Here is a 98,233-nt window from a genome sequence, read left to right on the forward strand (position 1 = left end):
CCGAGGATCGTCTGGCTGTTCTCCATGGTGCTGGGGCACAGCCGTCTGATCTGGGCCCGCTTCGTCATGCATCAGAACCTGCCGACCGTTCTGCGTTGCCATATCGCGGCCTTCGAGGCTCTCGGCGGCGCTCCGCGGGACGTGCTTTACGACCGGATGAAGACGGCCGTCATCGGCGAAGGCCAGACAGAAGGCATCGTCTACAACCGCGCCCTCATAGACCTGGCGCGCCATTACGGTTTCCACCCGAAGGCCTGTAAACCCTATCGCGCCAAAACGAAGGGCAAGGTGGAGCGGCCGTTCCGCTATATCCGCGAAGACTTCTTCCTCGCCCGCTCGTTCCGCAACCTTGACGACCTGAATGCTCAGCTTCGGCACTGGCTGGATACAGTCGCCAATCCAAGGAAGCATGCCACGACCCTGCGCATCGTCAATGAGGTCTTCGCCGAGGAGCGGAAGCACCTGCGACCTTTACCGCTGGCTCCGTTCAAATCCGTTCTGAAGCTGGAGCGCCGGGTATCGCGGGAAGGCATGGTCAGCGTCGGCGGCAACACCTACAGCGTTCCGGATGCGACCCGTAGCCGTATGGTCGAAGTCCATTCGCTCGCCGACGAGATCCGCATCTTCGAGAACGGCATGCTGATCGCAGCCCATCCCGTCCTGGAGGGCCGCAAGCAGCGTCGGGTTCAGCCCGACCATCGACGAGCACTCGCGCCGCCACATCTCTCCAGGACGCGCGACGACGCCATTGTCGTCAAGCCCGCCGGCGACACCGTGCTGCAGCGGTCGCTCGCCTTCTACGATGCCGTCGGCAAAGTTCTGGCGCAGGAGAACCGCCCATGAGCGCGGCCCTTGACGCCATTCCGTCCATGATCGATCGTATCCGTCATGATCTCGTCGGCCTGAAGATGCCACGTGCACTCGAAGCTCTCGACCATGTCGTTCGACGCCTGGAGCACGGTGAGCTTTCTGCGCTGGAAGCCATTGATATCCTCCTGTCCGAAGAATTGACCCTGCGGGAGAACAGCCGCATCAAGACCGCCTTGCGGATGGGCAGGCTCGGCACGATCAAGACACTCGCCGGCTTCGACTTCACCTTCCAGCCTTCACTCGACCGAGATCGGATCTTCACCCTGGCGCAGCTCGGCTTCGTCGATCGCCATGAGGCCGTTCATTTCCTTGGTCCGCCGGGAACAGGCAAAAGCCATCTCGCCACAGCGCTCGGTGTCGAAGCCGTCAAAGCCGGAAAGAGTGTGTATTTTACCACGCTTGCCGACCTCATTGGCTCGCTTGCTCGTTCCGAACGAGAAGGCAGACTGCAGGAGCGGATCCGCTTCTTCTGCAGGCCGAGCTTGCTGATCGTCGACGAGATCGGCTACCTGCCGGTCGTCCACGGCGGCGGCAATCTCTTCTTTCAGCTCGTCAATGCCCGATATGAACGTGGCGCCATGATCCTGACGTCAAACCGCGGCTTCGCAGAATGGGGCGATGTGTTCGGAGACCCCGTCGTCGCAACCGCGCTGCTCGACAGACTGCTTCACCATGCCGTCGTCGTGCAGATCGAAGGATCCAGCTATCGGCTGCGGCAGCATGCCGAGCTGATGCCGGAGCATGTCCGCTCCAAAGCCTTGATCGCACCCCCGGCGTTCGCGCCGCCTCAAAAGCCACGCGGTCGGCCGCCGAAAAATCCCCAAACCTCCTTGGCGTCCACCTCGGCATAACTGGGGAATTTTACTTCGGCGCTTCTGGGGAAAATTCAACCGGCATTGACAAACTGTTGCTGAGAGCGTCAGCGAACGGAAACTGAGCGCATTCGGCCAAGTATGGGAGGAATGCCCATGCCGTTTCCTGATGACCTGCGGAAAATGCGAGTCCTTCCTTTCGAGGGCGTCGGAACTATCAAGAAAGTCCATGAGGACATCACCGGCGAGCCTTGGTTTGTTGCAGAGCCCGAGCAGCGGCGCGCCTTTGCAATTTACGTCGCAGAGACATATGTACAAAGACGGTATTCGCCTGACATTGCCGCGTTTTGAAGCGGGTTCAGGCGGCGCGGGTTTGTTGGGTCATTGAAGCCTGTTTTTGCGTCTTTGTCAGCGTGTCTCCTCTCGGTTTTTGTGGTGATGGTGCGGGGTCTTTTTTCAGCCCGTCGATGAAGGCCTGGAGCGGTGTGCGTCCGGCCATGTTGCGACCCTGATGCGGGCGTCTGGTGTTGTAGATGACGAGCCATTCGTCGAGTGCGGCCTGCATCTCCTCGATCGTCTCGAACCAGGTCCTGCGGCCCTCGACGCGGAAATGCTCGTCGAGCACGGTGCGGTGAAAGCGTTCGACGATGCCGTTGGATTGCGGCCGCCTGACCTTGGTCGTCTTGTGCTCGATCTCCTCGAGCTGCAGGAAGAGCTCGTAAGGATGCTGGTCCGGCCGGCCGCAGAATTCGCGCCCATTGTCCGAGAGCACCGCCTCGATCCTAGCATCATGGGCCTCGAAGGTAGGGATGACGTCATTGTTGAGGATATGGACGGCAGTGACCGGCAGCTTGGAAGGGTAGAGCCTCGCCCAGGCATAGCGGGAATGGCAGTCGATGGCCGACTGCATGTAGATCTTGCCGATCCCCTTCAGCGTTCCGACGAAGAAAGTATCGACGGCGACGAGACTTCCTGTGTGTTCGGCTTCGATATGGCGCTCACGGAACTCGGGCGAGAACTGTTCGAGCAGCTTGACCTGCTCGTCCGTCAGCGTGATCCGGCGCTCGGCCGTTTCCTTCTCCAGACGCAAAAGCCGCTCGTGCTTGGTGAGCAGGTTATGGCGCTGCCAGACGCCGCGCACGCCGCCCGACGAGACGGAGAGGCCTTTGAGCCTGAGCTCCTGCTCGACCCGAAGCGCGCCGTGGCAGGGGGGATCGAGGCTGTGGGCCAACACCGCCTCTTCGATCTCGGCGGGCACGCGGTTGGGATGCGGACCCTTCGCGCCCGGCAGCCGGTCGATCAGACCCTCGGCTCCATAGGTCTGGAAGTTGCGGCGGATCTCGTAGAATTGCTGGCGGGAATAGCCCATTACCTTGCAGGCGCGGGAGACATTGGAAAGTTCGCTCGCGAGATCGAGCAAAGACAGCTTGCGACGTGCTATCTTGTCCATCGTGGCCATGTTCGTTGTCCTCGGATTTGAGATGTTTGGCGACACCATCAAACCCGCTCAAGCGCGGCATGGCCACACCCGTTTCGATGCGCTCGACTCTTGCGGTCGCGCATCGAAACTTCGGACCAAATGTCAGGCGATTACCATCTCAGGACAATACTTCCGCGGATTAGTTGTGCCTGAAAAGCTGCTGGCATTCTGCAGTCTCGCGGCGGAAAAACATTACAGGATCAGTCATGTCAGTGAGGCGGGCCCAGCAAAGCATCCACAATAAGCCTCATCTCCAATGGCTTGTCGATGAGAACATAGCCGCTGAAGCGCTCAGGAAGCGCGCCCCTGCTCTCCGATGATGCGAACAGGAAGGGGATGTGGCGTTCCATAAGCTTATCGGCGATCGGATAACTGTCATCGACGTCGAGGCGGATGTCGAGGATCGCGCAATCCACCGTTCTGGACGCTATCAGACCTAAAGCGTCAGCCACATTTGATGCTGGTCCAACAATAATGGCGCCCATCTGCTCAAGCGCCAGTTGCGTGTCCATGGCTATAAAGAACTCATCTTCGACAATGAGGACGTGCTGGCCCTTCATGCGGCTTTCAATATTCACGGGCAATCTCCAGACTGAGGCAGAACCTCGCTTGTTGATAGAGGTTCCCACTATGCGGGAGGTGTTGACTCTAATTCGTTGGACCAACCAGAGCCGCAATGATGCCCCCGATTTCGCCGATTTCCGGCCAGGTAATAGCCTGGGAATCCGCCACAGCTTGGTCCTCGCACGGCGCTCGATGCGATCAGATAAAGGATTTGGCGAGACATTAGCGCGTCCACGATTTCAAAAGCTTCTTCTGAATTTAAGTCAATGTCGAGGACGGCCCTGTCAATGCAGGAATTAGAAAGTATGACCGATGTTGCCCTGACACCCTGAGCGCTGCCAACAACCTCCGCGCCGAACTCTTTGATAATCTGCTCGACCTCAGCAGTTAAAAATACCATCCTCAACAACCAAGAGGCGCATACATAAGTAGTCCACAGGTCACGAGAGCCCTAATTGAGCCGCATAACACTGCTCGATAATCATGCTATCGGTCGTATCTCCATAAAACGAACGCGAAGGCGTCAGATGAGAATGCGGGAAAGCGGATTAAGTGTCGCTCCGTGTCGGCGATTTATCAATCTGCTCGATTTCAATAGTGTATTCTCCGCATGTCAGTCGCCATGCGCGGGCGCGATGTCGGGGCAATTTGCAGACAAGGGAGCCGCCTGCATATCCACAACGATTGATCACTATTCTCTAACTACGCTTATGAATGGAAGCTCGACGATCAGACGGTTGTCCTGATCCACCACTTCAAATGCTAATCTGCCAACTGGTGCTCCCTGCAACACTGCCTCCACCACCATTTCTCGCGCGGCGGTAGTCGCCTCGATAATGGCGAGCTTGTCGTTCGGCAACTCGCAGCCTTCCGGGTCGTCATTTCGCTCTGAACCGTTTAAGAGATGAAAATAATAGCGTGGCATGCTCGTCTCCATCACGGAGAAACGCCATTTCAATCACAGTGTTCCCAGCACAGTGAACCGACAGCCTCGCTACGCTGATCGTTCACGAAAATGGCTGATGACAAGAACAGCGTCTTGTTAGTCTCTGCTGCAGACTGCCGTCGTCAGTCAGATGATGACTAAACCCAAAGGCGGTTCTCTCTGGCGTTCCAAATGAAGCCGGCACCTCCCCCGGTCAGATCAAGCGATCGAGCCACACCAGCGAGCCGCCGAGGCGGATTGACATGATGGAAATCCGGCATGGCCGTGCCGCCGTTCGAGCGATCGTTCGCGACAGATAGGGGTTCGCAATTAAAGGCGCTCGTGCGCCACGTCAGAACATAGCGTCGTCAACATCTGGAAGACGAGAGGAAGGCGACTGTTGCCGCGCTGGGGTGAAGTGCAGCTCAATGCGTATCGAAATCGTTGTATGGTGATCCACACACGACCGAGGCGTAGACCTCGAGCAAGCACTGGCGGGTGGGTCGGCTTCCACTATAAAACGGAACTCCATGCGCCTGATGCGCTCGATCGCGTCGGCGAATGCCGATGCGAATTCGGGCTTCAACAGCAGCCCGGTGTGCGAGGTCTCTCCTGGCCGGTAGTCCGACCTCGGAAAGCCGGTAGTTTCGCGTGCAAGTTTGAAGGCAAATGGAGCGCTGTTGTGGCCGCTGGATCGGCGGGTATGCTGGCCGTAGCGCTTGCGCACATCGCGAGTGCGACCGACATACAGACTCTTTCCGCCTTCAGAAAACATTAGATTCCCGATCCGTTGATGTCAGGACGCAAGATTGTGTCTGTGACCGGCCCTTGGGGGCATGAGGGCCTCGAATTTTCGGCTGCAAATTTTCGGTGAATGCACTGAATGTCTCGTGCAAGGTGTCCCTAATATTGGGCGTGTCGCAAACATTTTCGGAGCGCGCGATTATCCCGTGAGCATCTTACGTTTCATGCTTTATTAACCTTTTGCAGTCCGAAGAGGCGCGCAAGCAAATCGTTCTGTTCGTTGACAGTCCAGCCGCCGGAAAAGCCGAAGCCTTTCTTCAACCATAGCATCGCCTCGAAACCCGCGATGGTTCGCCGCGCGGTGTTGAAGGATTGAAAGCCACCGACCTTTGGCATGTTCTTCTTTATCCGGAAATGGTCGCTCTCGATTCTCTGTTGGAGGTGCTTGGTGACATAATGAACCGGACCCGGATGCAGGTGCCCACTATCGATTGATGCATTGATGGCCGACGGAAAGGTATTGGCTCCGTCCGTCCCGATCTTAGCCGGTGACAACAAAGGCTCGTCCTTCAGCATTTTGCGGAAGAACCGCTTGGCGGCGTCGAGATCGCGCTTAGCAGTCAGCAGGAAATCAACCGGATTGCCGTGTTTATCGATGGCGCGGTAAAGATAGCGCCATTTGCCGCGGATCTTGACATAGGTCTCATCGATCCGGACCGAGCCGCAATGGGGTCGCCGAAACTGCCGCAGCCGTTTTTCGATCATCGGCGCATAAGCCAAAACCCAACGGTTGACGGTGCTATGATCGACCTCGAAGCCCCGCTCGCGAAATATTTCTTCCAAGTCACGGTAGCTGAGCGGGTAGCGCAAGTACCAGGCAACCGCCTGTACAATCAGCCACGCTTCGAAGTGCCTGCCTTTGAAATCATCCTTCGACTGGCGCTTCAGCTTTTCGGCAATGGCATTTAGAATCATGGGCTCGCTCCATAACTTTGGGAGCGTAAATTTCTCTGATGATGGTCAACACCGCGTTAAGCCGAAAAATTTGCGACAAGGCCATTAAAACTCCTCCCAACTGTCGTTCTTGATCGCTGCATTACCGTGAAATACGCGAGCGACCTTAGCCGTCATCTGACGCGCGGGGGAGGCAACGGGCTGCAGCCGAGCAGGGGCGGCAACTGCGGGCGCAGCACGACGCTTCGACGTCTCACCAATCTTGAACTGGGAGAGCATCTGGAACAGCTGCTCGGCTTCTCGCGCGAGGCTATGAGACGCAGCTGAGGTTTCTTCTACCATCGCGGCGTTCTTCTGAGTGCCTTGGTCCATTGTGTTGACCGCTGTATTGATCTCCTTGAGGCCGGTGGCCTGCTCTCGGGAAGCCTCTACAATGGCCGCAACGTTCGTGTTGACCAGGAGCACCTGGCCGACAATCTCCTCAAGCGCCATGCCTGTCTGGCCGACAAGCTCCACACCGCTTTTGACATGACCATTGGACGTGGTGATGAGGCCCTTGATTTCTTTGGCGGCCTTCGCTGACCGCTGGGCAAGTTCGCGCACTTCCTGCGCCACGACGGCAAAGCCTTTTCCAGCTTCCCCGGCGCGGGCTGCTTCTACTCCGGCGTTGAGCGCCAGCAAATTGGTCTGGAAGGCGATCTCATCAATCACGCTGATAATGTTCGAGATTTCGCCGGCGGATGTCTCGATCTTGCCCATGGCGTCGACCGCCTGGCCGACGACCTTGCCGGAACGCTCGGCGCTGTCCTTGGTCTTGCTTACGAGTTGACCTGCTTCACTGGCGCGCCGGCTGGAGTCGGTGACCGTCGTGGTGATTTCTTCAAGCGCTGCAGCCGTTTCTTCAATAGAGGCGGCCTGCTGTTCGGTGCGGCGCGCCAAGTCGTTCGAGGCGGTCTGGATTTCCACCGAAGCAGCGGCGATTGCCTCGGCATTATGGGTGATCGTCTGCATGGTGCTGCGCAGTTTGGCAGTCGCATTGTTGAAGTCGAGACGCACCTTTTCCAGGGTCGGCATGAAGGGGATTTCGAGTTCCCTGGTCAGATCCCCCTCGGAAAGGGCCGTCAACGCCGACGCCAGCGCATTGACGTTTTTCACGCGCGTCGTCACGTCGGTGGCAAACTTCACCACCTTAAACACCTTGCCGTTCATGTCGAAGATGGGGTTGTAGGACGCCTGGATATAGACCTTGCGGCCTTCCTTGCCGTAGCGCGTGAATTCATCGCTGAAGAATTCCCCATTCGCTAGCCCCGACCAGAATGCCTTATATTCTGGGCTGTTTGCGAAGGCAGGATCGCAGAATATCGCATGCGACTTCCCCTTCACCTCGGAGAGTTGGTAGCCAAGGGTCTTCAGGAAATTCTCGTTGGCGTCGAGGATCTCGCCCTGCGGCGTGAATTCAATGACCGCCTGCGCGCGGGAAATAGCGTCGAGCTTTCCGGCGTCTTCTGCCGTCTTGAGCTTTGCTGCCGTAATGTCGGTGGCAAACTTCACCACCTTGTACGGCTTTCCGCCCCGCATCACCGGATTGTAGGAGGCTTCGATCCAAACTTCACGGCCCCCCTTGCCGATGCGCTTGTACTGACGGCGGTCATACTGACCACGGCCGAGCTGAGCCCAGAATTCGCGGTATTCGGGCGAGTTTGCCTCGGCTGGGTCGACGAACATCCGGTGATGCTTGCCGACGATTTCCGAGAGCTGGTAGCCTAAGGTCTTACAGAAGTTTTCGTTGGCGGTCAGGATGGTGCCGTCCAGCTTGAATTCAATGATTGCCTGCGACTTCGCTACGGCCTCAAGAACCGCCTTTGCATCCAAACCGAACATCCAATGCTGCTCCAATATCGCAGATACCCGCGCCCACTGCCGGATTTTGTTGATGAAGCTATTATTAGCAGCCACTTCTTTACTAAATATGAATGATTTATACAATTTTGCTAAAAATTTCAGCAACTTGCGGTAATGTAAATTTCCATCAAGTAGTTATTTCTGATAAAGAAGTTTTATTGTGGGGAAATTGAGGCCGACAGTAGACGTAGGAGGTCAGGTTGCTATTGTTAATTAGACAAAAACCTGGAGCAACTAATGACATCACCTCACGCATCTGAGGCGCGCCGTAAGGCAACACGTAATCGCCAGCTGTTTGACGAGCGACAAAAAGGCTTTTCTTTTCGGGAACTGGCGAGGCGTCATTGTTTGAGTGTCAACCGCGTGCGCATACTAATTGATCTTGAGAAAGTCAGGATCGAGCGGGAAGCCGAGCTGATGCTGGCTGATAGCTTGCCCATCCAGCCGAACCCACTGCACCTCAGTCCTCGGGTGCGTGGCTTGTTAGCGGAAGCAGTAAAGCGGGATGACTTCACCCGCTATGATGTCGTTGCCGTTGGGGACTTTTCGATCCTACGTCTCGCTGGGATGACCGGACAACATTGGCGTGAAGTGAAAGCATGGCTCGAACGGCCGGGGCCAAGCAATAGATAATTACAATCGACAGCAACCTCTTGCGGTCGGATTTCTGCAGATCTTTTTCTGGATATTGATTTCCGCACGCAAAAAAATAAAGGTATTGGGAACGCAAAGCCTGACGAGTGCGAGGGCGGAGTAACATGTCAACCCGTCCCCTACGCTCGGTCTCTCAGCTCGCGATTTTTACGACGTCCGGAACCCTTTTGATGGTTCTCGTCATTCTGTCGGCATGGGCAACCCAAACCTATTACCTTACAATAAATCAGGCTGAAATTAGGGTGACAGGCTCTGCGAAGATCGTCGCGAGCAATGCTTACTGGATCTACCAGCTTGGGATTCAGGCCGTGCGACGCATCGACGAGTCCCTTTCAGACAGCGATCTCCAGTTTACCGGAACGGTGCGGAACATCGGCGTCGAGACCCAGGGGCTCCCTGCCAACGTAGTTGCCTATGTCGTTGACGCTACTGGTCGCACGCTCCTCTCTACCGATCCCGACATCAATACGATGGACGTAACCGATCGTGATTATTTCACCGCCGTCCAGAACGGACAGTTGGAATATGTATCGCCGATGCTGATCTGTCGGCTGAACGGCACTCAGATATTTGTCATCAGTCGGAGGATTGTGCGCAACGGCGTTTTTAAAGGAGCCGTCATTGTTTCGATGCCTGCAGACATCATGCGGGCGATATGGGAAACGGTGGACCTTGGCGGAAATTTCACCGTAAGCCTCATCCGCAATGACGGCATGCTTATGGCGCGCTATCCCCGAGCTTCCAAGACCCTGGACATGTCTGGCTATGTGCTATTCACCCAGTACCTGAGGCAGTCTTCTTCTGGCGTCTATTTGGCGGAAGCATCCCCGCTTGATGGGGCGAAACGACTCGTGAGCTATCGCCGGGTAGAGGGTACGCCGCTTGTGGCAGTTGCCGCTGCCGACTACAATGTACTGATCCAGCCCTTTTGGTCTGCAATCTACATGCTCGGGAGTATAGGATTGGCGATTGCGGCAGGGGCCGTCGCTGGTGGATGGTGGATTCACCATCTGTTACGCGCGCAAGATCGTCAGGCTGTCGAACTGGAACAGGCGCTTCAAACCAACGAAATGCTGCTGCGGGAAATCCATCACCGGGTTAAGAACAACCTTCAGTCGGTCCTCTCCCTCGTTCGGATGCATATCCGTCGTGCAGAAGGCTCCGAGGCTCTTAACAATCGTATCCGGTCGATGATCGCCGTCCACGAACAAATCTACATGCACGACGAATACGCTGCGATCGACGCAGCCCTGCTTATCGAGACAGTTGTCAAAAATGCGCTTTCAGCGCACGAGTCCCGGCTCAGTGTCTTGTTTGACTTGGCGCCGCAGAGACTTTTCAACGACAAAGCCACTGCACTGGCTCTGCTGGTCAACGAAGTGGTCACCAATGCTGTCAAATACGCTTATCCTAGCGATCAGGGGGGCGCGCTGTGGGTCACTCTGTTTCCGCCGACAGCTGATGGGCTCACCGAACTCATCATAAGAGATGAGGGTCAGGGATTCGATCCTGTCACGACGCAAAAAGGGACGGGAAGCCGCCTGATCGACGGCTCGGTCCACCAACTGGGTGGAGTTTATCGCTTCGAAGCGAACGCCGGGACAACATTTGTGGCTTCATTGCGGTTATCCTAAGAGAGCCACAACCGCTAAATTGTTGTAGCGAGCGTCAAGTGGTCGCGAAAGCTGCGACTAGAGCGGAATCCGATCATGTTGCATCATATCCTGCAGCGGCAAAATAGTTCCGGCATTCGGTTGTCGTGAAGAGTTTGAAGAGGCGACCGGTTGCGTTCCAAAGGCCGCCGATGGAGCGTTCAGCGGCCTTACGCAACAGCGCCTGGAGTTTCGAGAAGGCGTTTTCGATCGGGTTGAGATCCGGTCTGTAGGGCGGCAGGTACTCGAGCCTGGCGCCGGCGCTTTCAACCATCTCCCTTACCCTTGGCCCCTGTGGCTGGACAAGTTGTCCGTGACCACGATGTCGCCGGGTCGAAGGTCGGGCAGCAATACCTTCCCGACATAGGTCTCGAAGCTGATGCGGTTGATCGGCCTGTCGATGACGAAGGGGGCAATGAAACCACGCAACGTCAGCGCTCAAATGAAAGACGTTGTTTTCCAGTAGCCGTGTGGAACACTGACCCGGAGGCGTTCGCCTCGTGCACACCGGCCATGGCGGCGGACCATGTTTGTCGAAGCCCAGGTCTCGTCGATAAAGATGAGGCGCGCCGGGTCGAGGTCAAGTTGGCCTTCGAACCATTCCTGCCGCCGCTTCAAGATGTTGGGGCGATCTTGCTCGGAGGCATGCGCACTCTTTTTTACGCGGCATGTTGTGCCGTGCAAAGAAGCGCTGGATCGTGCCGAAGCCAAAGAAGAGCCTCTGTTCAGCAAGGCTATGGTCGAAGTCCATTCGTTCGCCGACGAGATCCGCATCTTCGAGAACGGCATGCTGATCGCAGCCATCCCGTCTTGGAGGGCCGCAAACAGCGCCGGGATCAGCCCCCCCATCGCGACGAGCACTCGTCATCGCTCCAGGACGCGCGACGATGCCATTGTCGTCAAGCCCGCAGGCGACACCGTGCTTCAGAGATCTCTCGCCTTCTATGACGCCGTCGGCAAAGTTCTGGCACAGGAGAACCGCCCATGAGCGCGGCCCTTGATGCCATTCCGTCCATGATCGATCGTATCCGTCATGATCTCGTCGGCTTGAAGATGCCACGTGCACATGTCGTTCGACGCCTGGAACACGGTGAGCTTTCTGCGCTGGAAGCCATTGATATCCTCCTGTCCGAAGAATCGACCCTACGGGAGAACAGCCGCATCAAGACGGCCCTGCGGATGGGCAGGGTCGGCACGATCAAGACACTCGCCGGCTTCGACTTCACCTTTCAGCCTTCACTCGACCAAGATCGCATCTTCACCCTGGCGCAGCTTGGCTTCGTCGATAGCCATGAGGCCGTTCATTTCCTTGGTCCGCCGGGAACAGGCAAAAGCCATCTCGCCCACAGCGCTCGGTGTCGAAGCCGTGAAGGCCGGAAAGAGTGTGTATTTTGCGACGCTTGCCGACATCATTGGTTCAATTCGTCCAATAAATAGACTTTGCCGCAGCATAATTATACTGAAAGCGAATACCAACGTAATATAACACGGCTGGGTGGATTGTTCGGAATCCAAGCCACGCGGCTGCATTATGACTGCGGCTCGAACTCGATGGGGTGTTCAAGTCCTGGGCGGTGACCAAAGGATCTTCTCTGGATCCGCACGACAAACGCTTGGCTGTCGAGGGCGAGGACCATCCATTGGACTACGGCGACTTCAAAGGTACCATACCGAAAGGCCAGTATGGCGGCGGCACGGTCATGCTCTGGGATTGGGGCTATTGCGAGCCGGAAGGCAACAAGACGCCGGAGCAGGCCCTGGCCAAGGGTGATTTCAAGTTTACGCTGGAGGGAGAGCGGCTGCTTGGCAGTTTTGTGCTGGTGCGGATGCGCAATGACCGCGACGGCGGCAAGCCAACAAATTGGCTGCTGATCAAGCATCACGACGATTACTCAATCGAAGAGAATGGCGCTGCCATCCTTGAGAACAATGCAACCTCCGTTGCATCCGGCCGAAGCTTGGCCGCCATGTCTTCCATGGCAGTGGATCTTAGCGGCGCATCCATCGCCTAATCACGGCTACGACCGATCCAGCGCACCAGCGTCGACAGGCCGACGCCCAGGTCCTGGGCGATCTCGCGCTGAGTCCGCCCGCCCGTCTGCGCCAAGCGCACCGCCTCAGTCTCAAATTCCTTGGTTAAATTCTTCTGCTTCGGAATTCCGATTTCCTTTCAACTCAAGAAAACCTCTCCACTTTTCCGATGCAAGTCCAACTCAAGACTCTCCCGAAAACTGGAGGGAAATTGGGTCTCAGGTCACATATGGCGTTCTAGAACAATACCGCGATCTTCCCTGCAGTCGCCGTTAATGACGAAAGAAAATAGAGGAGCATATACTCAGCCGTCTCGACGCAGAAGCCGGCCGGGGCTGTCGCCACCGACCGCTCTGTTGCGCATAACCTCTGTGGATTTCAGAGGCCCAGCGCGCTGAGATCTTTTTCGACACGCTCGCGCGCCTTTTTCGGCAGTTTTGCGGATTTGACTGCGTCGAGATTGGCAGGCGCACCGCCCACGACCACGACGGCGGCCATGCCCATGCCGAAATGCGGCGCGCATTTTACTATATAGGCGCCTGGCACGGTGAAGGTGATCTTGATCGCCTCGTTCATCTTGCCCTTGAAGGCTTCGGCGCCGGCCGGGATAAGATCCTTGACGCTTTCAGCGTTGTGGCTTTTGTCGGTTGGAACGAAGGTGACTGTGTCGCCAGGGGCGACCTTCAGGCCGCCGGGTTCGAACACCATCGCACCGTCTTTGCCCTTGTTGAGCATGTGGATTTCGTGGTCGGCCGCTTGAGCGCCAAAGGCCAACGCCAAAGAAATTACGGCTGTAGCGGCGAGGGAGAGGAGGGTCTTGGTCATCGGTCTAGCTCCGGTTTGAGAGCGCATTCGGCTCTGTTGAGAAGACCATAGTCGTTTCGCCGAGGCGCTCTTTGCGGTTCGTCAAAGATCTTGAGGAAAGACAGACTTAGCGGTTTGAGGCGTCGGCGAGGGCCTGCAGCCCCTTGACGTCGCGCACCAGAAGTTTCTGCCGTCCGCCCACGACAAGCCCCTTGGATTCCCATGCGCTGAGAATGCGCGAAACAGTGTGGAGCGTGGTGCCGGTCATCTCGGCGATGTCCTGGCGGGTGATCGGGAAATCGATGCGCACGCCGTTTTCGGCAGGCTTGCCCGCCTGCTGGCTGAGCCGCAGGACCGTATGGGCGACCCGGCGCTCCACCTCTTCGGTGGACATTTCCCGAATGCGGGTATGGGCTTCTTCAAGCCGCTGGCCGATGGTGTTGAGCGCGCTGACCGCCAGATGCGGGCTTCGGTCGATGAATTGCGGCCAGGCCTCGGTCGGCCAGGACATTGCGAGGCTCTCCGTCATCGTCAGCGCGGTGCCGGGATAATCGTTGCGCCGCAACGCTCGCGCAAAGCCGAAAAGGTCGCCAGGATGAACAACCCGCACGATGATTTGCTGGCCGTCCTGCGTGACCTGCGTTACCTTCAGCCGGCCATTGATCAGCAGATAAAAGTGCGTCGCCGGCGCGCCCTGTTCGAAGAAGGCTTCGCCGGCATCCGCGCGCTTGGGAACGGCTTGCGCGATCAGCGCGTCGAGATCCCCGTCCGGCATGCGTTCGAACATGGAAAAACGGCGCAGGACGGTTCTGTCGATCTTCACGGAATTCTCCCCGGTCTTTGGCGCGACGATAACCGATGGAGACCCTCCGCAATTGACATAGAGCAAATCGTCACGAAATAAGCCCGCGCTCCCTCAACCGCATCAAGGCCTTGGCGTACCAGCGATCGTCTCGGATCAGCCGGAAACCGAGATTGGCGGGCGGCGCGCCGACCGAGCAGCCGCCAGTTTTGGGATCGCGCACGAAGGCGCTCATCGGCGACCGATGTTGCCCAACCGTGACATAGACGCCGCAACTCGATACGGCAGACGCAGTCCAATCACCCGCGAGATCGACGCGGCGATGACAGGTGGTGGTCCATTCCCAGACATTACCTGCTAAATCGGCGAGACCATAGAGGTTTTCGCCGTAATGGCCGCGCTCGCGCGGCTTGGGATCGCTGGCCGCCTTGCGTGCGGTCTCGCGATCGTAATCCGCCAGCCAACGCAGAGCAGGATTGTCGCTATCTTCATCGACGCCGAGCGCATCGTCGGGAAAGCGGTCGCCCGCCGCATAGGCGATCTCCTCATGGCTCGGCAACCGCCAGATCTCGCCAGTTTCGCGACTCAGCCAGCGGGCATAGGCGCTGGCGTCATCGAAGCTGACGCCGGTCGCAGGGAAAACTTCGCCATGATGATCGGCCATTGCGATGGCGGGGCAGGCTTGGGCCTGGACGCAACGACGATAGTCGACCTCCGAAACCTGATATTTCATCACAGCGATCGGACCGAGACCGTCCTTCGACACCATCGGCGGATCGACGGCAAATCCATTTCGATAAAATTCGCCGTCGGCGCGATAGCGGAAAGCGTGGTCGGGAATAGTCACCGTCACCGGCGCAATCGCTGGATTGGCGCCCGCCTTTCCGATTCCGACGCCCAGTTGATGGGCGACGCCGAGCGAGAAGGCGAGGAGAAGCGCAGCCGGCGCCGCGACCGAGAAGAGCGGGACGGTCTTGGTTATGAAGGTCTGGCCCGTCATGGCGATCTCCTCGGTTTCTCCGCCCGGTTAGTGGCTGTTCGGCGACACGATTGCCGTCATCAGGTCGTTGTTCCACTCGCCCTCGACCTTGAAATGGGCGGCTGCGCCCTTCTCGAAAGCCTCGATCAGATTGTGGTTCACATAGGCGTAGATGCCGGGTTGTTGGAACGTGTAGAAAGCCGCCCCTGCCGCGCCGCCGGGAATGAACCAGGTCTCCTGGTCGAGTTCCGGCGGATTGGCGAATTTGCCGGTCGCCCAGACATAATCGCCATGACCGCCGATCAGATGCGGGCGGGTGTCGCGGTTGGCTTGCGAATGCAGGATCAGCACGTTTTCGCCGACCTTGGCCTTGAGCGCATTTTCGCCGGTCAACGCGCCGACCGCGCCGTTGAACACGATATGGCTGGGAGTGAGCGTCTTCATCACTTCAAGCGTGTCGGCATAGGCGTCGCCGTGGCTTTCATATTTCTTGTAGGCGCCTGTCTCGTCACGCGGCACGTAGAAATCCTGCTCGCCGACATAATAGACGCGGTCGTAAACGAGATCATGGCCTTTGTGATCCCTGAGCCCATCACGCGGCAGCACCATGATCGCGCCATTCATGCCCGAGGTGACATGCCAGGGCACCATTCCGGGAGGGGCGCAGTGATAGACGAACACGCCCGCCTTGGTGGCCTTGAAGCGCATCACGGCCTTTTCGCCGGGATTGACGATCGTGAGCGCGCCGCCGCCCAACGCGCCGGTGGCCGAATGGAAATCGATATTGTGTTGCAATTCATTGGTTTCCGGGTTGACCAGCGTCAGTTCGACGTAATCATCCTGATGAACGACGATCATCGGACCGGGCACAGAACCGTCAAAGGTCATCGCGTGGACTTCCGTGCCTTCGTCGTCGACGACGATCTTCTTTTCCTGGATGGTCAGCGTCACCTCATAGATTTTCGGGGCGCCTTCAGCCTTCTGGCTATGGGCATGGACGAAGGGCGGCTTAACCAGTTCGAGCTTTACCCGTTCGAGGGTCGAGAGGTCGACCGGAGCCGGCTTCGCAGCGAGCTTGTCGTTGGCCTGGGCGACGCTGGCGGCCACGAGCGGCGCCATGGCGCCAGCGAAAGCGGCGCCTGCGAGGATCGAGCGTCTTGTGATCTGGAACTCATTGCTCATCGGACATCTCCTTGATGTGGACGGAGGTTTTGCCGCCCTGTCGAAGAAGAACCTAACCGATCAGCCCTCCCCTCTCTTTGCGCCAGCACAATATCTCAAGGATTTACCAACCTTCTCCGGACTTGTGTTTTCGCAAAGAGCACGATCGCCGCCGTCTTTACTGTCTCCAAAACAATCAGGAGACCGCCATGACGTTATCACAGGAAGCAATTGACAAAAGACAGGACCCCCGTGGCTTGTCGGGGTTCGGCCCAATACTGTTTTCTTACGGTTTCAGGCCGTTCTTCCTCGGCGGCGCAAGCTGGGCATGCGTAAGCATGATCCTCTGGATCGCGTCTCTTTCCACAGACATCGGGATAGGCGGCGGCTATGGCGCGCGTGCGTGGCACGGGCATGAAATGCTGTTCGGCTTCGGTTCCGCCATTGTCGCAGGCTTTCTGCTGACCGCCACGCCGAACTGGACGGGCAGATTGCCGATTTCCGGGCCGCCATTGATGCTGCTGTTTCTTCTCTGGACGGCGGGCCGGCTTGCCCTCTTGTTTCCGGATACACTCGGAGTGGTCCCATCAGCAATGATCGAAGCGGCCTTCTTGCCGGTTATGACCATCGTCTGCGTTCGCGAGATCATCGCCGGCCGCAAATGGGCGGATCTCAAGGTCATGGCCGGGCTCGGAGCCTTGACGCTCGTCAATCTCTGCTTTCACTATGAAGTCATTGCCGAGGGTGGTCCTGTTCATGCCGGAAGGCTGGCGGTCTCCGCCTATCTGATGATGATCATCGTGGTGGGCGGCCGCATGCTGCCGAGCTTCACCCGCAACTGGCTCGCCAAGGCGGGCAAGACAAGTTTCCCCACGCCCCATAATCGGTACGACGCGACGGCAATCCTCGCCTCGCTGCCGGCTCTGGCGCTCTGGATCATCCTGCCGGACGAGAGGATCACCGGCACGGCGGCGCTAGCGGTCTCGGCGCTTCACACGGCGAGGCTCATTCGCTGGAAGGGCTGGACGACGGGTCGGGAGCCGCTGGTCAGCGTGCTGCATCTGGCCTACGCCTTCATCCCGTTCGGCTTTCTTGCCATCGCCGGCGCTGCTTTCAACGTTCTCGACCCCGTATCAACCCTCCATGTCCTGACGGTGGGCAGCGTAGCGACGATGATGCTGGCGGTGATGACGCGCGCTACCCGCGGCCATACCGGCCGGGCGCTGACCGCCTCACGCATGACATGCCTGAGCTACGCCGTCCTTTTCGCTTGCGCGTTGATCCGCCCGCTTGCGGGCCTGTTCCCAGATCAGCTGGCGCTGATCTATGCGGCAGCGGGACTGTTATGGATCGGCGGTTTCGGCCTTTATGTCCTGGAATATGGCCCGATGCTGGTCACCCGCCGCCGGCAGATGATTGGCGGCTGAAGGGAGACGCAAAAGCCGGGAGGGACCGATCGGGCTCCTCCCGGCTTTTCGTCTGCCCCGGATCAGGCGCGCATGCGGTCCGGCGTCCAGGGCGGATCATAGGTCAGCTCCACCTCGACGGAAGCGGCCAGACCCGATGCCAGCGCCCTCTCCCGAACCGCTTCGACCAGAAGACCCGCGGCGGGGCAGCCGCGCGTCGTCGTGGTCATGATGATGCGAAGGCCGCCCTTCGGCATAGCTTCGGCTCGATAGATCAAGCCTATGTCGATGACGCTCAGGCCGAGTTCTGGATCGATGACCTCGGCGAGCGCTGCGGCTATTTCAGGAACGAGATCGGCGGTCATGTCGCCGTCTCCCCACGCCGGATCATCACGCGGAAGGTCTCGCCGGTCTTGTCGTAGTTGCCGACCCATTGATGGCCGCGCTTGACCAGTTCGGGATAAAGCAAGATTGGCTCGCGGCCGAGGGCTGCAAACAGCACGGCTCCCGACGGCAACGTTTCCAGCGTCTGAAGAATGCGCAGCATCGGCTGCGGCGGGTCGAGATCGGTGAGATCGAGCTCGATGAGGGGATCCGGCCAGGCGTCCGCGCCTTCGGCGTCATCAGAAACGCGCACGGCGATGGTTTCCGGCAGGAAGCGAACTTCGAAATCGCCATCCTCCAGTTCAAGCACCTCATGGCGGAAGCCCTTGCGCGCCATCACCGAAAACAGCGGCTGCGGCTTGAACGGCGCGATCAGCCTCAGCCCCTGATCGGGCGCGAGCGCATTGACGCTCGCCATGATCTCGGCGAAGGGCTCGACGCCCGCCTCGAGGATCGGCCTCACATCGAGGTCTCTAAACTCCACGGCCATGATAATCTCCTTCAATTCGGATTGGCGGTAACGAGATGCGGGCGCACAGCGCCCGAGGGAAGCCGCACGGACTCGGGCGCATAGCTCAGGCGCCGGGCTCGGAAAAATTCCAGCCCGAGCCCCGCCACAGTCGCAAACTGCATCCAGGCGGCAAGCCGAAGCCAGAAATCGAGCCCCAAGAGCAGGCATAGACCGCCGGCGATGACGGCGACATGATACAGCGCAAAGTACATCCGCGCCTTCGGCTCCCGGACGAGATCCTGCACGCGCGGCACGGCGCTGCGGCCCATCACCGGCCCATAGGCTTCGAGCCAGGTGAGAAACGGCACGATCTTGTAAAGCTGAGCCAAGCCCAAGCCGGACAGCCAGCCCATGGCGAGGCTATAGACGCCGGTTTCGAGAAGCGGCGCGGAGGTCGTGATTGTTTGCGACAGAAAGATAAGCACGAGACCGGTCGGCAGATGCAGCACGGAGACCAGGCCTGCAGACGTGTTGAGCTCCAGCGCCTTGCGGCGGCGGGCGCGGATCATGGTGACGAGATCGGCGAGATAGAAGGCAAGAGTCAGCGTTAAGAAAATCGCAACCGGCCAGAAGGCGAACGGTTGAAGCAGCGGAACGAACCCGCCTGACATCGCGCCAGCCCAAAGCGACAGAAGACCGGCGAAGGCCGCGAGCGCCAGCAACCGTCCAAAGCGGCTCTTCTCCGGCGCCAGCATGAACATCGAGAACAACCGATAGCTCACGCCGATCGCGGTAAGCGTCATCCAGCCGACAAGGCCGGAAAAGGCATGGGCGGGAAGAGCATAGGCGAGGACATCGCCGGCCCAGTTAGGGATGAACACGCCGCCAAGCAGCGACGAAAATGTGAGGCCGAGACCGGCGGTGGCGGCGAGCGCAAGCAAGCCAAGCAGCACCAGCAGCCCTGGTGGATCGCGCTCCTGCCGCCTTGTCAGCGTGGCGGCGATCGACAGCGCATGGGCGCTGAAACCCAGAAACAACAACAGTCCGCCGATTGGAAGAACGACAGGATCAATGCCCAACCACCCGCCCAGAGATAGAAAACCCAGAAGAAGAATAAGTAAGCCGATAACGATCATGACAAGCGTCGGCGCGGCGACCCAGCCGTAGCGCGGCGAACCCGCCGCCAGTACCGGTGCAAATTGCAGGAGCGCGCCGAGAAACAACAGCCCCAGCCAGCCGATTGCGATGAGGTGCACGAGAACGAGCGTGTCGGGAGCCCCAACGTCGACGGACGGAAAGCCGAAGCCGAGGCCCATCAGCGAAAGCCCTGACAACAGGCAGGCGAGAGCGACGGCGAAATAGCTCATGGTCCAGCGTGACAAGGGGGCTCCCGGCATGATCGGTCCTCAGTGACCGCCGCAGCAGCAGTCGCAGCCGCCGCCTTCGGCGCGGGTGATCAGCACTTTCCAGACGTCGGGACCCTCTTCGACATAATCCCAGCCAAATTCGTCAGGAAAGCGGGTCATGATCTGGTGATGCAGCGGCCGCGGATCGTGGTCGCTGGTCACCTGCATCGCCCGGCCCGGTTCGAGTTGGGCAAGCATGCCGAAGATGGAGGGATGGCGTTGGCTTGGCGGGATCACCCGCACATCGATTTCTGGAATGGCGCTCGACATATCGTCTCCGCTTCAATGTTGCTGTCGCGCTGGGTCTTTCGCCCGGCGAGAATTGAATAGGCGTAAACTGCCTCCCGCACCTTGTTCCGGAACAAACTGCTTGCATTTCGTCAGGCCGGCTTGCGCTGGGGCAAAGAAGGCAGAGCGTGAAACGCCTAGGCATCTGACGAAGAAATCAGAGGAAACGCCATGTCCGACGCCGTCATCGCCCGTTATGGAGAGGCGCGCCTGCCGCGCTACACCAGCTATCCCACCGCGCCGAAATTCGCTGACGTGATCGGCCCTGCAGACTATGCCGGATGGCTGAAGGGAGCGCGAGGCGGCCAGACCTCGCTTTATCTGCACATCCCCTTCTGTCGGTCGATGTGCTGGTATTGCGGCTGCCACACCACGATCACCGAGCGCGACCAGCCGATCGTCGATTATCTCGATGCTCTGACGCGGGAAATCGACATGGTCTCCCGGCTGACAGAGGGTAAACTCGATGTCCGCGAGATCCATTTCGGCGGCGGCACGCCCACCATCATCAAGCCCGAAGAATTTCTCGGCCTGATGGCGCGGTTGCGCGGCAGCTTTGGCGTTCACAGCCGCGCCAATGTGTCGGTGGAGATCGACCCGCGCCGGCTAACCCCAGAGATGACGCAAGCTTTAGGGGAAGCCGGCGTGACCCGGGCGAGCCTGGGCGTGCAGAGCTTCGACCCCCGCGTCCAGAAAGCCATCAATCGCATCCAGTCGGAGAAGGAAACGGCGCTGGCGACCGAGGGTTTGAGGGCAAATGGAATCGGAAGCATCAATTTCGACCTGATCTATGGCCTGCCGCATCAGACCATCCGCTCCTGCGAGGAAACCGCCCGCGCCTGCGTGGCGATGCGGCCAGAACGACTGGCCGTGTTCGGCTATGCACATGTGCCGAGCTTCAAGAAACACCAGCGTCTCATCGATGAAGCTACGCTCCCCGACGCCACCGCCCGCCATGAACAGGCCGAAGCCATCGCCGAGACGCTCGAAGCCGGCGGCTATCTTCGCATCGGCCTCGACCATTTTGCCTTGCCCGAAGACGATTTGGCGAAAGCAGCCGACGCCGGCCTGCTGCGCCGCAATTTCCAGGGTTATACGACGGACAGCTGCGACGCTCTGATCGGCTTCGGCGCTTCATCCATCGGTCGGCTCGCCGAGGGATATGTGCAAAACGCAACGCCGCCGGGCGTCTATGCCCGCGAAGTCGTGGCCGGTCGTCTTCCCACGGCGAAAGGCTATCGTCTCACCGCCGAAGACCGGCTGCGGGCGCATGTGATCGAGCGGCTGATGTGCGATTTCGCTGCTGATGTCGCATCAATCTCCGCCTCTCACGGTTTTGAGCGCGATATGCTGTTGCGCGGCAATGCCGCGCTGCATTCTCTCGCCGAGGATGGGATCGCAACGATTGCCGATGGCGTCGTTCGGGTCGATCCGTCCAGGCGGTTTCTTATCCGCGCCGTGGCGGCCGCCTTCGACGCCTATCTCAGTGATCTCGGGCGCACCTTCAGCAAGGCGGCGTAAAGCGGGAAACATTTGTTACGCGCGCACGAAAAGACCCGGCGGATGCACATCCGCCGGATCTTTTCGTCCTCGTTGTTATCAGCGGGTCAAGCCGCGATAGATCGCCGGCAGCGCCCTGGGCAGTTTGCCGATATCGCCCACGACGGTGAAACCGTGACGGCCGAACATGACGGGCAGATAGGATTGCGCCTCTTTATCGACGGTGACGGCGAAGACGGCCGCGCCGCTTCGGCGCGCCTCCGCCACCGCCTTGCGCGAATCCTCCAGCGCAAAACGGCCTTCATAATGATCGATGTCGTTGGGCTTGCCGTCGGTCAGCACCAGCAGCAGCCTGCGCCGGTTGGGCTGCTTTGCGAGTTCCGCCGCCGCATGCCGGATCGCCGCACCCATACGGGTGTAATAGCCGGGCTTGAGACCTGCGATGCGGCGCTCCACCCGCTCGCTCATCGGCTCGCCGAAGGCCTTCACCGTCTCGATCCGCACCCAGGCGCGACGGCGCGAGGTGAAGGTCAGAACGGAATGGTTGACCCCGCAAGCCGACAGTCCATGCGCGAGAGCCGCAAGCGCCTCCTTTTCGACGTCCAGCACGCGATGATCGTCATGCCAGGCGTCGGTCGAGAGGGACACGTCGACGAGAATGGTCACAGCTAGATCCTGGCCTTGCGGCCGCGACAGAAGATGAATGCGGTCGCTGCCCTCGCCGCCGGCGACTAGGTCCGTCTGCCGGCGCACCAGCGCGTCGAGATCGAGTTCCTCCCCATCAAGCTGCGCCTTGAGCGCCTCGTTTTTAGGCCGCAACAATTCGAACTGCCGCCGCACATTGCGGATATGTGCGCGCGTCTCCTCGGTGGACATCAGACTAGCCTCCGCCTCGCCCGGAACAGTGGTGACGACGCGGCAGTAAGCGAGCATATAGGCGTCGGTCCGGTAGTTCCACTCTGGATAGCTGATCTCCGCCTCGATAGCCGAGGGATCGACCGCTTCGGGCGGCAGGACGAGATCGAAGCGGAATTTCGAGGACGGCCGTTCCTTGCGCCGGCCCAGCGTGATTTCATCAAGGTCCCGCGCGGCCTCGCGATCGGCCTCGTCATTGTCGTCGGCGGGACGGTCGACATTGACCATCTCCGCCATCGCCAGGATCTTCTCGAAACGGTTGAGGATGAAGGGCGAGCGGTCGCTGGCGCCGCGCTCGGTTTCGCGATCGGCGCGGTAGCGGCCGGCGGAGCCCAGATCGTCACCGGTGGTCGCCGCATCATACTCGGCCTCGACGCCCTTCGGAACTTCGGCGCGCGGCTCGTAGCGCGGCCAGAGCGGGATGGGCATCAGGGGCTGGTAGCCTGCCGGCGCGCTGCGTGGAAAGATCGACGGCGGACAATCGATCGGCAGACCGGCGCCGGCCTTGAGCATGGCGAGCGCCTCGTTCTCCACCAATTGCTCCACCGGCGGTAGCGCGCCGCGCCGGCGACCAGCAAGCACGCCGCGGCAGAGCGCGGCAAAACGCGACGCCAGTCCCGGAAAGGCCTGTTGCGTCCGCCGCGTCGCGCGCTTGGCCGCGTCCAGCGCGGCGACATCCGCGTTCAGCGCGTCTTTCGCATCGGTGGCGGTCATCTCCATCTGCGCCATATAGGCCGCGAGCCAGATATAGAGGTCGCGATTGAGCGCTGGCTCGGAAAAAAGATCGATCACGGGCGGTAGCTGCACAGCGCCGCGATCGCGCGCCGCGGGAGCAGTCTTTTCCTCTCCCAAACCCACCAATTGCCGAAGCCGCAGCCGATGGCCGCTGGCTCTTGCATGGGCGGGGCCGAGCTGGGCGGCGATATCGCCGCCGAAGGCGCGAAAGCAGGTCGCCAGAACCGGCTTGACGTCATCAAAGCTTATGGCGGCCTGCGGATAGCGCGGCATGCTGGAGGTGGATCCGACCAGTCGGTGCCAAGCCTTGCCGACGCTCTCCTCGAGTTCCAGGAATTCGAACATGGCGGCCTCAGGCGATGATGGCGGCGGCGACTTCGGTAAGCGCCACCTTGACGTCGGCGTCGTCGCTCAGGGGCTCGATGATGGCGGCGCGGATCGCATCCTTCCGGTCCATGCCGCTGTCGATGAGGGCGGCGCAATAGACGAGCAGCCGGGTCGACACCCCCTCCTCGATGTCTGCGCCCTTCAACTTGCGTAGCCGGCTCGCCAGCTCCACCAGGGGCGCAACGCGGGCTTCGTCTAGCCCGCTTTCGATCGCGACGACGGCGATCTCCTGCTTCTTGGGCAGGAAGTCGAACTCAATCGACACAAAACGCTGCTTGGTCGAGGGTTTCAACGCCTTCAACATGGTCTGGTAGCCGGGATTGTAGGACACGACCAGCATAAAGCCCGCTGGCGCGGCGAGCGTTTCGCCGGTCCGTTCGAGCGGCAGGATGCGGCGGTCGTCGGTCAAGGGATGCAGCACCACGGCGACATCCTTGCGCGCTTCGACGATCTCGTCGAGATAGCAGATCCCGCCCTCGCGCACGGCCCGGGTCAGCGGCCCGTCGACCCAGACTGTATCGCCGCCCTTGAGCAGATAACGGCCGGTCAGATCGGCTGCGGCGAGATCGTCGTGGCAGGACACGGTGGAGAGCGGCAGTCCCAGCCGCGCCGCCATATGGCTCACGAACCGGGTCTTGCCGCAGCCGGTCGGGCCCTTCAGGAGCAGCGGCAATTGCCGGGTCCAGGCGGCTTCGAAAAGTTCGCATTCGCGACCGCTCGGGATGTAGGGTGGAATATCGATGGCTGCGCGTTCGCGCGCGGTGGAGAGCATATTCATGACGTCACTCCGAGAAGGGGAAAAAAGACGGCCCCGCCCGAGGCGAGACCGAAGGGAGATCATTCAGCCGCCTGCAGGCTTGCCGCGCGGGTCTCGCGTTCGCGGCCCGGCACGAACAAAGCCCAGAGGAACATGGCGGCCGAGATCAGCACGAAGACACCCGAGCCCAGCCGGATCCAGTAAAAGAGAGCCAGCTGGTCCTGCACATCCATGTAGCTTTCGCCGAGAACCCGTTGAAGATGCACTTGCAGCACGCCCGCGAAGGTGAGCGCGAAAGTCATGACCGACATGGCCGAGCACATGACCCAGAAGCTGATCATCGACAGCATCTGGTTATAGGGTGCCCGTCCCCTGAGTTCCGGCACTGCATAGGCCATCATCGCGAGGTTGAGCATCACATAAGCGCCGAAGAAGGCGAGATGACCATGCGCGGCGGTGACCTGTGTGCCGTGGGTGTAATAGTTGACCGAGGACAGCGTATGAAGGAAGCCCCAGACGCCGGCGCCGAAGAAGGCCATGACCGAGCAGCCGAGCGACCAGAGAATGGCGGCGCGGTTGGGATGCTTGCGGCCGGCCTTCCAGGTCATCACGAAGGTGAAGACGACCATGGTGAAGAAGGGCGCGACTTCGAGCGTCGAGAAAATCGAACCGATCCACTGCCAGTAACCGGGCGCGCCAATCCAGTAGAAATGATGGCCGGTGCCGAGAATGCCCGAGAACAGCGCGAGCCCGACGATCACATAGAGCCACTTCTCCACCACTTCGCGGTCGATGCCATTGAGCTTGATCATCAGGAAGGCCAGGACAGAGGCCATGATCAGCTCCCACACGCCTTCCACCCAGAGATGGACGACGAACCACCAATACATCTTGTCGAGCGCGAGATTGGCGGGATTGAAGAAGGCAAACAGGAAGAAGACCGCCACGCCCCAGAGCCCGAAAATCAGGATATTGGTGACAACTGTCTTGCGGCCTTTGAGCACCGTCAGCGTGACGTTAAACAGGAACATCAGCGCGATGACGACGATGCCGACCTTGATGGCGAAGGGCTGTTCGAGGAATTCACGGCCCTCATGAATGTGGAAGAGATAGCCTACGACGGCGACCGCGGCCGCGACAAGGAACAACCAGAACTGCGCCACCGCGATGCGGGTGCTGTAAAGCTCCGTCTCCGCCTCTTCAGGCAGCAGGAAATAGGTGGAACCCATGAAGCCCATCAACAGCCAGACGATCAGCGCATTGGTGTGGATCATGCGCACGATGTTGAACGGCAGGAGCTCCGACAGCGTGTTGGGCAGGACATAGATCGTTCCGGCGAGGACGCCGAACAGGATCTGGGCGAGGAAGAGGCCGAGCGCGCCGTAGAAATACAGCATGGCGACCTTCTGGGTCTGATATTTCATTATGATGCTCCTTCCCGTCTTTCAACCGGCCTCGTTGGGCGGCCATTTCTGGGTCTTGATCTTGCTGGTCCAGCGCAGGAACTCGGCGAGATCGTTGAGTTCCTGATCGTTGAGATGGAACTGCGGCATCTGACGACGACCCTCGATGCCCGAAGGCTGGGCAGCCATCCAGGCCTTGAAGGTCTCGCGCGTTGTCTCAACATCATCGTCGCCGCCCATGCGGGTCCAGACATTGCCGAGTTCGGGGGCGAAATAGGCGCCTTCGCCGAGCAGCGTGTGGCAGTTGATGCAGGCGTTCTTCTCCCAGACCCGCTTGCCCCGCTCGACCGCAGAGGTGAGCGTGCTTTCGTCGGTGGAGGTGGTGCGCATGTAGTAGTGGCTGTGCGCGGTCAGCCCGATGAAGATGGCGAAGAAGAAGACCGAGCCGCCGTAGAAGACGTTCCGCGCTCCTGTTTTGGTCAAATAGTCCGACATGTCTGTCCCTCTCGCTTCCCGCGGAAAAGGCGCGGGATCGGATGATGCGGAGGCCGGCGCGCCAGCCTCTGAGTTTAGGGATGCCGGAAGAGACGCGCGCCTTCTTTGTCGAAAGGCAAATAAATCTGACGCCAAAATGAGAGGCCCCGAAGGGCCTCAGCGTCAGCTCAGCAAGAGGGGAATGGCGGCTTTGGCGACCGCAAGCGCTGTGAACAGCGCGGGCCAGGCGATCAGCGCCGCAGCCAGTCGCGGCCTCTCCCCGCGCAGTCCCATGAAATCGAGAATGACGATCCGCGCCTTGATGATCGTCAAGCCGGTCACCGCGGCGAGCGCCCAGAGCGGCAGCGCCTCGTGTCTCCACTGCGAGACGATCAGCGAAGCGGTGATGGCCATGAGAAAAAGCCAGATGGCGCAGCCGAACAGCCAGCGCGTTTGCATATTGCGCATGAAATCACCCGAGATAGACGATGGGAAAAATGACGAGCCAGACGAGATCGACCGCGTGCCAGAGCGTGGCGACAAGGGCGATATTGCCCGGCTGCGGCCGCCGCGCCACCAGCAACATGATCAAGCTCAGAAAGACGACATGGGCGAGATGGAAGCCGGTGATCAGGAAATAGAGCTCGAAGAAGGCGTGGAAGTCGGCGTCACCCGCAAAATGCAGATCGCCCCGATATTCCCAGGCCTTGATCGCAGCGAAGACGACGCCGAGGCCTCCTGCCGACCACAGGCCGATCTTGCGGCCCAGTTCGGAATTGGCGCGCACCGCCGCCGCCGCCCGCAAGCCGCTCGCCAGCAGCACCAGCGTGTTGAGGCTGGCGAGCCGCGTGTCGAGATGGAGCTTGGCGACGCCGAAATCCTCCGGATGCAGAAACGACATCACCAGGAAACCGCCAAGCAACACGCCGAAGGCCGCAAGCTCGCTCCATACCAAAATCCAAAGAATGAGGTCTCCGCCTTCGTCTTCCACAACAGTGCTGTCTATGATCGCCGCCATCGCCGTCTCTCCGTTTCGTCGATCCGGGGTAGCGCGGCAAAATTTTCTCTTCTTTGCTCTTTGACAAAGAGCAGGCGGCTTCAACGGCGGATAGAACGAGAAACGGAGATTTGACCATGACGGATGCGCAGACGGGACTTATGGTGGCGACGCCTGTGATCATCGGGTTTTCGATCGCGCTATACAGAATGGGCGTGCTGCAGCGTTACAGCACAGCGGTCGCGGTGATGGCGTCTGTCGTGGTCGCGGGCGTGCTGTTCTTTCAGCAATAGGGTTGAGGCCGCCATGATCCGCCTTCTCATCGCGTTCTCCGTCTTCATCGCGCTGCATTCGGTCCCGGCGATCCCTGCCCTGCGTGGTCGGCTGATCGAAAAAATGGGGCGCAGGGCCTACCTCATCGCCTATTCGGTCGTCTCGACGCTGGTTCTCGGCTGGCTGTTCTACGAGGCGCTGCAGACGGATTATATCGAGCTTTGGGAGCCCGCGCCCTGGCAGGCCTGGATCACCTTGCTGCTGGCTCCGGTCGGCCTTTTTCTGGTCACCGCCGGACTGATCAGCCAAAATCCTTTCTCCGTTACGTTGAGACGGCAAACGGACAAGGTCGGCGCGATCGTCCGCTTCACCCGCCATCCGGTGCTCTGGGGTTTCTTCGTCTGGGCTATCGGCCATATCGCACCGAATGGCGATCTGCGGTCGCTGCTGCTGTTCGGCGGTTTCGCTCTGTTTTCCCTGGGCGGCGTAGCCATGCAGGAGCGCCGGGGTCGCAAGCGTCTCGGCGCGCGATGGACAATCGTTTCGAAGGGCACCTCCTGTGTATTTCGTAATCCTTTCAATATCCGTTGGGACGCGCTGGCACGGTTGGCATTCGCTCTCACCGTGCTCACAGCAGCGCTTCTGCTGAGAGGGGGCCATCTGGAGACCTTCGGTGTCGATCCAATGGCGATGGCAACGGGTTGAGTTTGAAATGATCGGGCGAGGTGGGAACTGCAGGCATGACGCCGAAGCCAAACAGTTCGTCAACATCGCCCGCGATCTGAGACCCGGTATTATGGCACGACGGTGGCAAGGGATGTCAGCCGCGCCGGCGGCAATTTCGAGAATAAGGAAGCCCACCACATCTATCTAACCGACCTCCCCTCCTCATCAATGACGTCTCCCTCTTCGTGGTTGATGGTCGCTCAGCCGACCAAAGTCCTAAAATTTGTTGTCGGCGCGGCGGTTTTTTTAGTGGACATGCGGCTTGCTGCGGCAGCCCCGAACACCTGGCCGACACCGATCAAGACTGGTTCGTCCACGCCAATCCTGCCCATGGTTGCCCCGAGATCCGCGAGCCGGCCAGCCCAGCGCCGCTCTGTCGTCCTGCTCACCGAAGACAGGATCACGACCGGCATGTCCGATGGCATCCCCGCCTCACGCAGGCGTTGTTCGATCTGCCCGGCCATGCGGCCGCCCATATAGAAGATGCTCGTCTGATGCGGCTGAGCCAGCGACGCCCAATCGATGGTCGCAGGCAGCGCGCTATGGCGGGAATGTCCTGTCACGAAACGCACTTGCTGGGAGTGGTCGCGATGCGTGAGGGAGGTTTTCAGCGAAGCGGCCATGGCCGAGGCCGCTGTAATCCCGGGGACGATGTCAACGGCAATGCCCTCGCTCTCCAGCCGGGCAATTTCTTCCCCCGCGCGCCCGAAGATCATCGGATCCCCCGATTTGAGCCGAACGACGCGTTTGCCTGCCTTGGCGAAGCGAACCATCATGTCGTTGATGTCGTCCTGTTTGCAGCTTTCGCGGCCGCCGCGCTTGCCGACCAGAAATCGCTTTGCCTCCCGCCGCGCCAGTTCCAGCACTTCTGGCGATACAAGATCGTCGAACAGGATGACATCGGCGGATTGCAAGGCCCGCATGGCCTTGAGCGTCAGGAACTCCGCGTCTCCTGGACCGGCGCCGACCAGCGTCACCGAACCCATTTGTCCGGACATCCGGTCGGTCGACGCAATCCACTCCTCGGCCGCCTCCTTCGGCGGCGGCTCATTGGTCGACAGGCTGCGGATGGCGAAGCGCTCCCAGAACGCCCGTCTGGCGAGACCCGGGGCGAGCCGAAGATTGATGGTCTCGCGGAGTGTTTGGGCAAGTTTGCCCCACTGCTTCAGCGCCGGCGGGAGCAGTGTTTCGATCCGCTGGCGGATCGCCTGCGCCAGCACCGGCGCCGCTCCATCCGTCGAGATGGAGACGATGACCGGCGAGCGATTGACGATCGAGCCGAACTGGAACTGGCAATAATCAGGCCTGTCGATCACATTGACAGGAACGCCCGCCGCGCGAGCGGCGCAGAAGAACGCCTGCGCTTGGGCGTCGTCGCCGCAATCCGCGAGCGCCATCGCAGCACCCGTGAAGATCCAGCAAGACCAGGGTTGCGCATGGTGTCGTAACGAGGCCCGATCGAGTAATGCAATCATGGCGTCTCCGAGATCACTCGTCTCGCAATAGAGATCGACGTCCGCGCCGCAGGCGAGCAGCAGCTCGGTTTTCCACGCCGCGGCGTCCGAGCCGCCGACCATGACCACGCGTTTTCCCGCGAGATCCCAGAAGACCGGCAGTTTGGCCAGGGGCTCGATGCGGGACGCCGTCTCATTCGGCGGCAATGATATGGGTTGCATCGAGAATCCTCCTGATGTCGGGGCGGCAGGAGCCGCAATTCGTTCCGGCGTTCAACGCCGCGCCGATGGCGTCGACGGAGCGGCAACCGCTTCGCGCCGCAGCCAAGATGTCATTGACGCCGACCGAAAAGCAGGAACAGACGATCGCGCCTTTGTCTGCGCCGCCCGCGGCGGGACGCCCAGCGATCAGCGCCGTCCGGGCGCGAAAATCTGCATGACGGACCGTCAACTGTTCCGCCGCCCATTGGCGCGACACTTCCACGGGACCGCATGAAACGAACAACGCGGCGAGGAGACTCTCACCGTCGAAGGCGAGAAACCGATGATCGCCGCTTTCTGCGTCGTGATAGCCGGTAAGTTCGCCCAGACCTTCGGCCTGCAAGTTGCGACGGAGCCAGGCTTCCCAGCCATCGGCCGGCGGTTCGCCAGCAAATTCCAGACGATAGCCTGCATCTGCCCTTGCGATCGCCCAGTAGGAAAACGGTAGATCGGTGGGCCGGCGGGCGGATACCAGAAAGCCATGGGCCGGCGCCGCATAACGGCTGAGCGCGACGCGGCCCGTCTTGAGGGCGGGTTGACCCGATACCGGATCGACGCGGGACGGGACGAGACCGTCGACCCGAGCGCTTGGCGCGGTTTCTCCCGTCCAATGCATGGGCGTAAAGACCGAGCCGCGTAACTGGCGATCGGTGATCAGCGCCCGCACGATGATCGAGGCGCCTTGCGGGCTTTGAAGTCGAACGAGATCTGCGTCCGCGATGCGAAGATGGCGCGCGTCAAGCGGATGGATTTCGCAGAAGGGTTCGGCGATATGCGCCGACAGTCGTGCGCTTTTTCCGGTACGCGTCATCGTGTGCCAGTGATCGCGGATGCGGCCGGTGTTCAGGGTGAAGGCGTACAGCTCGTCCGGTTCAGACCGCGTCGGGGCGTGAACCGGAACGAACTTCGCCTTGCCGTCTTCCGTGAAGAAGCGGCCATCCTCGAAGAAGCGTTTGCGCGATGATCCATCCTTGGAGCGAGGCCACTGGAAGGGCGTCAGTTCCTCATAGGCTTGTTCATCAATATCCGCACAGCCGCCGATGTCGAAGTCGCGCGCGCCGTCATTTTCGAAAACCGACAACGCCGCATGTTCCGCAAAGATTTCTGCCGGAGAAGCATAATCGAACGCCGCGCCGAACCCCATCCGCTTGCCGACTTCGGCCAATTGCCGCCAATCCGGCAGCGTTTCGCCGGGCGATGCCAGAAATGCGCGCTGTCTGGAGATCCGTCGCTCCGAATTGGTCACGGAGCCCGATTTTTCGCCCCATCCTGCGGCAGGCAGCAGCACATGCGCAAGCCGGGCCGTATCTGTGTTCTTCTGGATGTCGGACACGACGACAAGGGGGCAGGCTCGAAGCGCATCCCGCACGCGATCGGCTTCGGGCATGGATACAACAGGATTAGTGGACATGATCCAGATCGCCTTGATCCGGCCGTCGGCGACCGCCTCGAACATGTCGACGGCCTTCAGTCCGGGCTTGCCAGCGAGCGCCGGGGCTTTCCAGAAGCGCTTGACGAGATCCCGATGGGCGGGATTTTCGATGGCCATATGCGCCGCGAGCATATTGGCGAGCCCGCCGACTTCGCGCCCGCCCATGGCGTTGGGCTGGCCGGTCAGGGAAAACGGACCCATGCCCGGGTGGCCGATGCGGCCGGACGCCAGGTGGCAATTGACGATGGCGTTGACCTTGTCCGTCCCGGAGGCCGACTGGTTGACGCCCTGGCTGTAGCAGGTCACCACTCGTTCGGTGGCGCAGAAAAGCCGGAAGAACTGACGGAGCGCCGGCATGGAAACTCCGGTCGCCCCGGCGATTTCCGCCATATCCAAACGGGCGGCGGCCACCAGCGCTTCGCCGATCCCCGACGTGTGCTTGCCGACGAAGGTTTCGTCGATCCCGCCATTTTCGGCGAGATAAGCAAGCAGACCGTTGAACAATGCGACGTCGCCGTCCGGGCTCATCTGGAGATGTATGTCGGCAAGGTCGCAAGTGGCGGTCCGACGCGGGTCGATGACGACGACTTTCATCGTGGGCCGGCTGGCTTTCGCCGCCGCCAGGCGCTGGTACAGCACTGGATGGCACCAGGCCATGTTCGAGCCGACGAGAACCACAAGATCCGCCAATTCGAGATCTTCATAACAACCGGGCACGGTGTCCGAGCCGAAAGCGCGGCGATGGCCGGCGACCGAAGACGCCATGCAGAGCCGCGAATTGGTGTCGATATTCGCCGAGCCGATGAAGCCTTTCATCAGCTTGTTGGCGACGTAATAATCTTCGGTCAGCATCTGCCCGGAAATGTAGAAGGCGACCGCGTCCGGCCCATGCTCAGCGATGGTTTGGCGGAAGCTCCGGGCGACGAGGTCGAGCGCCTCATCCCAGCTCTTTCTCAAGCCGCCGACTTCCGGATAGAGCGCCCGTCCGTCGAGATCGAGCGTTTCGGCCAGAGCGGACCCCTTCGAACACAGCCGGCCGTAATTGGCGGGATGTTCGGGATCGCCCCTGACGCTGACGTGACCATCATTGTCTACCTGGGCGATGACGCCGCAGCCGACGCCGCAATAGGGACAGGTGGTGCGGGTTTCAGTGGGCATGAAAGCCTCCTTCGATCTGCCCGCCGGCACCCCCCTCTGCCTTGCCAGGCATCTCTCCCTGAAGGCGGAAGATCGACCCGGGGTGACGGCATCGCCCGGTCACAACGGTTCGAGCAAAATGCAAGAACGCTGGATAGGCAATCGGCAGCGGGCGCCATCCGATTTCCCCCCTTGAGGGGGAGATATCCGGCAGGACAGAGGGGGGGATGCCAACAGCCGCCATCGTTATCATTCCGCCTCCATCATGATGGGTGTAAGGCAGATCGACAGCCGCCCGTCGACGTTGCGCACCGGCATGGTGCGGACCGCGCCGTCATCCGCGCCGAGCGCTTGGCCGCTTTCGAGCGAAATCACCCAGTTGTGCAGCGGGCAGGTGACGGATTTGCCATGCACGATGCCCTGGCTGAGCGGCCCGCCTTTGTGCGGGCATTGATCCTCGATGGCGAAAACCTCGTTTTCGGCGGTGCGGAAGACGGCGATCTTGCCTTGCGGAGTCTTCACACAGCGGGCGCCGCGCAGCGGAATGTCGTCGATATGGCCGATTGCGATCCAGTTGCTGTCCATGATCTCACTCCGCCGCCTGATGGAAACCGATGGTGGCCATCGGCTTGAACTCGTGCTTGTCCTTGCCGGAGACGCGTTCCGACCACGGATCGACCTGGGCGAACTTCTGGCTGAAGACGAAGCGGTCGAAATAGGCGCACCGCTTGTCGTGATCCGCCATGATCTGCCGGCGGATCTCGTCATGGCCGATGCGCTTGGCCCATTTGTAGATGCGTTCGAGATAGCGTGCCTGTTCGCGATACATCTGCGTCAGCGCCACGATATGCTCCAGCGCCTCGTCTTCCGTCTTCACGAGCCCGAGAATATCGGTGCCCTTGATGTCGAGGCCGGCGGCGCCGGCGAAATGGATCTCGAAGCCGGAATCCACGCTGATGACGCCGATATCCTTGCAGGTCGCTTCCGCGCAGTTGCGAGGACAGCCTGAGACGGCAAGCTTGAGCTTGGCCGGCGTCCATGAGCCCCACATGAATTTTTCGATGCGAATGCCGAGCCCGGTCGAGTCTTGGGTGCCGAAGCGGCACCAGTCGGACCCCACGCACGTTTTGACGGTGCGAAGTCCCTTGGCGTAGGCCTGACCCGAGACGAAGCCGGCTTTGCCGAGGTCGGCCCAGACGGCGGGCAGATCCTCTTTCTCAATGCCAAGGAGATCGATGCGTTGGCCGCCGGTGACCTTCACCAGCGGTATCTCGAATTTGTCGACGACATCGGCGATGGCGCGCAGTTCGGCGGCGTTGGTCACGCCGCCCCACATCCGCGGCACAACCGAATAGGTGCCGTCCTTCTGGATATTGGCGTGAACGCGCTCATTGACGAAACGCGACTGATAGTCGTCGGCATATTCGTCGGGCCAGTCGCAGACGAGGTAGTAGTTCAGCGCCGGCCGGCATTTGGCGCAGCCGCAGGAGGTTTTCCACTCCAACTCCTGCATGACGGCCGGAATGGTCTTCAGACCCTTGGCCTTGATCAGGCGGCGGACGTCGTCATGCCCCAGTTCCGTGCAGCCGCACATCGGCGTCACAGCCGCGGGGTTGTAGGCGTCGCCCAATGTCAACGTCATCAGCTGTTCGACTAGGCCGGTGCAATTGCCGCAGGAGGCGGAGGCTTTGGTATGGGCGCGGACGCCGTCGAGCGTCGTCAGGCCCTTGGCCGTGATCGCCGAGGTGATCTTGCCCTTGCAGACGCCGTTGCAGCCGCAGATTTCCGCATCATCCGGCAAGGCTGCAACGGCCGCCATAGGGTCCAGCGGAGCGCCCCCCTGGAAGGACTGGCCGAAAATCAGGCTTTCGCGCATGGCCGAAACATCGGTTCCGCGCTTCATCAGATCGAAGAACCAGGATCCGTCTGCGGTGTCGCCATAGAGCACGGCGCCGAGGATCTTGCTGTCCTTGAGCACGAGGCGTTTGTAGACTCCGGCCGAGGCGTCGCGCAGCACGATCTCCTCCCGATCCGGCGCCTCCGCGAAGTCGCCGGCGGAGAACAGGTTTATGCCGGTGACCTTGAGCTTCGTGTTGACGACGGAGCCATGATATTCCGATGATCCGCCGGTCAGGCGATCGGCCAGAACCCGGGCCGCCTCATAAAGCGGCGCGACCAGGCCGTAGCAGGTCCCGCGATGTTCGGCGCATTCGCCAAGCGCGAAGATATTGGGGTCCGAGGTCATCATGCCGTCATCGACGACAATGCCGCGATTGACGGCGAGTCCTGCTTCCTTGGCGAGGCTGGAAGCCGGACGGATGCCGACGGCCATCACCACCATGTCGCCGGAGATGATGCGGCCATCCTCCAGCTCGATGCCTTCGACTTTATCAGGGCCGAGGATCTGCTTGGTGTTGGCCTTGGTGATGATCTCGATACCGCGTTCGGTCAGCGCCTTTTCGAGCAGATAGGCTGCTGCCGGGTCGAGCTGCCGCTCCATAATGGTCGGCATGAGATGAATGACGGTGACATCCATGCCCTGGCGCTTCAGGCCGTAGGCGGCCTCGAGGCCGAGAAGTCCGGCGCCGATGACGATCGCGCGCCCTTTGCCTTTGGCGATCTCCAGCATCTTTTCGACATCATCGAGATCGCGATAGGCGAGAACGCCGGGCAGCTGATGGCCGGGAACCGGGATAATGAAGGGCAGGGAGCCCGTGGCGATGACGAGTCTGTCATAGGCCGCCGTCACCCCATTGGCGGCGGTGACTGTCTTGTCGTGCCGGTCGATCCCAGTGACTTTTGCGCCCTTGTGCAGGGTTACGCCATGAGCCGCGTACCAGGCGTCATTATGGATGACGATGTCCTCATAGGCCTTTTCCCCGGAGAGAACCGGCGAAAGCATGATGCGGTCGTAATTGACGCGTGGTTCGGCGTTGAAGATCGTCACGTCGTACAGGCCGGGCGCCTTTTCGAACAGCTCCTCCAGCATGCGGCCCGGGGCCATGCCATTGCCAATGATCACAAGTTTTTGCGCCATGGTGATTACTCCGCAGCTTCGACAAAGCGGTGACGTTCGTAGAGGAACTTCAACACGGCTTCGCGGGATTTGAGATAGGTTCGGTCAGCGGCGAGTGCGATGCGGTCGCGCGGGCGCGGGATAGGGACGTCCAGAACCTCGCCGATGCGGGCGGCGGGGCCGTTGGTCATCATGACGATGCGGTCGGAGAGCAACACGGCCTCATCGACGTCATGGGTGATCATGATCATCGTATTGCCGAGCCTGGAATGGATCTCCATCACCGCATCCTGCAGATGAGCGCGGGTGAGCGCGTCCAACGCGCCGAAGGGCTCGTCGAGCAGCAGGATCTTCGGCTCCATGGCCAGCGCCCGGGCAATGCCGACACGCTGCTTCATGCCGCCGGAGATTTCGGCGGGCCGTTTGTCTTTCGCATGCGCCATCTGCACGAGGTCGAGATTGCGCATCACCCAGTCGTGCTTTTCGGCCTTGCTCTTCTTGCCGGCGAAGACCTTGGACACTGCGAGATTGACGTTCTCATAGACCGTCAGCCAGGGCAGCAAAGAATGGTTCTGGAAGACGACGGCGCGCTCTGGACCGGGCGCGTTGACCTCCTGGTTTTCCAAGAGCACCGCTCCCGCCGTGACCCGCGTCAAACCGGCGATCAGGTTGAGAAGGGTCGATTTTCCGCAGCCGGAATGGCCGATGATCGACACGAACTCGCCCTTGTCGATGGTCAGCGTCACGTCCTTGAGCACCTCTGTGCGGGCGCCGCCGCGTTCGAAGCTTTTGTCGATATGGTCGATCTTGAGATAGGCGGTCATGAGCTCGTCTCCTCAGTTCTTGGCGGTGCCGCGGGTGACGACGCTGCCGACGAGGGCGACGAGCTTGTCGAGGACAAAGCCGGTCACGCCGATATAAGCCAGCGCCACGATGATGTCGGAGAGGCGGGATGAATTCCATGCATCCCAGATGAAGAAGCCGATGCCGACGCCGCCAGTCAGCATTTCAGCTGCAACGATGGCGAGCCAGGACAGGCCGACGCCGATCCGCAACCCGGTGAAGATGTAGGGTGCTGCCGCCGGGATCATGATCTTGTAGAAGAATTCGAGCGGATTCAGCCGGAGCACGCGGGCGATGTTGCGATAGTCGTCGGGAATGTTTCGGACGCCGACAGCGGTGTTGATGATGACGGGCCAGATCGAGGTGATGAAGATCACGAAGATCGCCGAGGGATTGGAATTCTGGAAAGCCGCAAGCGACAGCGGCAGCCAGGCGAGCGGCGGCACAGTGCGCAGGATCTGGAAGATCGGGTCGAGACCCCGCATGGCCCAGACCGATTGGCCGACAACGGCGCCGAGAAACACGCCGACAATTGCCGCAAGCCCGAAGCCGACCGCGACACGCTGCAGCGAAATCAGCACGCGCCATGCGAGGCCGATATCCTGCGAGCCATAATCGAAAAATGGATAGGCGATCAGATCATAGCTGTCGATCCAGACCTGGGATGGCGGCGGAAGCGTTGCGCCCGGACCCGAACAGAGGATCTGCCACAGGCCCAGGAGCGCGATCAGCACGACAAGCGGCGGCAGAACCGAGTGCGAAACCGATCTGATCGCGGGCTCCAGCTTGAGACGGCGCGCTGGACGCCTGGTCATCTGAACGATGGCGGCGCCGCCTTTGGCGGGGAGGGAGGCCGCAGCCGGTTCAGGAGAGCTTTTTCGAGCGGTGGCAGTCATGGTTTGGTCCTCTTTCGAGCGATGTCGGCCGGTGCGGCGTCGCCCTTCGCAGCAAGGAGCGAAGGGCGAAACTGCGTCAGGCGCCGGCTTTGATGGTCAGGCTGTCGAGATAGGCTTGCGGATTTTCGGGATCGAAGACCTTGCCGTCGAAGAAGGTTTCCTTTCCACGCGATGTCGACGCCGGAATATCGGCTGCGGCGACGCCGAGGTCCTTGGCGGCGGCGCGCCAGATGTCCTCGCGGTTGACCTTGTCGACCAGCCCCTTGATGCCGGTATCGGGCGCGAATTTTCCCCAGCGGACATTTTCGGTCAGGAACCAGGCGTCATGGCTCTTGAAGGGATAGGAGGCGTGATCCTTCCAGAATTTCATCTCGAGCCCGGTGTTTTCGACCACCCGGCCATTGCCGTAGTTGATCGTGCCCTTGAGGCGACCGGCGACATCCTTCGGCGGCACATTGAACCACTGGCGCTTGCCGAGGATGGTCGAGAGTTCTTCCTTGTTGTCCATGCTGTCGGCCCAAATCTGAGCTTCCATCACGGCCATCATCAGCGCCTTGGTCGCGTTCGGGTGCTTCTCGATCCAGTCGGAACGGAGCGCCAACGCCTTTTCCGGATGGCCCTTCCAGAGTTCGCCTGTGGTGCAGGCGGTAAAGCCGATGCCCTGATTGACGAGCTGCTCGTTCCAGGGCTCCCCGACGCAGAAGGCGTCCATATTGCCAACCTTCATATTGGCGACCATCTGCGGCGGCGGCACGACGATGGTGGAAACGTCCTTGTCCGGATCGATGCCGCCTGCGGCGAGCCAGTAGCGGATCCAGAGGTCGTGCGTGCCGCCGGGGAAAGTCATGGCGACCTTGATCTCGCCGCCAGCGGCCTTCTTGGCCGCGAAGGCCTGCTTCAGCTTCGACGAGTCGATCTGGACACCCGTCTGGGCATATTCTTTCGCGACCGAGATGCCCTGGCTGTCGAGATTGAGGCGGGCGATGATCGACATCGGCACCGGCACCTTGTTTTGGGTCACCTTGCCGGTCGAAATCAGATAGGGCATCGGTGTCAGGATATGCGCGCCATCGATGCCGTTCGCCTCGCCGCCGAGCACGAGATTGTCGCGGGTGGCGCCCCAGGACGCCTGCTTCAGCACCTCCACATCCGGCAGGCCATGCTTTTCGAACAGGCCCTTCTCCTTGGCGATGATCAGCGGGGCTGCGTCGGTGAGCGCGATGAAGCCGAGCTTGACGCCCGTGACCTCAGGTCCGGATGATGCGGCGAACGCGCCAGACGGGAAAGCGAGGCGCACGGCGCCGAGAAGTCCAGCTGCAGAGCCGGCCTTGAGGATCCGACGCCGGCTGATGGTCATTCCTGTATTCTTCGTCATGGGTCTTGGTCCCTCTGGAGTCTGACGGAATTCGGAAAACAAAAAAACGCCGCGTGCTGATCTGCCAGGTCCGGGCGGGAGAGCCGGACGGCAAAAGAGCCTGCGACGTCGATGTCTGATGGTTATCTGCGCCACACAGGGCGCTCATCCGTCCTTGGTCGCCGTTGACCGCGGACGAACATTATGAAGCAAGCGCCGTGCCAAATCAAACGAGGGCTGATCAAGCCATTACAGATATAGGTGCTTTCGCGGATAGCGGCCTTCGCATCGATCGCTGCAAGAGGCAGGACATTGCACGTTCAGCGGCCTCGCATTCCATGCAAATGCCCTCGGATTGTGCATTGCACTCCATCAGTCCTCATGGGCTTCAGTCTTGGCCGGCGCGTTCGAGCGCACTGAAAAGCGCTGCACGTAGTGCTCGATGTCGTTCGGGTCGAAGCGCTGGCCATCCATGAAGCCGTCATAGCCATAGGCCTCGCCTTCATCGGCATCATGCGGCTCGAGGGCGTCGACGTCGAGCGCCAATTTATAGAGATCGGGGCGGAAGGCGCTTTGCGCCCGCATCAGACCTTCGGCGCTGAACTCCGTCTGCCCCCAGCGGATCATCTGGCTGTAGATCCAGCTTGCCTGATCCAGGCGCGGGTGGTTCGCCTCGCCACGATGAAACAGAAAATAATCGGGGATGACGCGGGTCGTTCCATGAGCATCGAGACTGAATTCGCCGCTGAGAACGCGGCGGATGATGGTTTTCGGCGCAGCGATATAGGTGGGAGCTGCAAGAATTTCTGCCAGTTCGTCATGATGGGCGGTGTCGTCGCACCAGCGCGCCGCCCGGTCCAACGCGACGATCAGTCGGCATACGGTCTCGGTGTTGGCCTCGGCCCAATCGGGGCGCATGCCGAGCACTTTTTCGGGCGCAAGCGGCCAGATGTCCTGCTTGGCGGCGACGATGCGGCCGGCGCCGCGTTCGGATGCGACCATATTCCAGGGCGCGCCGACGCAGAAACCGTCGATTTCACCTGCCGCCAGCGCGTCCGAGGTCAGAGGCGGAGGAACCACGACCAGCTTGACGTCGCGATCGGGATGAATGCCGCCAGCCGCCAGCCAGTAGCGGAATTCGTAATTGTGGGACGAGAACGGATAGGTCATGCCGAGCGTGGGGGCGGGCTCTCCCCTAGACCGCATGTCGGCGAGAAGCGATGCGAGCGCCCGGGCGTTGGCCAGCGCGCCGGCGTCGTCGGTCAGGCCCGTCACGGCTTTCATGCGTTCAAAGATGCGCGCGGAGAGAGTGATCGCATTGCCCCCACGGCCGAAAGAGAAGGGCGCGATGGTCGGCGAGGGGTTCGATCCCAGCCCCAACATCGAGGCGACGGGCATCGGCGAGAGCATATGGGCGACATCGAACTGTCGAAATGCGAGCCGGTCCCGCACATTGGCCCAGGAGACATCACGCGCCAGATCGAGGCGGAGGCCTTCTTTCTCGGCGAAACCGAGTTCTGCGGCGACGATGAGAATTGAAGCGTCCATCAGAGGGATGAAGCCCGCCCTGACGACCTTCCTTTCCCTGCCGCCAATCCGCGCTGGAGATTTCACGGCGTCGCCGTTTTCTGTCGTGGCCATCATGGTTCTCCCCAGCCTGTGTCGTCCGGAGCTTCCATCACAGCAGCAGCCCCGCTGCCGTGACGACGCTCTGGGCGATGTCGGCCAGTTTTTTCTTTTCGTTCATGGCGGTCTGTCTCAACAGCGCGAAAGCCTGTTCTTCGCTCAGTCCGCGCATCTTCATCAGAATTCCTTTGGCGCGTTCGATAACCTTGCGCTCCTCCAGCGCATTGCGCGCTTCGGTGAGTTCCCGCTGCAGTCGGCTGAAGGCGTTGAAACGGCTGACGGCCATGTCGAGGATCGGCTTGATGCGCTCCTTCTTCAGGCCGTCAACCACATAGGCGGATACGCCCGCATCGACGGCGGCCTCGATCGCGGCCGTGTCGGACCGGTCTACGAACATGGCGATCGGGCGCGAGACTGTCCGGCTGAGCTGGAACATATGCTCCATCATGTCGCGGTTCGGGTTTTCGATGTCGATGATAATGACGTCGGGATCGAGCGTCTCGATCAGCCGCGCCACCCCTCGCATCTCGTGGATCACCTTCACATTGAGGTGGCCCGCCTCGTTCAGTCCTTCCTCGATGATCGACGCGCGGATTGCGTTCTCGTCGATCACGAGAATGGTGAGGTCGGCCGTGTTTTTCGGTTCATTCAAGGCGTTGCACCGGAAAAATAGAGCGCGAAGCCGATACTCGCGACGCTCAGCGCCGGAGTCGAACTCAGACTGCGGCTCGCCAAGAGGGCGGCGGCCGCAATTGCCAGCAAAAGCGCTAGGCTCAACGCCGAATTCGCCTCGGAAAATATCGACGCCAGTGAGGTCAGCAGCAGACTAGAGGCAATCGTCATCCGGATCAAACGTCCGCGCGAAACGCCTGTTTGCGCCGAGAACATCGTGACGAAGTCGGTCCAGCACAATCCGATGACGATGCTGAGGATAGGCGGATAGGCAAACAACGAGATCTCCCGAACCAATTGGAACGGGTGCATGCAAATTTTACGCCATGTTTCAATTGTTTAGAAAACAATGCAGATTTTAATCACTTGAAAAGAGATCGCCCGTTGTTGAGGGTGCCCGCCTCACGGTTCCAGCACTCAAATTGAGATCGACAGACTCTCTCACTGTGAAGGAGAACGAGCGATCCGGTCGGGACAGGCGGCGGACAGAGTCTGACCCAGCGTCAGATAGCAAAGACCAAAAAGTAGCTTGGGATCGTGGTCGAGTAGCTTTGCCATTCAGCTTCGCCCTCACAGATCCGGGCGGGCGGATTTCCCGCACCCGGCTCTTCCCGAGAGTAACCCGCGTCATCTCCTACCCTGAAACCAAGTTCGAGTAATACGTGGGACTGGCAGCGGGAAGCGTGCGGTCAGGATTTCAAATTGCAACCATCTCATCCGCCGACTTTTCTGACTTCGCCGCCTCAGGCAGCGGAACCATATGCGGCGTATTTGCTGATAGCCCATGGGGGCTTTGTACTCGATGCCCTCGACCAGGCGCTTCATGATCGGCGGCCCATCAAACGCGGCGGGCTGGTCCATCATTCCGACCGGCTGTCGGAGGCAGGCATCGAGCCATCTGTCGGGAGCGTCGGCTATTCCTACGACAACGCTCTCGCCGAAACGATCAACGGTTTTTACAAGGCCGAGATCATCCATCGGCGAGGACCATGGCGCAACTTCGAAGCCATGGAGTTCGCCACGCTCGAATGGGTGGATTGGTTCAACAACCGGCGTCTTCTGGAACCCATAGGCAACATTCCTCCCGCCGAGGCAGAAGAACGATACTATGCCATGCTGGACGCGCCAGCCATCACCGCATAACAACCAAATGGTCTCCGGCAAAACCGGGGCGGTTCAGACACCACAGCGGCTTCGGCATTTTACGAGGCACTTGGGTTATCCAGTTTAGAGTGCACAACCGCCACCCACATCATAAGAGTGACATAACTGCTCCCGGTGCACACTGCCGCCGTGAGGTCATGGCGCATTCTGGCAGAAAGCTGCCATCGCATGCGCGATGCATCATGTCGGTGGGACCGCCGCTTGACCTAGCCAGCGTTGGAAACCCCATATCATCACATGTCACAAGGACAGGAGATTTGACCATGTACGAATTCGACATCCCCGACATGAGCTGCGGCCACTGCGTCGGCACCGTCACACAGGTGATCAAGTCGGTTGATCCGACGGCCGTCGCCGATGTCGACCTGAGCAAGCGCAAGGCGACCGTGGAGACCAAGGCCGATCCCGACATGATCGGCGCGGCCCTCGACGAAGCGGGATATCCGGCGACCTACAAGGCCGCCTGATTTGGGATTGCGGGCGGGCTGGCAGCGGTCCGCTCACCTGTATCCACGAAGCGTCGCATAGCGCTCGATCCGGTGGGCCAATTGCGCGCGCGTCATCTCGATATGCGATGTCAGGTGCACGGTCCTGAGCTTTGACCTCAGTGCTTCGATCTCCGAAATCCTGGTCACGAGTTCCGGCTCCGTGATGTCGCCTGCCCGAAACCTCTTCTCCAGCTCAGCCTCTTTTGCCACGAAGCGTCCACCGATCGCCTTTGCCTCGCGGCGCATGGCATCGTGTATCCTTCGCGCTTGTTCGACCTGCTCCGCCGACAGGCCCAGTTCGGACGCCATGTCGAGAACATGCGACGGTCCCGGCATGCCGTTCAACTCGGCGGCTTTCGCAAGGCCCCATCCACCACCACGCAACAGTTCGTCAACATCCGCTTGCGACAGCGCCTTGATCTCGCGCGTTTCCTCCCCGGCATATGGCGAGGCGTGGACATGCCGATGATGGGTTTCAGCGGCGAGCGCGGGATTGGTCGCGAAGAGGCTAGCCATCACCAGGACTTTGCGTTTCGGCATCAAGGTCTCCGTTTCCGCGGCATCCTGAATGTCGCATCACCCGCGTGACATAATAGCTGTCATGTCAGCCAAACTGTTCACCAGCCTTCGAGGCGTGGAACGTGTCTTCGCACCGGGTGCCGCCGTCTTCCACCGCGGCGACGTGGTCGAGCGGCTCCACATCATCAGGAGCGGGACCATCAGGCTCCTGCGCCACCGGCTGGATGGACATCCGGTCGTCCTCCAGCGGGCTTGCCGCGGCGACATCTTGGCCGAGGCATCCGTCTTCTCCGAGTACCACTGCGATGCCGTCGCCTTGACAGAGTCCGTGACGGAGGCCTTCGCCGTCGCCGACATCCGCCGCCTTCTGGAAGCCGACATCGGCTTCTGCCGTGCCTGGGCGGCAAGCATGTCGCACCAGCTCCAGGCGGCGAGGCGAAGGGCCGAACTCATGTCGCTGCGGACGGTCCGAACGGCTCGACTTCTGGCTCGTCTGGAATGAAGGCGGCATGCCGAAGAAGGGATCGTGGAAGAACGTTGCCGAGGAGATAGGCGTGTCGTCGGAGGCGCTGTATCGGGAGTTCTCGGTCCGCGTGAAGCGGTCTTCGAGCAATCGACGGAACGGCTGAATAAACTTCGGAATCTCACTTGACCTTACCAAGCTTGGAAGGCTTATCTATCTGTGCAGTTACTGAAAGGGACCATCCCATGACTGCGCTCAAGAAGACTGAACAAGACACATTCGACACCTCCTGGACCGAGTTCGGCATCGAGGGCATGACCTGCGCCTCCTGCGTGCGCAGTGTCGAGAAGGCGATCGCCGCAGTGCCAGGCGTGCAGGCCGCCAATGTCAACCTCGCAACGGAACGGGCCACCGTTTCTTTGAGTGATCCGTCCGTGGCGGATGCCGTGATCCAGGCGATCTCCAAGGCCGGATACGAGCCGCGGATCGAGATGCGAGAACTGCAGATCGAGGGCATGACGTGCGCGTCTTGCGTCCGTCGAGTTGAGAAGGCTCTGGCCGCCGTGCCGGGCGTGCTGGAGGCGAACGTCAATCTCGCGACCGAGAAGGGCACCATTCGTTTCACAGGCGGTGATGTCTCCGCGCTCGAGGGCGCGGTCCGCAAGGCCGGATATGAGGTCATCCATCCGCGCGAGGCGACGGCGGGTCATGAGCCGGACCGTAAGGAACAGGAGTTGAAGGCGCTTGGCCGGTCACTCGCCTTCGCCGCCCTGTTCACGTTGCCGCTCTTCGTCCTCGAGATGGGCTCGCATCTTATTCCGGCCATCCATGTCTGGGTCATGGAGACCATCGGCATGGAGGAGAACCGGTACCTCCAGTTCGCGCTCGCCTCGCTCGTGCTGTTCGGGCCGGGCCTGCGCTTCTTCCAGAAGGGCGTGCCTAACCTCCTTCGCTGGACGCCGGACATGAACTCGCTGGTGGTTTTGGGCACCTCGGCGGCGTGGGGCTATTCCGTCATCGCGACCTTCCTGCCCGAGCTGCTGCCTGAGGGAACCGAGAACGTCTATTACGAGGCGGCCGCCGTCATCGTGACGCTGATCCTGCTCGGCCGCTTCCTCGAGGCGCGCGCCAAGGGCAAGACCAGCCAGGCGATCAGGCACCTGATCGGCCTTCAGCCCAAGACGGCGCATGTGGAACGCGATGGCGCGTTCGTCGAGGTCCCGGTCGACGATGTACGGCGGAACGATGTCGTCCGCATTCACCCCGGCGAGAAGGTCCCGGTCGACGGGACCGTGCTTGACGGCGACTCCTATGTCGACGAGTCCATGATCACGGGCGAACCCGTTCCGGTGAAGAAGTCGGTCGGCTCGGAAGTGGTCGGCGGTACGATCAACAAGACCGGTTCCTTCACCTTCCGGGCGACCAAGATCGGCGGCGACACGCTGCTCGCCCAGATCATCCGCATGGTCGAGGCGGCCCAGGGCTCGAAGCTTCCGATCCAGGCGCTGGTCGATCGCATGACCGGCTGGTTCGTGCCCGCCGTCATCGCGGCTGCGGCGATCACCTTCGCCGCATGGCTGGCTCTCGGACCGGATCATGCGCTGACCTACGCGCTCGTCAATGCCGTCGCGGTCCTGATCATCGCCTGCCCCTGCGCGATGGGCCTCGCCACACCGACCTCGATGATGGTCGGCACCGGCCGGGCCGCCGAGTTCGGCATCCTGTTCCGCAAGGGCGAGGCGCTGCAAAACCTACGCGACGTCAACGTCGTTGCGATCGACAAGACGGGGACACTTACCAAGGGCAGACCCGAGCTGACCGACTTCGACGTTGCCAAGGGATTCGAAAAGACCGAGGTCTTGCGTTTGGTAGCGAGCGTCGAAGCCCATTCGGAACATCCGATCGCCGAAGCCATCGTCACCGGGGCCAAGGAGCAGGGTGTCGCTACCTCGACTGTCACCAGGTTCGAAGCCAGGCCCGGCTTCGGGGTGAGCGGAACGGCCGAAGGTCGCAAGGTCCTCGTCGGTGCCGACCGGGCGATGACGGCGTCGGGCATCGACGTCTCGGGTCTCGCCGCCCGTGCGGAGGAACTGGGAAAGCTCGGCCGCTCGCCGCTCTACGCCGCGGTTGACGGGAAGCTCGCTGCCGTGATCGCAGTCGCCGATCCCATCAAGGAAACCACGCCGGATGCGATCGCCGCACTCCATGCGCTCGGGCTGAAGGTGGCCATGATCACGGGCGACAATGCCCACACTGCCCATGCCGTCGCGCGGCAGCTTGGGATCGACGAGGTCGTCGCGGAAGTCCTGCCTGACGGCAAGGTCGACGCCATCAAGCGTCTTCGCGAGGGCGCTCGCAAGGTGGCCTTCATCGGCGACGGGATCAACGACGCGCCGGCGCTGACCGAAGCCGATGTCGGCCTCGCGGTCGGTACCGGAACCGACATCGCCATCGAAAGCGCCGACGTCGTTCTGACGTCCGGAGAACTGACCGGGGTGCCGCGCGCCATTGCGCTCAGCCAGGCCACCATCCGCAACATCAAGCAGAACCTTTTCTGGGCCTTCGCCTACAACGTGGTCCTGATCCCGGTGGCCGCAGGCGTCCTTTATCCGGTCAACGGCACCTTGCTGTCCCCGGTTCTAGCCGCCGCCGCCATGGGCATGTCGAGCGTCTTCGTGCTTGCGAACGCGCTCAGGCTGCGGACCTTCAAGGCCGCCTGACCAGAACTCGGCTCGCACTGCAATCGAGCGGGCCACTACCATCCAGGGAGACGACGATGAACATCGGAGACGCAAGCAAGGCCAGCGGGGTCTCATCCAAGATGATCCGCTATTACGAGCAGATTGGGCTCATCAAACCCGCGCACCGTACCGATTCGAGCTACCGCACTTACACGGACACCGACATCCACACCCTGCGCTTCGTCCGCCGGGCACGAGACCTCGGGTTTTCGGTGGAGCAGATGAAGACCTTGCTCGCTCTGTGGCGCGACCGCTCCCGCGCCAGCGCCGACGTCAAGGCGATCGCCATGGAGCAGGTCGCCGAACTGGAACGGAAGGCTGCGGCGATCGCGGAGATGACGAAGACACTCAAGCACCTCGTGAACAACTGCCACGGTGATCATCGACCGGACTGCCCCATCATTGAAGGATTCGCTGAAGGCAAGGGTACAATCGACGCCGCGCCTGCCAAGGAAGGGCGCAAGTTCGGGGTCGCGACCGTCTGAAAGTAGCGCGATCCGTTTGTGCGAAGGAACATGGAGCGATACAAGGGACACGGCCCTAGTAGCTCAACGCCAGAGCAACTGCTCGGTACGCAGCCGATCCAGGTTCAAGTCCTCGGCAGGGCCTCCATCCCCAAGCACCCAGACGGCATTCATGGGCACCAAACCGGGCGTGGATAGTCATGTCCAATCATTCGGCGCACCACGCCGCGCATGCGCGGGCCATACCAGGCGGCGGGTTCAGCATACGGTTGCTCGGCGGCGAGCTCTTGCGTTTGGCCGCCGCCGCGGTTCTGGTCGGTAACTTCGTGATCGGCACGTATCAGAGAAGCCCTGTCCACACCGCGCTCATCGTCGGCTATCTGGTCGCGACGCTGATTTCTTTTCTCGTCGCCACCCGGCGTCCGGACGCCGCATGGCGGCAGCCGCTGTTCGTTCTCGCAGATTCGGTCGCCGTTCTGCTCATGCTTTTCATGCACGCCGCGCAGGGGCCGCTGGACCACGGCCACGCGCTGACGCCGCCGGGCTTGGTCGTCGTCTTCATCCTGCTAATAAACCCCGCGCTCACGTCTGACGCGAAACTCGTCGGTTGCTTTTCGTCGGTGGTCCTTCTCGGCTGGATCGCCATTATCGCGACGGCAGTCGCTAACACTGGACTTGGCGTGTTCGAAGCCTTGCTCGACCTAGAGGTCCAACGTGAACTGGGACTGGCGCTAAGCTTCGGCGTCACCGCGCTTGCCGTCTATATCATCGTCCGCGAACACGAGGACACAGCAACGGCCGCCGAGACCGCCCGGCGGCGCGGGAGCAATCTCGCACGGTTCTTCTCACCCACCGTCGTCGACCAGCTTGCTAGCGACGGCGACCTCCAGCTCGAGCGCCGGCAGGTCGCCGTCATGTTCGTCGATCTGAGAGGCTTTACAAGTTTCGCGGAGTCAGCTCTTCCCGAACACCTGCGCCACATGCTTTCCGAGTTTCGGGACATCGTATCGGCGGCGGTCGTCCGGCATGGCGGCGCTGTCGACAAATTCCTCGGCGATGGTGTGATGGCTGTGTTCGGACATCCGGCTCCCCGGGAGGACGATGCCGACCGGGCCATGGCCTGCGCGCTGGAACTCGTCGACGAACTTGAAGCTTGGCGGAAACGCGAGGGGACGGCGGGCCGCCCCGCGCTCCGGGCGGGGATCGGCTTGCACGGAGGGACCGCGATGGCAGGCATGTTGGAGCCGGGATGCCACAGCGAATACACGGTCCTTGGGGACGTTGTGAACGTGGCGCAACGTCTTCAAGTCGTGTCCAAATCAGTCGGTGCGAACCTTGTCGTGTTGGAAGAGGTGAAGTACGCAGCGCCGTCGGCTGGAAGTCTCGCCGTATGGATTGATGCCAAGGCAGTGGCGATACCCGGCCGCAGACTCCCGCTCGACATTGCTTACGTTTGACGAGGGGCGAATGCCCGATGTCGTCACAGTCCATCTGCCAGGTTCCTGCCAGACGGCAATTTGTTAATGGGCACCAGCTATCAACGTCTCAAGACAGCTCGCGGAGAAACTGATGCAACGAGCCTACAGCCTGATCCAGATCGCGCTGCACTGGATCATCGTCGCGATGATTCCCGTCCAGTATTTGACGGGTGGCAGCGTCGAACGCACCCACCACGCCGCGCACATGGGCATGGAGCCGGACCCCTGGGACATGCTCCAACATCTCGTACACAACTATTGCGGCATCGCCATCGGGTTTTTGATGGGGCTTCGCCTGCTCGTCCGGCTGCGCGGTGCGCCCGAGGAGACGCCGAAGTCTTTGGCGAGCCTTGCCGCCCGCGCACTGCATCTCGCTTTCTACGCCGCAATCATCGGGCAAGCCAGCCTCGGCTTCATTGCAAGCTACCTCACGTTCAGTGTCGCACCGCTTCACGTTGCAGGATCCTGGGTGATCCTTGGCATGGTGGCCCTGCATCTCGCGGCGGCCGCATGGCACACGTTAGTCCTCCGAGACGGCACGTTGGACTGCATGACACGTTTGCCGGGCAAGACGACCGCCGAGTAATGGTCGAGAGCCGTAGCCCGGCTACTCCCAAAAAAGATCAAATCACTTGGCGTTCGCTTCGACCCACTTCGACATCTCCCCGATTTCTTTGAGCTGAGCGTCTATGATCTTCTGTGCCATTGCCTTGGCCTCTTCATTCTTGCCGTACTTGAGGACCGTCTTAGACATCTCGATCGCTCCCATGTGGTGGGCGATCATGCCGCAGACGAAGGCAATGTCGGGGTCTTCAGCCATCATCGCCTGCATCATCGGCGGCATGGTCTTGCGCATGCCTTCCTTGTAGCTCTTGTTGAAGTCCTGAAGCTCCATGCCGTGCATGTGCTCCATTATCTGCCCCATCGGCATGTCCATCATCTGGCCCATGGGCATGTTCATTGCGGAAGCAGCGCTACTGCACTTTTCGGGCATGGCTGCCTCCTGAGCCTGGGCGTGGACAGATGCGAGTCCCAGGAATGCGACGGCTCCGGAAAGAATGGCTAGCTTCGTTCTCATGGTGATGTCTCCTTGATGGCCCCATATTGTGCCTCAGAAGCCGGACAGTAGCCCATGGGCCGCGAGCCGCCTTGTCCTGCATCAATTCTGGCTACATGTGGAGAGTTCCAAGCATTTCGATACAGAGTTAAAAAACTGCCTATGGAAAATTCCGCTTGACCTTGCCAGCGTTGGAAGCCTTACAGCTTTGTGAAGGTCGCCGTTCTCGCCTCACCTTGACGGCGCACCGCAAATCGTTCTGAATGGCCTCGGTGAAGGAATCCGACGACGTGATCGCAATCGCTGCCCATAGGCTGATGTTCTTCCTCCGTCTCGCGCTCGTTGCCGCGCTGGCAGGTTACATGCTGCCGACGGCCAGCTACGCGATGCACGGGGATGTCGCAGCCTCCTATTCGGCGCAAGACGTGCAGGCGGACGAACACGTCCATTCACATGACGGTGCCGGAGCAGTCCATGACCATGGCGACCAGACCGCCGACCATCACAAGAACACCTCCAATCAGGACTGCTGCTCCAGCTTCTGTCTGAGCATGGCGGTCGTCGCAGACGCGCCGGAGTTCTGCGCCGTCAGAGCGTCGGCGGCTCTCCACTACACGAACGACCTGATGGTGTTCGCTGAGCCGATCGGACTCAATCGGCCCCCTGCGTTCCGGACATGATTGACGGCCGCTCCGGCGGCTGACGCGGTCGCGCGCGACCAGTTCCAATCCATGCCCGGAATTCATCCATGAGACCCCTTTACACGGTGGCCGTCCTGCCAGCTCTTCTGGCCGGATGCGCGGCCACCACACCAGCCGAGATCACCGCCTACCGAGATCCGGCCGACCCATCGGCGGAAACGATATCGACCCGTTACCGCAGCCCCGTCGCCTATACGGCGCGGGTACCCGTCGACCCCGAGCCCTGGAAGAAGCTCAACGAGGACATCTCCTCTGATGAAGGAGACGCCTCATGAAAATCCTCCACTTGATCGGCGGTATGGCGGCTTTGCTTTTGCTCGCCGGCTGCACGACGGGAGCCGAGTTCACGGCCAAGGACGTCGGCTTCAGTAGCGTCGGCGACAAGACGACGGTGCTGGCGAAGGACACTGTCTGGGTCCAGAACCGCGCCCAGGCCGAGATGACCGAAGCGCGGGTCAAGACGCTTCTTGCCGTGTCCAAGACCCTCGATTCCGAGAGGGCCGTCCAGATCGCTCTCCTCAACAACAAGGGCCTGCAGGCGGCTTACGCCGATCTCGGCGACGCCGGGGCCGATGTCTGGCAGTCGACGATGTTCGTCAATCCGACGGTTTCGGCAGGGCTCACCGGGATCGGCACGCCCGGCCTTGAAGCCTACCGGGCGATCGAGGGGACGCTCGCCGTCAACCTCCTGGCGCTCGCCACGCGGGAGAAGACGATCAGGGTCGCCAAGGTCCGTTTCGAGCAGGCGCAGCTCAACGCCGCGCTCAAGACGCTCGAACTGGCCGCCAATACGCGGCGGGCATGGATCAACGCGGTCGCAGCACGCGAGATCGTCGTGCAACTGGGCCAGGCGCAGATCGCCGCAGACGCGGCCTCCGAACTTGCGCAGGAGCTTGGCAAGGCCGGCTCAATGACGAAGGCCTCCCAGGCGCGGGAGCACGCCTTCAACGCCGAACTGGCGGGCCAGGCCGCACAGGCGCGCTTGGCCGAGCGGTTGGCCAAGGAGGAACTGACGCGGCTTATGGGTCTCTGGGGGAACGATCTCGCCTACAAGCTTCCCAACCGACTTCCCTCGTTGCCGAAAAAGCTCATCACGACCGACGTCATCGAGGCGCAGGCGCTCGCCAACCGCGTCGATCTCCAGGTGGCAAAGTTGGAACTGGAGGCAAACGCCAAAGCCTACGGTCTGACGGAAGCGACCCGTTTTGTCACCGACCTCGAGATCGTCTCGGGTTTCGAGACCGAGCGAGAAAAGGAGGACGGCAAGATCAGGAAGGAGACGACCTATTCCAAGGAGTTGGAGTTCGTCATCCCGATCTTCGACAGCGGCAAGGCGCGGATGCGCAAGGCCGAGCTTGCCTACATGCGGGCCGCCAACCAGCTCGCGGAGAAGGCGGTCAACGTTCGGTCGGAGTCGCGTTCGGCTTATCAAGCCTATCGGTCAAGCCATGACATCGCCCGGCTTTACCGCAACAGTCTCGTGCCGCTGAGGACGACGATCGAGCAGCAGTCACTGCTCACCTACAACGGCATGATCACCAACACATTCGAGCTGCTGGCCGACACCCGCGACAAGGTCAACGCGCAGCAGCTCTCCATCAACGCCAAGCGCGACTTCTGGCTGGCGGCGGCAAACCTCACGGCGGCGGTCTATGGCGGCGGCGCAGGTTCGACCCCAACAGAGGCCGCATCCGCCGCGCCGTCCAACGCCCCCGGCGGACACTAGGAAGGATCTGAGATGTTCTCAAGAAGACAAATCCTCGGCGCGGGCGCGGCACTGTTTTCCAGTTCCGCCTGGGCTTCCACGACCAATATGGGATTGCCGGAGGCCGCCCTCATGGACAAGGCCTCCACGCAGGGGCCGCTCCATCCGCCTTCGGGGCCGGATTACCAGCCCGTAGTCACGCTCAACGGCTGGACTCTGCCGTTCCGGATGAACAACGGCGTCAAGGAGTTCCACCTCGTCGCCGAGCCCGTCCAGCGCGAGATGGCGGAGGGCATGACCGCCAATCTCTGGGGCTATAATGGCCAGTCGCCAGGCCCGACGATCGAGGCCGTGGAGGGCGACCGCGTCCGCATCTTCGTGACCAACAAACTGCCGGAACACACCACGGTCCACTGGCACGGGATGATTCTGCCCTCCGGCATGGATGGCGTCGGCGGCCTTAGCCAGCCCCATATCCCCGTCGGCAAGACCTTCGTCTACGAGTTCGATCTCGTGAAGTCGGGGACCTTCATGTACCACCCCCATGCCGACGAAATGGTGCAGATGGCGATGGGCATGATGGGCTTCTTCGTCATCCATCCCAAGGACCCGAAGTTCATGCCCGTGGATCGGGACTTCGTTTTCCTGCTCGCGGGCTACGATATCGATCCCGGCACCTGGGTGCCGAAGGTCATGACGATGACGGACTTCAACATCTGGACCTGGAACAGCCGGGTGTTTCCGGGCATCGATCCGCTCGTGGTGTCGAAGAACGACCGCGTGCGCGTGCGCGTCGGCAATCTCACCATGACCAACCACCCCATCCACATGCACGGCTACGACTTCGAGGTCACCTGCACGGACGGCGGCTGGGTGCGTCCGGAGGCACGATGGCCGGAGGTGTCGATCGACATCCCTGTTGGAGCGATGCGGGCCTACGAGTTCGACGCGAAGTATCCCGGCGATTGGGCGATTCACTGCCACAAGTCGCACCACACCATGAACGCCATGGGCCACGACGTGCCGACCTTCATTGGCGTGGACAAGTCCAAAGTCGCCGAAAAGATCAAGAAGCTCCAGCCAGAATATATGCCCATGGGCACCAAGGGCATGGCCGACATGGGCGAAATGGAGATGGAGCTTCCGGACAATACCGTGCCGATGATGACGGGCTGGGGCCCACATGGCCCCATCGAGATGGGCGGCATGTTCTCGGTGGTGAAAGTCCGCGAGGGCATTTCGGCTGACGATTACAGCGATCCCGGCTGGTACGAGAACCCGCCCGGCACCCAGGCCTGGGAGTGGACGGGATCACTCCCTGACCATGCCAAAGCCGACAACGCCCAGACAAAGGTGACGCCGAAGGACGGTGCCACCACGAATTCATCCCACAAAGACCCTCATTGAAAGGACAATCCATGAAAACGCAGATCATCGCATTGGCACTCACGGCATTCGCATCAGCCGCATTGGCATCCGGTACCCATGAAGGCGGGCACCACGACGAACTGGTTGTCGGTGAGCCGGGTGAAAAGGCCAAGGTCACCCAGACCATCAGGATCACCATGAAGGAGACGGACGATGGCAAGATGCTCTTCGAGCCTGCCGCCATCAATGTGCGCAAGGGCCAGACAGTGCGGCTGTCGATCCGCAATGTCGGCGAACTAGATCACGAATTCGTGCTCGATGGGCACAAGGAAGTCATCGAACACAAGGCGTTGATGGAGAAGTTCCCGGATATGGAACACGACGATCCAAATGCAATCCGTCTTGCGCCTGGCAAGTCGGGCGAGATCATCTGGCAGTTCTCCAAGGACGGAGAATTCAAGTTCGCCTGCCTCGTGCCCGGTCATTACGACGCTGGCATGCATGGCGACGTCACCGTCGCGAAGAAGTGACATCTAACGGAGGAATACGAGTATGAAGAAGCTCATCGCTATTACCATCTCCATCGCGCTTTTCGCGACCTCAGCCTTCGCCGCCGAGTTGACCAAAGGCAAGGTTAAAAAACTCGACGAGAAGGCAGGGAAGGTCACTATCATCCACGAGGAACTCAAGAGCCTCGACATGCCCGCCATGACCATGGTGTTCCGCATCGGCGAGGGTGTCGATGCCGCCAAGTTGAAGGCAGGCGCGGATATCGAGTTCTCTGCCGACCGGGTGAACGGCAAGATCACCGTGACCGAAGTTAAATGAACTCAGGGCGGCATGGTCCTCAAGACCCTGCCGCCCTGACTCTCGATCAGGGAAGGAAACGACCATGAAAACCGACCGCAGACAGTTTCTGGCAGGAAGCGTCTCAGCGCTCCTTATGGCCGTCCTCGCCAAACCCGCCTTAGCCTCCGCTACCGTCATGACAGTCCACAAGGACCCGAACTGCGGGTGCTGCCATCTGTGGGCGGAGGCGATGCAGAACGCCGGATTCGACGTCCGGCTCACCGATCTTGGGGACCTCACATCGATCAAAACCCGGCTCGGTGTTCCGGGCGAGCTCGAAGGCTGCCATACCGCCGAGGTCGAAGGCTACTTCCTCGAAGGTCATGTCCCGTTGTCCTCGGTCCGGCGTCTGCTCGACGAGCGGCCCGCCATCAAGGGCCTCGCCGTTCCGGGCATGCCTTCGGGTTCCCTCGGTATGGGCGACGATCCCGCCGCGAGCTACGACGTCCTTGCGGTTCCCGTGTCCGGCAAGCCCTATCTGTTCGAAGCCGTGCGGCCAAAGGCCTGACGCGGAGAAGGAGGCTACAATGGACGACCATCCAAATCATGGGCCAGCCGGGCACGGCGATCAAGCTGGCAAACAATACCGCATCCGATGCGACAGTACCAGATCGCCGGCTGACGGCTCCCGACGTCTTCTGTTGACGCGCCGGCGCGGCTCAGATTCAAGGATCTGATGATCCGACCCGGCGAACCCAGCATTGCGGAACTGATGGCGCAATTGGCGGCCAATGCTGCCGAAATCGCCGCGCTGAAAGCCGAGAAGGAAGCGCTCAGCGCCCGCGTGGTCAAGCTCGAGGAAGAGTTGACGCTGGCGCGGCTCCATCGTTTTGCGCCCAAGAGCGAAAAGCACATCGATCGCCTCTTCAATGAAGCCGAACAGGTTGTCGATGAAGACGACGGCGACCGTGAGGATGGCAAGGTGATCGACCTGCCGGACACCGGTTTGCCACCCGCCGAAAGCGGTCCGGGAAAGAAGCGCGGCCGCAAGCCATTGCCGGAACACCTGCCGCGCGAGCGCGTCGAGTATGATCTTGCCGACGACCAGAAGACCTGCCCTTGCTGCCGCCGCCAAATGCATCGCATGGGTGAGGCCGTTACCGAGCAGCTCCATATCGAGGTGAAGGCCAAGGTCCTGCAGAATGTGCGGTTCAAATATGCCTGCCGTCATTGCGACCGGACCGGCATCAACACGCCTGTTGTCATCGCGCCGATGCCCGCGCAGCCCTTGCCGGGCAGCATCGCCACGGCCTCGACGCTGGCCTTCGCGCTCGTCCGCAAATATGTCGACGGCACCCCGCTTTACCGCCTGGCCCAGGCGCCGGCGTTCCCATCAGCCGCGGCGCTCTGGGGCATTGGGTGATCGGCTCAAGCGAAAGGCATCTCTCCCGCATCTATGAAGCGCTGAAGCTGCGGCTCAGATCACAGCCGCTCATTCATGGCGACGAGACAACGGTCCAGGCGTTGAAGGAAAAGGATCGAGAGGTCACCGAATAGCCCACAGTTTTGTAGACGCCTTCTTTCCTAATTTCGAGGCAGGAAGAGCGCGCTTCGGTGAGACCAGCATCATCCCAATCCAACAGGTTGTTTCATTCTGCCTAACGGAAGGGCGACAAGCGTATTCATCAAGGTAACACATCTTTCGTAAGCCTTAGGTAATATGCACGGAGCTTTTCCTATTTCAGAGTTGTAGCGTGGGCCCTTTTCTGAATCATGTGCTGGCCAACTGCGCCATCATTCTCTTTGTGATCCTTGCCTGGACACACGCTCCCTTTTCGGCGCGAGCCAGTGGGTTCTCCCATCAAATCAAGACTGGAATAGTGTTCGGCCTCGGCGCACTCGCCGTCATGTTGCGTCCGCTCGAGATCGAGCCTGGCATCTATATCGACTTGAGAACCATTCCTCTTGCCATGGCGGGTTTGATCGGCGGTTGGCCCGGCGCTGCTGTTGCGGCTGCCATGACCGGCGCCTACCGACTTTGGCTCGGCGGCGCCGGCGCTTTGCCGGGTCTTGTCGTGATTAGCCTGACGGCGGCGATCGGCGCTTTGGGATCTGTTTATCTTGCCCGTCGCGTCGCCCATTACGCGGAGATCGGACTGTTTTCGGCTGTGATCGCTTTGGGCGATCTTTTCGTCATTCAGCTTCTACCCGAGAGCGGCAGTGCTCCGGAAATCCACGACGCGGCCCCGCTATGGATTGGCATCGTATTCGTCACAACATTCTCCGCTTGCCTAGCTGTCTTCGCCGAGCTTCGACGGCGGGTGACCGAGCAGCGGCTGCAGATGTATGAAGCTGTCATTCAATCGCTTCCAGAAAGCTTAAATGTCAAAGACCTAGCTGGACAGTTTGTTTTGGCAAACCCAGCGACTGCCACACTCATGAGAGCGTCCTCGGCAGAAGCGCTGATTGGTAAATCCGACTTTGACTTCTATCCTGCCTCGGTTGCTGAAACCCTTCGAGCAGATGAAACTGCTGTCATGGAAAAAGGCGTACCGCTCACGATCGAGCAAACTGTGTCGTGGGAAAACGATGAACCGCTGGTTCTTTCAACCTTGAAGTCTCCGCTCCGAGACAAGAGCGGTAATCTTATCGGCCTCGTGACCCACAATCGAGATCTCACCGAAAAGAAACAGCTCATGTTGGCTCTTGCGGACAGCGAGCGCCGTGTGAAGGCAGCCCTGAGCAATATGGCCGACGGCTTGATTATGTTCGACGCCGATTTGAATGTTGTCCTCTGCAATGAACAGTATCGGGGCATGTTTCCTCTGACCGCCGACTTGAGAGTGCCGGGCGCGCAGGCGCGGGTCATTCTTGAAGGTGCTCTAGCGCGTGGCGAATTTGCAGGCATACCCGCGGAGAGAGCGAGCGAATTCATTGACGGAGCGATGGCGAAATTGCGTAAGCCTGGAGTGGTGGAATTTCCGCTCTATGACGGTCGATGGGTTGAATCGCGAACAACACCAACTGAAGATGGCGGCTGTCTCGTTGTCTGCTCTGACATCACCCGCTCCAAGCGCGATGAGCAGGAACTGCGCGAGCTGAACGAAAAGCTTGAAGAGATGGCCATGACAGATGGCCTTACCAACCTTCTCAACCGCCGCGCCTTCGACGCCTCGCTTGCGGCGGAGATGGCTCGCACACAGAAGAACGGCAGTTGCCTTAGCTTGCTGCTGATCGACGTCGATCGGTTCAAGGCCTACAACGACACCTATGGCCACACGGCTGGCGATGAATGCCTCCGCCAGATCGCCAAGGCAGTACGCGCCACCGCACGCCGACGCGGAGACCGAGCCGCACGTTACGGAGGCGAGGAGATGGCTGTCATCCTGCCAAACACGTCCGCTCAGGATGCGTTGGTGATTGCGGACGAACTGCGACAGCGGGTTCGTAGCCTCGACCTGAGACACGAGGCAAGCGAGAAAAGTATCGTCACCATTAGCGTCGGCGTCGCGGCCTTTGACCCGGACGCTAGTCCGAAGACGCCGGATCAGTTTGTCAATCAGGCGGATGAAGCGCTGTACTCTGCAAAGGCTGCCGGACGTGATGCTGTTCGAGGCGAACAATGGTTAGCCCTACAGGCAAGAAAGGGTGAGGGCATCTGACCTTAGCGGTGCCGTCGTAGAGAGCGATGAACTGAGACTGGGGCATCGCTGACAGGCGATCTAAAACACTAGCCTAACGCCGGACCAATTTTTGAAACGCTGACCATACCGTTGGAGGCTGTTGAGAAGCTGACACCTCTACGCAGCAGTTCTTTCTCGATTTTGTCGAGCGCACTGTGGCGGATGGATGTGACATCATCTTCGATGCGACGAAATGTAGAGAAGGACACGCCTGCAGCTTCCGCCAACTCTCTTGCGGTCATACCCAAGAGCGCGCGAGCCGCCCGGACATGGATACCCTGTAACTCGACCGTCTGGTGAGAAGTCATATGTGGCGCGTCCCTGATCCAGGACATCCCATGCCACTCAATCAACGACCCGTCTGACGCAAAGACAGGGATCGCCTTGTGATCCACGTAACGGTAATACAAATGACCGTTATCCGAACTCACATAGATGAACCTGCCGTCGGGCGAGATGACGTGATTGTTGTTCAGATCGCACAACGTTCCTGTTTCGATCTTTTCCGGATAATCATGCCGACCGCAAGCCTCCACATCTCTCCACCGGCGTTGAACACCAAAGCCTCGCCGTCCGGTGTCCAGTTCGGCGCCTCGATCAGTGCATCGGTTGCGAAGACGACAGTCGATGCTCCGGTTGCCACATCTAGGACGTTCAGTTCTGATCGCTGGCCCGGCGCCAGTTGTCTACCATAGGCTTTTGGACTGAAAACAGGACTTTTTCCCTTGTGCATGCGATGCTCGGTCTCTCCATCTTCATCGGCAAGTGGAGTGCCCCCCGTTTCACCGGACATGTCGGCTAGGTTGATTTATCCTTGATGAACTGCCGAGGGGAAGCCATCTTGAGCGCGGAAGGGGGATGGATTTCATTATAGTCCTCGATCCATCCGTCGATGAGCCGGAGCGCTGTTTCTGCGTCCGGGATTTGAGCGATGCGGATATAGTCTCGCTTCAGAGTTTTCACGAAAGCTTCCGATATGCCGTTCGACTGCGGGCTGGCGACCGGCGTGGAGCAGGGTGTCAGATTGAGCGCCTAGGCGAACGATCTCGTGTCTCGCGCGGTGTAAGCGGAGCCATTGCCGGAGAGATGCTCGATCGACTGTGGAGCCCGCGTCGTTCCGAAGCGCTTCTCGACCGCCTCCAGCATCATGTCGCGCACGTCCGAGCCGGAGATGCTCGCATTGGCGAGCGCTGTCCAGGCGATGATCTCGCGGTCGAAGGCGTCGATGATGAACGCCATGCGGACGACGTCGCCGTTCCGCAGGCGAATTCCAGCCCATCCGAGCACCAGCGCAGGTTCGAGCGCATCACCATGACCTTGCCGTCATGAACGCGGCCCTTGCGCATGGCCGTGTGCTTGGCGAGCAGCGTGGCGTTGTTGCCCATGATGCGGTGAACCCGTTTGGCGTTGACGACAGGCTTATCGGCGGCTCGCCTTTCGCAATTGAGAAGCGCGGCGATCCGCCGATAGCCATAGGTCGGCCTTTGATCCACAAGCCTGCGGATATCAGGCAGAAGTTCCGCATCCTCAGCCTTTTGGTAGCGGCCACGCGGCTTCGACATGCCTTTCAACCGCTCGGCGAGGTTGGAGCGGGAAACGCCCAGCGTCTCGGCAACGGTCTTCATGGGGAACCGTCCAACGGCCACAAGATCGGCCGCGATATCCGTTTTTTTGAGTCCGCTTTGGAAAGGGCTTCGCGGAGGATTTCGACCTCCATCGTCTTGCGGCCAAGCATCCGCTCCAGCTCGCGGACGCGATCTTCCAGCTTTTTCACTTCCGAATTGCCGACAACCGGCTCATCTGAATCCACCGCCGCCGCGCCTCCCTCGCTCAACAGCCTGCGCCACCGATACAGCAGATTGGGCGCAACCCCATGGCGGCGAGCAGTGGACGACACCGTCTCGCCCGGCTCGAAACTCTGCTCGATGATGGTCAGCTTCTGCTCGGTTGTCCACCGTCGCCGGCGGACGTCGCCTGTCATGATTTCCATGCGTCTGAAGTCGCTGTGGCATGACTCTGCTGGCAGGAAAGGCATTGGGCGCACCGTTCGTGGGTCGGTGGCAGCCACCTTGGCTTTGTCAGAGGTGCTCCGGCTGCTCCATGGTGGTCCTCTGAAACAAATGATCGACATAAATCTCCTCAGCCTCGAGCACCGTGTTGCTTTACATCATCAGGGCGAGTTTGCGGGTTTCAATCCAGGTTTCGTCATGACTTCATCTTGATCACCGCATTTAACGGAAAACCGCACGTCAACCGGGCGCGAGGCCCCGGCGTCCGCCGTCAATCTCGCTTTTTGTTTAAATGTGCCTACAGGATCCCCCACGCCCGAAACCTCCCCCTCCCCGTCATCTCTCTCAAGCCCAGTTCCAAAACGATCCGCCGCGCCGCCTGCGGCGTCACATCCAGCGTCTTCGCCACCATCCCGGCCGACACCAGCGGTTTGGCCATCACCAGCTCCACCAGCTCCGGCAGTTTCGAAGAGGTGCGCCGCCCCTCCAGTTTTCGGTCAAGCATCGTCCGCGCCAACGTCAGCCGGCCATGCTCCTTGATGCCGATCTCGGCGGCCGCCAAAAGCCCGTGGGCGATGGCAAGCAAACGCGTTTCCCGGTCGCGGTGACGGCGTCGATCGACCGGAATGGTTTTCAGGCCGAGATTGATGGCGGCGAGATGAGCGCCGGTGGTGATGCCGGCCTCGCGCAGCATCGACGCCGCAAACAGGCGGCCGAGCCAGGGGGCGTGCTGAAGCACGGCCAGCTCGTTCCAGGCATCGAGGGCGACAATCGCCCAAAACACCGCCGGCAAATTTTCTGCCTGTCGCAACACGCCGCGCCATTCGTCGAGCCGGGCATCTTCGTCCCAGTCAAGATCATAGATCATCGGGTCCTTGTCATGACGGTTGACCGTCGCACGGCCGCCAGCGCGGCTGGGCCGTGTTGCATTGTCGATTGCGGCCGACGATCGCGCCAACGTCGCATCGATGGCGGCAAAGTCGACGCCGGGAAGAGTTTCGACGTCATCAACACCCTCCCCCTCCCCTTCCGCATCGACGATGACCGCGAGGCTCAGGACGTCGGCCGGCGCCGCAGCTTCGACGCCGCTCGCACCGGTGTCCGACGTTTGTCGTAAAATCCGGATACCGTCTGCGGAAAGGGCCCAATCCGGCAATTGCCCGGAAATCCGCCGGCGGGTACGAAGAACGTCACGGGCGATGGTGAGCTCGTGGGTTGGAGTGCGGGTATCACGAAAGGCGTCGTGGAGGACGAGGTCTTCGAGGTGCACCAATTCGCCGTCGATCCAGAGAGATGCACAGGCGTCGGCGAAATTTTGCCGCTCAAGGAAGCCGACGCCGACCAGCGAGCGCGCAATCCGCTCATCGAGACGGGTGAGCGCGACGCCGGCGTCAAAAGCGGGCCGAAGCAAGTTTGAGATGGGCAATTTCGCGAGATCGTAAGTCATTGAAATTATGGTAAATGATTTTCTAAAAGAACTCTATATTAATGTTGTCGTTCGCCACATGGTATGATTATGGGTTGGGGCTCTAACCATCGATAAGTAACCCTTATCGTATGCTATATGGTCAACCCATTGACCAATTTCTTTTCACCCTTTATCTTGAACGAAAACTAATTGCATGGAGCCATTGCCATGACTGTTACCGTCAAAGTCGCCGAAGCGAAAACGCATCTGTCAGACCTGCTGGCGCGGGTAGAGGCAGGCGAAGATTTTATCATAGCGCGCGGCAATGATCCGGTCGCCCGATTGGTGGCGATCGACGAGCGTCGGCAGCGTTTGGCCGCGATCGACGCAGTCCGCGCGCTGCGCCTCCAAGCGAGCCCGGTCAGCCGCGATGAGATTGAGGCCTGGAAGCAGGAGGGGCGCCGCTGATGACATTCATCGTCGATGCCTCGATCGCCGGCGCATGGTTGTTGCCGGACGAGACCAATCTGCTCGCTGAACAGGCAATGTCGCGTCTGGCGGACGAGGACGCCATAGCGCCCGATCTGCTGCGTCACGAAATTCGTAGCATCCTTCTCAATGCCGAGCGGCGCGGCAGGATTTCTGACGATTTCGTGCACGCGGCGCTGAGCCGCTTCCGCAGCCTGCCGCTGCAGTTTGCCGGTTCATCAGACGACACCGAAGTAGTGCGCCTGTCGCGGAAATATCGGCTGAGCGCGTATGATGCAGCCTATCTTGCTCTTGCTGTGCTTGAACGATTACCGCTCGCAACGCTTGACCGAAAACTCGCGGACGCCGCGGTCGCCGAAGGTCTACAGATTTTTGAAGCGGTGGCGCGCAATCAATGAACTCCCTTACCTTAAGCCGGGGGCAAGGCAGGTCAGCGCCGCATAGGCAAACTAGCTTCTGAGGTCGCTCCATATGAAAGGTCCCGTTTCCAGCCGCGCCGCCACGCTCGACACCATCGCCGCAGTCCTGCCCATGGAACGGCGCGACGAGCTAGCGGAACTGCTGAGCGATCAGGATGTCGAGACGCTTCGTCATCTCGTCAATGAAGGCATGGGCGCCAATACGCTCAGAGCGCTGACCTCCGATCTTGCTTATCTGCAAGCCTGGTCTCTGGCCTCAACCGGCAACGCTCTGCCCTGGCCGGCGCCGGAGGCGCTGCTGTTGAAGTTCGTCGCCCATCACCTCTGGGATCCCGAACGCCGCCTCACAGATCCCTTGCATGGCATGCCGGCGGATGTGGAGGACAAGCTGCGTCTGCAGGGCTTTCTCCGCGCCAACGGTCCGCATGCGCCGGATACAGTGCGGCGTCGGCTCGCCACCTGGTCGACGCTGACGAAATGGCGCGGGCTTGAGGGCGCCTTCGCCTCCCCTGCCCTCAAATCTGCAATCAAGCTCGCCGTCCGGGCCAGTGTTCGACCCCGGCGCCGCAAGAGCGCCAAGGCGGTGACCGGCGATGTGCTCGCCAAACTCTTGTCCACCTGCAGGACCGATAGTCTGCGCGATCTCCGCGATCGCGCCCTCCTGATGGTCGCCTTCGCCTCCGGTGGACGGCGCCGGAGCGAGATCGCGGGACTGCGGGTGGAGCAATTGGCGCCGGAAGAGCCGATTAAGGTGGATGGAGGCTCCCTTCCCTCGCTCGCCATTCATCTCGGCCGCACAAAAAACAGTTCGGCGGCAAGCGACGAGATCGTCTATCTCACCGGCCGCCCAGTCGACGCGCTAAACGCCTGGCTACGAGCCTCGAAGATCGAGGGCGGAAGCATTTTCCGCTCGATTGATCGCTGGGGCAATCTTTCCCGGCGGGCGCTGGATCCCAAGGCCGTTAGCGACATCGTCAAGCAGCGGGCGGAGCTCGCCGGGCTCGATCCGCGCGAGTTCTCCGCCCATGGCCTGCGCTCCGGCTATCTCACCGAGGCCGCCAATCGCGGCATTCCGCTACCGGAAGCGATGGAGCAGTCGCGGCATCGCTCGGTGCAGCAGGCGTCGAGCTACTACAACAATGCCCAACGCCGCAGCGGCCGCGCCTCCAGACTGCTCGACTGAGAGTGTTGACGCGACGCTATCCCACGATCAGGATCGCCGGTGTGCTCGTGAAGATGTGCCTTCAACTCGTTCAACACACTGAATTTATGCAATAAGTCGCCGAAAAAAACGGCTGACAAGGTCCCGCGTCGGGACCGCAGGGACGATTATCGGCGAGCGTATCAACGTGACTCCCTAGCCAGCGAGCTTATCGGTCGATCCACCGGCTCTCAGTAGCGCCATCAGCATCGGCCCAAGAGAGAATTCCCCATCTTGCGCACGCCTTGTCAGGTACCGAAGATATCCACCGGCCGAGTTGATCATGTTTGCTCTCTCGAGAATGCATGCCATCGCCACAGCGGCATTCTCCGGCCCCATGGTGTAGCAAGCATCCTCGTATGCGGACGGGCTGACGCCCAGCATCGATCGCACAACTATTGCTGCCGCCAGCAGATCACGCCAATGGTCAATCTTGCCTCCCGGACCATAGTCGATAATCTGCGGGCAGGCGCGCAGCACCATGGTCAGGGGAAACAGCTTCATTGGCTCGATGCGACGAGCCGGCGTCGCACTTCGCGACAACTGCAGTTCCCGTCTAGACTTTGCGCCCTGCTCTTTTCCAGAGCTAGGTTCAAGTTCATGGATAGACTCGGTATTTGAATTCTGTATGTGGCATCCACATTGGCTATCATTGCAAGCCATATTCTCAGCATTTAATAGGCTTTTCAATCGGTTGACGACATCATCCCGCAAAATGGACATCTCATTAAGAGTCGCCTCGACCTCGATGCGGCTCGCATTGCGCGGGAGCCTTGCCAAGATGTCGACATAAACAGCCTCGATCGCGCCCCAGTCGCCGCTGGCATTCTCTCCGAGAGCAGCCGAAATCAGCTTGCGAATGTCACGTCTGCAGATCGTCAGGGCTTCCTTCGCGCGCTTAAATCGCTTGCGTTCTGCCGCTACTTCCTGGGCAAGCGCGGCTATCTCTGTTGCACGTGCTGCAAGCGGGGCAAGATCAAAACCAAAAGCCTGCTCAATTTCACCATCGCGATTGCGATGGGCGTAACGTTTTCCGTTAGGGCTGTCGCGTCTCTGTACCAGGCCCGCTTCCACGAGTGCCGACAGCTGCCGACGCAGCGTTGTGCCTGTGATACCATGGGCGCGCACAGAAAGCTGCGCGTTCGAGGGAAAGACGACTAACGTTTGTTCGGGGTCTAGTTCACTGTCCGGATGGAAGGAAAGAAGCGCGTCCAAGACAGCAAGGGCTCTATCCTGGAGTCCAAAGCGCTCACGTGCTTCGCTAATATCACGAAACACCTTCCACTTCTCAACTCGACGTGTCGGTTTCGACGCACTGACATCAAGCTGACTTTTCACCAAAGCAAGCGTCATCGATCGCCGCCCAAAGGGCGTCGTCACATGTACCGTCTGCATTTCTCTCTCACCTTTCTCTAGGCAAAAGAAAAACGCTCACCAAATCGGTGTCAAAGACTCTTGACTGCAATTCCGGGAAATGCGATTCTCGATCTTGCTAAGGATAACGAGAGAGGCTTCCACGGTTTACCGTTCGGGGGCCTTTTTCTTTTGCGGTTTAGTCTCCATCAGTGTTGGGCTTCGACCGCTTGTACTCGTCGTACAGATGGTCCATCTGGCTCGAAAGCCAGTCGCTGAAGGGCTTCGCTTCCACGCTAGAAAGCTCGATCGCCACCTTCTTCGACTTGGCACTCATTGCAAAACTCAAAGACTTGTCGTTCGACATCCAAGACTTGTTAGATTCGACAGGCTTCGGAGCCTTAACGGAAGACTTGGTTTTGTAGCGCTTCACGTAGTCGTGAAGTGCATCAAAACGCTTATCCTCCGGGATCGCTAGGAAATCAGCCGTCGCAACGTGATCGGTGGCCACCCGACGCAGGGCAGGCGCAAGCAGCATTTGCCGCAAGCTTAACCATTTATCTCTGCCGATCTTCTTGGAAGCTCCAAGCACCTTGATGACAGGCTCAGGGACGATTTCGATTACTCCAAGCATCTTGGAAAGCATAGCTTCGTCAATTGCCAGCGACGATCTGACGACATCCTTCCCCATCCCGGCTGCAATTAGATTCTGTGCGAAATAAGCCCGCTCAATAAAGGAAAGATTCGAGCGTGCAGAGTTCTCCTGGCCCTGTGCGATGGCTGAGGTGATGTCGTCTAGCTTCTTGACGACTGCCTTGACGGGGATACCCAGTTCTTCGGCGACTCTCCGGCGGCGATGTCCGAACACCACCATGTATCGCTGGCCGTTTCCAATGGGACGCACGAGGATTGGCGTGGTTTGGCCGGTCGCTCGTATTGCTGACTTTAGCTCCTGATACTCTTCGTCGTTGTCGGAAAGTCGGTCAGATACAGATGAACCATCAAGAGATCGCGGATCCAAATCCACGATCACTTCACCTTCCATAAGCTTTTTGGTGTTCTCAGCGAGATCCTCGATGGACCGTACGACAGTCTTGGCAGCACCAGTCATAGCGTAGCCAGGCTTTACCGACGATTTTCCAGCAGGAATGGACGAGAGATCTAGTTTTGCGAAAGGGTTCTCACGCGACATTGCTGTCTCCCTTTGTGCTGTTCAACTCCGATAACAGGTTGATGCGCCAATCAAAAGTTTGAAAAAAAACGGCTGACAAATTCATCACTTTCGCCCCCACACGCTGTGAATCAGCTCCACGATCTCGCCGTTCACCGAATTAAGGCTCTCGATTGCTCGATCATATGTCGAACGCACGAAGTCACCGCGCTCGACCTCATACAACGTCTGCTTCTTAATCGAAGCATCTGAAATCGCGGTCGACTTGAGCACGTGATTTCTCAGCATATGCTGAGCAAACAGTGACTGCATGAAGCCAACCATCTGGGCTTGCGGAATGTCAGTAGGCTCGAACCGCGTGACAAGATAGCGAAACCATTCGATTCGGATTTCTGCTCCAGCCTCCGCCACTGGGGTCAATATACCACCCAGCATCATGAGAAATTGGCTCATCGACATGATGTCTAGCATCTGAGGGTGGATCGTAATCAGAATACCCGTCGAGGCCATAAGGGCCGTGATTGTCAGATAACCGAGTTGAGGAGGGCAGTCGATGACGACGACGTCGTAACGATCGTCGACTGCCTTCAGCGCATTGGCAATCCGCATATGGAAAAGCCGGCCTTCGTCACCTTTTCTCGAGGAGATCGCGAGCGGGACGTCGTACTCATATTCCTGTAGAACCAGGTTGGCCGGGACAACGTCGAGGCCCGGAATGTTCGTCGGCTGAATGACTTCCTCAATGGGTTTCTTCCCGTCGTCGAACCGAAGAGCTTCATAGAGAGATGAGGTCTCATCTAGCTCGGGCTGGATACCAAATAGCGAAGTCAGAGATGCCTGGGGGTCGAGATCGACCGCGAGGACACGGTGGCCGGTCAAAGCAAGATACTGCGCAAGATGGGCTGCCGTCGTTGTCTTGCCACTTCCACCTTTGAAGTTCACGACAGAGACGACCTGCATGGGCTCGCCGGAACGGCGCTTCGGGAGATAATATCGCTTGTCCGACTTTTTGTTCGCCTCAAGGTATTCGCGAAGTTCCAACATTTGATCAACCGTATAGTAGCGCCGACCACCGACTGACTCAATTTCCGGGCCTTTTCCCTCAGAATGAATCTGTCGAAGATGGCTCTGAGTTACCCCCATGAAATCGGCGACTTCGCCGATCTGAAATTTGCGAAGTCCCTTACGGGCGTCAGGCGGGTACTGCTGGCTACGCAGCATATGGAGAGCCCCCGAGATCTTCGAACCCTGTTCGGCGATTTCCAGATCAAAACGGTTCGGCTGCGGATGGCTCATTTTGCAAACTGTTTCCTAAGTGGCTTAACTTTCAAAAAAATGGCGTTTTGGCCATTATTTACGCAACTATCGCCCGATTCTGAATACTCGGCAAGGAATTTAAAGTTAACAAACTCTAAACACCTCAGCCCCAACACGAACCGCTAACGGATCAATTCATATTTCTGTAAGCCAATTCCGCAACTTAACCCCATGCAAGGCTCTGATCAAAAAAGCGGTTACTTACACATTCCCTGGTTCGTGACACACCCGCATCACCTGATTTCCTTCGGGTCTAGCAGTTCAAGTTGGAATCAGCAGCTAGCACTTTTGGAAGTAGATCCGACCTCACAGTCCCGGCAAATCTCCCTTGCGTCACTAGCGCAAGGGAGATTTGCCGGATGCGCCTTGTCTCCATCAAGAATCCAAAGGGCAAAGCTGTACAGCCCGCATGCGTGACATACACCGGCTCCGCGCCAGCATTTTCCGCGGTCGCCCGGCATGGGAAAATCGTTGCACCTCCGGCCTCGATGTTGCCGGCGTCGAAAAACAAGAATCGATATAGGTCCTATGCATCGACCATTCCCACCCAGTTGTTGGATGCTCTCGGCCCGTGCGGGCGATCGACTACCGCAGGACCTGCCTCCTATTCTCTTGACTAACGACCGGGTGACCATGAGCGGGGTTAAATCCATAATCGTGTGGAGCGCAGCGAATATTCTGGATGTCATAGCCGCAAAGCTGAAGCGCAAATGAAAGAACGCCTTCGAGGGTTGGCATTTCGAGGCATGGCTCATCGTTAAATCCTAGCCAGACGATTTAGCTAACCGCTAAGCATGCGCATTCTGAAAGTTATGTTCCAAGAGCGCAGCTTCCTAGCGCATCACAGCACGATTAATTGATGGGCCCTTGCTCACGCGACAATGGTTAAGAAGCTGCGGCGCCAGTTTGCAACTCGCCCCTTTGTTGAGCAGTGGCAATCTCACTCTTATGAAATATTCACTTTGAATCACTGACGCAGTCCCTCGGTCACCAGCTTTCCGTCCGAGCTACAAAAAACTCTTATTAGGTGCTCCGCCACATTCCATGCAATCAATAACTCACTGCCTGCGCAACAACCTGCAGTGGGTGGACCTGTATGCTTTCGGAATGGATCGGGCTTGTTTTTCGAGGTTTTGGGGTCCGAATCCGCGATTCACGAGATGTCCTAAAAATTTAGTTTCAGATTTTTTGTTGAGCCAGATTTCCCAATGTATTCACTGTGGATAACTCACGTATTCGCGACTTTTTAAATTATTTAAATCGAAGTACAACCTGCCTTATTTGCGCCTTTCATCTTTTAGGGTGACCATATGTACATGTCGTTAGGTTGATCTACTGACATACAACATCATCATCCTTAGGAGAAAGACATGACACAGACCTTAGAAAAGACCCTCGCTTCCGCCGCCGCCCTCGATTTGCGCGGCCTTACGCTCGATGCGCTCGCGGCGGAGCTTCATGTGAAGCGCGCAACGGGCACGCGCGCTCTCAAGCAGAAGCGCACTGCCAAGAAGAAGACCGGGAGTCAGAAGCGTGCGACAGCTGCCGCGGTTGCGAAGACCCGCCCTGTTGCTGCTGCGCCCAGGATCAAGGAACCCGCGTTCGAACCGGGAGCCGATCTCATTGCCGGCCGCGACGCCGTGATCCGTCTCGTGCGCAAGAATGCCGACAACGTCTTCTCGATCGGGGCCGCGTTGATCCCGCTTCAAGAAGCAGTGCCGGAGAAGTCGTGGAGTAAGTTCCTGAAGCCGACTGGGCTCACCGCCCGCACGGCATGGAACTATATGTCGGTCGCACGGAGCCTGACGGAATATCGAAAGGAACTTGTCGAAGCCGACATCGCCCAGACCGTTCTTTATGTTCTTGCGCGGGGGCCAAGCGAAATTGTCGAGATGGTTCTCGACGCTGCTCGCGACGGCAAGCCACTTAAGGGAAGCGCTGTCCGGCGGATGGTCGCTGAAGCAATCGGAGAGACGTCCAAGCCACGAGCTCCGGCACTAAACCGCGGCGGGCTCTCCGGTCTCCGCGGGGTTGCGGCCGAGCGGATCAATGCTGACGGCGTCAAGCTGATCGAGCATTGCAAGGCAATCCTCGGTGTCCTGGTGAGAACGCTCGCTCTCCATGTCCGCGGACATAAACTCAGCCGCCAAGAGCTGGCGCCAAAAATCACTGACGACGCTCATTCCGCTTACATGCTGATCTGGTCTGTGACACGCCTCGAAGACGTCACCCGCAAGACCGGACTTGAGGATGCAATGAGCTGGCGCAAAGCCTATCAGGTTCTGGAACAGTTGAGCTCTCAGGCGCGTTGGCCGGCAAAAGCAGATGTGGCGCCTTGGCTTCAGCATACAGTGCTGCCGGTCCTGGAGTTTGTCGTCTACGGCAAGTCACTCGACATCAACCAAGCGCGCCCCGGCGTCGCCAATGCGATCGAAGCAGAGGATAGGGCGGAGGAGGAGGTTCAAACCTCCGCTGGAGGTCGGCTCGAACCCGCCGAGGTCCCGGCACTAGCCGAAGATGACCATCAGCACGCCTTTGAAGTTGACGTTGCTTTCGCGGTGGAGGAGGAACGCGAGGTTTCGGTCGATCTGGCGCCGGTAGACGAAGATCCAGAGACGCGAGCCGCCGCGATCTATGCTGCACTCGATCTTGGCGAGCCTGTCCAGGACAGCCTACCAAAGATGGAGTGGGGCAAGCGCCCGTTCTTCGTGAAGAAGCCGCTCCCGTCTGTCCAGGAGCCCACGCGCGGTCCGGTCTCAGTCGCGCCCCAGACCTGATGTTCCGTTGGTCGCGACCAAGGCCTCGCCCCTCCGGGCGGGGCCATTCTGTACACGAGAACTTCTTCGGTTCGCCGGCCGGTCGTTCCGGCGTCCCGTCGCCTTCTACGTTCCCGAAATATTAGTCGATATCGATCTCCGAAAGACTGCGACCTCTGTTGGCAACCGCCAGTTTGCCAGTTTGGAAGCCACGTGAGTAGCGCTGTATTGGACTTCACATATCCAGCCCTTTCGAGGTCCGCATTGTTGAACACGCGGTGCATCCAGGCAAAACTCAGGTCTGTTTATGCGAGCCGACCGAGATGCTTTCTAGCTAGCCGCGTCAGCTGTTAACCATAGCCGCGGCCTAGTTCCTGGAATGTTCTTTTTTCACTTGCAGCAACCCAGCCGAGCCCCATATGGTCATGTACAAGCAAGACGGCAATCTTGCTAAACAAAAGCGGCCCCTGCCGGAACGGCAATTCCGACGAGGGCCTGACCCGCAATCCTTGGCTTAAAAGGACCACAGGCTATGAACAGCCATACCCAATCCGCTTCCCCCCTGGAAGCATCTTCTCCCTTGGCCTCCCTCGAAACTGCTGTTGTCGCGGCCGGAGCTGTCGTCGATCCGGCATTCGTCTGCGACCCGGCCACCGGCGCTCACGCACCCGTATGCCGCTGCGCCACGCAGTATGTGCGGCTCGAGCGTCGCTGATCACCATCCTCACATCTGATCAAAGTCGGCCGCGGCGAGCTTTATGCGTCCGCGTCTCAGCTGACGAATGCGGAAATTGTTTCTGCATTCGGCCGTCCGGCACGATCTGTTCCAGAGTCGCCTTCAGGAGAAGACTTATGAAGCCAAAACCCCATCCGTCCGCTTCCTCTCTTTCGACCCAGATGCCTGCTCAGCACCATAGCCTCAGCGCCTCGCCTGGCTCAGCCGGCTCCGCCGCGGGCCATCCTGATACCTCTTCCGATCACGGTGAGAGCACGCTCGGGCAGACTCTCGACCAGCTCGTGCGTGATGAGATCGCCCGCAGCCTTTCCGTCGAGGCGATCTCGAAGCTGCTCGAAGGCGGGATCGCCGGGCTCGCAAGTCTTGCGAATGCCGCAAGCGTTGCTGAAGGCCGTCTGCTCGAAAAGGTCATCGCCGCCATCGCTGAGAGCAATCCCAACTTGGTGGTGTTTACCCAGGTCCGCCTGCCGGTCAGGGAAGACGCCCTGGAGCTCGTCGATAAAAATCCTGAGACCCTGTTCAGAGGCCTCACGCTTGATGCCGATGGCCGAACGCGCAAGATCTATGTCGCGGATCTGATCCTCGTCGACCGCATCAGCAAAGTCGCCTATCTGGTCGATATCAAGCGCAGCCTCGGGTCATACGAATTGCAGCGCATCATCGAGCTCAGGCAAAGGATGTTGGCGGCTGGACTCGTCACACCTGATCTTCTCTACAAAGATCATCAGCGGCTTGTGATCGATGAGGTCCGCGTTGTGATCCTGGAAGCCGCTGGGAAGCGGACGGACACGAAGACCGGGATCTGGAACCTTGGCCATCTCGATCATCTTCTTGGCGTGGCCGGCGCCAGCGATCATGTCCGCCGCATCCGTGCTGTCTATGAGAAGCTGACAGAAGACAATCTCACGACGGCACGGGAGAGGTTGCGCCGGCTTGAGGAGCGTCAGCGCTTCGGTGAGGGGAGGGGGGTGCAAGGTGGCCTCAGGAGCACGCCGCCCGTCGGCCAACATCAATCTGACGTCGATGTCTCCACAAGTGACGAGATCGCAAGGGCAGGGCGCAGGGAAAAGTCAGATCGTAGCTTTCGGGTCGGCATCGTCCCGCCACCGCCGATAAGCCACTGACTCGGGTGATCGGTGGCGCGATCATTTACGCACGCCACCTGATCCCCGGGCTTAACCCCCCAGACACCACAGATAACTCAACACTGCCGGTCGAGTGCGCTCCCGGCCAATGGAGATCTCATGTCCATGATCATTCCCTTTCCCCGTCAACGACATCGGCGACCGGATCGCCAACCGACAACCACGGCTACGAATGATGGAGCCGCACCGCCGGTCAAAGAGTGTGCTTCGGAACCTTTGCAGATCTTAGCAGATCCAATGGATACACCCGTGCTGCCAGCTGCTGTCGGCGCTGCGGCGGACGTTTGTTCGTCATTGCCATCGCATGCGCCGGGCAGGGCAGGGGGTCAGCCGGAAGGCAATATCATTGTCCGGGCACTGCGGAAGATCGCTGCGGCGCAAACCGCAGCAGGCTCATGCACTCGACCAGCGCCGCTGCCCGACATCGCCTGGGTGATCCGCACCGCGCTGCCAAGCGTCGCACGTAAGGGGAAAGGCTGGTCGAGCCTGCCGCAGCTTCATCGCGATCTTCTCGAGAAGCACATTGGGGCGGGTGATCCGACCGCAAAACTGTTCAGGGCATGGGTGGAAAACCGACATATTCCCGGGCAAGGAACACGTCATCTCGTCGATGCGGCAGAGGGGATCCTTGTGGAGGGCAAGGCGCATGACGCTTGAAGCCCGTTTGCAAAGATATCTGCTCGCATGCCTACGCCGCGATGCTGTCCGCAAGCTTTATCGGCGTGCGGAAAGTGCGGGGCTGTTGGAAGCGCGACTTGTCGATCCAGCCAACGAAGCCTCGGCTCAGCTATGGTCTCTGACCGCACGTGGTCAGGCGTTGATCGAGCAGGATCGCGCGCAATCGCAGACAAAGCCGTTGTCGAGGTTTGGGCGCGCGTTGAACCGCGGCAGCGAAAGGATCGATCCACTGCGGCTCGACGACGATGACGGCATTGCCACAATCAATCACACGCCTGTATCCGCTGCGTCGCGGGGCGACGAAGATAAGGCGGCACTGACACCATCGCCTCTACGATCTTCAACCCTTGCCGCAATCCACACATATCTGCCGTCCTTGCCGATCGCTGATGTCACGGTCGCGCTTCTTGTGGCGCGTGCTTTGGCGAAACCCGGCCTGGATCTACAGATGCTATTTGAGATGTTGGCGCGCCCCGATCCTTTCATCGTGCTGGGCGTGCCGGTACCCGGCTTTGAGCGTCTGTGTGCCGACATGCTCGAGCGCCAGTTTATCCTTTCGCAAACGCTCACTCTGGTCGACGCGCTTCCGGGCCAGCGCCTGACCCGGCACTATCGCGACAATCCGCGAGATCGGGGCCGCGTGCTCGCTTTCTCGGGAACATACATGCGCGAGAAAGCCGAGACTGAGTTGAAGGACGCGGTCACCAAGGCGCTGCTGAATTCGACCACGCCAGTGCTCGTGCTCGACGAGAGCGAAGTCCGTGAGCTGCCTGGCCGTCTCCTGGCCGCGGCAGACCTCGTTGTGGAAGGGCAGGGGGTCACGCCGGAGCTCATTGCCGATGTCATGCAGATCTCACTTGGCATCGATCGAGAGACGGGGCTGGCGGCTATGCATGCGGTCGAGTTTACACCGGGCTATCTCGGCATTGCAGATCTTGTCGCAGCTTTAAGGCCGGGCCGCTCAGCCGAGCAGATCGTCGGAGCACTCGAACGTCTCGATCTTGCTAACTGGGCGGCCGCGGAAGAGAGCAAGAAGGACAAAGAGCGCAACGACACCGGAAAGTCGGGCGCAGGGGGAGCGTCCGGCCAGGGTAAAAAGAGCGGCAAGGCCCACGCCCGGTATGACCTCGTTCAGCCGGTTGCTTCGGCCACCTCAAATCCCAATGCGAATGCTGGTAACGGCAAGTGGACCGAGAAGATCCTCCTCGTCGAAGACCTTGTTGGCTATGGCGCAGCACGTGATTGGGCGCTCGATCTCAGAAGCGACCTTCATCTTTGGCGGGAGGGTCATCTCGACTGGTCGGAGATGAGCACCAAGCTTCTTCTGTCCGGGCCGCCCGGCACGGGTAAAACGACGTTTGCCAAAGCGCTGTGCAACACCTTGCAGGCGCCGCTGCTTGCAACTTCGGTCTCACAGTGGCTCGAAGCGAGCTATCTCGGTGACGTCATGACCGCGATGTCGGCAACGTTTGAAGCAGCCGCAAAACTCCGACCAGCCATCCTGTTCGTCGACGAGATCGACGGCATCGGCCGCCGCGGCGCCGGTGGTCCGCATTCGGATTATTGGGACACTCTCGTCAACCGCGCGCTAGAACTGCTCGATGGGGCGGGGAAAACCGAGGGCGTCATCGTGGTCGGCGCGACGAACAGCCCGGACAAGATCGATCCTGCGCTTCGGCGCTCCGGACGGCTGGAGACGCATATCGACATTCCATTGCCAGACACCGAGGCTCTCATCGGCATTCTGGCGCATCATCTGGGCGGCGATCTTAAAGCCGTCATCACGAGCAGGCCGAAGCCTGCCAGTTCGACTGTGCAAGCAGTGGCATCGTTGTCGGTCGGCCGAGAGCCGCCTGTGAACAGCAAGAATGCGGGCGCCACAGCGTCCGGAACCGAGGAGCCACGCGCATGATCGCACAGGATACACACAAGAATGCACTCAAGCCTCTGGCCCTCCTGGCTGCCGGCATGTCAGGAGCAGATATCGAACGCATCATTCGCGAACTCCGCGGGAAAGGCCGCCGTCGCGACGATCCCGATGCGCCGATGATCGCATGGTCAGACCTGGAACAGGCTCTTCTCGACGGCAAGAACTTGCCCTCACCTGCCATGGCTCGACGGGTTGCGGTGCACGAACTCGGCCACGCTCTTGCTTATGAGACGCTCGGGATCGCGAGGGTCATCCATGTCCGCGTCGGTGGGGAGCGCGGAGGAGAAACTCGGACCAGAATGAATATCGAGGCAATCCAGACCGAGGCAGGCATGATGCACTGGACCGCTTGCCTCCTGGCCGGTCAAGCCGCGGAGAAGCTGGTCTACGGTTCTGCCCTAATGGGCGCCGGCGGAACATCGGACAGCGACCTCGCCCGCGCAACCTCCATTGCCCTAGATCTTGAAACCAGCTTCGGTGTCGGCGTCGATATGCCTCTGCTATATCGCAGCCCCGCAAACTCATCGGAGACGCTGCTTTATAACTCCATCCTTTCCGGTCGCGTTTACAAGCGATTGGAGGAAGCGGAGACAATCGCGCATGAGGTCCTCGCGAGAAGGCTAGATTTTCTGGCCGGTCTCGCCGAACAGCTCGCAGCCGAGATTGTCTTAGATGGGGGCAGGCTCCGGGCTGCGATGGCTGACGGCGCTGCAGAATGAAGAGCATAAGCTTGCCATCGATTCCGACATGGCAATCCGCGATTCATGAACGGCACATTCTGATTCACAATTACGAAAAAGCGTTACGCATTCATGACGTCTAATTCGGGCGCCGCAGCGCCCTCATTCCCCTCGCCGGTCGCCGTTACACACGTCTGTGCCCTTGTTCAAGACAACGGCACAGACGTGAAGGAGCGGTGGCGCCGGGTCGTAATGAGGGACGTTCGCCAGGCAAAAGCGGGCCGAAGGGGAGGGGCCTGCTGACCGTGAATTATCACCACGGCGATCTGCATTCGCGAAATGTCATTGCGATCTGCAATGAGCTCTCGGCGCGTCAGGTTCCATTATCCACAATGCACCTCAATTTACCCTGATGCGATTCCTCATTCAGGTTCCGCGATTCTTGATGGAAAACTGGACACGTTCGGGAGGATCAACTGATACGGACAGCCTGCTGTCCCGCATCGAGAATGTGTCTGAATTGTGTCACTCGAGAAAGCTGGTCTCGGGGTTACGCCACCCTCCGGAGGCGTTTAGTGATGCCATTCGATGCCTGCCGAAACGCCGCCAAATTTAAGTGAATATTAATAAAATATAATATAGCCATTCCGATGTAGTTGTTTTCGATACATTTTTGCATAATAGTTGCATAATGACATAAAGCATCGGATAATTGAGTAATTTATCTATGCACTTTGCAAAATGCAACTTGCATTGTGCAATTTGACCCTGCTATATGACGGATATTGTTGCTTGACATGCTTTTTTCATGCAGATTATTCTTGCGATACTGATGTCCCAACACAAGTTTAAGCGAAGACGAGGCCTGTGAGCTCATTTGCACTGCATTCTAACCGCAAAAACAGCCTCTGCAGGTACACGCGACATTATGGACGGACGGGCAGTCGGGTTCATAGCACGTCACAAGACAACCTGTCGGGCCTCGCGGCGAATTGGAATTTGGGAGAACGAAAATGGATGAACATAAGAGGAGCCAGGCCTGATGGGACGCAAGCCGAAAAGCCAGCGACGCGAGGATCAGAGGGTGCGGCAGCAGGACCAGCGCGATAAAGCGAAAAAAGCTTGCAAGCCGTCCCGCGATGATGTCGCGCGGATGACGCTGTGGTGGTTGATCAGCGGCACATGGAAGAATGACCGTAATGCTCGTGTGCGCCTGGATAGTGTGAGGGATGCACTCACCGACCTGCTGCAAGCACAGGGTTTTGATGGTCAGGCAGCAGGCGATGAGATCGAGCGTCTCTATGTGCTCTACCGCACCGACAACCCGCCGTTCAGGATCAAACGCCACCTCAAGCCGAACCAGCCTCCCGCGGGGATGATCTGAGATGGCATCTGTTTTTGCGCCTACTATCCCGTTCTCGGCCCCCTTTTCGCTGTCACTACCGACTTCGAAGGCTTCCTGCAGGACGGCCGTCTTTTTCCCGTTCGTCGTCATTGCATTGCTCGAAGATGCCGTGGTTTGACTCATCCCCTATCTCAAGCGGCACGTCCGCTTACTATGTCTCGGCCATGCAAACGGCGTTTGTCACTCTTACGTCTACTCCCCCCATTACTCCTTATAACGGCGTTACATCATGAATCGCGGAATTGAACTCAGTGTCGTTGAGCCGCGGGCTCTGCCTGAAAGGTCGCGTGGCCAATTTGCGCGGGCAGGGCAGGGCGCCGGCGGGACGTTTGCCCCAGATCACGAGGCGCATCGACAACCGACCATGATTGCTGTCCTTGCAACGCCGGCCCCAGCACGAATGATATCGGCCTATGTCGTTTTGACAGAACATTCGAAACTGCCGTCGGATGCAGAAACAGTTTCCGCATTCGCGCCCTCCGACCATGTCCTCACGCCGGCGCCCTATCGTGATAGCCGCGGCGTCGCTTACGGGTCTCCCAAAGGCGCAACTCACGCTCGGCGTCTTCCAACGACAAACAGGGCGCCGCGATGGTCCGGCCCACGCTCCCAATCCGGCCCCATGTCCTACGCGCAATCACAATGCCAAAAAGGTCGCGCTCGATCTCGAGCCGATAGAACCGGGCCATGTTCTTCTTTTCGCATTTGCGCTCAAGCTCGATCGCGTTCTCCATGCGATCAGTATCATCGACTGAGTGCAGGCGGTCCAATGAGAACATTGAATCGATGAGGTCCCATCGATTCATCTTCGTGAACCATCGACTATACAGTCGAGCAACACTGGCCTTGCGGTTCAACCGTTCAACTCAATCTCGAAGAACCAAATGCCGAGAAGGCACAGCCACAACATAAACATGATGCTCGGTCGCATAAGCGATCCAGTAACCCAAGGAGCCCTCAAATGGGGACACGCAGCGTATTCGATTTTTTTGTCGCACCCTACCCGGGACAAGAGGGTGATGAGGCGCAAGCTTATATCTATCGGCACTGGGATGGCAGCCCTGAGTCTGTGGTGCCCCGTCTCCTGAACTATTGGCGCGAAGCCATCAATCGGCTTGCCGCAGACCCATTTCCGGATCCGCGTGTGCCGCAGGTGAGTGCCGGCCAAGTCATCATGGGCCTAATGCTCGCCGACATCATGCAACAAAACAGACTCATAAATCAGGCGCCACTGGATGTAGAATATACCTACCGGTTTAGGCAAAATAAAGCAGACCCTCGCAGTCTTACTCTCAAGATTGAACACACTCTTAAAGGCGGAAAGGAACTATTCCATGGGGGATATGACGCTTTGCAAAAATGGCAGAATGAGTAGGCGTCCTGACATACGATCAATCATGTCCACCCCGGACGGTCATCTAAGTTCATCCCATGGTTGATGTCGTTGCTCCAACTGGTCCGACAGACGCAGGAGCCGGCGGGTAGATTTGCCCGCCTGGTGAATCGAATATTCCTTCATTTGCGAAGACGAATAGAAGTTGGTGATCGACATCGAAGGGACCGAATCGCCGTTCAGAGCGACTCCGTCACTCTGCCCATTCGTTAGACAACGCGGCAAACTCGCGCGCGGCTGCGGCACGGCGCAGGCCTTTGCTTGGTGGTTCGGCCAATCCTTTGGATGCGAGCCGGTCAAGGAGCGCGACCACATCGACAAGACCGCGTAGTTCGGCATAGTGCATGGGACCGCCGCGCCAGCGCGGGAAACCATAGCAGTGTATCTTGACCAGATCGATGTCCGCCGACCTAAGGGCCACACGCTCTTCCAGAATTCGGGCTGCCTCGTTCACCATCGGCAGAACGATGGCGCCGGCAATTTCGGCTTCCGTGAACATGCGCTGGCTGATGTCGGCGGCGGCCTGCGCAATGACGGCTGCGACCGTTTCAGATGGTCGGGGCGTTCTGTCGCCAGCCTGGTAATCATACCAGGACCCCAGCTTTGGTGTTTTTGAAATAGACATCGAGATATCTGGTCACAGTCAGAGCTCGCGCCGAGAATTGACGGAGACGACGAGACCAAGCGTCTGGGTGACCTGCAAGGCGCGACCAAGCTGACAGCTCTCCTTGCCGGCCTCCAACTCACGCAAAAATCGCACGCCCACGCCAGCAAGGCCCGCGAGTTGTTCCTGGGTCAGTTTCTGGGCTTTTCTCTCGGCGCGAACCAACGCGCCAAAGGTTTCCGCATCTGCAATGGCACTCATTGTCATCCTTTTCGGGACGGAAATAGCATACTGGAAGCGAGCAATCAGATAAACGTCCCGATCAGGACCAATTGCAGCTCCTTGGTCGTGAAGGCTCATCTTCCATCCCGATCAGGACGAAGCGGCAGCGATTTTTAGGACCTGCAAAGCCCACGCTCAATGGGAGCGAAGAAGATACAATTCCGCGTCTTACCTTAGAGGCCGGGAGCCGCCTTAGAAGGAGCCGAACCTGTGGGTACCGGCTTAAAGTTACCGAGACTTAGGAGCTTTGAAGCAAAGCACGCGAGACAAAGAGTCGCTTGTTTGTCGAGCGAGTTAATCCGATTAACGGCTTTTCTGCTACCTTGAGCCAACACTGGTGGAACCGGCAAAGTCAACAAGGTTGGCGCCAGCAGACGCATATCACTGTATCGTCCAGGTCCAGTCATCCGCGGCCTGCCCATTCACTTCAACTCCGACTGCGCCGGCTTCATCCCGGAAAACCGATATTTCGAATACCCTGCCCTCCTGTACCAACTCAGCCGTAAAGCCGGGCCAAGCGGTTGGAAGCGAAGGCGTAATCCGCAGCCGGTCGCCTTCGCGGCGGATGCCGAGAATGGCTTCGACGGCAGTTCGGTATAGCCAGCCGGCCGAGCCCGTATACCATGTCCAGCCGCCCCGCCCGGTCTTGTCGCCTTCGCCATATACATCGGCCGCCACGACATAGGGCTCGACGCGGTAGATGTCCGCCTGTTCCCGGGTGCGGGCATGACTGACGGGGTTGAGCATGGAAAACACCCGATAGGCGTCATCGGATCGCCCCATCTCCGCCAGAGCATAGGCCACCCAGATGGCGGCATGGGTGTATTGGCCGCCATTTTCGCGAACGCCAGGCGGATAGGACTTAATGTAGCCGGGATCCTCATCGGAATGCTCGAAGGGAGGTGTAAACAGCCGAATAAGGCCCGCTTCGGGATCGATCAGCCTGTTGACAACACTGTCCATGGCGCGCGCCGACCGCGCGGGATCGGCCCCGCCGGACAAGACGCCCCAGGACTGGGCGATCGAATCGATCCGGCATTCGTCGCTGGTCGCCGAACCCAGCGGCGAGCCGTCATCGAAATAGCCGCGCCTGTACCAGTCGCCATCCCAGCCATCGTCCTCAATGGCCGCCTTGAGCGCGCTGCGGTGGGCACGCCATGCGTCCGCATGCGGCTGGTCGCCCCGCGCCTCGGCGAAGGCGCTCATCGCGTCCAGCGCCTTGATCATGAACCAGCCGAGCCAGACGCTCTCGCCCTTGCCTGCTATGCCGACGCGGTTCATGCCGTCATTCCAGTCGCCGCCGAGGATCAGCGGCAGGCCATGGGCTCCGGTTCTCGTGATGGCGAGATCGAGCGCGCGCGCACAGTGATCATAGAGGCTGGAGCGCTCTTCCGAGAGACTGGGCTGGAAGAAGCTTTCGTGCCTCTCGCCGAGATCAGGGCCATCGAGAAAAGCGAGCTCTTCGTCCAGCACGCCTGCGTCTCCTGTCACCGCCACATAGTGGGCCGTCGCATAGGCAAGCCACACCACGTCGTCGGAGATCAGCGTCCGCACGCCCGCCCCGGTTCTCGGCAGCCACCAATGCTGCACGTCGCCTTCGGGAAACTGGCGGCTAGCCGCGTTTAGGATCTGGGCGCGGGCAAGGCTCGGGTCCTGCAGCATCAGCGCCAGCGTGTCCTGCAACTGGTCGCGGAAGCCGAATGCCCCAGAGGCCTGATAGAAGGCGCTGCGGGCGCGGATCCGGCAAGCGAGATTCTGGTAGGGCAGCCAGGTGTTGACCATCCGGTCGAACGCCTCGTCCGGCGTCGAGACCTGGAGCGCGCCGAGAAATCCGTCCCACTGACGATCGGTCTTGTCCTGTTCGGCGGCAAAACCTGCATGGATCAGTCTTTCGATGAGCGGCGCAGCCATCGATTCACTCTCGACATCGCCGAGAAGAAACAACGTGTCGACCGCTTCTCCGGGTTGAACGACCAGATCGACCGCCAGCGCCGCGCAGGGATCTCCCGCCGTCTCTAGCGAATTGGAGAGCGTCAGGCGCCGGCTGACTGCCGAAGGCGCTGCGCTGGCGCCGTTGGCGCCCAGAAATTCGGCCCGGGCGCTGGTGAAAGACTGCAGCGGGCGGCTGGCGGCGAAAAACGATGTTCGCGCTGAACTTTCCATCGAAAACGGATTCTGCGCCATCAGCGCGTTGAGGCTCTCTTCATGCCAGGTCCTGATATAGGGCGCGGTGCGGGCGCGATTATTGCCCAGCACCCATTCCGTATAGGCGTAGACGCGAAGCGTTCGGGCATGCCCGCCATGATTGGCGATGCTGAGCCGCATCAGTTTGGCGGGATCGCTCTCCGCCACGATGTGCGTCATGACGATATCGAGCCCGTCGGTCTCCACCCTGAAGCTCGACCGGCCGGGCCCATGGCGGACCTCGTGGATATCATCCGGATTGCGCCCGATGGCGGCAAAGGGGGAGAACATCCGGTCGGATCTGAGATCCCGGATGTAGAAGGCTTCGGATGGCCGGTTGATGACGGCGTCGTTGCTCCAGGGTGTCAGTTGGTAGTCGCGCGAATTGGCGCTCCAGGTAAAGCCCGCGCCTTCCGCGGCGATGTGAAAGCCGAAGGCGCCGTTGGAGATCACGTTGATCCAGGGCTGCGGCGTCGTCGCGCCGCCATTGAGCCGGATGACATAATCACGGCCCGCGCGATCAAAGCCGCCATAGCCGTTCCACATGGACAGATCGTCGCCCGACACGGTCTTGTCCGCGACTGGACCCGCGGGCGCAATCCGGCCCCGTCTCCACCAGGGAGCCTGCGGTGACGTTTCCGTCTCGCTGTCAGACAAGCGCTCAAGCCGCTCGATCTGCTCGGAAATCGCGCCGTTTCGAGTATGCAGGACGATGCGGCCGGCGCTGATCAGCGCGTCATAGGCGCGTTGATCCATCAGGTCCTTGCGCACCGAGAAGATATGCTGGGCCGGGCCGGACGAAAGGCCGCGCCGGCGGGCGTTCTCACACATGAAGTCGATGGCGTGCTGCATGTCCTGGGCATAGGAAGCCGTGCGCTCGTTGATGATCACCAGATCGGCGATCACGCCGCGCGAGCGGAGATACTCCTGCATGCGGAAGGATTTCTGCACGATCGGCAGGTCCGCCTCATTGTCGATGCGCAACGCAAAGATCGGAAAATCTCCCGAAATGGCCAGGGGCCACAACGCCGCCTGTGTCGCCTTCACCACGTTTCCGGGCGTTTGCACCTGGCGAAGGCGCGTGTCGGGATAGATGAGGAAGGAGGCGATGCGCTGGAAGAGCAGCGCCTCGCTCTTGGATGAATCGAGATGACGGAACTGCACCTGGCTGCGGGTCCAGGATAGCGCCGCCTCATTGTCGAAATTCTCTGCATGCCGGTAGCGTGCGACCCGGGTCTCAAGCTCCGCGCGGCTCGGGGCGACAAAGGTCCAGAACACCACGCTGGCTTTCTTCCCCGGCTTCAGCCGGACGGTGCGGCGCAGCGAGAAGATGGGATCGAGCGTGAAGCCGTCATGGCCTTCGAGCTTGGCGTTCTTGTCGAAGGCCCGGGCGGTGGCGAGATCGCGGCCGCGACCGATGAATGCGCGCCGGTCCGTTTCCGCCTCGACCGGCCCGCGCGCGCTCGAACCTCCGACGAGATGGGCGACATGGATGTCGGGCTCGTCGATATTACGCTTGTTGCGCGAGGCGTAGATGACGTCGCCGCTGTCGCCGATCTCCGTCTTGACGAACATTTTGGAGAAGACCGGATGCGCGGCATCACTGTCGGCCGAAGACAGAACCAGTTCGCCATAGGATGTGACCTCGATCAGCCGCTCATAGGCGCTGTGGTTCACGATGGTCAGCCGGCGGCCCTCAGCGTCGATCTCCGTCGCCACCAGGCATTCGAGCTTGGATTCGATCATGCCCGCCGTTTTGTGGAACTCGGCCTTTTCGTCCGAGAAGACCGCGTTTGCGGTCTCGCCCGGAAAAGCGCGGGGGGCGGGCGTCGCCGACCACCAGTCACCGCTGCCGACATCCCGAAGAAAGATGTACGATCCCCAGTCGTCGATGGTCGGATCGGCCCGCCAGCGGGTGACGTCGAGCCCGTTCCAGCGTGAATAGCCCGATCCGGTCGCCGTCACCATCAGGGAATAATGGCCGTTCGAGATCACCGCCACGGAGCGCTTGGCGCCGAGGGGATTTTCGATCAGACGGTATTTGGCCCCCGCCTGCTCGGTGGCGGCGGCCACCACGGGTTCGCTTTCATCCGGCGTGCGCACTGGCACGATTTCGCGCGGCGCCCGCTCCTGCAGCAAGAGTTCGGCCGCTTCAATGACGGGATCGCTGTGGAAGCGGTCGCGTAGCCGCCCGTTCAGCACTACATTGCCGATGGCGGCGATGGACATGCCCTGATGATGCGCCATGTAATTGCGCACGACCACCGAGCTCTGGCCTTCCGGCAAGCGGGCTTCGGTGAAATCCACCGCATCATAATAGCCATAGACCCCGAGAGCCCCGATCGAAGCGAGCCGTCCCAGATTGACGACCGCGTCGCGCGGCTTGAACTGGCTCGCCAGCACGCTGGCATAGGGGGAAATGACGACATTGCTGCCAAGCTCGCGCTTGAGCCCGAGACCTGGGACGCCGAAGTTGTGATATTGGTAATTCAGTTCGCGGTCGCGGGCGTTGAAGGCGGATTCCGATACGCCCCAGGGCAGGCCCAGCGATTTGCCATAGGCGATCTGGCGATCGATCGACAGATTGTCGGACTGGTTGAGAATGCCGCCCTGGCGTTCATGCACCACGAGCGGCGGCATGAGATATTCAAACATCGAGCCGGACCATGACACCAGGCAGGCCTGGCCCCGCACGATCGACACCGGCCGGCCGAGCCGAAACCAATGCTCGCTGGGAATGTCGCCTTTGGCGATGGCGAACAGGCTGGTGAGCCGGGCTTCCGACGCCAGCAGATCGTAGCAGGATTCGTCGAGAATGTTGTCCGCGCCATTATAACCGATCGACAGCAGCCGTCGTTCGCGGTTGAACAGGAAGCCGAAGTCCATCTCGAAGGCAAGGCTGCGGGCCCGTTCGCCGAGCGAGGTGAGCCGCGCCTGCAACTCGCGATATTGAGATCGGTCAACCAGCGCGTCGGCGAAATGCGCTTCGCAATTGGCGTGCAGCCGGTGCGCCCATTCGATCAGCAGGCTGGAGCGCTCGCCGCCGATCTCGTGATCGAGATCGCTGGCGCAGGCCTGCACGTCGCTGGCCATGACCGACAGGTTGATCGAGCGCGCCGAGGCGAGTTGAGGCTCCTTCAGGCACGATTGCAACGTCGCTTCGAGGCCCGCCAGGCGTTCCTCCAGCCGGCGCCGCAGGGGACGGATCGTGCGCCGCGAATCGGGTATTGTGTCGAGCGTCTCGCGCACCACCCGCGCCGTATCCATGATGCCGCGCACATCGCCGATCAGATGCACGGTCATCGCTTCGGACCATTCCTTCAGCGTCGACGACACAACGATCATATGGCCGGCAAGATTGCCGCTGTCGACGGCCGACACATAATGCGGATGCAGAACGGCGAGGTTGCGCGTGTCATACCAGTTGTAGAGGTGGCCCTTGAACTTCTCCATCTTCTCGACCGTCTCGAGCGTTTCTTCGAGCCGCTGGATGCAGTCGGCGAAACCAATCCAGCCCATGTCGCGCGCCGTGATGGTTGAGAGCATGTAGAGGCCGATATTGGTCGGCGACGTCCGGTGCGCCACCACCGGCGTCGGCTCCTCCTGGAAATTGTCCGGCGGCAGGAAATTGTTTTCCCGGGTGACGAACACTTCGAAAAAACGCCAGGTGCGCCGGGCAAGCGCGCGTAGGGTCGCCACGTCGTCGTCCGACACCTTCAGACGATCCTCGGTTTCGAGTGTCTGGCTGATCCACCACGCCAAAGCCGGCGCGGCCATCCAAATCAGGCCGAATATCGAGGCGATCACGGCGTTAACCGGATTGACGGCGAGGACGAGGCCGATACACGCCGCCCCGATGGCGGGAGACGCCCACATCAGCCGGTAGAAATCCACGAGGTTGCGGGATGACGAAGAGGATATTTCGAGGGTAGTTTTCCACTCGATCAGATGTTGACGGCTATAGAGCAGCCTGAAAAGGGTCCGGGTGATCGCATCCACCATCAGCGCCGAATTATGCGCCATGAAGGCGACATGCAGGCTGATCTGGGCGAGAATATCGGCGAGATCGTCGAGCAGAGTGCGAGCATGGATCTCGGGCGTGACGCCCACCTGGCGGGGCACAATGCCGGCGAACAGCGACACGATCGGCCCGACATAGAAGGCGATGATCAATCCCAGCTGCCACAGGATGGCGGGACCGGGGGCCAGCAGGCTCCAGCTCGCCACCGACGAGATGATCCAGATGGCCGGCGTCAGCGACCGGCGCAGATTGTCGATCATCTTGAAGCGCGACAGCGGCAGCGTCCCCCGCGTGCTCCCCAGAATATAGGGCAGCAGCTGCCAATCGCCGCGCACCCAGCGATGCTGGCGCGACGCCTCGACGCTATATTGAACCGGGAAATCCTCAATGAATACGACATCGGTGACCAGCGCGCTTCTCGCGAAGGACCCTTCCAGCAGGTCGTGGCTGAGAATGGTGTTCTCGGCGATGCGGCCCTCGAGCGCCGTGTGGAACGCGTCCACGTGGTAAAGCCCTTTGCCAGTGAACGACCCCTCTCCGAACAGATCCTGATAGACGTCCGACACCGCAAAGACATAGGGATCGAGGCCGCGGTCGCGCGAAAAGATGCGTTGGAAGATCGAGGCTTCGTCGCCCGTCGTCAGCGACGGCGTGATGCGCGGCTGCAGGATGCCGTAGCCTTCCGTCACACGCTTGGTCACCGGATCGATGGTCGGGGCATTGAGCGGATGAGCGAGCTTGCCGATCAGCTTGCGGGCGGAATCGCGCGGCAGGCGCGTATCGGAATCGAGCGTTAGGACATATTGTACGCCAGACGGGATCTGATCAGGCGCGCCGAAAGTGGTGTCGCTTTCGCCGCGCAGCAGCATGTTGAGCTCCTGCAGCTTGCCTCGCTTGCGCTCCCAGCCCATCCATGCGCCTTCGGAAGGATTGAAGAGCGGGCGGCGATGCAGCAGGAAAAATCGCCGCGGACCCGCCGCGGCGTATTTCTTCGCCAGCGCCTCGATCTCGGCCGCAGCGAAGGCGATGATCTCCGCGCCCGCAGCCGGCTCGCTTTTGCTGTCGGCGAGATCGCTCAGCAAGGCGAAGAAGATTTCCGGGTCCGGATTAGCGAGATAGTGAACTTCGAGATTGCGGACCAAAGCGGCAACCGTGTCGCGATCCGACAGCAGGCACGGGATGACCACCAGCGTGCGGGCGGATCGCGGCACGCCGGATTTGAACTCATAGCCGGGCAGAAAAGCCGGCGGCGCAAGCGTAAAGATGATCGCCCGGAACAGCGCCGACGCCGCCTCGAGCGCCGGAAGCGCGAAAGTGGCGAGCAAGAGCAGCACGGCGATCCCCGCTGTCGGCTGCTTCATCAGGAACCATGCGCCAAGCGCAAGGATGGCGGCCGCGATGGCCAGCGTCGGCACAACGAGCGCCGCAAGGCCCAGGCTCCGGAAGGCCTTGCCGAACCTTTCCCTGAACGGAGCGCGATAGCCGGCGGCGTGCTTGAGTTCAGCCAGGCCCTTGCCTTCGAGATAATAGCCGACGTCGCCGCGGCGATCGCCGTCGGCCCCCTCGGTCCGATGAAGGGCCGACGTTTCAATGGCGATCATGGCCACCGCCATTTCGGTCGTGTCGGAGCGCCGGGCGATCGTTTCGATCGTGGTGCGGTAGTGATTGCGCGAGCGCGGATCGAGCGCCGCAAAGTCGGATGCGGCGCGGAGCGCCACATCGACCTTGGACATGTCTTCAAACCAGATGGTCCAGTCGAAGTCGTTGATGCGCTGCAGGCTGCGAATGATGTTGCCGACGGTGACATTGCCGGTGGAGATCTTGGCGTGTTCAGAGATCATCACCTCTTCTGCGTCGCTCTGCCGGTCCTCGAGCTTCTGCTCGAGCCATGTCAGCGCCTTGGAGGCCGAATTGGTGTCTTCCCGCAGCCGGTAGAGAAGCTGCGCCACGAAACTCGTGTCAGCGGTGTCGGCCTCATAGCCGTGAAGCGATTGGCTGACATCGCCGTCCAGTTCGCTCGACGCCAGACGATCCGCCAGATCATTGGCCCTTTCGCGCATGCGTCGCGACGTCTCCACCCGGTCCGACAGCCGCCTCAGATTTTCGAGCAGGACATAACGCAGGATCGCCGGCACCGCCCAGATTTCCCCGATCGCAAGCGTGTCGACCTCCTGAAACCCGCCAACGATGGCGCTCAGTGTTTCCGGTCGGAAGGAACTGTCGGTATGTCCGACATACTCCCAGGTCAGCGCAAAGGTCCGAGGCAATTGGGTCGTCCCGTTGATCAGGACCGCAGGAAGCTGCCGGAAGAATTTCTTTGGCAGGTCCTGCCGGACCTGGCGGAAATTCTCCTTAACCGTGTGATTATGATCGAGCAGCCACTCGGCCGCCGGCGTAATCATCTGCTTTTTATGCGCCGCCTCGGCGATCGCCGCATGATTAGCGCGCAGCGCCTGCTCGTTGCTGTCGAGCTGGTCGGGAAACAGCAGCCCTCCAAAACTGTGGAGTTGGGCGGATTTTTCCGCGGCAAGCTTATGGCCTAGCGCCGCCAGCTCCGACGTCGTCTGAAAATCGCTGCGTATCGGCGCCTGCGCGTCCGCAGACGCCACTTTCTTGATGTCGGGGGAGGCTGCGGCGCGTTTCAGATGGATGTTCATTGTTGTTCTTCCATCCGTTGGATCTTTGGCCATCACCTGGAGCGATGGACTTTTTTCATGAACGCGTCAGTGCAGACCTATCCGCGCCGACTCGAGCGATTTCCTCGCGAGTGAACTCGCGATAAGATGCATTGTCGCGATTTGCCCCGGCTCACGCTGTAGCAAGCGCCGAAGCAAATTTTACCGCCTAGAACGGCGCGATTGGCCTGATCGTTATGAACTTGGGACGTCGCCCGCCTTCGTCGCCTGCGGACGCAATTCCTTCATCGAGAGCATGTGCCGCTGTTTCGCCGCCGCGTCGCGAACCTGATCGAAAGGGTTGCTTCCGGCCACGCCGCGGGTAACGTCGGCGGCGGCTTGCTTCTTGGAGTGGATCACGATTTGAGCTCCTGTGGTCGGGGTCTGAGCTTGTTGGTTCATGCCGACAATGCGGCGCTACAGCTTTCGGCGATGCGGCCGTTTGGCGAGCTTTGCCCCGGCATCAAAGCCCACCCGCCGGCTTCGATGAACTGCCGCTTCTTGTAGCTGTCGGACAAGTTCTTCAATTCCACCAGTTTCGCCGCAGAATCCGGCGCTGTCCTAAAGCGATCGACACAGACTGCCGATGCGAGTTCAATCTTCGCGAGTTCGCCGGCCGCCGCCGCAGTCTTGAGCGCGCTGCCTCCCGTCACCCAGCCTCCCCAGCCGAACCCGATGACCATTGTCGCGACCGCCGTCATGCCGCAGGCCCATAGGAGGATAGATTTTGAGGGTTGATAGTTGTCGAAACGCTGGAACAGGGTTTCTTTGGTCGTGGTAACAGTGGTCACTGCAATTCTCCTTGTTGTCAGGATGAATTCGCGCTGCGCCATCACGGCGCAACGCATGTTGCGCCGTCAGGCGAAGTGACCCCGGGCGAGGGTGATGTTTCTGTCTGGCTTGGTTCCATAGGCGCGCCGGGCGGCATCGAGTATCTTCGAGCGCAGCGCATCGAAAAAGGCGAGATAATCGCTTTCGCCCAACGTCCGCGTCGGATGCTCGCCTGCGAGCACGTCCGCGAGCACATAGAACCTCACCTCGAACATTCCGTCATGGCCGAGAAACCGGACGCGCGAATGAGCTTCATCATAGCTTCGGGCGGGATTGGGAAATGAAAGAGGCATCAATGGTCTCCCCGGTCTACCCAAAGTCTCACGATTTGGATGTTCAAGGCTGTAGATGCCGAGCTGCCAGCCCGCTCCTTCAGGAGCTGGATGCGCGGCCGCTTTCTTGGCACTGCGAAAGTTAAAAATGCTAATCCAGCAACAGCGGGAGCATCAGGTTTGCTGATTTTCTCGGAGTAATGAGAGAACCCAATAAGAGGTTTCCCGCTGCCTGCCTTGACAGCGGAAGAACCGAATTCGTCCGTGTGGGGACTGGAAGACATAGCGTCCTCCTTTGTTGGGGCGAGGACTCGCAATCCTCAAATGCAGCGCCCTTAAGACGAGCTGCAACTATTGCACACATAGTGACGTCGCGCTTCTTTTACAAGTAGCAAACACTAAGATTTGGGGCTCGAGAGCATATGTTCGGCGTTAACCCGCCGCTGTGGACGAACATAACCTTCGACAGGATGAGGTGTTGGTCGCCGGAGCAGGCACAAGGAAGCCTTGTCTCCGCAAGCCCGGGCGTAATCACAGGTCTGGCTGAGGAGCAGTCAGGAGCGAGTAGTGCGCTCCCGGACAGAGTGATGTCATGGTCCAAGGCGGCAATGCGACACCGAGACCGTCATCCGATGCGGATGAGCCTTTGCAGGCTGCAGCTGTCAGACTGCAGCCTCGCGGAAGGAGACGAGTTTCCGGCGCGCGTCATCCCAAAGCACGAGCCGCACGCAACTCAGGCTTTGCATCAAAGTGATGCGGCCCATGCCGGCCAGTCTCGGATGGTCTCTCAAGACCTCGGGCAGCCGATAATAGGGAATCCGGCTCGACAGATGATGGACGTGATGAATGCCGATATTGCCGGTCAGCCAACGCAGCATCGGCGGCAGGTCATAGTGTGACGCTCCATGCAGCGCGGCTTCCGGAAATCTCCAGTCGCCGCCTTCCGCCCAGTGCGTGTCCTCGAACTGGTGCTGGACATAGAAAAGCCAGACGCCGGCCGCGCCCGCCAGAATAATCATTGGCGTTTGGATCAGCAACATGGTTCCTACGCCGAAGGTCCACAGCAGTAGGCCGAGCAAGGCCAAGATGGCAAAATTTGTAAGCATGGTCGAAAGCCAGGGCATGGCCCCAGCCCGCATCATGCCGAAGGGCAGACGCTGCTTGAAGATGAAAAGCCATGCCGGGCCGATGCCGAACATCACCAGCGGATTCCGATACAGACGATAGCCAAGACGTTTCGCCGGGGAAAGAGCGCGAAATTCGGCGATGGTCAGGGTGGTGATGTCGCCGATGCCGCGCTGGTCGAGATTGCCTGCGGTGGCATGATGTTTGGCATGCGCGTTTCGCCAGTAGTCATAGGGCGTCATGGTGACAATGCCGATCAATCGCCCCGTCCAGTCATCCAGGCGCCGGTTGGCGAAAAACGAGCCATGGCCGCAATCATGTTGGATCATGAACAGACGCAGGAGAAATGCGCTGGCTGGCAGGATCGCGAGCAGACCGATCCAGACGCCATAAGCCATGCTGACATAGGCGATGGCCGTGAATGCGATGAAGGGCGCGACGGTCACGAAAAGCTCCAACACGCTGCGCCTCATCCGAGGTCGGCGGTAAGACGCCAGAACTTTCATCCAGACCGTTGCCTCGATGGCGTGATCAACCTCAGGCGGCAGCACTTGTAACTTCATCGGGATACCTGTCTTCGCTCTCGCGTCACGCACCGCCGCGGGAGACCTCTGTCGGCTTGAGGGCCTGACATCAATTCGGTCTGATGCGCCAGCCGGTAAAGTGGCGTCCGGACAGCGTTGCGCAGGAAAGAAAAAGGCCAGGCAAACCGCCTGGCCTTGATGTGTATGTCGTCGCGCCGTGCCAGTACATCCGTGGTCAAAGCGCAACAGAGATACGGTCAGGCTGCCTGCAGATTGCATGCCGACATTTTGCCGGACTTCATGTCCCGCTCCATGTCGTAGCCAATCTTCTGGCCTTCGACGATATCGCGCATTCCAGCGCGTTCGACGGCCGAGATGTGAACGAAGGCGTCCGGGCCGCCGTTATCAGGCTGAATAAAGCCAAAGCCCTTGGTGGAATTGAACCATTTTACTGTGCCAGTGGTCATGATGAACCCTTTCATAGCATATTGAACGACCACAGCGCCGAGACGCTGCGGATGGTGATAGCGATTTTTGAAAGGAAGGTTCGATCAAGACGCGGTGTAAATCGCGCGGAAAACAAAGCTCAGCAAGCAAACATCGATAAAACTATAAATAGCCAGCCATGGTCGATTTGTCAACCTTTAGTTTTCGATTCTTCTAGGAGACGTGCTCTGATGACTAATTCATTTGGGCCGCAAGGCGCGCCCAAGACATATGCTGATCCAGAGATTCGCGCTGCAACGTTCGCAATCAAAGGACGTTCATGCTCCAAAACCTGCTATCGATGTCATTGACTGCAATATCATAGGCTCAGATGAGACTTGTCGAGAACAAGCCGCACGGCGACGCCCTCCGCCGACCAGTCGTACTCGATCGAGCCGCCTAGTTGGCCCTGAATCGCGCGTTTCACCATGGTGTTCCCAAATCCTTCTGGATTTGTCGGCGGTTTCACCGTCGGTCCGCCTCGCTCGATCCAAAGCACGATGAGATCCTTTTCGCCGTTCACGCCTGATACATCCAACGTACCCGACCCTCCCGACAAGGAGCCATATTTCAGCGAATTCGTCGCCAACTCATGAACGATCAACGCCAAGGTCGTGGCGGTAGTTTCGCCAACGCTTACTCGCGGCACCGCCACCCTTATTCGCCCTTCGAAGGCGCCGTTGTCGTCATAAGGAGCCAGTAGGATGGTGAACAGGTCGCCTAACAAAGCGGCCTTACCTTCATGACCTGGCAGCGGCCGCACAAGATCATGAGCGCGACCAAGGGCTGTAAGCCTCTGCGTAAGTTCCCGCGCCATATCGACTGTGGTCGTGGTGGTCCGCGACGTTATCAAAGTGAGGCTGTTGGCGATGGCAAGAAGGTTTTTGACGCGATGGCTCATCTCGCCGGCGAGCAATTCATTGCCCTCTTCTGCTTGCTTCCGTGCGGTTACATCCAGGAAAATACCCATGACGGTGTCATCGACTTTACCGATATCACTACCCTGACCTCGCGCAGAGACCCATCGAACCACATCTCCAACCAGAATACGGAAGTCGATTTCATATGCGCCGACATGGGCGCGCGTGGCCGCAAATGCGGCTCTCACTCTGTTGCGGTCGGAGGGATGTATCTTGGCGGAAAGATCCTCAAAGGTCACCATGGAGTTGTCGGCAATTCCCCATATCGCGAAAGCGTGGCGATCCATGCTAAATAGATCCGTCTCGACGTTCCAGGACCATAGCGCCACCTCCGCAGCATTGATCGCCCGCCGCAAAAACTGCGCATCCCAAAGCTGGTCGGCAATGTGACTGGTCATTGAAAGTCCTTTTTCGTCCGCCTATCAGGCGACTGCAGCCATAGGGAGAAGTGTGGTCATCGGGTTGGCCGGGCGCTCCGCGCTCAGGCTCAATCATCGGCTCCGTCCGGGTTCTTTCTTTTGCCCGCTTCAGCGGCCCTCCGGGGCGACGAGTGGATCTTCTCCGCCAAATGCGGCGTCGCGTTCAAGCGCCGCAGCCAAGTCATCGACGGTGATGGACAGGCGCTGCTTGTTGACGCTGCGGGCCTCGATCGCCGGCACTTCGATCACCAGAGACGTCACGTGATAGGCGGGGAAGGACAGGCCTTCGATGAGCTCCTCTTCCTTCGTCACCTGGTAGCCGCCGGCGGGTTGATCGGAGACGCCGGCCCCGATCGAAAACATATGACGAATCGTGACGACCGATTCGGTTTTCCTGCTCTGCATGTCCGTTCTCCAGGTGTGTGGGAGACGCCAGGTTCGGCCCGGCTATGATAGGATAGGAAGACGCTGTCCCCGGACGAAAGCACCCCCGCCGTCCGGGCGTCCCGATCAAGAAGAGCGTCACCGATTTTCTACGGGCGCAAGCAAATATCGAGGGCTCGCCGCGACTTGTCCCTGCGAAACAAACCAACAAAGGATCCAGCGACGGCGTAGAGAGGCACAGATGAGGAAAATCGCTGTCGCTTCCGTCGAGACGAACCGCATTCCGATGACCCCGCTCCCCCGGAGTTCGCCGCTGGCGACAGCATGCGCCGGCTCGGGATGCTTGGCAAGCAGATTCTATTTTCGGATGCATGAAACAAATGAATCAATTTTTCATTGTGTCACGTATGCCATCTTTTCCATGAGGGCCTGCCGCCTCCCGTTCTCCGCTGGCTTCACCGTCCAGGAGCCCGCCTCTGGGGCATTCCCCGGCTATGGCGCGGAGAACGGAGGAAGCAAATCAGCACAGTTGAGGCACGAAGATATGCAGGAATTCTCAGTCAGTTCGAATGGCGACCGGTGGTTTCTCATCCAGGGCTCCGCAGCAGACGAGGTCCATGTGCTTCACCGGGCAAACCCTTCCTCCGGCGGATATGAAACACGCACACCCGTCGATGTCTTTCTCAGCATGCGTCCGTTCAGCCCAGAGCGGGAGGCGCTGGTGGCGTTGCTTGAGAAACAAGCCTTATCGCCCGATGAAAACGGCCTGCCGCCGCTGTCTCGATCATCCCCTACTTAACCTGACAGCCGGACCCGGGCTCCCGAACGCGCGCCTTCTCGAGTGAACCTCGACGGGATTGCAGTATAAGAGGGGCGGCCCGGCTTTAAATCTGGATTGGTCAGACCGACTCAAGATCGCTTTCCATGGCGACGCGGTTCTGGTTGAGCTCCTCGCTCCACAGTCGGTATTGCGGATTGTTGTGATAGGCCGGCAATGGAGCAGCCACTGTGTAAGTGGCGGCTGCAGTTGGAAACAGTCCCCGCGTCGTCAGCAGACGAACAGTCTGCCCGATGGCGTAACGATGTGTGGGCATGGCGCGTTTCTCCACCTCTAGACTAATTTTTTGCGCGACTGGAGGACCGCCGGAAAGAGAGGCGATCCTCACGGCAATACTGTCGAGGGCCTGTGCGAGACAATCATCGGCCGCCCTCAGGCTCGGGTCGCCGGAGAAGATGGCGCTCGCCTGTCGGCAAACAGCAGCACTCGGCATTTGTGATCAGCGTCGACCGGGAGCGGCCCGTCGGCCTCGTCCTGTTTGTCGACGCCGCTCTCTGCTTGCGCAGAGCGAAATTGCGCCAGGATCACCACGTTACCCGTTAACGCGATCATCAGCGTCCGCCTTGGTTGCTCCCGGAACGCTCTGGTCCTTCAGGCTGCCGCCTTCGTCTTCCCATCGGGAGAGAGCCGCGGGCTCCCCGGAGGCGGCATTCTGCCTGGAGACGGCCAGGTCCGGCGCGGGCGCCTTTTCGGCCTTGTCGTCAATGCGCGGCTTGCCCTTGCCATCTCGATCTCTTGAGGACCGACCGGCGGCAGAGGGCCGCCCCTCGCCCTGCTCCAGAGGAAGCGGCGCCTGCGGCTCTTCGGAGTGCGGCGTTTTCGCAAAGCGAATCACCATGATGTCGCCCCCCGATATCCATCGGGTGTCCGGCGCCGACGCGCGGGTCGAACCACGGCCAGGGCCAGCGCCGGGCGGGCTGGCGCAAACAGGCGATCCTGGTGGGGCATCAGCGCCTGAATAAGCGCCTGCTTTCTGAAGCCAGCGTCAAAAATCTCGGAAAAATACTGCTTGAGGTCGGAAGACATTCCGTCCTCCTTTCTTGGGGCTCGGGTGAGTGCCGCCCGCAAAATGACAGCGCCCGTGCAATAGCCACCACTGCCCTAGAGATGGGGACCAAAGCAGCAATTGCAAGAGCGCCGGCAGCGCCAGTCATCGCTCAGCGATTGCTGATCTCTCTTCACTGAGCGCCGGTGTGCCGTCGCTCGACAGGATTTGCGGCGTCAATGCCGACGGCCTGTCCTCGACCGCCAGCGGGGGACGCTGAAGTTGCTGTTGAGTGAACAGCGACCAGGCTGAGATGAAGAGCGCCGAGATCAACGGGCCGATGACGAAGCCGCTGAGGCCGAACAGCGAAAGCCCTCCCACGGTGGAGATGAGAACGACATAATCCGGCATCTTCGTGCCCTGTCCGACGAGCGGCGGACGCAAAAGGTTGTCGATCAGCCCGATGATCAGCACGCCGATCATCACCATGACGATAGCCTTGATCCAGGCGCCGGCGAGAAAGAGCCAGAGCGCGGCGGGCGCCCAGACAATCGCGGCCCCGACGGCCGGCAGCATCGACAGGAACGTCATGACCACGCCCCACAGCAGAGCCGCCTCGATGCCCAGAGCCCAGAAGCTGACGCCGCCGATCACGCCCTGGGCGAGTGCGATGATGACATTGCCGCGCACGGTGGCGCGCACCACGGCTGCGAACTTATCGACAAATTGCCGCGTATAGTCGTCGCTGAGCGGTATCGACTGGCGCAGTGTACTGCGCAGGTTTGCGCCGTCCCGGAGCAGGAAAAACAGCAGATAGATCATCAGGCCCATGCTGATGAAGAATTGCAGCGTGTTTTGCCCAAAGCTCAGGACGCTGCCAGCGATGGTCTGTCCCGCTTCCATGGCGCCGGTTGACAGCTTTGTCGACAACTGGCCAAAACCCGTGATCTTCAGCGAATTCAGCCATATGTCCACGGATGTCGGCAGCATCGTCTGGAGGCGCTGCAGATGCGCGTTGAGATCGATTTCCTTGCTGCTGATGCGTTGATAGAGGCTCGTCCCCTCGTCGATCAACGATGCGAGGATAAGGAGCGATGGAATGATCACTACGCAGATGCTGAGAAGCAGGGTCAGGAGCGCTGCAATCGTGCGGCGTCCGCCAAGCAATCGCTGCAGCCTATTATGGACCGGAAAGAACAGGATCGCCAGGATCACCGCCCAAAGCACCGCAGTGTAATAAGGAATGAGCAGCCAAAGGAAAGCGATGGTCACGATGACCAGAAGTACGTAGAAACTCACTTTCTGAACCGACATGGCGACAGACTCCTCGAATCGCCGCGCATCAGGCAACGACATCATCAAACGGATGTTCTGCCCGTCCGGGCAGCATAATCGTCAGACGAGTTCTTCGGTGACCACTTCGAAATGGTTCAGGGTCGCCGCGCCGAAGGCCGTCGACAAGGCGACATCCGTTGCGTCTCGTCCTCGCCCCATCAGGATTCGCCCGACGCGCGGAGAATTGTGTCGGGCGTCGACGGTCCACCAGCGTCCACCGAGATAGACTTCGAACCAAGCGCTGAAATCCATGGGATGCGGATCCTTCGGCACGCCGATATCGCCCAGATATCCGGTGCAGTATCGGGCGGGAATGTTTAGGCAGCGGCAGAGCGTGATGGCGAGATGCGCGAAATCACGGCAGACACCGGTCTGTTCGACATAGCCGCCATAGGCGGTGCGCATGGGATCAGCGTTATCGTAGTTGAATGTCAGCCGATCGTGTACAAAATCCAGGACCGCTTTCACGCGCGGCCAGCCAAGCGGCGTCGCGGCAAACTGCTTCCACGCGAAATTCGCAAGCCTGTCCGTGTCGCAATAGCGGCTGCCGAGCAGAAATACGAGAACATCATCCGGAAGGTCCTGGATCGCCACCTGAACCGCGCCGTTCGGAACGGGCTCCGGCGACCCGCTGTCGAATATCTCAAATTGCGCCGTGATGGTCGTTACGCCCGCAGGCGCCACGATGCGCGTGCAGGCGTTGCCGTACTCATCAAGATAGTCCCGTTGAGCGACGCAGCGATCAAACGCCAAGATCTGTTCGGTGCATAGATCCCTTTCCCTTGTCGGATGAACCTTCAGGACCAACAGCATGGGCGTCTCGTTCTGGCATTCGTAGGCAATGCGAAACCCTGCGCGAATTTTCATGATTTGCCTTCTGTCTCGCCGGCGCCCAGCCACAACGGCTGAGGTATGTGGACGTTCCTTTCATGGAGGCTGTAGAACTAACACAGCCTCCGCTATTGCGTGGGACTTCTTGTTGCGCCTGAGCCAGAAAAGCACCGGCCGCTCGAAGCTCGCGCGGGTGAGAGATCGACGCAACAGTACCTTGGCATGTTTGGCGAGGCGCGCCCCTGCAAGGGAGTCCCCGTGCTCGAAACGGTCGCCACGGTTCATATCGTCAAGCGATCAACACCCTCTAACCTGACGAGCCCCTAAGCCGGGGACGAGAGGGGCTCTAAAACGTCGTCCCGTCAGCCGGCCGGGCTTCCTCGCACACACCGGACTACCTCATAGTGCAACTGGACGAGGCCATATGGCAACACCCTGGTGCGGGGATGGTTCAAGGCAAATTGTAATCGCTGCTAGAAAGCGGCCGCCCCGCAGCCAGCAGGATGGCAACGGTCATAATCACTATGTGTTGATCAAGTCTCGCTACAGAAAAGGCCAAATGACGGCATCGTCATTGAGCCAGATCGTTTTCGCTTTTTCAAAAAGAGACGCGGCCGAAACTACATCTCACGCGATAACAGCCGAGCATCATTATGTAATTTGTATTTGGTCAGACCATCGCAAACGCTTCGCAACCGGTGGAGAAATTTTACTGCCTTTGAGCGTCAGGCCTCGGAGGGGGCGATGCTCTTTCAAAAATTGGCAAGAAGACGTTCAACGACCTTTTGGCGGCACATGGGGAGGAACAGAGCCAGAAGTCGCTTCCAGCCCCAGCCATGCTCTCGGTTGAATGTGCAAAGGCATCTAATTCAAATGAGTCACCATGGAGCTGCAGGACATGCTGGATCAGTCACGATTCCAATGGGCCGTGGCGGCTCGTGAGCATCTCGCACGCTGTGTCGTGAATTATCTCGAAAAGTATCTTACGGATGTCCCCCCCAACATTAACATCCTGAGCCACGATCTGCAGTTGGCACAAAGCACCTTCAGCAAGACGACGAGCAGCGGCTTCAGGCCAAACATATCGCCCGGCGTGGGATAGCGCTATCTCCCTCAGTGGGAGAACAAGACATGCAACAGTGGTGTTCTCGTGCGATAGTCGCGCAGCAGGGATGTGCTTCATTGGTTTCTCCGAAGGTTATCCAATGAATGTCGCAGAAGGACACCAGTTGCTGTACGGTGTTAGACAGAAGGAGACAACGAGCCGAAGAGCCGCTGGTATTCTTCTTCGGGCTTCCCGTAGGCATCGACCGCGAACTCTTCGAGCGCGGCGCGATTGCGGATTGTAATCAGCCCGCGCTCGGAACGGATGAACCTGTTGCCTTCCAGAACGTGCAGAGCTGTGGTCACGGAGGGACGGCGGACGGCCAGCATCAGGGCGATATACTCATGTGTAATCGCAATCTCGTTGCCATCCACGCGGTCATGGCACATCAGCAGCCAGCGGGCGAGGCGCTCGTCGATCTCGTGAACCGCATTGGACAAGGCAGTGAAGGAGACCTGGGTGGCCAAATTGTGAGTCGCCCGTGCAAGGACATTGGCCGTAAGCGGTCAGCTGATGCCGTCAGTCTTGAAGTTCCACGGCATGAGGGCGTCGATTTCGGATGCGGGCCAGCCTTT

General features: G+C 59.9%; 87 protein-coding genes, 1 tRNA gene and 9 pseudogenes. 40 read left to right on the plus strand and 57 right to left on the minus strand.

Features of this window, described 5'->3' with window-relative positions:
• The 3 genes from istA to OCK01_RS23995 form a co-directional block, all read left to right on the plus strand.
• On the plus strand, positions 1-843 hold an 843-nt coding region (gene istA, locus OCK01_RS23985), incomplete at its 5' end, for an IS21 family transposase (protein ID WP_263826130.1).
• Positions 840-1,721 carry an IS21-like element ISRel3 family helper ATPase IstB gene (istB, locus tag OCK01_RS23990; RefSeq protein ID WP_263826131.1) on the plus strand — a complete coding sequence of 294 codons (882 nt, stop codon included), beginning with the start codon at positions 840-842 and terminating at the stop codon, positions 1,719-1,721. The genes istA and istB, both read left to right, overlap by 4 nt.
• A gap of 117 nt (positions 1,722-1,838) precedes the next feature.
• Entirely contained in the window at positions 1,839-2,033 is a 195-nt protein-coding gene (locus tag OCK01_RS23995) for a hypothetical protein (RefSeq protein ID WP_263826132.1), read from the plus strand.
• 7 nt (positions 2,034-2,040) lie between these two features.
• Here the strand turns inward: OCK01_RS23995 and OCK01_RS24000 are convergent, their stop codons facing one another.
• From OCK01_RS24000 to OCK01_RS24020, 5 genes are all read right to left on the minus strand, one after another.
• Positions 2,041-3,141, minus strand: coding sequence for an IS481 family transposase (locus tag OCK01_RS24000; RefSeq protein ID WP_263826133.1), 1,101 nt, complete (start codon positions 3,139-3,141; stop codon positions 2,041-2,043).
• A gap of 230 nt (positions 3,142-3,371) precedes the next feature.
• Positions 3,372-3,740, minus strand: coding sequence for a response regulator (locus OCK01_RS24005; RefSeq protein WP_263826134.1), 369 nt, complete (start codon positions 3,738-3,740; stop codon positions 3,372-3,374).
• Between the two features lie 677 nt (positions 3,741-4,417).
• Complete coding sequence (locus tag OCK01_RS24010) at positions 4,418-4,651, minus strand: DUF6894 family protein (RefSeq protein WP_263826135.1); 234 nt, start codon at positions 4,649-4,651, stop codon at positions 4,418-4,420.
• Between the two features lie 966 nt (positions 4,652-5,617).
• Entirely contained in the window at positions 5,618-6,370 is a 753-nt protein-coding gene (locus OCK01_RS24015; RefSeq protein ID WP_263826136.1) for an IS6 family transposase, read from the minus strand.
• A gap of 84 nt (positions 6,371-6,454) precedes the next feature.
• Positions 6,455-8,230: a methyl-accepting chemotaxis protein gene (locus OCK01_RS24020; RefSeq protein ID WP_263826137.1), complete on the minus strand. Its 1,776-nt coding sequence runs from the start codon at positions 8,228-8,230 to the stop codon at positions 6,455-6,457.
• A gap of 258 nt (positions 8,231-8,488) precedes the next feature.
• On the opposite strand from OCK01_RS24020, the gene OCK01_RS24025 reads away from it, so the two are divergent.
• Both OCK01_RS24025 and OCK01_RS24030 read left to right on the plus strand, forming a co-directional pair.
• Positions 8,489-8,884, plus strand: a complete 396-nt coding sequence (locus tag OCK01_RS24025; protein ID WP_263826138.1) for a hypothetical protein — start codon at positions 8,489-8,491, stop codon at positions 8,882-8,884.
• A 191-nt stretch (positions 8,885-9,075) separates the two neighbouring features.
• Positions 9,076-10,539 carry a sensor histidine kinase gene (locus tag OCK01_RS24030; protein ID WP_263826139.1) on the plus strand — a complete coding sequence of 488 codons (1,464 nt, stop codon included), beginning with the start codon at positions 9,076-9,078 and terminating at the stop codon, positions 10,537-10,539.
• A gap of 73 nt (positions 10,540-10,612) precedes the next feature.
• On the opposite strand, the pseudogene OCK01_RS24035 reads toward OCK01_RS24030, so the two are convergent.
• Positions 10,613-11,425, minus strand: a pseudogene (locus tag OCK01_RS24035) (IS630 family transposase).
• A 116-nt stretch (positions 11,426-11,541) separates the two neighbouring features.
• Between OCK01_RS24035 and OCK01_RS24040 the strand changes: the two are divergent.
• Positions 11,542-11,980 (plus strand): annotated as a pseudogene (locus OCK01_RS24040) (ATP-binding protein); the annotation flags it as partial.
• A gap of 92 nt (positions 11,981-12,072) precedes the next feature.
• Positions 12,073-12,533 (plus strand): annotated as a pseudogene (locus OCK01_RS24045) (DNA polymerase ligase N-terminal domain-containing protein); the annotation flags it as partial.
• Positions 12,534-12,568: 35 nt separating this feature from the next.
• Here OCK01_RS24045 and OCK01_RS26610 read toward each other — a convergent pair.
• From OCK01_RS26610 to nirK, 5 genes and pseudogenes are all read right to left on the minus strand, one after another.
• A pseudogene (locus tag OCK01_RS26610) lies at positions 12,569-12,721 on the minus strand (transposase); the annotation flags it as partial.
• Positions 12,722-12,966: 245 nt separating this feature from the next.
• Complete coding sequence (locus OCK01_RS24050; RefSeq protein ID WP_263826140.1) at positions 12,967-13,413, minus strand: pseudoazurin; 447 nt, start codon at positions 13,411-13,413, stop codon at positions 12,967-12,969.
• Positions 13,414-13,519: 106 nt separating this feature from the next.
• Positions 13,520-14,215, minus strand: a complete 696-nt coding sequence (locus OCK01_RS24055) for a Crp/Fnr family transcriptional regulator (protein ID WP_263826141.1) — start codon at positions 14,213-14,215, stop codon at positions 13,520-13,522.
• A gap of 70 nt (positions 14,216-14,285) precedes the next feature.
• A complete protein-coding gene (locus OCK01_RS24060; RefSeq protein ID WP_263826142.1) occupies positions 14,286-15,194 on the minus strand; it encodes a formylglycine-generating enzyme family protein in 909 nt (302 codons plus the stop codon).
• Positions 15,195-15,221: 27 nt separating this feature from the next.
• Positions 15,222-16,355 (minus strand): copper-containing nitrite reductase, encoded by a 1,134-nt coding sequence (gene nirK / locus OCK01_RS24065; RefSeq protein ID WP_263826143.1) that lies wholly within the window; start codon positions 16,353-16,355, stop codon positions 15,222-15,224.
• A gap of 188 nt (positions 16,356-16,543) precedes the next feature.
• Here nirK and OCK01_RS24070 point away from each other — a divergent pair, with 188 nt between their 5' ends.
• Positions 16,544-17,761, plus strand: a complete 1,218-nt coding sequence (locus tag OCK01_RS24070) for an NnrS family protein (RefSeq protein ID WP_263826144.1) — start codon at positions 16,544-16,546, stop codon at positions 17,759-17,761.
• A gap of 62 nt (positions 17,762-17,823) precedes the next feature.
• Here OCK01_RS24070 and OCK01_RS24075 read toward each other — a convergent pair whose 3' ends face one another.
• Genes OCK01_RS24075 through OCK01_RS24090 form a run of 4 tightly spaced genes read right to left on the minus strand, consistent with a single transcriptional unit; the run spans position 17,824 to position 20,251 of the window.
• A complete protein-coding gene (locus OCK01_RS24075) occupies positions 17,824-18,105 on the minus strand; it encodes a metal-sulfur cluster assembly factor (RefSeq protein WP_263826145.1) in 282 nt (93 codons plus the stop codon).
• A complete protein-coding gene (locus OCK01_RS24080) occupies positions 18,102-18,614 on the minus strand; it encodes a DUF2249 domain-containing protein (RefSeq protein WP_263826146.1) in 513 nt (170 codons plus the stop codon). Before OCK01_RS24080 ends, OCK01_RS24075 begins: the two co-directional genes overlap by 4 nt.
• A gap of 11 nt (positions 18,615-18,625) precedes the next feature.
• Positions 18,626-19,972 (minus strand): hypothetical protein, encoded by a 1,347-nt coding sequence (locus OCK01_RS24085; RefSeq protein WP_263826147.1) that lies wholly within the window; start codon positions 19,970-19,972, stop codon positions 18,626-18,628.
• 9 nt (positions 19,973-19,981) lie between these two features.
• Positions 19,982-20,251 (minus strand): DUF2249 domain-containing protein, encoded by a 270-nt coding sequence (locus tag OCK01_RS24090; RefSeq protein ID WP_263826148.1) that lies wholly within the window; start codon positions 20,249-20,251, stop codon positions 19,982-19,984.
• Between the two features lie 189 nt (positions 20,252-20,440).
• Between OCK01_RS24090 and hemN the strand changes: the two genes are divergently transcribed.
• Entirely contained in the window at positions 20,441-21,790 is a 1,350-nt protein-coding gene (gene hemN, locus OCK01_RS24095) for an oxygen-independent coproporphyrinogen III oxidase (protein ID WP_263826149.1), read from the plus strand.
• 78 nt (positions 21,791-21,868) lie between these two features.
• Here the strand turns inward: hemN and OCK01_RS24100 are convergent, their stop codons facing one another.
• The 6 genes from OCK01_RS24100 to OCK01_RS24125 form a co-directional block, all read right to left on the minus strand.
• On the minus strand, positions 21,869-23,764 hold the full coding sequence (locus OCK01_RS24100) for a nitric oxide reductase activation protein NorD (RefSeq protein ID WP_263826150.1): 1,896 nt from the start codon (positions 23,762-23,764) through the stop codon (positions 21,869-21,871).
• Positions 23,765-23,771: 7 nt separating this feature from the next.
• Entirely contained in the window at positions 23,772-24,584 is an 813-nt protein-coding gene (locus tag OCK01_RS24105) for a CbbQ/NirQ/NorQ/GpvN family protein (protein WP_263826151.1), read from the minus strand.
• A 59-nt stretch (positions 24,585-24,643) separates the two neighbouring features.
• Positions 24,644-25,987 carry a cbb3-type cytochrome c oxidase subunit I gene (locus OCK01_RS24110; protein WP_263826152.1) on the minus strand — a complete coding sequence of 448 codons (1,344 nt, stop codon included), beginning with the start codon at positions 25,985-25,987 and terminating at the stop codon, positions 24,644-24,646.
• Positions 25,988-26,008: 21 nt separating this feature from the next.
• Positions 26,009-26,461, minus strand: coding sequence for a c-type cytochrome (locus tag OCK01_RS24115; RefSeq protein ID WP_263826153.1), 453 nt, complete (start codon positions 26,459-26,461; stop codon positions 26,009-26,011).
• A 162-nt stretch (positions 26,462-26,623) separates the two neighbouring features.
• The gene (locus tag OCK01_RS24120) at positions 26,624-26,908 is read right to left on the minus strand and encodes a cytochrome C oxidase subunit IV family protein (protein WP_263826154.1); all 285 of its coding nucleotides are present in this window, start codon (positions 26,906-26,908) and stop codon (positions 26,624-26,626) included.
• Between the two features lie 4 nt (positions 26,909-26,912).
• Positions 26,913-27,458 carry a cytochrome c oxidase subunit 3 gene (locus OCK01_RS24125; RefSeq protein WP_263826155.1) on the minus strand — a complete coding sequence of 182 codons (546 nt, stop codon included), beginning with the start codon at positions 27,456-27,458 and terminating at the stop codon, positions 26,913-26,915.
• Positions 27,459-27,574: 116 nt separating this feature from the next.
• Between OCK01_RS24125 and OCK01_RS24130 the strand changes: the two genes are divergently transcribed.
• Together OCK01_RS24130 and OCK01_RS24135 are read left to right on the plus strand one after the other, a co-directional pair.
• The gene (locus OCK01_RS24130) at positions 27,575-27,730 is read left to right on the plus strand and encodes a hypothetical protein (protein WP_263826156.1); all 156 of its coding nucleotides are present in this window, start codon (positions 27,575-27,577) and stop codon (positions 27,728-27,730) included.
• A gap of 13 nt (positions 27,731-27,743) precedes the next feature.
• Positions 27,744-28,415: an NnrU family protein gene (locus tag OCK01_RS24135; protein ID WP_263826157.1), complete on the plus strand. Its 672-nt coding sequence runs from the start codon at positions 27,744-27,746 to the stop codon at positions 28,413-28,415.
• Positions 28,416-28,636: 221 nt separating this feature from the next.
• Here OCK01_RS24135 and cysG read toward each other — a convergent pair whose 3' ends face one another.
• The 10 genes from cysG to OCK01_RS24185 form a co-directional block, all read right to left on the minus strand.
• A complete protein-coding gene (gene cysG / locus OCK01_RS24140) occupies positions 28,637-30,112 on the minus strand; it encodes a siroheme synthase CysG (protein WP_263826158.1) in 1,476 nt (491 codons plus the stop codon).
• A complete protein-coding gene (locus tag OCK01_RS24145) occupies positions 30,084-32,741 on the minus strand; it encodes a nitrate reductase (RefSeq protein WP_263826159.1) in 2,658 nt (885 codons plus the stop codon). Before OCK01_RS24145 ends, cysG begins: the two co-directional genes overlap by 29 nt.
• 228 nt (positions 32,742-32,969) lie before the next feature.
• Positions 32,970-33,305 carry a nitrite reductase small subunit NirD gene (gene nirD / locus OCK01_RS24150; protein ID WP_263826160.1) on the minus strand — a complete coding sequence of 112 codons (336 nt, stop codon included), beginning with the start codon at positions 33,303-33,305 and terminating at the stop codon, positions 32,970-32,972.
• Between the two features lie 4 nt (positions 33,306-33,309).
• Positions 33,310-35,757: a nitrite reductase large subunit NirB gene (gene nirB, locus OCK01_RS24155; protein ID WP_263826161.1), complete on the minus strand. Its 2,448-nt coding sequence runs from the start codon at positions 35,755-35,757 to the stop codon at positions 33,310-33,312.
• Positions 35,758-35,762: 5 nt separating this feature from the next.
• Complete coding sequence (locus OCK01_RS24160) at positions 35,763-36,560, minus strand: ABC transporter ATP-binding protein (protein ID WP_263826162.1); 798 nt, start codon at positions 36,558-36,560, stop codon at positions 35,763-35,765.
• Between the two features lie 12 nt (positions 36,561-36,572).
• The gene (gene ntrB / locus OCK01_RS24165; protein WP_263826163.1) at positions 36,573-37,475 is read right to left on the minus strand and encodes a nitrate ABC transporter permease; all 903 of its coding nucleotides are present in this window, start codon (positions 37,473-37,475) and stop codon (positions 36,573-36,575) included.
• Between the two features lie 76 nt (positions 37,476-37,551).
• On the minus strand, positions 37,552-38,850 hold the full coding sequence (locus tag OCK01_RS24170) for a CmpA/NrtA family ABC transporter substrate-binding protein (RefSeq protein ID WP_263826164.1): 1,299 nt from the start codon (positions 38,848-38,850) through the stop codon (positions 37,552-37,554).
• 351 nt (positions 38,851-39,201) lie between these two features.
• Positions 39,202-40,473 carry a CmpA/NrtA family ABC transporter substrate-binding protein gene (locus OCK01_RS24175; RefSeq protein WP_263826165.1) on the minus strand — a complete coding sequence of 424 codons (1,272 nt, stop codon included), beginning with the start codon at positions 40,471-40,473 and terminating at the stop codon, positions 39,202-39,204.
• 34 nt (positions 40,474-40,507) lie between these two features.
• Positions 40,508-41,107, minus strand: a complete 600-nt coding sequence (locus OCK01_RS24180) for an ANTAR domain-containing response regulator (protein WP_137154345.1) — start codon at positions 41,105-41,107, stop codon at positions 40,508-40,510.
• The gene (locus OCK01_RS24185; RefSeq protein ID WP_263826166.1) at positions 41,104-41,406 is read right to left on the minus strand and encodes a hypothetical protein; all 303 of its coding nucleotides are present in this window, start codon (positions 41,404-41,406) and stop codon (positions 41,104-41,106) included. The genes OCK01_RS24180 and OCK01_RS24185 overlap by 4 nt, the downstream gene beginning before the upstream one ends.
• A gap of 501 nt (positions 41,407-41,907) precedes the next feature.
• On the opposite strand from OCK01_RS24185, the pseudogene OCK01_RS24190 reads away from it, so the two are divergent.
• Both OCK01_RS24190 and OCK01_RS24195 read left to right on the plus strand, forming a co-directional pair.
• Positions 41,908-42,270, plus strand: a pseudogene (locus OCK01_RS24190) (integrase core domain-containing protein); the annotation flags it as partial.
• A 284-nt stretch (positions 42,271-42,554) separates the two neighbouring features.
• The gene (locus OCK01_RS24195) at positions 42,555-42,758 is read left to right on the plus strand and encodes a heavy-metal-associated domain-containing protein (RefSeq protein WP_263826167.1); all 204 of its coding nucleotides are present in this window, start codon (positions 42,555-42,557) and stop codon (positions 42,756-42,758) included.
• Positions 42,759-42,791: 33 nt separating this feature from the next.
• Here the strand turns inward: OCK01_RS24195 and OCK01_RS24200 are convergent, their stop codons facing one another.
• On the minus strand, positions 42,792-43,319 hold the full coding sequence (locus tag OCK01_RS24200) for a hypothetical protein (protein WP_263826168.1): 528 nt from the start codon (positions 43,317-43,319) through the stop codon (positions 42,792-42,794).
• Positions 43,320-43,380: 61 nt separating this feature from the next.
• Between OCK01_RS24200 and OCK01_RS24205 the strand changes: the two genes are divergently transcribed.
• The 6 genes from OCK01_RS24205 (at position 43,381) to OCK01_RS24230 (ending at position 49,030) form a co-directional block, all read left to right on the plus strand.
• Entirely contained in the window at positions 43,381-43,800 is a 420-nt protein-coding gene (locus OCK01_RS24205) for a Crp/Fnr family transcriptional regulator (RefSeq protein ID WP_263826169.1), read from the plus strand.
• A 206-nt stretch (positions 43,801-44,006) separates the two neighbouring features.
• Positions 44,007-46,481 (plus strand): heavy metal translocating P-type ATPase, encoded by a 2,475-nt coding sequence (locus OCK01_RS24210; RefSeq protein WP_263826170.1) that lies wholly within the window; start codon positions 44,007-44,009, stop codon positions 46,479-46,481.
• A 56-nt stretch (positions 46,482-46,537) separates the two neighbouring features.
• The gene (cueR, locus tag OCK01_RS24215) at positions 46,538-46,987 is read left to right on the plus strand and encodes a Cu(I)-responsive transcriptional regulator (protein ID WP_263826171.1); all 450 of its coding nucleotides are present in this window, start codon (positions 46,538-46,540) and stop codon (positions 46,985-46,987) included.
• A gap of 51 nt (positions 46,988-47,038) precedes the next feature.
• Positions 47,039-47,114: transfer RNA gene (locus tag OCK01_RS24220), tRNA-Thr, on the plus strand.
• Positions 47,115-47,166: 52 nt separating this feature from the next.
• Positions 47,167-48,423: an adenylate/guanylate cyclase domain-containing protein gene (locus OCK01_RS24225; protein WP_263826172.1), complete on the plus strand. Its 1,257-nt coding sequence runs from the start codon at positions 47,167-47,169 to the stop codon at positions 48,421-48,423.
• A gap of 112 nt (positions 48,424-48,535) precedes the next feature.
• Complete coding sequence (locus OCK01_RS24230) at positions 48,536-49,030, plus strand: cytochrome b (RefSeq protein ID WP_263826173.1); 495 nt, start codon at positions 48,536-48,538, stop codon at positions 49,028-49,030.
• A 42-nt stretch (positions 49,031-49,072) separates the two neighbouring features.
• On the opposite strand, the gene OCK01_RS24235 is transcribed toward OCK01_RS24230, so the two are convergent.
• Entirely contained in the window at positions 49,073-49,522 is a 450-nt protein-coding gene (locus OCK01_RS24235) for a DUF305 domain-containing protein (protein WP_263826174.1), read from the minus strand.
• A 242-nt stretch (positions 49,523-49,764) separates the two neighbouring features.
• Between OCK01_RS24235 and OCK01_RS24240 the strand changes: the two genes are divergently transcribed.
• The 9 genes and pseudogenes from OCK01_RS24240 to OCK01_RS24280 all read left to right on the plus strand — a co-directional run bounded on the left by OCK01_RS24240 (position 49,765) and on the right by OCK01_RS24280 (position 57,726).
• Positions 49,765-50,181, plus strand: a complete 417-nt coding sequence (locus tag OCK01_RS24240; protein ID WP_263826175.1) for a hypothetical protein — start codon at positions 49,765-49,767, stop codon at positions 50,179-50,181.
• Positions 50,182-50,249: 68 nt separating this feature from the next.
• Entirely contained in the window at positions 50,250-50,477 is a 228-nt protein-coding gene (locus OCK01_RS24245; protein WP_263826176.1) for a hypothetical protein, read from the plus strand.
• Positions 50,474-51,928 (plus strand): TolC family protein, encoded by a 1,455-nt coding sequence (locus tag OCK01_RS24250; RefSeq protein WP_263826177.1) that lies wholly within the window; start codon positions 50,474-50,476, stop codon positions 51,926-51,928. Before OCK01_RS24245 ends, OCK01_RS24250 begins: the two co-directional genes overlap by 4 nt.
• 12 nt (positions 51,929-51,940) lie before the next feature.
• A complete protein-coding gene (locus OCK01_RS24255) occupies positions 51,941-53,314 on the plus strand; it encodes a multicopper oxidase family protein (protein ID WP_263826178.1) in 1,374 nt (457 codons plus the stop codon).
• 11 nt (positions 53,315-53,325) lie between these two features.
• Entirely contained in the window at positions 53,326-53,805 is a 480-nt protein-coding gene (locus OCK01_RS24260) for a plastocyanin/azurin family copper-binding protein (RefSeq protein ID WP_263826179.1), read from the plus strand.
• A gap of 22 nt (positions 53,806-53,827) precedes the next feature.
• Positions 53,828-54,103, plus strand: a complete 276-nt coding sequence (locus OCK01_RS24265) for a copper-binding protein (protein WP_263826180.1) — start codon at positions 53,828-53,830, stop codon at positions 54,101-54,103.
• A 64-nt stretch (positions 54,104-54,167) separates the two neighbouring features.
• The gene (locus OCK01_RS24270) at positions 54,168-54,632 is read left to right on the plus strand and encodes a DUF411 domain-containing protein (RefSeq protein WP_412179065.1); all 465 of its coding nucleotides are present in this window, start codon (positions 54,168-54,170) and stop codon (positions 54,630-54,632) included.
• A gap of 168 nt (positions 54,633-54,800) precedes the next feature.
• Positions 54,801-55,615 (plus strand): annotated as a pseudogene (locus OCK01_RS24275) (IS66 family transposase); the annotation flags it as partial.
• A 203-nt stretch (positions 55,616-55,818) separates the two neighbouring features.
• Entirely contained in the window at positions 55,819-57,726 is a 1,908-nt protein-coding gene (locus OCK01_RS24280; protein WP_263826181.1) for a diguanylate cyclase, read from the plus strand.
• A gap of 68 nt (positions 57,727-57,794) precedes the next feature.
• On the opposite strand, the gene OCK01_RS24285 is transcribed toward OCK01_RS24280, so the two are convergent.
• The 3 genes and pseudogenes from OCK01_RS24285 to OCK01_RS24295 all read right to left on the minus strand — a co-directional run bounded on the left by OCK01_RS24285 (position 57,795) and on the right by OCK01_RS24295 (position 59,737).
• Positions 57,795-58,232, minus strand: a complete 438-nt coding sequence (locus OCK01_RS24285) for a helix-turn-helix domain-containing protein (RefSeq protein WP_263826182.1) — start codon at positions 58,230-58,232, stop codon at positions 57,795-57,797.
• Entirely contained in the window at positions 58,220-58,480 is a 261-nt protein-coding gene (locus OCK01_RS24290) for a hypothetical protein (protein ID WP_263826183.1), read from the minus strand. The genes OCK01_RS24285 and OCK01_RS24290 overlap by 13 nt, the downstream gene beginning before the upstream one ends.
• 65 nt (positions 58,481-58,545) lie before the next feature.
• Positions 58,546-59,737, minus strand: a pseudogene (locus tag OCK01_RS24295) (IS3 family transposase).
• Here OCK01_RS24295 and OCK01_RS24300 point away from each other — a divergent pair.
• Complete coding sequence (locus OCK01_RS24300) at positions 59,727-59,969, plus strand: hypothetical protein (RefSeq protein WP_263826184.1); 243 nt, start codon at positions 59,727-59,729, stop codon at positions 59,967-59,969. The pseudogene OCK01_RS24295 and the gene OCK01_RS24300 overlap by 11 nt on opposite strands.
• A gap of 85 nt (positions 59,970-60,054) precedes the next feature.
• On the opposite strand, the gene OCK01_RS24305 is transcribed toward OCK01_RS24300, so the two are convergent.
• Entirely contained in the window at positions 60,055-61,212 is a 1,158-nt protein-coding gene (locus OCK01_RS24305; RefSeq protein ID WP_263826210.1) for an RHE_PE00001 family protein, read from the minus strand.
• 180 nt (positions 61,213-61,392) lie between these two features.
• Here OCK01_RS24305 and OCK01_RS24310 point away from each other — a divergent pair, with 180 nt between their 5' ends.
• From OCK01_RS24310 to OCK01_RS24320, 3 genes are all read left to right on the plus strand, one after another.
• Positions 61,393-61,632: a type II toxin-antitoxin system Phd/YefM family antitoxin gene (locus OCK01_RS24310; RefSeq protein WP_263826185.1), complete on the plus strand. Its 240-nt coding sequence runs from the start codon at positions 61,393-61,395 to the stop codon at positions 61,630-61,632.
• A complete protein-coding gene (locus tag OCK01_RS24315; protein WP_263826186.1) occupies positions 61,632-62,051 on the plus strand; it encodes a type II toxin-antitoxin system VapC family toxin in 420 nt (139 codons plus the stop codon). The genes OCK01_RS24310 and OCK01_RS24315 overlap by 1 nt, the downstream gene beginning before the upstream one ends.
• 73 nt (positions 62,052-62,124) lie before the next feature.
• The gene (locus OCK01_RS24320; protein ID WP_263826187.1) at positions 62,125-63,255 is read left to right on the plus strand and encodes a tyrosine-type recombinase/integrase; all 1,131 of its coding nucleotides are present in this window, start codon (positions 62,125-62,127) and stop codon (positions 63,253-63,255) included.
• Positions 63,256-63,429: 174 nt separating this feature from the next.
• Here OCK01_RS24320 and repC read toward each other — a convergent pair whose 3' ends face one another.
• From repC to repA, 3 genes are all read right to left on the minus strand, one after another.
• Positions 63,430-64,668, minus strand: a complete 1,239-nt coding sequence (gene repC, locus OCK01_RS24325) for a plasmid replication protein RepC (RefSeq protein WP_263826188.1) — start codon at positions 64,666-64,668, stop codon at positions 63,430-63,432.
• A gap of 157 nt (positions 64,669-64,825) precedes the next feature.
• A complete protein-coding gene (gene repB / locus OCK01_RS24330) occupies positions 64,826-65,818 on the minus strand; it encodes a plasmid partitioning protein RepB (protein WP_263826189.1) in 993 nt (330 codons plus the stop codon).
• A gap of 84 nt (positions 65,819-65,902) precedes the next feature.
• On the minus strand, positions 65,903-67,093 hold the full coding sequence (gene repA, locus OCK01_RS24335; RefSeq protein WP_263826190.1) for a plasmid partitioning protein RepA: 1,191 nt from the start codon (positions 67,091-67,093) through the stop codon (positions 65,903-65,905).
• A gap of 1,391 nt (positions 67,094-68,484) precedes the next feature.
• On the opposite strand from repA, the gene OCK01_RS24340 reads away from it, so the two are divergent.
• From OCK01_RS24340 to OCK01_RS24365, 6 genes are all read left to right on the plus strand, one after another.
• Positions 68,485-69,891 (plus strand): hypothetical protein, encoded by a 1,407-nt coding sequence (locus tag OCK01_RS24340; RefSeq protein WP_263826191.1) that lies wholly within the window; start codon positions 68,485-68,487, stop codon positions 69,889-69,891.
• A gap of 831 nt (positions 69,892-70,722) precedes the next feature.
• The gene (locus tag OCK01_RS24345; protein WP_263826192.1) at positions 70,723-71,730 is read left to right on the plus strand and encodes a hypothetical protein; all 1,008 of its coding nucleotides are present in this window, start codon (positions 70,723-70,725) and stop codon (positions 71,728-71,730) included.
• A gap of 120 nt (positions 71,731-71,850) precedes the next feature.
• Positions 71,851-72,408, plus strand: coding sequence for a hypothetical protein (locus tag OCK01_RS24350; protein WP_263826193.1), 558 nt, complete (start codon positions 71,851-71,853; stop codon positions 72,406-72,408).
• On the plus strand, positions 72,398-74,341 hold the full coding sequence (locus tag OCK01_RS24355) for an AAA family ATPase (protein WP_263826194.1): 1,944 nt from the start codon (positions 72,398-72,400) through the stop codon (positions 74,339-74,341). Before OCK01_RS24350 ends, OCK01_RS24355 begins: the two co-directional genes overlap by 11 nt.
• On the plus strand, positions 74,338-75,078 hold the full coding sequence (locus OCK01_RS24360; protein ID WP_263826195.1) for a hypothetical protein: 741 nt from the start codon (positions 74,338-74,340) through the stop codon (positions 75,076-75,078). Before OCK01_RS24355 ends, OCK01_RS24360 begins: the two co-directional genes overlap by 4 nt.
• A 1,003-nt stretch (positions 75,079-76,081) precedes the next feature.
• Complete coding sequence (locus OCK01_RS24365; RefSeq protein ID WP_263826196.1) at positions 76,082-76,423, plus strand: hypothetical protein; 342 nt, start codon at positions 76,082-76,084, stop codon at positions 76,421-76,423.
• A gap of 512 nt (positions 76,424-76,935) precedes the next feature.
• Here OCK01_RS24365 and OCK01_RS24370 read toward each other — a convergent pair.
• On the minus strand, positions 76,936-77,178 hold the full coding sequence (locus OCK01_RS24370; protein WP_263826197.1) for a WGR domain-containing protein: 243 nt from the start codon (positions 77,176-77,178) through the stop codon (positions 76,936-76,938).
• A 227-nt stretch (positions 77,179-77,405) separates the two neighbouring features.
• On the opposite strand from OCK01_RS24370, the gene OCK01_RS24375 reads away from it, so the two are divergent.
• Positions 77,406-77,819, plus strand: a complete 414-nt coding sequence (locus tag OCK01_RS24375; RefSeq protein WP_263826198.1) for a hypothetical protein — start codon at positions 77,406-77,408, stop codon at positions 77,817-77,819.
• 211 nt (positions 77,820-78,030) lie between these two features.
• Here OCK01_RS24375 and OCK01_RS24380 read toward each other — a convergent pair whose 3' ends face one another.
• The 10 genes from OCK01_RS24380 to OCK01_RS24425 form a co-directional block, all read right to left on the minus strand.
• Positions 78,031-78,462: a hypothetical protein gene (locus tag OCK01_RS24380; RefSeq protein WP_318530258.1), complete on the minus strand. Its 432-nt coding sequence runs from the start codon at positions 78,460-78,462 to the stop codon at positions 78,031-78,033.
• A gap of 18 nt (positions 78,463-78,480) precedes the next feature.
• Positions 78,481-78,702, minus strand: a complete 222-nt coding sequence (locus OCK01_RS24385) for a helix-turn-helix domain-containing protein (RefSeq protein WP_263826211.1) — start codon at positions 78,700-78,702, stop codon at positions 78,481-78,483.
• A 402-nt stretch (positions 78,703-79,104) separates the two neighbouring features.
• The gene (locus OCK01_RS24390; RefSeq protein ID WP_263826199.1) at positions 79,105-87,585 is read right to left on the minus strand and encodes a GH36-type glycosyl hydrolase domain-containing protein; all 8,481 of its coding nucleotides are present in this window, start codon (positions 87,583-87,585) and stop codon (positions 79,105-79,107) included.
• Between the two features lie 213 nt (positions 87,586-87,798).
• Positions 87,799-87,963 (minus strand): hypothetical protein, encoded by a 165-nt coding sequence (locus OCK01_RS24395; protein ID WP_263826200.1) that lies wholly within the window; start codon positions 87,961-87,963, stop codon positions 87,799-87,801.
• Positions 87,964-88,001: 38 nt separating this feature from the next.
• The gene (locus tag OCK01_RS24400) at positions 88,002-88,394 is read right to left on the minus strand and encodes a hypothetical protein (protein WP_263826201.1); all 393 of its coding nucleotides are present in this window, start codon (positions 88,392-88,394) and stop codon (positions 88,002-88,004) included.
• Between the two features lie 66 nt (positions 88,395-88,460).
• Positions 88,461-88,727 carry a DUF1488 domain-containing protein gene (locus tag OCK01_RS24405; protein ID WP_263826202.1) on the minus strand — a complete coding sequence of 89 codons (267 nt, stop codon included), beginning with the start codon at positions 88,725-88,727 and terminating at the stop codon, positions 88,461-88,463.
• A gap of 641 nt (positions 88,728-89,368) precedes the next feature.
• Positions 89,369-90,394 (minus strand): fatty acid desaturase, encoded by a 1,026-nt coding sequence (locus tag OCK01_RS24410; protein ID WP_263826212.1) that lies wholly within the window; start codon positions 90,392-90,394, stop codon positions 89,369-89,371.
• A 218-nt stretch (positions 90,395-90,612) separates the two neighbouring features.
• The gene (locus OCK01_RS24415; RefSeq protein WP_137155677.1) at positions 90,613-90,822 is read right to left on the minus strand and encodes a cold-shock protein; all 210 of its coding nucleotides are present in this window, start codon (positions 90,820-90,822) and stop codon (positions 90,613-90,615) included.
• Between the two features lie 338 nt (positions 90,823-91,160).
• A complete protein-coding gene (locus OCK01_RS24420) occupies positions 91,161-92,159 on the minus strand; it encodes a sensor histidine kinase (protein ID WP_263826203.1) in 999 nt (332 codons plus the stop codon).
• 129 nt (positions 92,160-92,288) lie between these two features.
• On the minus strand, positions 92,289-92,585 hold the full coding sequence (locus OCK01_RS24425; protein WP_263826204.1) for a hypothetical protein: 297 nt from the start codon (positions 92,583-92,585) through the stop codon (positions 92,289-92,291).
• A 220-nt stretch (positions 92,586-92,805) separates the two neighbouring features.
• On the opposite strand from OCK01_RS24425, the gene OCK01_RS24430 reads away from it, so the two are divergent.
• Entirely contained in the window at positions 92,806-93,363 is a 558-nt protein-coding gene (locus tag OCK01_RS24430) for a hypothetical protein (RefSeq protein WP_263826205.1), read from the plus strand.
• Positions 93,364-93,463: 100 nt separating this feature from the next.
• Here the strand turns inward: OCK01_RS24430 and OCK01_RS24435 are convergent, their stop codons facing one another.
• The 6 genes and pseudogenes from OCK01_RS24435 to OCK01_RS24460 all read right to left on the minus strand — a co-directional run.
• Positions 93,464-93,658, minus strand: a complete 195-nt coding sequence (locus OCK01_RS24435) for a hypothetical protein (RefSeq protein WP_263826206.1) — start codon at positions 93,656-93,658, stop codon at positions 93,464-93,466.
• Positions 93,659-93,934: 276 nt separating this feature from the next.
• Positions 93,935-94,240: a hypothetical protein gene (locus OCK01_RS24440; protein ID WP_263826207.1), complete on the minus strand. Its 306-nt coding sequence runs from the start codon at positions 94,238-94,240 to the stop codon at positions 93,935-93,937.
• Positions 94,234-94,428: a hypothetical protein gene (locus OCK01_RS24445; protein WP_263826208.1), complete on the minus strand. Its 195-nt coding sequence runs from the start codon at positions 94,426-94,428 to the stop codon at positions 94,234-94,236. Before OCK01_RS24445 ends, OCK01_RS24440 begins: the two co-directional genes overlap by 7 nt.
• 241 nt (positions 94,429-94,669) lie before the next feature.
• A pseudogene (locus OCK01_RS24450) lies at positions 94,670-95,701 on the minus strand (AI-2E family transporter); the annotation flags it as partial.
• An 81-nt stretch (positions 95,702-95,782) separates the two neighbouring features.
• Positions 95,783-96,589, minus strand: coding sequence for a transglutaminase-like domain-containing protein (locus OCK01_RS24455; protein ID WP_263826213.1), 807 nt, complete (start codon positions 96,587-96,589; stop codon positions 95,783-95,785).
• Positions 96,590-97,795: 1,206 nt separating this feature from the next.
• Positions 97,796-98,140: pseudogene (locus OCK01_RS24460) on the minus strand (Crp/Fnr family transcriptional regulator); the annotation flags it as partial.
• Between the last annotated feature and the right edge of the window lie 93 nt (positions 98,141-98,233).

The organism is Rhizobium sp. TRM95796 (genome assembly GCF_025779995.1).
In the GTDB taxonomy this organism is placed as follows: domain Bacteria; phylum Pseudomonadota; class Alphaproteobacteria; order Rhizobiales; family Rhizobiaceae; genus Rhizobium_E.

What these genes read in the sequence shown, in the direction of transcription:
- OCK01_RS24455 (WP_263826213.1), bottom strand. Translation starts at nt 96,589, where the DNA reads ATGAAAATTCGCGCAGGGTTTCGCATTGCCTACGAATGCCAGAACGAG.
- OCK01_RS24025 (WP_263826138.1), top strand. Translation starts at nt 8,489, where the DNA reads ATGACATCACCTCACGCATCTGAGGCGCGCCGTAAGGCAACACGTAAT.
- OCK01_RS24320 (WP_263826187.1), top strand. Translation starts at nt 62,125, where the DNA reads ATGAAAGGTCCCGTTTCCAGCCGCGCCGCCACGCTCGACACCATCGCC.
- OCK01_RS24240 (WP_263826175.1), top strand. Translation starts at nt 49,765, where the DNA reads ATGGCCTCGGTGAAGGAATCCGACGACGTGATCGCAATCGCTGCCCAT.
- OCK01_RS24290 (WP_263826183.1), bottom strand. Translation starts at nt 58,480, where the DNA reads ATGCACAAGGGAAAAAGTCCTGTTTTCAGTCCAAAAGCCTATGGTAGA.
- cysG (WP_263826158.1), bottom strand. Translation starts at nt 30,112, where the DNA reads ATGCAACCCATATCATTGCCGCCGAATGAGACGGCGTCCCGCATCGAG.
- ntrB (WP_263826163.1), bottom strand. Translation starts at nt 37,475, where the DNA reads ATGACTGCCACCGCTCGAAAAAGCTCTCCTGAACCGGCTGCGGCCTCC.
- OCK01_RS24195 (WP_263826167.1), top strand. Translation starts at nt 42,555, where the DNA reads ATGTACGAATTCGACATCCCCGACATGAGCTGCGGCCACTGCGTCGGC.
- OCK01_RS24350 (WP_263826193.1), top strand. Translation starts at nt 71,851, where the DNA reads ATGTCCATGATCATTCCCTTTCCCCGTCAACGACATCGGCGACCGGAT.
- OCK01_RS24000 (WP_263826133.1), bottom strand. Translation starts at nt 3,141, where the DNA reads ATGGCCACGATGGACAAGATAGCACGTCGCAAGCTGTCTTTGCTCGAT.
- OCK01_RS24385 (WP_263826211.1), bottom strand. Translation starts at nt 78,702, where the DNA reads ATGAGTGCCATTGCAGATGCGGAAACCTTTGGCGCGTTGGTTCGCGCC.
- OCK01_RS24270 (WP_412179065.1), top strand. Translation starts at nt 54,168, where the DNA reads ATGAAAACCGACCGCAGACAGTTTCTGGCAGGAAGCGTCTCAGCGCTC.
- nirB (WP_263826161.1), bottom strand. Translation starts at nt 35,757, where the DNA reads ATGGCGCAAAAACTTGTGATCATTGGCAATGGCATGGCCCCGGGCCGC.
- OCK01_RS24130 (WP_263826156.1), top strand. Translation starts at nt 27,575, where the DNA reads ATGACGGATGCGCAGACGGGACTTATGGTGGCGACGCCTGTGATCATC.
- OCK01_RS24080 (WP_263826146.1), bottom strand. Translation starts at nt 18,614, where the DNA reads ATGGCCGTGGAGTTTAGAGACCTCGATGTGAGGCCGATCCTCGAGGCG.
- OCK01_RS24435 (WP_263826206.1), bottom strand. Translation starts at nt 93,658, where the DNA reads ATGCCCACACATCGTTACGCCATCGGGCAGACTGTTCGTCTGCTGACG.
- OCK01_RS24265 (WP_263826180.1), top strand. Translation starts at nt 53,828, where the DNA reads ATGAAGAAGCTCATCGCTATTACCATCTCCATCGCGCTTTTCGCGACC.
- OCK01_RS24070 (WP_263826144.1), top strand. Translation starts at nt 16,544, where the DNA reads ATGACGTTATCACAGGAAGCAATTGACAAAAGACAGGACCCCCGTGGC.
- OCK01_RS24360 (WP_263826195.1), top strand. Translation starts at nt 74,338, where the DNA reads ATGATCGCACAGGATACACACAAGAATGCACTCAAGCCTCTGGCCCTC.
- OCK01_RS24210 (WP_263826170.1), top strand. Translation starts at nt 44,007, where the DNA reads ATGACTGCGCTCAAGAAGACTGAACAAGACACATTCGACACCTCCTGG.
- OCK01_RS24315 (WP_263826186.1), top strand. Translation starts at nt 61,632, where the DNA reads ATGACATTCATCGTCGATGCCTCGATCGCCGGCGCATGGTTGTTGCCG.
- OCK01_RS24200 (WP_263826168.1), bottom strand. Translation starts at nt 43,319, where the DNA reads ATGCCGAAACGCAAAGTCCTGGTGATGGCTAGCCTCTTCGCGACCAAT.
- OCK01_RS24420 (WP_263826203.1), bottom strand. Translation starts at nt 92,159, where the DNA reads ATGACCAGTCACATTGCCGACCAGCTTTGGGATGCGCAGTTTTTGCGG.
- OCK01_RS24205 (WP_263826169.1), top strand. Translation starts at nt 43,381, where the DNA reads ATGTCAGCCAAACTGTTCACCAGCCTTCGAGGCGTGGAACGTGTCTTC.
- repC (WP_263826188.1), bottom strand. Translation starts at nt 64,668, where the DNA reads ATGCAGACGGTACATGTGACGACGCCCTTTGGGCGGCGATCGATGACG.
- OCK01_RS24225 (WP_263826172.1), top strand. Translation starts at nt 47,167, where the DNA reads ATGTCCAATCATTCGGCGCACCACGCCGCGCATGCGCGGGCCATACCA.
- OCK01_RS24015 (WP_263826136.1), bottom strand. Translation starts at nt 6,370, where the DNA reads ATGATTCTAAATGCCATTGCCGAAAAGCTGAAGCGCCAGTCGAAGGAT.
- OCK01_RS24405 (WP_263826202.1), bottom strand. Translation starts at nt 88,727, where the DNA reads ATGCCTCTTTCATTTCCCAATCCCGCCCGAAGCTATGATGAAGCTCAT.
- repA (WP_263826190.1), bottom strand. Translation starts at nt 67,093, where the DNA reads ATGAGCCATCCGCAGCCGAACCGTTTTGATCTGGAAATCGCCGAACAG.
- OCK01_RS24410 (WP_263826212.1), bottom strand. Translation starts at nt 90,394, where the DNA reads ATGAAGTTACAAGTGCTGCCGCCTGAGGTTGATCACGCCATCGAGGCA.
- OCK01_RS24145 (WP_263826159.1), bottom strand. Translation starts at nt 32,741, where the DNA reads ATGCCCACTGAAACCCGCACCACCTGTCCCTATTGCGGCGTCGGCTGC.
- OCK01_RS24365 (WP_263826196.1), top strand. Translation starts at nt 76,082, where the DNA reads ATGGGACGCAAGCCGAAAAGCCAGCGACGCGAGGATCAGAGGGTGCGG.
- OCK01_RS24135 (WP_263826157.1), top strand. Translation starts at nt 27,744, where the DNA reads ATGATCCGCCTTCTCATCGCGTTCTCCGTCTTCATCGCGCTGCATTCG.
- OCK01_RS24125 (WP_263826155.1), bottom strand. Translation starts at nt 27,458, where the DNA reads ATGGCGGCGATCATAGACAGCACTGTTGTGGAAGACGAAGGCGGAGAC.
- OCK01_RS24260 (WP_263826179.1), top strand. Translation starts at nt 53,326, where the DNA reads ATGAAAACGCAGATCATCGCATTGGCACTCACGGCATTCGCATCAGCC.
- istB (WP_263826131.1), top strand. Translation starts at nt 840, where the DNA reads ATGAGCGCGGCCCTTGACGCCATTCCGTCCATGATCGATCGTATCCGT.
- OCK01_RS24010 (WP_263826135.1), bottom strand. Translation starts at nt 4,651, where the DNA reads ATGCCACGCTATTATTTTCATCTCTTAAACGGTTCAGAGCGAAATGAC.
- OCK01_RS24235 (WP_263826174.1), bottom strand. Translation starts at nt 49,522, where the DNA reads ATGAGAACGAAGCTAGCCATTCTTTCCGGAGCCGTCGCATTCCTGGGA.
- OCK01_RS24345 (WP_263826192.1), top strand. Translation starts at nt 70,723, where the DNA reads ATGAAGCCAAAACCCCATCCGTCCGCTTCCTCTCTTTCGACCCAGATG.
- OCK01_RS24390 (WP_263826199.1), bottom strand. Translation starts at nt 87,585, where the DNA reads ATGAACATCCATCTGAAACGCGCCGCAGCCTCCCCCGACATCAAGAAA.
- OCK01_RS24255 (WP_263826178.1), top strand. Translation starts at nt 51,941, where the DNA reads ATGTTCTCAAGAAGACAAATCCTCGGCGCGGGCGCGGCACTGTTTTCC.
- OCK01_RS24090 (WP_263826148.1), bottom strand. Translation starts at nt 20,251, where the DNA reads ATGTCGAGCGCCATTCCAGAAATCGATGTGCGGGTGATCCCGCCAAGC.
- OCK01_RS24425 (WP_263826204.1), bottom strand. Translation starts at nt 92,585, where the DNA reads ATGCAGAGCAGGAAAACCGAATCGGTCGTCACGATTCGTCATATGTTT.
- OCK01_RS24445 (WP_263826208.1), bottom strand. Translation starts at nt 94,428, where the DNA reads ATGTCTTCCGACCTCAAGCAGTATTTTTCCGAGATTTTTGACGCTGGC.
- OCK01_RS24050 (WP_263826140.1), bottom strand. Translation starts at nt 13,413, where the DNA reads ATGACCAAGACCCTCCTCTCCCTCGCCGCTACAGCCGTAATTTCTTTG.
- cueR (WP_263826171.1), top strand. Translation starts at nt 46,538, where the DNA reads ATGAACATCGGAGACGCAAGCAAGGCCAGCGGGGTCTCATCCAAGATG.
- OCK01_RS24100 (WP_263826150.1), bottom strand. Translation starts at nt 23,764, where the DNA reads ATGTTCGAATTCCTGGAACTCGAGGAGAGCGTCGGCAAGGCTTGGCAC.
- OCK01_RS24110 (WP_263826152.1), bottom strand. Translation starts at nt 25,987, where the DNA reads ATGAAATATCAGACCCAGAAGGTCGCCATGCTGTATTTCTACGGCGCG.
- OCK01_RS24340 (WP_263826191.1), top strand. Translation starts at nt 68,485, where the DNA reads ATGACACAGACCTTAGAAAAGACCCTCGCTTCCGCCGCCGCCCTCGAT.
- OCK01_RS24160 (WP_263826162.1), bottom strand. Translation starts at nt 36,560, where the DNA reads ATGACCGCCTATCTCAAGATCGACCATATCGACAAAAGCTTCGAACGC.
- OCK01_RS24060 (WP_263826142.1), bottom strand. Translation starts at nt 15,194, where the DNA reads ATGACGGGCCAGACCTTCATAACCAAGACCGTCCCGCTCTTCTCGGTC.
- OCK01_RS24380 (WP_318530258.1), bottom strand. Translation starts at nt 78,462, where the DNA reads ATGTCTATTTCAAAAACACCAAAGCTGGGGTCCTGGTATGATTACCAG.
- OCK01_RS24085 (WP_263826147.1), bottom strand. Translation starts at nt 19,972, where the DNA reads ATGCCGGGAGCCCCCTTGTCACGCTGGACCATGAGCTATTTCGCCGTC.
- OCK01_RS24310 (WP_263826185.1), top strand. Translation starts at nt 61,393, where the DNA reads ATGACTGTTACCGTCAAAGTCGCCGAAGCGAAAACGCATCTGTCAGAC.
- OCK01_RS24170 (WP_263826164.1), bottom strand. Translation starts at nt 38,850, where the DNA reads ATGACGAAGAATACAGGAATGACCATCAGCCGGCGTCGGATCCTCAAG.
- repB (WP_263826189.1), bottom strand. Translation starts at nt 65,818, where the DNA reads ATGTCGCGTGAGAACCCTTTCGCAAAACTAGATCTCTCGTCCATTCCT.
- OCK01_RS24375 (WP_263826198.1), top strand. Translation starts at nt 77,406, where the DNA reads ATGGGGACACGCAGCGTATTCGATTTTTTTGTCGCACCCTACCCGGGA.
- OCK01_RS24245 (WP_263826176.1), top strand. Translation starts at nt 50,250, where the DNA reads ATGAGACCCCTTTACACGGTGGCCGTCCTGCCAGCTCTTCTGGCCGGA.
- OCK01_RS24430 (WP_263826205.1), top strand. Translation starts at nt 92,806, where the DNA reads ATGAGGAAAATCGCTGTCGCTTCCGTCGAGACGAACCGCATTCCGATG.
- OCK01_RS24120 (WP_263826154.1), bottom strand. Translation starts at nt 26,908, where the DNA reads ATGCGCAATATGCAAACGCGCTGGCTGTTCGGCTGCGCCATCTGGCTT.
- nirK (WP_263826143.1), bottom strand. Translation starts at nt 16,355, where the DNA reads ATGAGCAATGAGTTCCAGATCACAAGACGCTCGATCCTCGCAGGCGCC.
- hemN (WP_263826149.1), top strand. Translation starts at nt 20,441, where the DNA reads ATGTCCGACGCCGTCATCGCCCGTTATGGAGAGGCGCGCCTGCCGCGC.
- OCK01_RS24440 (WP_263826207.1), bottom strand. Translation starts at nt 94,240, where the DNA reads ATGGTGATTCGCTTTGCGAAAACGCCGCACTCCGAAGAGCCGCAGGCG.
- OCK01_RS24250 (WP_263826177.1), top strand. Translation starts at nt 50,474, where the DNA reads ATGAAAATCCTCCACTTGATCGGCGGTATGGCGGCTTTGCTTTTGCTC.
- OCK01_RS24355 (WP_263826194.1), top strand. Translation starts at nt 72,398, where the DNA reads ATGACGCTTGAAGCCCGTTTGCAAAGATATCTGCTCGCATGCCTACGC.
- OCK01_RS24415 (WP_137155677.1), bottom strand. Translation starts at nt 90,822, where the DNA reads ATGACCACTGGCACAGTAAAATGGTTCAATTCCACCAAGGGCTTTGGC.
- OCK01_RS24020 (WP_263826137.1), bottom strand. Translation starts at nt 8,230, where the DNA reads ATGTTCGGTTTGGATGCAAAGGCGGTTCTTGAGGCCGTAGCGAAGTCG.
- OCK01_RS24300 (WP_263826184.1), top strand. Translation starts at nt 59,727, where the DNA reads ATGATTTCCATGCGTCTGAAGTCGCTGTGGCATGACTCTGCTGGCAGG.
- nirD (WP_263826160.1), bottom strand. Translation starts at nt 33,305, where the DNA reads ATGGACAGCAACTGGATCGCAATCGGCCATATCGACGACATTCCGCTG.
- OCK01_RS24105 (WP_263826151.1), bottom strand. Translation starts at nt 24,584, where the DNA reads ATGAATATGCTCTCCACCGCGCGCGAACGCGCAGCCATCGATATTCCA.
- OCK01_RS24370 (WP_263826197.1), bottom strand. Translation starts at nt 77,178, where the DNA reads ATGGAGAACGCGATCGAGCTTGAGCGCAAATGCGAAAAGAAGAACATG.
- OCK01_RS24175 (WP_263826165.1), bottom strand. Translation starts at nt 40,473, where the DNA reads ATGATGGCCACGACAGAAAACGGCGACGCCGTGAAATCTCCAGCGCGG.
- OCK01_RS23995 (WP_263826132.1), top strand. Translation starts at nt 1,839, where the DNA reads ATGCCGTTTCCTGATGACCTGCGGAAAATGCGAGTCCTTCCTTTCGAG.
- OCK01_RS24230 (WP_263826173.1), top strand. Translation starts at nt 48,536, where the DNA reads ATGCAACGAGCCTACAGCCTGATCCAGATCGCGCTGCACTGGATCATC.
- OCK01_RS24115 (WP_263826153.1), bottom strand. Translation starts at nt 26,461, where the DNA reads ATGTCGGACTATTTGACCAAAACAGGAGCGCGGAACGTCTTCTACGGC.
- OCK01_RS24030 (WP_263826139.1), top strand. Translation starts at nt 9,076, where the DNA reads ATGGTTCTCGTCATTCTGTCGGCATGGGCAACCCAAACCTATTACCTT.
- OCK01_RS24075 (WP_263826145.1), bottom strand. Translation starts at nt 18,105, where the DNA reads ATGACCGCCGATCTCGTTCCTGAAATAGCCGCAGCGCTCGCCGAGGTC.